The following is a 110,173-nucleotide window of genomic DNA, read 5'->3' on the forward strand; positions in this document are numbered from 1 at the left end:
CGCTGCCCGAGCGCCCCGACGGCCCCGTCGTCCTCGCCCTCGATCCGGCTCTCACCGGTCTCGGCGACGAGGGCTACGGACTCACCGTCGGCCCCCAGGGCGGTCTGCGGCGCGCCCCCCCCCCCCCGGGGCGGGGGCCCCGGCCGGGCCCCCCCGCCCCCGCGACGAGGCAGTCGTCGACCGTTCCTGACGCGGGCGTTGCCGCGGGTCAGGAACGGTCGAGCACCGCTGCTCCCGCGTAGCGCGCGGATGCGCCCAGCTCCTCTTCGATCCTGATGAGTTGGTTGTACTTCGCCGTGCGGTCGGACCGGGAGAGCGAGCCGGTCTTGATCTGGCCGCAGCCCGTCGCCACCGCCAGGTCCGCGATGGTGGTGTCCTCCGTCTCGCCGGAACGGTGCGACATGACGACGGTCCAGCCCGCGCGGTGCGCGGTGGCGACCGTGGCGAGGGCTTCGGTCAGGGTGCCGATCTGGTTGACCTTGACCAGGACCGAGTTGCCGACACCGGTGCGGATGCCCTCGCGCAGCAGGTTCTCGTTGGTGCAGAACACGTCGTCGCCGGTGAGCTGGCAGCGGTCGCCGACGCGGGCGGTCAGCTCCCGCCAGCCGTCCAGGTCGTCCTCGGCCATCGGGTCCTCGATGGAGACGATCGGGTACGCGTCGATCAGCTTGGCCAGGTAGTCGGCGTGTTCGGTGGGCGTGCGGCGCACGCCTTCGCCCGCGTAGACATACGTACCGTCCCGGAAGAACTCCGAGGAGGCCGGGTCCATGACCAGGCCGATGTCCGCGCCGGGCCGGTAGCCGGTGCGCTCGATGGCCGTCATGACGAAGTCGAGCGCTTCCTCGGCGGTGCGGAGTGCGGGCGCGAAGCCGCCCTCGTCGCCGACGCCCGTGGAGTGCCCGGCGGACAGCAGATCGCGACGGAGCGTATGGAAGACCTCGGAGCCCATGCGGACCGCTTCCGCGAACGTCTCCGCGCCGATCGGAGCGATCATGAACTCCTGGAAGTCCAGCGGGTTGTCGGCGTGGGCGCCGCCGTTGACGATGTTCATCATCGGCAGCGGGAGGAGGCGGGCGTCGGCGCCGCCGAGGTAGCGGTAGAGCGGCCGGCGGTGGGCCGCCGCGGCGGCCTTCGCGGCGGCGAGGGAGACGCCGAGGAGCGCGTTGGCGCCGAGCCGGGACTTGTCGGCCGTGCCGTCGAGCGCGACGAGCGCGGCATCGAGCCCCGCCTGATCGCCGGCGTCGCGCCCGACGACCGCTGACGCGATGTCGCCGTTGACGTGGGCGACCGCACGGTCGACGCCCTTGCCGTGCCAGCGCCCAGGGTCGCCGTCACGCAGCTCCACTGCTTCCCGTGCGCCGGTGGAGGCGCCGGAGGGGACGGCGGCACGGCCGAGGGATCCGTCGGTGAGGAGGACATCGGCCTCGACAGTGGGGTTGCCCCGGCTGTCGAGGACCCTGCGGGCGGTGACGGACTGAATGACGGTGGACTCGATTGCCGTGGAAACCATGGGAGGTCCTTCGCGTTGACGCACGCCGCGGCCCTGCTGCGACAGCGATGGCGCGTGCCGCGACATCCCAGACTCTACAGCAATGCTGTTCAGTTTCGCTGTTCAGTTGTGCTGTTCAGTTGTGCTGTGCAGGTAAGCTGCACAGCTTCGCTGGTCATCACCGGTTAAAGTGCCTTATGCCCACCCCGGAACCCGCCGCCGTCGCCACCGAACTTCGTACCGCGATGGGCAAGCTCACGCGGCGCGTGAAGCACGAGGACCGGATCCCTCTCGGCCACGCCTCCGTGCTCGGCACCCTCGATCGCGACGGGGCCATGACCACCAGCGATCTCGCGGCGGACCAGCGCGTACGGCCCCAGTCCATGGCCCGCTCGGTCGGGCTGCTCATGGAACAGGGGCTCGTCGTCCGCCGGGCGCACCCCACGGACGGCCGCAAGTCCCTGGTGGAGCTCTCTCCTGCGGGACGGGCCGCTCTCGAAGCGGAGCGCGGACGCCGGGCGGGCTGGCTCGCCCAGGCCATCGAGCTCGAGCTCACCGGCGAGGAGCGCGAGGTGCTGGCGCGCAGCGCCGCCCTGATGGAGCGGCTCGCCGCACGCTAGGGGCGCTTACGAGAGGGGGAGACCGGTACGGGCCACCGGCGTACGGGCCTGGGCGCACGCACAGGCCACCGCGCCGCAGAGGGCCGCACCTCCGGCCTCTATGCTGGCCGTCCATGGCAATGAGCACCGCGCTGTGGTCCTTCGCTCTGGTCGTCGGACTCCTCACACTCACCCCCGGCCTCGACACGGCCCTCATCCTGCGGACCGCCGCCCTCGGCCGACGCACCCGTGCCTGGGGGGTCGTCCTGGGCATCCAGACAGGCACCCTCATCTGGGGCACGCTGACCTCGCTCGGGGTCACCGCACTTCTGACCGCCTCCCACCTCGCCTACGAGATCCTCCGCTGGGCCGGCGCCGCGTACCTGCTGTGGATGGCCGGCCGCATGATCGTCGACACCTTCCGCGGCCGACGCGCGGAGATCGACACGGAACAGCAGCCGGCGGGGGTCGACACCTTGTCCGGCGGCTGGCGTCAGGGGACCGTGACCAACCTTCTCAACCCCAAGGTGGGCGTCTTCTACGTCGCCGTCCTGCCCCAGTTCATCCCCGAAGGCGCCCCCCACTTCACCATGGGGGTGCTGCTGACGGCCGTGCACGTCACGCTCGGCATGATCTGGTCGACCGTGCTGATCGCCTCCGCGTCCGCCCTCGGCACCTGGCTGCGCAAGCCGCGCGCCCGCAGGATCCTCGACCGGGTGACGGGCACGGTCATCGCGGCCTTCGCCGTGCGCCTGGCCCTCACCGACTGACGACTCCGGGGCGCGAAACCCCCGAAGCCCGCGCCCCTGGGCGCTGCCGGCACCTGAAGTGCCGGGCGGACGAAGGGCGTTGTCGGTGCCGCGCGCTAGGTTGGGCGCATGACTGACGGAGAGGGCAAGACCGAGCGGATCAGGCCGCAGCAGTTCCATGAGACTGCGGGCCTGGAGGACTGGCGCGTGCTGGGCGAGGGGGCCTGCGCGTACTTCCGTACCGGATCGCTCGCGGCAGGTGCGGAGCTCGTAAGAGCGATCAGCGAGCTGCCGGGTGTCGGGGACGGACGCCCCGATGTCGACCTGAGGTTCCAGGGCGTGACGGTGCGACTGATCACGATCGCGGGCGACTACTACGGGCTGACCGAGGACGATGCCGAGCTGGCACGGCGGATCTCCGAGATGGCTCGGACCCTGCGCATACCCGCCGACCCTTCCGCCGTGCAGACCGTACAGGTCACTGTCGACGCCCTCGCCGGACCGGAGGTCGTGGCGTTCTGGCGGGCCCTGCTCGGATACGAGGACCGGGCGAACAGCCCTGAGGACCTCATCGACCCGCGGCGCCGCGGGGCGCCGTTCTACTTCCAGCAGATGGACGAGCCCCGCCCGCAGCGCAACCGGGTTCACGTCGACGTCTGGGTGCCGTACGACCTCGCCGAGAAGCGGATTGCCGCGGCGATCGCCGCCGGCGGCCGACTGGTGACCGACGCCCATGCCCCGTCGCACTGGGTGCTGGCAGACCCCGAGGGCAACGAAGCCTGTGTCGGCGCGGCGGGCTGGACCGGGCGGGCACGTCCTGCGCCGTAATCGGCGCCGACCGGCGGATAGTGGGGGCGTGGACGTCGAGCGGGTCATCGAGGAGTTGTACGGGCTGCGGCCCGAGGAGTTCACCGCAGCCCGCGACGCGTACGTCGCCGATGCCCGCAAGGCGGGGGACGCGGACGCCGTGAAGGCGGTCTCGGGGCTGCGTCGCCCGACGACGGCGGCGTGGGTGTCGAATCTCTTCGTACGGGAACGGCGGTCGGACGTCGATCGTCTGCTCGCGCTCGGTGAGACCCTCCGGGAGGCCCACCGCACGCTCGACCCGCTGAAGCTGCGGGAAGCGAGCGGGCAGCGGCACAAGGTGGTCGCCGCGCTCGCCCGCGAGGCGGCCGGGCCGGCGCGGGACGCCGGACAGCCGGTGAGCGACACGGTCCTCCACGACGTCGAACAGATCTTCCACGCCGTCCTCGCCAGCTCCGACATCGCCGAGCAGTGGGCGACGGGCAGGCTCGTCAAGGCACCCGAGGTGCCGGTCGGCTTCGGCGAGGTGGTTCCGGAGGCCGCCGTACCCCGGTCGAAGCCCGCCAAGCCCTCGAAAGGCGCCGAGTCCCCGAAGCCCGCGGCGAAGCGTGCGAGCAAGGCGGAGGCGGAGCGCCGCGAGCGGGATCGTACAGAGGCCGAGGCGGCCGGCGCGGAGGCCCGCGCCCGCGACGAAGCACTCCACGCGGCCGAGGAGGCGCGAAGCTCCGCGCAGGCCGAGGCTGCCGCGGCGGACGAGAGCGTCACCGAGCTGGAGCGGCAGCTGAAGGAGGCCAAGCAGGCGAAACGCGCCGCACAGGATGCGGCGGCCGAGGCCGAGAAGGCCGCGAAGGAGGCCGGCCGCGCGGCACGGGACGCGCACCGTGTCGCCGACCGGACGAGGAGCAAGCTGGAGCGGTCGCCCGATTGACGACCCGCCAGTGACACCGAAGGCGCCGCCGCCGGCGCGGGACGTGCCGCCGGGGGCCATCACCTGCCCGGACTCTCCGCCATCCGAGCCGGCTGATCGTCCACCACCCCTCCCGGATCACCTCCGGCCTTCCCCCAGGCCCCCTCGTCCAGGCGTTCCTGTCGTGCCCATGGAGCTGACGGGGATGGGACTTGGGCGTCGGCGCGGGATAGCGTCTCCCTAACGGCGCCGTCCGGAGAGCCGGACAGGGCCGAGTGGGGGAGGCTGAAACAGGAGGTGGTACCGGTGCGTGGTTCCGGACGGCATAGGGGTGCGGCCCGGCTCCTGGCACGCTGTGCGCTGCTGGCGCTCACGGCGGCGGTCGTCGTGCTGTTCCTGGCGCTGGGTCAGGCTGGGCCGATAGTCCTGCTGACCGGGCTCGGCGGCTTCGTCCTCACCGCCGTGGGGCTGTGGTGGCTGGTGGCCGGCCGGGGACCGCTCCGGCTGCTCGGCGCGCTGCTGGCGGTCGCGGCACCCGTGGGCGTGCTGATCCACTACGTCCAGAAGGGTGTCTGGGGCAACGCGTTGATCGCGCTCGCCCTGTACGGCCTGGCCCTGATCTGTGCGCGGGCCGCGATGCGCGCCACCGGCAAGTCCTACGTGATGCGCGGCAAGTCTCGGCCGCTGCCGCGCAGACCCGTCCTGATCATGAACCCGAAGTCCGGCGGCGGCAAGGTCGGACGCTTCGGACTCGTGGAGCGCGCTCAGCAGATGGGCGCCACGGTGCATCTGCTCGACACCGAAGGCGGGACCGATGTGGTGGCGCTGGCCCGGGAGGCCGTCGCCGGCGGTGCGGATCTGCTCGGGGTGGCGGGCGGCGACGGCACCCAGGCGCTGGTCGCCGGGGTCGCGGCCGAGCACGATCTGCCCTTCCTCGTGATCTCCGCCGGTACGCGCAACCACTTCGCCATGGACCTCGGCCTCGACCGTACGGACCCGTCCCGGTGTCTGGACGCCTTGACCGACGGTGAGGAACTCCGGATCGATCTGGGCCTCGTCAGCGGGCGGCCCTTCGTCAACACGGTGTCGTTCGGGGTGTACGCGGACATCGTGCAGCGTCCCGAGTACCGCGATGCGAAGGCGGAGACCATCCTCAATCTCCTCCCCGATCTGCTCCAGGAGAGCAGCCGGCGCCTCGACGCGACCGCCGGTGAGAAGCAGCTCGCCGAACAACAGGCGATCCTGGTCACGAACAACCCTTACGCCGCACCGGACTTGATGGCCTCGGGTCTCCGGACGCGGCTCGACCGCGGAAAGCTGGGTGTGATCGGCCTCCGTGTGGAGGGCGTGGCCCACGCGGCCGACCTCGCCGTGCGGGGACGTCGCTCGCAAGGGCTCAACCTCCTGACCGCGCGCCGGGTGGAGGTCACGGCAGGCACCGACACCGTTCCCGTCGCGGTGGACGGTGAGGCGCTGACCCTGCCCACGCCGGTCGTCTGCACCGTCCGTCCGCGTGCCCTGCGCGTCCTCGTCCCGCGCCACCGGCCCGGGACCGTGGCACCGAGGTCGCCCCTGAACTGGCGATGGGTCACCGCGCTCGCCCTGGGGCGTGCACGGTGAGGCCCGCGCGCGAGGTGGACACGAACGGTTCCGCCACGGGGGCGGACGGGCGGGGCGGGCTCCGGGCTCTGCGGCGGAGCGTCGCCGCCGCGCTCCACGACCTGCGCGTCGTCGACGGCGCCGTGTACGCGGCGGTGGCCGCGACCCCCACCCCCACGCTCGACACGGGGCTGCGGCGGCTGTCCACGGCGGCCGACCACTCCAAGATCTCTCTCACGGTCGCCGCCGCGCTCGCCGTCGTCCCCGGTCGCCCGCGACGAGCCGCGCTCGCGGGGGTCGGGGCGATCGCCGTGGCCTCGACCGTCGCCAATCTGGTCGGCAAGCGTGTGGTCCGCCGCAGGCGTCCCGACCGGGAGGCGGCCCGGGTGGCCGTCGGCCGGCACGTCCCCATGCCGGCGTCCGCCTCGTTCCCCTCCGGGCACACCGCCTCGGCCGTCGCGTTCGCGACCGCCGTCGGCGTCGTGCTGCCCGTGGCCGCGGTGCCGCTCGGAGTGCTCGCGAGCGCCGTCGGCTACTCCCGCGTGCACACCGGAGTGCACTATCCCGGGGATGTGGCCGCGGGCGCGGTCCTCGGCGTCGCGAGCGCGGCCACGGTGCTCGCCGTCGGGGCCTCCTGGACCGCGGTCCGGCCCGCGGACGGGACGGCGCTCGTCCACGGCGGCCTGGTGGGCCGACTGGGCATCGCGTGAGGGCGCGGGCCGGCGGGGCGCCGACGGTCAGCCGCCCACCGGATTCACCGCGTCGCGCCAGACCTTGACGTCCACGGTGATGTAGTCCGTCGTGCCGGGCGACGGCGCGGTGCCCCGGAAGGTGACGAGACCGACGTGGCCGGTGCCGCTGATCAGGCAGAGCCGGTCGCCGACGGCGAGGTCCCTGACCCATACGTACTTCTCGCTGCCGGTCTGCGCGAGACACGACTGCAGCGTCCCCGCGGCGCGGGGCGCGAGCCGGGTCAGTTGGCTGCGACTGGTGGAGCCGGGGGCCACCACGGCGCCGGAGGAGTACACGGCGTAGGTGAGGTCCTCGTCGATGGTGCCCGCGTCCGCCTTGGCCCGTACGGGACGATCGGCCAGGAACAGGTCCTGCTTCGTCCTCATGCGGATGCCGCCGTACGTGGTGGCGGGCGGCTGCGGGGCGGTGGTGGCCGACGGCTTGGTGGAGGCGGTCGGCGGACGGGACGCCGTCGGTTCGACCGAAGAGGGCGGAGTGGTGCGGGTGGCGGACGCGGAAGGGGACGCCTCCGGGCTCTTCGACGGCGGCGCCGACGGCCCACCGGTACCGGTCGGGTACCGCTCGGCCGTCGGGCTCGGCGCCTGCCCCACCTGATCCTTCGTCTCATCGGCGCGCTCGCCCGGGCGCAGGACGCCGGACAGGAACAGCGTCCCGGTGACCGTGGCGGCGGTCAGGACGACGGCCCCGGCCGTGACCAGTCCCCGTCGCTTGGCACGCCGGGGCTCGGGGCCCAGTCCGCCGGGACCCGTCGGCGCGGAGTACGGCGAGACGCCGACGGAGGCCGGTCCGCCGAAAGCACCGGCGGGGAGGCCCGCGGCGGGGGCGGGCACCGGTACACCGGAGGAGGGCGGACCGAAGGCGCCGGACGTCCGGCTGCTCGGGACGTGGGCCGCGCCTTGGCGGGGGAGGCGCAGGGCCATCGTCTCGTCCGGCGCGGGCGCCGACGGGGCCTGCTCCGACTGCGATGGCTCCGACCGTGACGGCTCCGACTGCGATGGCTCCGACCCTGACCGCTCCGACCGCTCGGGCTCCGGCCGAGGCTCGTGCACGGCGTGCTGGGCGAGCTGCCCGGCCACCGACGCCGGAAGCCAGCTCTCGGAGCGACGCAGGCCGCCGTCCGGGTCGGCTGCGGCACACAGCCGGATGACATCGTCCGGGGTGAGCCGCTCGGAGGCCACCTTGCGCAGACAGCCGGCTACCAACTCGGTTATCTCGTCCGGGAGGTCACCGAGCTGCGGCTGCTCGTGCACGATGCGGTACAGGATCCCGTGCGAGGGTCCGTCACCGAATGCGCCTGCGCCGGTCGCGGCGAACGCCGCTATCTGGCCGAGCGCGAACACGTCGGCCGCCCCGGTGATCTCCCCGCCGAGCGCCTGCTCGGGTGCCATGAAGGCGGGCGTCCCGATGGCGGACCCGCTGTGGGTCAGGGCGGTGGCGTCCGCCGCACGCGCCACACCGAAGTCGATGACCCGGGGCCCGTCGAGGGCGAGCAGCACGTTCGACGGCTTGAGGTCGCGGTGCACGATCCCGGCCCGATGGATGTCCTGGAGCGCCTCCGCGACCCCCGCCGTCAGCAGCAGCACCGTGGACATGGGCAGCGGACCGTGCCGCTTGACGGCATCGGCGAGGGAGGGCCCGGGAACGTAGGCGGTGGCGAGCCAGGGCGTGGGGCCCTCCGTGTCGCTGTCGAGGACCGGCGCGGTGCACACACCCTGTACGCGACGGGCGTTGGTGACCTCCTGGCGGAACCGCTCGCGGAAGTCGGGGTCGTCGGCCAGCTCCGGGCGGATGACCTTCACGGCGACGGGTCTCCCGCCGGGCGTGTACGAGAGGTAGACGCGCCCCATGCCGCCGGCTCCGAGCCGCGCGACGAGCCGGTAGGCCCCGACCGTGCGCGGATCGTCGTCCCCGAGCGGCTGGAACGTCTCCGAACTCGTCCCCGTACCCGTCTGCACGTTCCCGACTCCCGTGGTGCTCAACTGTCTGCCGTATGACTGGCGGAAACCCTAGCGGTGTTCGAACACCCGTGGAGTCGGAGGGCCGTCCCCGGTGGATGCCTGACGGCCCCTCATGCGCGGAACGCGTCGCCGTAGAGCTCGAAGAGGCGCGGCAGCGGACGGCGGGCGCCGCGGGCCCCGTGGGGTGTGGGCGTGGGGCGGGCGTCGAGCAGGGCGGTCCAGCACGAGGCGGTCAGGTCGCGGGCACGGCTGCCGGGCCATGGCCGGGGGAGGAGCTCGGGAGGCAGGAGCGGATCGGGGCGCATGGCGCCCGCGAACTCGGCGGCCGGCTCCACGGCCATGGTCAGCCGCTCGGCCTCGGACGACTCGACGGCGCCGTCCAGCCGGTCGAGGCAGGAGGCGGCGAAGGCGGCGAGCCGTTCGTGACGGGCGGCGATCTCGCCCAGCGGCCACAGCGCGGCCGCCAGTGCCGACCCGCCTTCGTGGGTGAACCGGCCCTCGGCGACGAGGCGTTTGACACGATCCGAGCGTTGTACTCAGCTCGATCTGAGTAGCCGACCCGAGGTGACGTGGATTCAGGGTGCATAGGCTCCGTGCCATGAGTTCTGATCGACACGTCGCCGACGGCGTACGCGACCACCTGGCCGACGACGCGTCGGAGTCCGATGCGATGCCCGCGGCGCAGGTGACCGGTGTCGGTTCGCTGCTCCTGGGTCTCGGTGCCGTGGCCATGGGCGGCTTCCCCTGGCTGCCCGAGGCCGTCCCGCCGATGGTCCGGTACTTCCCGCTGTACCTGATCATCCCCATCGGCATCTGCGCGATCGTCGCCGGTATCAATGTGCTGCGCGTCAGGGGCGGGGTCGCCGTCGCCGCCCGGCGCCGCGCGTGGGCGGGAACCGCCCTGGGGGCGGTGGCCGTCGTGGTGCCGGTCGCCGTGGTCCTGTGGGCGATCGTGGTGCTCAGCACCACGGAGTACTGAGTCCGGCCGGAGTATCTTGTGGCGCAAGGTAGTCCATGACTATCATGCACCGCATGACAAAGGAGCTGCCGACGGCCGGTGACCAACGGCGCAGCCAGCTTCTGCGCGGTGTGCTCGATCTGTGCCTGCTCTCCCTCATCGGCGAACGACCCCGTTACGGCTATGAGTTCGTGGAGGCGTTGACCGAGAGCGGGCTCGAGCTCGTGAGCGAGGGCAGCATCTATCCGCTGCTGGCCAGGATGGAGCGAGCGGGGCTCGTCGAGTCGTACCGCGCCCCGTCGTCCAGCGGCGGGGCGCCGCGCAAGTACTACCGGCTGTCCGGGGCGGGCCAGGCCGAACTGGACCACGGGAGGGCGGTGTGGAGGGAGTTCGCCACACAGGCCGACCGCATTGTCACCGGGACGGCAGGCGCGACGGGGACGGCCGAGGCGGTGGGGACACAGCCGCCGACCGGGACGCACCCCGCCGACCGGGACGCAGCCGTGGACCGGGACGCAGTCACCGACCGGGACGACCCGCAGCCGACCGTGACGACCGAGACCGAACGACCCACCGGGGGAACGACACCATGACGAACGAGCGCGTGCTCGCGGTCTGCCGCAGCAACTGGGAGTACCGGGGCATCGACGACGCCTCCGTCCGCGAGATGCTCGCCGAACTCACCGCCCACCTGGAGGACGCCGCGGCGGCCGGCCGCACCCCGCAGGACGTCGTCGGCCGGGACGTCAAGGCCTTCGCCGCGTCCTGGGCCAGGGCACGGATGCCGCTGCACCGGCGCGTGCTGAGGATGGCGGCGCTGATTCCGTTCGTCGTCGGCACGCTGCTGGTGTACTCCCACCTCGTCAACTGGACGACTGTCGTGGACGTCAGCGCGGGGCGGCTGGCCTTCTGGCTGAGCATCGGCGTCGTCACCGTCCTCCTGGAACTGCGCCGAGGCTCCCTCGGCTTCCGCAAGGGCTGGATCGTGGGGCTCGTCGTCGGACTTCCGGTCCTCTTCCTCACGGACCAGCTGGCCGGGGACGGGACGCTGCTCGCTCTGCCGTTGTGGGGCACCGCCCTGCTCATGCTCCCGGGCATCGCGTACCTTGTCGCCGAACGGCGCGCCAAGCGGCCGAAGGAGTCCTGAGCCGAGGGGAAGACGATCATGGTGACAGTGCCGGACGGTGGGTCGCGGAGCGTGCTGCCCGAGGGGCTCGCCGAGGCGATACGCGGAACAGCCGCGGACATCGCCGACGTGCTGCGCGAGGCCGCCGACACCGGGCGGCCCGTGCCCCGGTCCACCTGGACCGTCGGGGAGGCCGCCGCCCACCTGGCACAGGCCAACGAACTGATGGCGGCGATCGCCGCGGGGCACACGCGCGCCCACGGCGACGGAACCCCGCAGAGCCTGGCCGCGGCCAACGAAGTGGCCCTCGCCGCCTTCGACGAGCGGACGGCCGGGCCCCTCGCCGAGATGATCGCCGAACAGGCGGACGCCTTTCTCACGGCGATCGAGGAACGCGCCCCCGAGGAGGTGCTCGACACGCCTCTGGGCCCGATGGGGCCCGCCGTGCTCGGCTCGTACCTGCTCACCCACATGCTCGGACACGGCTACGACCTGGCGCTGGCCCTCGGCAGGCCCCACATGCTCGACCGGGCCCGGGTCGAGCTGACGCTCCCGTTCATGATCACCGCCATGCCGAGGGTCGTCGATCCCACCGCCGTGGACGGCCTCACCGCCCGCTTCGCCGTACGCCTGTGGGGCGGGGCCCGCTTCGGAGTGACCGTCGCCGACAACGCGGTGCGGGCCACGGCCGAGCCGCCGGCACGGCCGGACTGCACGATCCTCACCGAGCCGGTCGCCTTCCTGCTGCTCGGCCTCGGACGGACCGACCCCTGGGGCGTCATCGCCACCGGGCGGGCGCTCAGCTGGGGGCGCAAGCCCTGGCTCGGCCCCCGCTTCCCCCGACTCTTCACCGCCCCCTGACCTGATCCTCGGGACACCGCCCGCGCACCCAGAACCGTTGCGTCTCCTCGCCGTTGGAACTCATGAGCATGGTTCAACGAATCGAGGAGCGTCGGAATGTCCGATCAGTCCGCCGTGGCGGGCCGCAGCCACCGGGTCCGGGTGGCGGAACGGTGTCGTGAGATCACCGAGGCCCGCTGGTTCGCCACCGCGGTCTTCCTCCTCATCCTCGGCAACGCCGCGGTGCTCGGAGTGGAGACGTACGCCGGTGCCACCGCCCGCTACCACGTCGAACTGCAACTGGTCGAGCACCTCTTCCTGGCGGCCTTCACGACGGAGATGCTCCTGCGCGTCGGCGTCCACGCCGTCCGCCCGCTGGACTTCTTCCGTGACCCGTGGAACGTCTTCGACCTCGTCGTGGTCCTGACCGCCTTCGTCCCCGCCGCGCGCGAGAACTCCACGGTCCTGCGCCTGCTCCGGCTCGCCCGCGTGCTGCGCGCGGCCCGATTCCTGCCCCAGCTGCGGATCGTCCTGGTCGCCGTCGGCCGCAGCCTGCCCGGCACGGTCAGCTTCCTGCTGGTCGGAGCGCTGCTGCTCTACGTGTACGCGATGGTGGGCTGGGTCTTCTTCGCAGGCCACGACCCCCAGCACTTCGGATCCATCGGCCGGGCCGTACTCACCCTCTTCCTGCTGATGACGCTCGACGGCCTCGGCGACGCGGTCCACGCGGGTCTGGAGATCTCGCGTTGGAGCTTCCTGTACTACGTCTCGTACGTCCTCATCGCCTCCTTCGTCCTCGTGAACGTCCTGATCGGGGTCGTCATCAACTCACTGGAGGAGGCCCGTGAGATCGAGAAGGCGGAGACGGAGAAGGACGAAGCCGCCCAGGCGGTGCGCGAAGACGCCAAGGCGGTCGACGAGGACGCCGACGGGGCACGCCTGCGGGACCGGATCGCCGCGGCCCGGCGCGCTCTCGACGACCTGGAGTCGGCTCTCTCGCCCCTGCCGCCACCGCGCGCGGACGAACCGCCGATCGTCGACAAGACCCGATTTCGGGCCTGAGACCACGGCAGTTGGGCCTCCGGCCAACCTGCGTTCCGGTTGTCCGCACACCTGGCCGTGGGTCGCTGAAGCGGTCATTCCCCATGCCTTGGAGCGCAGTACGACGTTCATGGCCATGACATCGGACGGAGCTGAGATGAGTTTGCTCGTCCCACTCCGAAGGAGTCATCGCCTTGAGAAACGTCCTTCGCCGGATCGGCGTCATCGCCGCGGGCACCGCCCTCCTCGGCGGCGCGCTGTCCGTCTCACCGGCCGCCGCAGACGACACTGTCGATGTCCAACTCCTCAGCATCACCGACTTCCACGGCTACCTCCAGCCGCCCACCGCCGCCCAGGGCGGGATCATCCCGGCCGGCCGCGGTACCTCGGTCACCGTCGGCGGCGCCGCCTATCTCGCGACCCACCTCAAGCGGTTGCGGTCGGGCCACGCCAACTCCGTCTTCTTCGCCACCGGTGACAGCTTCGCCGGCTGGCCCTTCGAAGTGGACGCCTTCCACGACGAGCCGACGATCGAGGTCCTCAACAAGCTGGGCCTGCGCTTCTCGGCGGTGGGCAACCACGAACTGGACGTGTCCCCGGACTTCCTCGTCGAGCACATCGAAGAGGGCCGGTGCTTCGGCAAGGTCGACGTGGACAGCTGCTTCACGGACTCCACCGGACGCCGCTTCCACGGGGCCGACTTCGACTTCCAGTCCGCAAACATCGTCTCCTCGCAGACCGGTCGCCCGATCGTGGATCCGTACCGCATCGAGTGGTTCGGCGCCCCCGGCGGGAAGCGTGTCCCGGTCGGCTTCATCACCACCACGGTGGAGGCGACCGTCACCGGCTCGACGTCCTACCAGCCGCGACTGCGCGCACTCGACCAGGCGCAGACCATCGAGCGCTACACCAAGGAGCTCAAGCGACGCGGGGTCGAGGCCATCGTCCTCAACGTGCACGAGGGCGGTTCACCGAAGTCCGCCACGACCTCCGGCTACAACGAGTGCGACTCCGCCTACGGGCCGGTGATCGAGCTGGCGAAGAGGGTCACACCCGAGATCGACGCGGTCGTCACCGGAGACTGGCACTCCCGCTTCAACTGCATGGTGCCCGACCCGTCCGGCGTGCCGCGCCCGGTCGTGGAGACCGGCAACCACGGCGCACTGATCAGCGAGATCAACCTGTCCCTGGACCCGAGGACGGGCGAGGTGCTGAGGAACCGCACCCGGTCCGTCAACCACGCGGTGACGCGCGACGTGGCGCCCGACCGCGAGGTGCAGAAGATCGCCGACTACTGGTCCGCACGCGGCGCCCGGCGCTCCGCCGAACCGCTCGCCAAGCAGACCGGCTCCTTCACCCGCACACCGAACGCCGCGGGCGAGAGCACGGCGGCCGACCTGTACGCCGACGTGCAGTTCTGGAACGCCAACCGCACCCGCGAGGGGCAGGCCGATCTCGCCCTGATCGCCGCACGCCCCGCCAAGGGCAGCAACGCCGTCCGCGGCGACCTGCCGTACGCCAGGGGAAGCCTCCCCGGCGACGCGGACGGCCGTGTCCTGTTCGGCGAGTCGTGGAGCGTCTACGGCTACGGCAATCCGGTCCTCACCGTCGGAGTGAAAGGGCGTCAGCTGGAGGCGATCCTCGAGCAGCAGTGGCAGAAGCAGGCCGACGGGACGGTGAAGGCCGCCCCGCTCGCGGTGTCCCGCAACGTCTCGTACGCGTACGACCCGGCGCGCCCGGCCGGCGACCGCGTGTCGCCCCGCGACGTGCTGATCAACGGCAGGCCGCTGGACCCCGCGCGCACCTACCGGGTGGCCGCACTCGCGTACACCGTCATCGGAGCCGACGGCTACAGCGCCTTCGCCGGCTACACCGCCCCCGTCCGCAACGGCGCCGACCACGAGAGCTTCGTGGACTACCTCAGGGCCCACAAGACGATCTCCCCGGCGCCCCTGAACCGCGTCCGCGTCAAGCACTGACGCGATCGACCGCCCGTCGCCGCGCGCCCGCGCGCGCGGCGATGGATCCTGGGAGTAGGAAGGGACGCACGGCGGTCTCACGCGTCCCGACGGTGCGAGGAGGCAGACCATGACACGGACCTTTGAGTGGACGGTCGGCCTGGAACTGGTCGAAGAGGACGGCAGGACCAAGGCCGAGGCGCATCTGAACACTGGCACGTCGACCCTCACCGGCCACGGCAGCGCGCGGTGCAACCCGTCGGACGTGGACGTTCCGGCCATCGGCGACGAGCTCGCCGCGAGCCGGGCCATGAAGGACCTGGCAGGCCAGCTGATGCGAGAGGCCAACCGTGAGATGGAGGCGGTGGGCGCGGGGACCGTACCCCAGCACACCGGTCCCGGATACGGCTGGCCCGAGGCGGTCTCCTGACAGGACCGCCGCCGGACCGGGCCCGTCGGCGCTCTGCCGACGGGCCCGCTCCGCCGTCAGGGAAGGGGCGGAGCCTCGGCCTCGGCCGGAGCGTCGCTGTCGCCCTCGTCCCTATCCACGTCGTCCTCGTAGGTCAGCCGGTCCACGACCTCGACCACGCCGTCGACGCTCTCGCAGAGCCGGACGAACACCGGCGCGATGCTCTTGCGCTCCAGCGTGCCGCTGAGCGTCACCCGGCCCTCGTCGACGTCGATGTGGAGCGCGGCGGGGGAGATCCCCAGGATGCGCATGACCACGTCCTCCAGGATCTCCTCCTGGATCGCGCGGTCGCGCCGCAGGAACAGCTGGAGCAGATCGCTCCGGCTCAGCACCCCGATGAGCTGCCCGCCCGCGTCCACCACGGGCAGCCGCTTCACCCGGTGCCGCTCCATGAGCCGTGCCGCCTCGATCGCCGTCCAGGAAGGGCGGGCCACCACCACGGGGCTGGACATCATGGCCCCCGCGGTGCTCGGCCCGCCCTTGGCGGTGTGGCGGCGCAGCAGATCCGCCTCGGACACCACGCCGACCGGCCGGTTGTCCTCGTCGACCACCGGCACCGCCGTGATGCCGTACTCGTCGAGCAGTCGCGCGATCTCCTTGAACGACGTCCCCGGCTGCACGGCCACCGCGGTCGGCGTCATCAGGTCGGCCACACTGCGGTTCCGCATGGTCGGTTCCGTCCCTTCTCCGCTCCTTCGTCCATGATCCCTCACGCGGAGCCGGAGGAGGAGCAGGAGCCCGGGACGGCGGGGTGCTAGTCGAACGGGTCGAGCGTCACGTACGCCTGTCGCGGGTCGCCGTCGTGCACCAGGGACTCGTGCGCGCCGACGTCGTCGAAGGCGAAGCCGTACGCCTTGCCGTCCGTCATCTGCGCGTGGATCTTGCGCGAGTAGTGGTTCGTCACGCCGTCCTGGTAGAAGCCGGCGGACGACGTGTCCGGCTGGTTGGGGTTGGTGAGCAGGGTGGACCGGTTGTATCCGGCGCAGAGGGTACGGGAGATGGGGCCCCGGACCTGGTCGTTCGGGGCGTCGAGCCGCTTGTAACAGCCGAAGACGCTGTCCGAGTCGGGCTTCTGGAAGGAGGTGACGACGGCGCCCGCGCTGTTCGTGAAGTTCATGACGTCGCCGGAGACCCGGCCGTAGTACTTCACCGACGGCTGGTTCGCGAAGGGCGTCACGGTCAGCGTCGAGCCGGCGTACTTGGTCCAGACGCGATTGATGTAGTCGTCCATGACACCGGCCGGGAGCGCGCCCGCCTCGATGCCGTGGCCGGGGGCGAGGGCCCGCAGCACGGTCCCGTCGCTCCGGGTCTGGACGAGGCCCGCCCAGCCGCCGGGCTGACCCCTGAGCGCGTCGAAGAAGCCCTTGTAGCCACCGGGCTTGAGCCGGCCCGTGGTGGCGACGCTCCCGTCGGGCCGCTTGACGCCGACGGCGTACGGGGCCGAGACCATGTCGACCTGGGTGCTGTTGAGCCAGAGGCCGGAGTCGTTGAGCGTGTACTCGGACCAGTTGAAGAGGATGTTCCGGTTGGGATCGCTGGGGTTCTGCACGGCCGGCTGCACGAGGCCGCCCGTCGCGAGCTTGAAGACCAGCTTCTGGCCGTAGCTGAAGTAGATCCGTCCGGAGAACTTCGGCATACGGATCGTCATGGACCCGCCGCTCGCCGGGCCTGCGATGGATGCGTCGGGCGCGGGGACGGGGACGGAACCTCCGGCGGGCCAGGGGTGGAAGGTTCCGTTCGCGTCCGCCCAGCCCTGGCGGCCGGTGGAGAGTTCGGTGCCGAGGTTGTAGACGTACACCTGCTCAGCGCGGCGCGAGTTGTTCGTGAACGTGAGTGGGATCGTGGCGGGGACGGCGGCCGGGGCGGCGGCGCTTCCGGTGACGGCCGCCTGGACCGTGGGGGAGGGGCCGGCGACGGTCACGACGGTGCCGACGAGGGCGGCGGCGGTGACCGGGACGAGCAGCGCGAGCCTGCGTCGATGGCGGGAAGGCATGGGAGGGCTCCTCGGGGTGGGGGTCATGAGGGAGCTGAGAGCGCTCTCAGAATGGTGAGCGTGTGATGACCCTGTCAACCTTCTGAACGGTTTACGCGGGCCAGAAGCCGCGCTCGTTCAACCGCAGAACGAGCGCGGCGATGTTCCACGCGTCGTCCTCGCCCCGGTGGTGCCGACCCTCCAGCGGGATCCCCGCGATCTCCAACGCCCGGGCCATTCCCGGGCGTTTGGGCAGGCCGTTGGCCTCGGTGAAGACGGCCTTGGCGTTGGTGTGGCGGTGCCCGAAGGGGTACTCCGTCCCCGTCACCCGGCACTGGTGCGTGAACTGGTTGCGGTCGTAGTCGCCCCAACTGGCCCACGGGCGGGCCCCGGAGGCGTGCTCGGCGGCGAGCAGTCCACAGGCGGCGGAGAAGTCCAGACCGGTGTCCACCTCCGCCTGGGTGAGTCCGGTCAGCTCGGTGCAGAACGAACTGACCGTCGAGCGTGCGGGCTTGACGAGCACGCGGTGCCGGCCGATCCGTTCGCCGGCGTCCAGGTCGACGACGGTGAGACCGATCTCGATGATCTCGCTCACCGCTCCCGGCGGCCGCTTCCCCTCCCAGCAGGTCGCCTCGACGTCGACGATGTTCAGCAGGCGTCCATGGTCCATGCCGTCGAGGCTAGAGGGGGAGGTACGGCGCGGGCATCCCGATTTCCGCGCGGTGGCCGCGCGCGGTGCGATCCGGCACGTCGGTGTCACTCCAGGTCGGGGCTCGCACTCGGGGGCGCCCCCGCTTCGGCGCGGCGCCCGTCTCCAGGTCGCCGTCTCAGTCCAGGTCCAGGACGTCCGGGGTCGCCGTCTCAGTCCAGGTCCAGGACGTCCCGCAAGGCCGCGACCGCATGCGCCCGGTGATCGCTCAGCTCGCGCACCGCCGCGTTCTCGTCGCCGTGGCGCACCGCCGAGATGACGGCGCGGTGCTCGCGCACGGCCGCCTCCCGGTTCGGGACCTCCGTGTAGTACAGCGAGCGGTAGGCGTCCGTGGCGTCCCACAGCGTGCCGATGAGCCGGACCAGGCGCGGCATCCCGGACGCCTCGATCAGGGTGAAGTGGAAGCGGCGGTTGGCCTCCGCCATCGCCGTCACGTCCCCGGCGTCGGCCGCCCGTTCCACCTCCCGCTGGATCCCCTCCAGCGTGGCGAGCAGTCCGTCCTCGCCGCGGACGACGGCGAGCCGCACCGCCTCCGTCTCCAGCAGCTCCCGGATCCGGTAGATCTCCTCCAGATCCGCGAGCGACAACTCGGCGACGAAGTACCCCCGGTGGATGTGGTGCACGACCAGACCCTCGGCCTCCAGGGTCTTCAGGGCCTCGCGCAGCGGCACGCGGCTGACGTCGAGCCGGGCGGCGAGCGCGTCCTGGCGGATCTGTCCGCCGGGCCGCAGCTCGCCCGTGGTGATGGCGCGCCGCAGCTCCTCGAGGACGAACTGCTGGGCGGTCGGCGGCCGCCGCTTCTGCACCGCGCTGCTCATCGCCTGTGACCTTTCCTCGGTTCCCTGACCGGCGCGCGGTCCCGCGGCGCCGGATCCGTACATCTTCCTATGGCTTGCGAGGGTGAAGTCCCAGCTCGGAGAGGAGGGCCTCGGTGTGCTCGCCCAGGCGCGGGGGAGCGGCGCGGTAGGCGGGCGGGGTCGCGCCGAGCGCGATCGGATTGACGACCTGGCCCGGGCCCGCCGCCTCGGTGGGGACGCGGGGTTCGAGGCCGAGACGCTCGGCGAGGTCGAAGGCGGCGGCGAGATCGTTGATCGGCCCGCAGGGCACGCCGGCGGCGTTCAGCTCCTCGAACCAGCTGTCGGCGGTCCGCTCGGCGAGCGGACCCGCCAGGGCCCGGAGCAGCTCCTCGCGGTGGGCGACGCGGGCGGTGTTGGTGGCGAACCGGGAGTCGTCGGCGAGACCGGCCAGCCCCAGCCGCGCGCAGAGCGTCCGGAACTGGCGGTCGTTGCCCACGGCGAGAACGAGCGGCCGGTCCAGCGCCTCGAACACCTCGTAGGGGGCGATGCTGGGGTGCCGGTTGCCCATCGCTCGTGGGACGACGCCCGCGCCGAGGTACGCGGCCGACTGGTTGGTGAGCGCGGACAGCAGCGAGGTGAGCAGCGAGACCTCGACGCGCTGGCCCTCTCCGGTACGTTCCCGGTGGCGCAGGGCGGCGAGGACTCCGAGGCCCGCGTGGAGTCCGGTGATCACGTCGACGAGCGCCACCCCCGCCTTCGTGCCCTGGCCGCCGGGTTCGCCGGTGATGCTCATCAGCCCGCCCATGGCCTGCACGAGAAGGTCGTAGCCGGGCAGACGAGCGCCCTCGGCGGCGCCGAAACCGGTCACGGAGCAGTAGACGAGCCCGGGGTTCGAGGCCCGCACGTGCTCGTACCCGAGACCGAGCTTCTCCATCGTGCCGGGGCGGAAGTTCTCCACCAGGACATCGGCGCGGTCGACGATCGCCCGTGCCGTCTCCCGGTCCTTCGGGTCGGTCAGGTCGAGCGCGACGGAGCGCTTGTTCCGGTTCACCCCGAGGAAGTAGGTGGCCTCGTCGTTGGCGAAAGGAGGCCCCCACGCGCGCGTGTCGTCCCCGGACCCCGGCCGCTCGATCTTGATCACGTCGGCGCCGAGGTCGGCGAGAAGCATCGTCATGTACGGCCCCGCCAGCACCCGGCCGAAGTCGGCGACGACGATCCCGGACAAGGCGCCCGGGCCGGGCCCGTCCTTCTCCTGGTGGTCTGCGTGCATACCGCTCTCCTCCGCCCGGCGATCGGATCCAGTGGGAACGTACGGATCAGAGATCAGATATTCAATACTGGATCCAAAATCCGATCTCCCGCTACGCTTCGGCACGCCGAGTAGCCGCACCCGCCTGGAGGCCGTCAGTGAAGCCGTCGCCGCAGTCGTCGAACGCGTCGAAGTCGTCCCCCGTCCACCCCTTCGATCTGTTCGCGATCGATGGACTGCTGACGGAAGAGGAGCGGGAGATCCGCAGGACCGTCCGGGCGATGGCGGACCGTGAACTGCGCCCGCACGTGGCCGAGTGGTTCGAGCGGGGCGCGATTCCCGCCCGCGAACTCGCCCGGCAGCTGGGCGGCATCGGTGTGCTCGGCATGCACCTGGAGGGCTACGGCTGCGCGGGCACCAACGCCGTCGCGTACGGTCTGGCCTGCCTGGAGCTGGAGGCCGTCGACTCGGGTCTGCGGAGCCTGGTCTCCGTACAGGGCTCGCTCGCCATGTACGCGATCTGGAAGTACGGCTCGGAGGAGCAGAAGCAGCAGTGGCTGCCCGGCATGGCGGCCGGCGAGTACATCGGATGCTTCGGGCTCACCGAGCCGGACGCGGGGTCGGACCCCGGATCCATGCGCACCCGCGCCAAGCGGGACGGCGGGGACTGGCTGCTCAACGGCACCAAGATGTGGATCACCAACGGCTCGGTCGCCGATGTCGCGGTCGTCTGGGCCCGCACCGACGAAGGGGTACGCGGCTTCCTGGTGCCCGCCGGTACCCCCGGTTTCAGCGCCCCCGAGATCAAGCAGAAGCTGTCGCTGCGCGCGAGCGTGACCAGCGAGCTGGTCCTGGAGGACGTACGACTGCCGGCGGACGCGATGCTGCCCGAGGCGCGCGGCCTGTCCGGCCCGCTCGGCTGTCTGAACGAGGCCCGGTTCGGCATCGTCTTCGGTGCACTCGGCGCCGCTCGCGACTGCCTGGAGGCGGCGATCTCGTACGCCGGCGACCGCATCGTCTTCGAACGACCCCTCTCCTCCTACCAGCTGACGCAGGCGAAGCTCGCGGACATGTCCCTGGAGCTCGGCAAGGGCATGCTGCTCGCGCTGCACCTGGGGCGCCTCAAGGACGCGGGGACCCTCACCCCCCAGCAGGTCAGTGTGGGCAAGCTGAACAACGTACGGGAGGCCATCGCCGTCGCCCGCGAGTGCCGGACGATCCTGGGTGCGAACGGCATCACCCTGGAGTACCCGGTGATGCGCCACGCCAACAACCTGGAGTCGGTGCTCACCTACGAGGGCACCAGCGAAGTCCACTCCCTGGTCATCGGCAAGGCGCTCACGGGCGAGCAGGCCTTCCGCTGATCCACGCCGCCGGGGGCGCCGCGAGGCGCTGCCGGCGAGGTGGTCTTCTAGCCTGCCGTGACCTTCCCCAGGAAGGCGTCGAGGTTCGCGGTCATCCGCTCGATCCGCCCCTCGACGGTCAGCGACTCCTCGTGGCGCCCGGCCCGCAGCTTGGGCTGCCGCTTGCCGCGGACGTAGAGGGAACACGCCAGGTCGGCGCAGACGTAGATGCCGACCGTGTTCCCCTCGCGCCCCCGGCTGCCGGCGAGCGGCGCCGCGAGCAGGGTCACGCCCGAGGAGGCATGCCCCGTCAGACAGACCTGGCAGAGGCTGGACTTGACGGCGCTGGTCCGGCTCGTCGCGGGCACCCGCAGCGTGATGCCGAGCGGGCCGTCCTCACGAGGGACGACGAGATGGGCGCGCAGCGGCGCGCCCGGATCGACCCAGCCGAGGAAGTCGAGTTCCTGCCACGGGAGTTCGGCGAAGTCGAGCGGCAGCTTGAGCCGGCTCGCCTCGCCCTTCGTGCAGTTAACGAACGACGAGCGGATCTGTTGGTCGGTGAGAGGTTCCACTCGGTGGACCGTACACGGACCCGCGGGTCGGGGCATCCGGATTTCGCCCCGCCCGCACCCGCCCGGCCGCCGCCACCCCCCCGTCGCGCCTCAGGCCACCCAGTCCGGCAGGTCCGGGTCCGAGATCCGCGCCGGAGCCCCCGCCAAGGCCGCCGCCAGACGCTCGGCCGCCGTGTCGTAGACGTCGACCGGGAGCGCGAAGGGGAGGCGCAGCCGGTGTTCGTGAGTGCCCGGATCCACCCCGAACCGGGCGCCGCCCTCGACCCGCACGCCGTGCCGCAGCGCCCGTCCCGCCAGCGAGGAGGCGATCGGACGGCCCAGGTCGATCCAGAGGCAGAGCCCGCCGGTGGGCAGGGTCCAGTGCCACTCCGGGACATGGCGCGCGAGCGCCGTCACCAGCGCCTCGCGGCGCCTGCGCAGCTCCTCGGCGCGGCGCGGCAGGATGGTGTCCAGCCGGTCGATCAGCTCGGCGGCGACCAGTTGGTCGAGGACCGAACCCGCCAGATCCGCGGTGATCCGGACCCGCGCCAGCTCGGTGACCACCCGTGCCGACGCCCGGGCCCAGCCGACCCGCAGCCCGCCCCAGCAGCCCTTGCTGAGCGAACCGACACTGATGATCTGCTCGCCGTGCCCGGGGCCCGCGACCGCCGCGAATGGACGAGGGGCCGGCACGTCCAAGGCGATGTCGGCCAGAGTCTCGTCGACCACGAGCCAGGTGCCGGTGGCATGCGCCGAACGTGCCACCTCACGGCGCTGGGCCTCGGGCATCAGCTGCCCGGTCGGATTGTGGAAGTCGGGGATGAGATAGGCGAGTCGGGGCGCGGTCTGGCGCAGAGCGGCCTCGATCAGCCCGCTGTCCCACCCGGACTCGGTGACCGGTACCGGGGTGATGCGCAGCCGCCGGCCGCGCATGGCGTCCAGGGCGTTGGTGTACGAGGGGTTCTCGGCGAGCGCCCTGTCGCCGGGGCCGCCGAGCAGCGCCAGGGCGAGGGACACCGCCTGCTGGGCCCCGGTCGTGACGAGGATCTGCTCGGGGCGGGTGGGCAGTCCGCGCCGCGTGTAGCGGTCGGCGATGGCGGTGCGCAGCTCCGGTAGCCCGAACGGGTGGTACCCCTGGGCGCGGGCGTAGCGCGGCAGCTCGGCCGAGGCCGTGGCGAGGGCTTCGGCGAGTTCGTCGATCGGGGCCTCCGGCGCGGCGAGCGCGAGGTCGATCGCGGCGTCGGAGTGGCCGTGGAACGTCGAGAGGCTGATCGGTGCCTGACTGTCCGGGAGCGCCGTCCAGGTGCCCGCGCCCCGTCGGCTGTGCGCGTATCCGCTCTCCCGCAGCAGGTCGTAGGCGCCCGTGACGGTCGTACGGCTCACCGTCAGCGCCGTGGCCAGCTCCCGCTCGGCGGGCAGCCGCATCCGAAGCGCGACCCGTCCGTCGAGGAGGGTCTCCCGGACGGCGCGGGCCAGCTCCCGGTAGCCGAACCTGCCCTCCGGCGGCCGGGTGAGCAGCGCCGCCAGCTGGCGGCCCGTCAGCGTGCGGTCCGCAGTGCGGACCACTCGACCCTCTGCCATGCCAATCACTCCTCATTGGCTCTGCTGTCCAGGCCAATAAGCCTACAGACTCCTTCTCAGTGGCCTGGTCACCACGTCCCGAGAAGGGACGGGGGAACTGAAGGGAGACGAGCGATGTCCGGACACCTCACCGACCGTGACGAGAGGATGTGGCAGCGGCGGGCCGAGGGGCGGGTGGCGGAGCCCCTGCCGATCGGTGCCTGGATCCGCGGAATCGGTTCCCTGATCGCCCGCCGCCGAGTGTCCGTCCGGCGCACCGCGACGGCCGCGCCCCGGCCGCACCCCTGCGAGCCGGCCTGAGCATCGAGGGCGCCCGTGATGCCGGGGGCCGCCGGATCGTCGTCGGGGCGAGCCGCTCCCTCGCCTCGAGCGGCGGCCGGCTCTGCGGCCCGGCGAGGCGGGGCTGTTGCGGCGAAAGAGTGAGACCCCGTACCGGACGGCGCCGGTACGGGGTCGGTGTCACGGTCGGAGCGGGTCACTCCGTGACGGGGGCGGCCTTGGCCGTGGGGGACCGGCCGGTCATACGAGCGGGTGGGCCTCCGGCCCGGGCTGCGGAACCGGTCCGGGGGAGGAGCCGATGACACTCGACCCGGGGGCGACCGGGGTGGTGGCGGAGGTCTCGGGATTCACCGCCGGGGCCGACCGGTTGGTCGTCCCGTCCGTCGCGTCGCCGGTGGCGCCGTCCGTCGTCTCGCCCGAGGTGGTGCCGTCCGTCGCCGGATCCGACTTCGGTGGCGTGACAGACCCCTCCGTGGCCGGTGGGGACGTGGTGGAGGTGTCCGTGGGGCACGGCTTCGCGGTCTCGCCGCCCCGCGGCGTCACACAGGTCGCCGGCGTGGACTCGGAAGGGGAGCCCGTCCCCGAGTCGGAGATGGACGGTGACGGGGGAGCCGTCGGCCGGGTGGTCGGCTTGTCCTGCTTCCCCTTCTGGTCGCCGGGCTTGCGGGCGAACCAGCCGTCGTCCTCGGGGTCGTAGACGACGAAGACGTTCACCACCTGCACCGAAGGTGCGACGACGACCACCTGGGACGGCTGGTAGCCCGGCCAGGCGGTACCGGTCGTCTTAGGCGCCTTCTGGGGGACCGGAGTCGTCAGCGGATTGCCGCAGGCGCAGCGCACCCGGGGCACCCCTCGGTCGTCGACCAGCACCGCGGTGCCGGCCTGGAGCACCGCCTGGTACGGGGTGGCGGCGCCGCCACGGTAGCCGTGGTTGGTCACGCGGGTGTCGACCCGCAGTTGAAGCGGGGTCAGGGAGCGGAGATAGCGGGGGACTTCGTTGGCGGAGATCTTCTGGGCCGAGGCGAAGGCCGCGTTCTTGGCCGGCTCGTCGGTCAGATAACGGACCTGCCGCTCGACGTCACAGCTCGCCACGTTGCGCGTACCGCCGTACAGGCCCGCCGCGGAACCGCTGACGCTGCGCGTGGCGTTGGCGTCCGCCGTCTGCGTCGGGCTGGGCAGCGGCGCGGCCGTCGGTGAGGCGCTGGGGGTACGGGCCGTGGACGCGGTGAACGGGTCGGGGCCCGTGGCGGAGGCGTTCTGCAGGAACACCTCGCCGCCTCCCGCGGCGGTGTCGTCACCGTTGCCGTCGGGGCGGGTGAGGACGACCACCAGGGCGATGGCGGCCACCAGGATGGCGGTGATCGAGGCGACCTTGGGGACGGAGCGCCACCATGGGCCGTTCGAGCCACCGCCCGCACCGCCGCCGGTGCCCCCTGCGCCGCTTCCGTCGCCGGGGCCGCCCGGGCCGCCGGAGCCGCCCGAGCCGCCCCCCGAGCCGTCGTGCGGTCGATCGGGGGGTGGTGGGGGACCGGCGGCGCCTGGGCGGGTGCTCGGGCCCGAGAGGGGACCCGAAGGCGGACCTGAGGGGGGAACCGAGGGGCGGCCGGACGGCGGGTGGGAAGTCACGTTTTTCCCTTTCTTCCGTTCCGCGCCCATTGTGTGCGCCGAACCGGTCCCGCCCGCAAGCGGACGGCACCCGCCGGTACTAGCGTGGACAGCGTGAGCCGTCAGCCGCCCACCACTTCCCGACCGGCGCACGGCGCCGGGCAACTCGCCCGCCATTGGGGCGAAGCCCTGGCCGCCGTCCTCGCCGGTTTCCTCGCGATGGCCGTCGTCGCCGCGCTCGGCCTCTGGGCCGCGGGCGCCGCCGACCTGCCGGGAGGCTTCGTCAACATCGTCGCCGCGGTCGTCGTCATGGCCGCCGGCGGACAGATCGACCTCTCCGGCGACGCCGGCGCGCTCGCCGGCACGAACGCCGATCTCACCGCCATGCCGCTCACCGTCACCCTCGTGGGCGCACTGGTCACCGGTATCTGCTTCCTGCTCCCTCTCCGCCACCACGCCGTCGCCAGGACCCGTGACCTCGTCGCGCGGGCCGCACGCACCGTCGTGCTGTGGCTCGTAGCCCTGGCCTGCATCTCCGCCCTCGCCCAGCACGACTTCCCCATCTCGATCGGCGGCGGCGAGACCGAGGACACGGTGTCCGACCTCTTCGGCGAACTCCTCGACGCGGCCGACCCCACCGTCGGATTCCGCACCGACCTCGGAGCCACCCTCGGCTTCGGCCTCCTGTGGATCCTCGGCGTCCTGCTGATGGCCCTGCTGGTCTCCCGCAGCCCGTTGCCGCCCCGCCTCGTCCGCTATCAGGAAGCCGTACGCCCCGCCGCGCACGCCATGTTGCTCCTGGTGCTCGCGTACGTCGTCGTCGGTCTGGTCATCGGCATCGTCGTGGCGACGACCAGGGGCCACGCCGCCGAGACCTGGGCCGTGATCCTGCTCGGCCTGCCCAACGTCAGCTGGCTCGCCCTCGGCGTCGGCATCGGAAGTTCCTGGGAGGGCACGGTCGAGGGGCCGTTCGGGTTGCCCATGCCCCCGATCCTCGACGCGGTGCTGCGCACCGACACGGCCGGTCTCTCCACCGTGGACCTGTCCTCCCTCACCTCGTACGACTCCCGTGCCTGGTGGCTGCTCCCCGTGGCCGCAGTCCTGGTGCTGACCGTGTCCTTCCTCGCCGCCGTCCGCTCGCCCGCCCGCACCCGGCTCTGGCAGCACGCCCTCCGCATGGGGATCGCCTTCGCCCTGACCATGCTGGTCATCACCCCCGTCACGCTCGTCGAGGCGCGGTTCGGGCTCTCCATCCTCGGCATCGGCGAACTCGAATCACTGGGCGGCCAGGTGGTACTGCGGCCCGCGGTCTGGAAGTCCGCCGGCCTCGCCCTTCTCTGGGGACTCGTCGCGGGCTTCCTCGGCGGACTGCTCGCCAAACCGGTCCACCGCCGCGGCGAAGTGGACGAGGGCCGGAGGGACGCGCTTACGCAGTGACGTTCTCGCTCGACCGCCGGAAGGACGCGCGTTCCCACTGAGGTCCTCGTACCCGGCCGGTATCGGCTGTCAGGACGGCCCCCGGAACACCGGCCGCGCCCAGGTCGGCGGCGGCAGCGGGGGAGTCGGCGGCTCCGGACTGCGACGCGTCCCACCCCGCTCGCCCGGCCCCTTGCCGCCCCGCTCCAGCGCCGCCCGCAACGCGCCGACGAACTCCAGACACGTCTCGTACCGCTCCTCCGGCGCCTTGGCCAGCGCCTTCGCGAGCACCTCGTCCCCGGCCTCCGGCAGGTCCGGCCGCTCCGACGAGACCGGTGGCGGCGGGTCGTACTGATGCGCCCAGAGCAGCGCCATGTCGTCGTCACGGCGGAACGGCGGCGCCCCGGTGAGCGTCTCGTAGACCACGCAGGCCAGGCTGTACACGTCGCACCGGCCGTCCACCGGCTTCCCCGAGATCTGCTCCGGCGCCACGTAGTCGAGCGTGCCCACGAACTGCCCGACCGTCGTCAGACCGGTCAGCGACAACGACTTCTTCGTGAGCCCGAAGTCCGTGAGGTACACATGCTCCGGATGGTCGCGGTCGGTTCCCTCGGCGACCAGGATGTTGCCCGGTTTCACGTCCCGGTGGACCAGATCGTGCGCATGCGCCGCGTCCAGGGCGGACGCCACCTGGACGGCGATCCGCCCCGCCTTCACCGGCGGGAGCGCCCCCTCACGGTCCAGGAGCGCCCGCAGGTCCTGCCCGGCGACGTACCGCATCGCGATGTACAGCACGCCCTCCGTCTCGCCCGCCTCGAAGACCGGCACGATGTGCGGATGGTCGATCGCCGCAGCCACCCGCGACTCGTGCGCGAACCGCTTGCGGAAGGTGTCGTTGCGGGCCAGTTCGGGGGCGAGGAGCTTCAGGGCCACCGTCCGGTCCAGGCGCAGATCGCGCGCCCGGTACACGACCGCCATCCCGCCGCGTCCGATCTCCGCCTCCACGACGTAGTTCGCGATCTGCTTGCCGACGAGCCCGGAATCCCGGCCGACGGGGAGATCCGTGTCCCGGGACGCGTCGGTCATCGCTCCTCACCCGGCAGGTCCTTGACGTCCACGATCCGGGTGGGCGGCGGCGGCCCGGCCGGCGGCTTCCGGGGGCCCGCCTCCGTGCCCTTCTCGTCCTCGTCGCTCTCGTCGAGCTGCGGCACCACACGCGTCGGCTGGTGCCCGGCGCCGGATTCCTCGCCCGCGGGCACGACTGCCGACGCCGACGGCGTGGACGAGGCCGCGTACGTACTGAGCCCCGTCCCGTCGCAGTACACCCAGCGCTCGTGCTCCCCGTCGTACAGCCACAGCGACTCGCCGTCGACCACCATGCCGACCCGAAGCCCGAACGTGCGCCGCCGGAACGTGTCCCGGTCCGCCCGACCGGCCGCCAGCTCCTCGGCGGCCCGCCGGAAGCGCCCCAGCGACTCCTCCACCCGGGCGATCAGCGGCCGGGGGTCGGCAGTCCTGGCGAGCGGCTTACGGGCCTCCGGAGGGTCCACGGGCACGGAGACGAGCAGCCGGGCGTCGACCCAGGCCGCCCAGCCGTTGGAGCACAGGATCTGCCCCCAGTCGCCGACCCGCTGCAGGAGTTCCACCGGCAGGAACGCGTCGAGCGGCTCGGTGGGCAGACCCGGATCAGGGGCCTCCCAGGCGGGCAGCCCCTCGCGCGGCACGACATGCGTCGGCCGGAAGTCCGGTACGTACTCCGGTACCGGGGGAGTGGCCGGAACACCCATGAACCGCCTGCCTCTCTGCTCACTTGCGCATGATCACCGGCTCCTGCCGCCGCAGCAGCCGCGCGACGACGAAGCCGAGGACGAGACAGAGCACGACCAGCATCCCCATGTCGAAGAGCCAGGCCTCCAGAGTGTGGTCCATGAGCGGATCCGTCGTCTTCTCGCTCGGTGCGGTCGTCCCTATGTCGATGGTCGCCCCCATCGCCGCGAACGCCCACCGCGACGGCACCAGCCACGCCAGCTGTTCGAGGACCGGTGTCCCGGTGACCTTGAGCAGAGCCCCGCAGAACACCACCTGGACGATGGCGAGGAGGACGAGCAACGGCATGGTCATCTCCTCCTTGCGCACCAGGGCGGAGACGAACAGACCGAGCATCATCGCCGTGAAGGACAGCAGCGCGACCGCGAGCGTGAGCTCCACGAGCGGCGGGAAGAGCACGCCCTCGCCGTCCGGCACGTTCAGCGGTACGCCGATCAGCGCTACCAGGGTCAGCACCACGGCCTGCACGACCGTGATCAGACCGAGCACCACGACCTTCGACATGAGATACGCGGAACGTGACAGGCCGACGGCTCTCTCGCGGCGGTAGATCGTGCGTTCCTTCACCAGCTCGCGCACCGCGTTGGCGGCTCCCGTCAGGACACCGCCGACACAGAGGATGAGCAGGACGTTCAACGTCGACTCGGGGTTGAGACTGCCCTCCGACAGGGCCCGCGCCATCGCACCCATCACGAACGGCAGGGCGATCATGATGGCCAGGAACATCCGGTCGGCGGCCAGGGCGGCGACGTAGCGGCGCACCAGCGTACGGAGCTGGGAACCCCAGCTCTGCGCCTTGGGCGGCGCTCCGATCTCCGGTGCCGCACCGGAGCTCGGCAGGCTCGTCCGGTTCATCGCGTCCGCGATGTACCGCCGGTGGAAGCGGGAGGAGCGGTACTGGCCCGCCCAGTCGCGTCCGCGCTCCTGCTCGAAGGCCTCGAACGCCTCCGGCCACTGCGCGAACCCGAAGAACTCCAACGTGTCGTCCGGCGGCCCGTAGTACGCGACCCGGCCGCCGGGCGCGAGCACGAGCAGCCGGTCGCAGACGTCCAGGCTCAGCACGCTGTGGGTGACGACGATGACCGTACGGCCGTCGTCGGCCAGCCCGCGCAGCATGTGCATCACCGAGCGGTCCATGCCCGGGTCGAGGCCGGAGGTCGGCTCGTCGAGGAAGAGCAGCGACGGCTTCGTGAGCAGCTCCAGGGCCACGCTGACCCGTTTGCGCTGACCACCGGAGAGACTGTGGATGGGCTGTTCCGCCCGTTCGCCGAGGCCGAGTTCGGCGATGACCTCGTCGACCCGGGCCCGGCGCTCGTCCGCCGCCGTGTCCTCGGGGAAGCGCAGCTCGGCGGCGTATGCGAGGGCGCGTCGCACGGTGAGCTGGAGGTGCAGGATGTCGTCCTGGGGAACGAGCCCGATGCGCTGACGCAGCTCCGCGTAGTCCCGGTAGAGGTCCCGTCCGTCGTAGAAGACCGTGCCGCGGTCGGCCGGGCGCTGGCCCGTGAGCGCGCCGAGCAGAGTGGACTTGCCGGCGCCGGACGGTCCGACGACGGCGAGGAGACACTTCTGCCCGACGGGGAAGGAGACGTCGTCGAGAAGGGTCTTGCGACCCCGGTCGACGGTGACCGCCAGATCCTGCACGTCGAGGGAGATCTCGCCGGTGTCGGTGTACTCGACGAGCTGCCCCGCGATGAGGCAGAACGCGGAGTGGCCGATGCCGACGATGTCGTCCGGGGTCACGCGGGCGCTGTCCACGGGAACGCCGTTGAGGAAGGTGCCGTTGTGACTGCCGAGGTCGTGGATCCAGTACGTGCCGTCCGGTCGGGCCCGCAGTTCGGCATGGCGCCGTGAGACCACGAGGTCGTCGACGACCAGATCGTTGTCCGGTCCGCGGCCGATGCGCACGGTACGGGTGGGCAGCGGCCTCACGGAGGTGGGCTGCCGGAAGGTTCCGGTGGCGGCCGGATGGGACACGGAGGAGGGCCGCGGCGGCGTCCGCGGGGGCGCGGGGGCGGGCGGTTCGGGGGTCGGTACGGGGGGAGGCGCGGGGGTCGGCGGCTCGGGGGCCGGCACGGGCGGTGGCGCGGGGGTGGAGGGCCCGGGCTCTTGCGGGGGCGTCGGGGCGGGCGCGGAGGGCGCGGGTGCGGGCTCCGGCGGGGGTGTGGGCGTGGGCTCCGGCGGGGGTGTCGGTGCGGGTGCGGGTGCGGGTGCGGGTGCGGGGGCCGCGGGTGGGGCGGGGTGCAATTGCGTCGGCGCGGAGTCGGGCACCTGCGGGGGCGCCGGTTCCGGCTCGTCGGCGGGCTCGCGTACGGCGGTGGGTTCGGCGGTGGGGTCGGGCACGGCCGTCCGTTCGGCGCCGGCGTCGTACACGGCCGTCCGATCGGCGTCCGGCTTGTGCACGATCGTGGGTCCGGCGTCCGGCTCGTGCACGGCCGGGGGCTCGGTGCCGGAGAGTACGGCCCGCGGGCCGTCCCCGGGATGCCCGAACCGTATGACCGTACCCGGGCCGACCTCGCGCACGGCGATGCGGTGGCTGTCCGCGTAGGTGCCGTTCGTGCTGCCCTCGTCCTCCAGCGTCCAGTGCCCCGCGACGGCCCGCAGGACCGCGTGGTGCCAGGACGTCCGGTCGTCCACGAGGACGATGTCGCTGGTGGGGTCGCGCCCGATGCGGTAGACCCGGCTCGGACTCATCACGGTCGCGTCCCCGTTCATCTCGAGGACGAGCTCGGGTGCGGCAGGCGCGACGGGCCGCTCTCCCATGCGTGAATTTTATCTTCCGGGACGGATCCGTGCCTGCGAGAGGCGCCGGTATCGTGGTCGCCCGGTCGTGGACGAGGCGTGCCCCGATCGTGGACGAAGGAGGGCCCACCCGTGCCGAAAGGTGTCACCAAGCGTCGGCCCCGGACCCGGGCCGCCCTGCTGAAGGCCGCTCTGGAGACCTTCGCGGAGCACGGATTCCACGCCACCTCGATCGAGCAGATCTGCGAGCGGGCGGGCTACACCCGGGGCGCCTACTACTCGAACTTCGCCAGCAAGGAAGAGCTGTTCCTCGCGCTCTTCGACGAGCACAGCGAGCGGACCGTGCGCCGGCTGGCGGAGGCGATCGACGCGCTGACCGCCGAGGAGTACACGCTGGAGCGGCTGGCCGAGTTGGCCTCCCGGGTCGAGCCGGACGAGCGGGACTGGTACCTCGTCACCACCGAGTTCACCCTGCATGCCATCCGCGACCCACAGACGGGGTGGGTGCTCGCCCGGCACGACGCACGGCTGCGGGCCGAGATCGCCCGCGGCCTGACGTCCGTACTGCGCCGTGCGGGGCGGGAACTGACCGTGGAGGCCGACCGGTTCGCCCGGATGCTGATCGCCTTGCGCGAAGGTGGGCTGGCGCAGAGCTACGTCGAACCGGCGGAGCTCCCGCCCGGGAGCCTCGAACGGGAGTTCCTCGCACCGTTGTTGGCGGCGACGACGCGGGAGATCGCGCCGGAGACCGCTCCCGAAGGCGCGCGGGAGGGTGGTTCGCGGGAGAGCGGGCGGGAGGGCGTGTCGGAGACGTCGGTCAGTCGAACAGATCAGGGTCCGACGCCGTGATCTGATCCCACAGCGGGCGGGCCTGGAACCAGCCTGCGAGGTGGGTGCCGACCTGTCCGCGGGTGATCAGCGCCGTCTCGCGGTCGATGAGCTGCGGTGTGCCCGCGGCCATCGCCAACAGCTGGGCCTGGCAAGAGCGTTCCATGGTGATGAACCACCAGACGGCCTCGGCCACCGAGTGTCCGACCGTGAGCAGTCCGTGGTTCTTGAGGATGACCGCCTTGTGTTCGCCGAGGGCCTTCGCGACGCGCTCGCCCTCGTCGAGCTCGTTGACGACGCCCCGGTAGTCGTCGTAGATCCCGTGGTCCTCGAAGAACGCGCAGGCGTCCTGGGTGATCGGATCCAGGGGTATGCCGAGGCTGGAGAACGCCTTGCCGTGCAGGGAGTGGGAGTGCGCGGCGGCGACCGCGTCGGGGCGGGCGGCGTGGACCTGCGAGTGGATCACGAACGCGGCGCGGTTCACGGGACGGTTGCCGGAGAGCAGGGTGCCGTCCTGGTCCACGAGAATCAGGTCGGAGGCCTTGATCTGGCTGAAGCTCATCCCGAAGGGGTTGACCCAGAAGGCGTGCTGGTTCTCGGGGTCGCGGACGGTGATGTGCCCGGCGACGCCCTCGGAGAACCCGAACCTCCCGAAGAGCCGGAAGCCGGCGGCGAGTTGCTCCTTGCGGTACCTGCGCTCCTCCTCGACGGTGTCGAAGGTCGGTGGCAGGGGGATGGTGACGCCCTCGGGCATGGGGCCTACGGCGGCGGACAGGGCGGGCGGGAGAGTGCTCATGGGTGCTCCTCACGACGGGCGGGACGTGGTGCCCGCCAAAAGATACAGAGATGTATCCGATGCGCCAATGGATCCGGCGGAACGGTCTTGCGGGGGTGGGGGGTGGGTGGCTACGGTCGCGCGGAGAAAGCGCTTACTCCTAGGGAGCTGACCTCGTGGGGAACCCGGACGTCCTGATCTACACCCGCACCGCGGGTTTCCGTCACGACTCGATTCCGGCGGGAGCGGCGGCGCTCGTGGAGCTGGCGGGGGCGGTCGGCTTCGCGGCCGAGACGTCCGAGGACCCTGCGGTGTTCACGGCCGAGAGGCTGGGGCGGTGCGCCGCGGTGGTCTTCCTGTCGACGACAGGCACGGTCCTGACGCCGTCGGGCCGGGCGGCCTTCGAGGCGTACGTCCGTGGGGGCGGCGGTTTCCTCGCGATCCACGCGGCGGCCAACGCGGAGCCGGACTGGCCCTTCTACGGGGACCTCCTCGGCACCCGCTTCGACGGCCACCCGGAGATCCAGCCCGGCGTGGTGTGCGTGGACGCCCACGACCACCCGGGGACGGCGCTGCTGCCGGGGCGGTGGGAGTGGACGGACGAGTGGTACAACTTCACGTCGAATCCGCGGGGGACGGGGGTACGCGTCCTGGCACGCGCGGACGAGTCGACGTACCGGGGCGGGACGCTGGGCCCGGACCACCCCCTGGTGTGGTGCCGCGAGGCGGACCGTGGCCGGGTCTTCTTCACGGCACTGGGCCACGCGGAGAAGGCCTACCGGGACGAGACGTTCAGGTCCCACCTGACGGGCGCACTCCGCTGGGTCGCGGGCGCCACCCGAACGCCCTGACGATCCCAGACCTCCACCTTGGGTGCGGGGCCCGCCATGGGTGCCACTGAACCCGGGATCGTCTCGCCTTGCCACCGGGTCGCGTATCCCGGCCCCGCCGGGCGACGGGGCTCCCGGCCCCCGGCCGGGCCAGGCCACAGAAGCCGCCGCCCCAGCCCTGGCGCCTCAGCCACGTCGCCGAGGCCGCGCCGCCCCAGCCCCGACGCCCCCGGCCAGGTCGTCCACGCCATCGACCCTGCCCCCGGCCCCTTAGCCCTCAGCCAGGTCGCCGAGGCCGCGCGCCCCAGACCCCGACGCCCCCCACCCCCGCCGGCCGCCCGAGGCCCTGTCACTCCCGCGCCCCCTCCCCGATTGCGGGCAGGGGTGGGGCGCGGGAGGGTTCCTGTGGGGCGGACGGGTAGAGGAGATGACATGGGTATCGCCACAGTGAACCCCGCGACCGGTGAGACGCTGCGGACCTACGACGCCCACGGGCACGACGAGGTCGAGCGGCGGATCGCCGCCGCGTACGAGACGTTCCGGCAGTACCGCACGACGTCCTTCGCCGAACGCGCCCGCCTCCTGCGGCGGGCCGCCGACCTGCTCGACGAGGACTCCGAGGACATCGCCCACACGATGACCACCGAGATGGGCAAGCCGATCATCGCCGCCCGCGCCGAGGCCGCCAAGTGCGCCAAGGCCATGCGCTGGTACGCCGATCACGCCGAGACCCTGCTCGCCGACGAGCACCCCGCCGACTCCGACGTCCACGACTCCGGGGCCGATGCTGCCCGCGTCCACTACCGCCCCCTGGGCCCCATCCTCGCCGTCATGCCCTGGAACTTCCCGCTCTGGCAGGTCATCCGGTTCGCCGCGCCGGCGCTCATGGCCGGCAACACCGGGCTCCTCAAGCACGCCTCCAACGTACCCAGGACCGCCCTCTACCTCGGCGATCTCTTCCGCCGCGCCGGATTCCCCGAAGGCTGCTTCCAGACCCTCCTCATCGGGTCCTCGGCCGTGGAGGCCGTGCTGCGCGACAGCCGGATCGTCGCCGCCACCCTCACCGGCAGCGAGCCCGCCGGGCGCTCGGTCGCCTCCATCGCGGGCGACGAGGTCAAGAAGACGGTGCTGGAGCTCGGCGGCAGCGACCCGTACATCGTCATGCCCTCCGCCGACCTTCCCCGCGCCGTCAAGACCGCCGTCACCGCTCGCGTCCAGAACAACGGCCAGTCCTGCATCGCGGCCAAGCGGTTCATCGTCCACAACGACGTCTACGACGACTTCGCCGAACGCTTCACCGCCGCCATGAACGCGCTGACCGTCGGCGACCCTCTCGACGAGTCCACCGACGTCGGCCCCCTCGCCACCGAACAGGGCCGCGCCGACCTGGAGGAGCTGGTCGACGACGCCGTACGGAAGGGCGCGACCGTCCTGTGCGGCGCAGGCCGCCCCGAGGACCGGTCCCGCGGCTGGTTCTACAAGGTCACCGTCCTCACCGGCATCACCCCTCAGATGCGTATCCACCAGGAAGAGGCGTTCGGTCCGGTGGCCACCCTCTACCCGGTGTCCGACATCGAGGAGGCCGTGGCGGTCGCCAACGACTCGCCCTTCGGGCTCAGTTCGAACGTATGGACCCGTAACGACGAGGACATCGCCTTCTTCGTACGGGACTTGGAGGCCGGCGGCGTCTTCGTCAACGGGATGACCGCATCCCACCCGGCGCTCCCGTTCGGCGGCGTGAAGCGCTCCGGCTACGGCCGCGAGCTCTCCGGCCACGGCATCCGTGAGTTCTGCAACGCGACGACGGTGTGGCAGCGCGCCTGACCTGCTCCTGATACGGAGACCGCTACCGCTCCCGCGTCCACCACCGCTACCCCTACCGCTCCCGCGTCCACCGCAGAAGCTCGTCCGCCGACCAGGTGTTGATCACCCGTTCCGCCGGCACCCCGCACTCCTCCGCCCGCGCGCAGCCGAAGATCTGCCACTCCAACTGCCCCGGCGCGTGCGCGTCCGTGTCCACCGCGAACCACACCCCCGCCTCCACCGCCTGCCCCAGCAGCCGCCGCGGCGGATCGAGGCGCTCCGGACGGCTGTTGATCTCCACCGCCGTGCCGGACTCGACGCACGCCGCGAAGACCCGGTCCGCGTCGAAGGTCGACTCCGGTCGCAACCGCCCCCCGCTCACGAGCCGCCCCGTGCAGTGCCCGAGGACGTCCATCAGGGGGTTGCGTACGGCCTTCACCATCCGCCGGGTCATCGCCGGCGCGTCCATCCGCAGCTTCGAGTGCACCGAGCCGACGACCACGTCCAGCCGGTCGAGCAGCTCCGGCTCCTGGTCCAGCGAACCGTCCTCCAGGATGTCGCACTCGATCCCGGTCAGCAGCCGGAACGGCGCCCATTCCTCGTTCAGCCGGGCCACCACGTCCAGTTGCTCGCGCAGCCGATCCGGCGACAGCCCGCGCGCGACCTTCAGGCTCGGCGAGTGGTCCGTCAGGACCGCCCACTCGTGGCCGATCCGCGCCGCCGTGCGGCCCATGTCCTCGATGGTGCTGCCGCCGTCCGACCACTCGGAGTGCAGATGGCAGTCGCCCCGCAGAGCCGCCCGCAGCGTCTCGCCGCCGCTTACCTCCGGCACCGGGATCTCGGCCTCCAGGCGCTCCAGATACTCCGGCACCCGGCCCTCGAGCGCCTCACGGATCACCGCCGCCGTCTTCGGCCCGATGCCCTTCACGGACTCGAGCGTGCCGGCCTTCGCCCGTCGCTCCGCCTCGCCGTCCGCCAGCGCGGTGACGGCCGCGGACGCGGTACGGAAGGCCCGGACCCGGTACGTCGGCGCCTGGGAGCGTTCGAGGAGGAACGCGATCCGGTCCAGCGCCGCCACGGGATCCATCAGCGCACCTCACCCTCACCCTCGGCCCGGTGACTCGGCCGCGGCAGGCACCTGCGACGGGCCGATCTCGCACCACACGGCCTTGCCCTCGCCGCGCGGCTCCACACCCCATCGCGACGCCAGCGCGTCCAGGAGCAGCAGCCCGCGCCCCGAGGTCGCCGCCTCGCCCGGTGTACGCCGACGGGGCCACGCACTGGAACGGTCCTGCACCGAGAGCCGAACCCTGCGCACCGGCTCCGGCAGCACCTCCAGCGTGAGCACCGCCCCGCCCTCGGTGTGCAGCAGCACGTTCACCAGCAGCTCGCCCGTCAACAGCTCGGCGTCGTCGGCCAGTTCGGGCATGTTCCAGTCCCGTAGCGCCTGCCCCACCGCGGCCCGCGCGTCCGAGAGCCCCTGCGGATCCGCCTGGTGGATGTACTGATGGATCCGCGGCGCCCGAGGCGTCCCCGGGTCCGGGCTGCGTCGCAGCACCAGCAGAGCCACGTCGTCACCCGCGCCCCACCGCTCCCACAGCTGTTCCGACAGATGGTCCGCGAGCGCCTCCGCCTGCGGCGGACCGCTGCCCATCGCCCCCGACAGCGCCTCCAGGCCGGACTCGATGTCCGAGCCCGGCTGTTCGACCAGGCCGTCCGTGTACAGCACCAGCGTCTCGCCCGGGACCAGGTCCAGCCGCGTCTCCGGGAACTCCTCGTCCCCGAACACGGTCGCCAGGCCGAGCGGAAGCCCGCCGCGGAGCTTCGGCTGCCCCACCCGGCCGTCGGTGTGCCGGATCAACGGTCCCAGATGCCCGGCGCGCACCGCGCGCACCGCGCCCGTGCCCAGGTCCACCTGGGCGTAGGTGCAGGTCGCGAAGCGGTTCGTGTCGAGCTCGGCGAGGAAGCGCGAGGCCCGGGCCAGCACGGTCGAGGGCGCGTGGCCCTCACCCGCGTACGCCCTGAGCGCGATCCTCAACTGGCCCATGATCGCCGCCGCGTGGGTGTCATGGCCCTGGACGTCGCCGACCACGACCCCGACGCGGCCGCGGGGCAGCGGGATCACGTCGTACCAGTCACCGCCGACCTGCCGCCCGCTCCATGCCGCGTGGTAGCGCACCGCGATCTCGCCGCCGGAGATCGCCGGAATACGACGGGGCAGCATCGTCTCCTGCAGCCCTGTGGCGAGCTCTCGTTCCTCGTCGAAGAGGAGGGCGCGCTGGAGGGACTGGGCGACGATGGCGGCGAGGCCGAGCAGGAGGTTGCGTTCGTCCGCGTTGAAGGACGAACGGCGTCGGTAGAACAGCGCCATCCCGCCGAGCGAGCGGGCCTGCGCGACCAGGGGCAGATAGCAGGCGGACTTGAACCTCAGCCGCTCGATGTACGGAGCGAGCTCCGGGAAGTCCCGGCCGAGCGTGGTGAAGGCGGGCACGAACCGGGGGCGCCCGCTCAGCACCGTCTCGGCGAGCGGCAGGCCCCGGTCCAGGCGGCGCGAACGGAAGTCGTTCAGGGCGTCCAGGGACTCGCCGCTCAGCGCGATGATGTTCAGCGAGCCGTTCTCCACCAGACCGAGCGCGAGACCGTCCGCGCCGAGCCGGGCCAGCCCACCGGGGCCCGTCATCGCGGCCGTCACGTCGTCGACCGTCACGGCACGCGACAGCGCGTGGGTGGTCCGCTCCACGATGCTGGTCTGCACCTCGCGGCGCTTCTCCAGCTCCAGGACGATCTCGGAGTGCGCGACCTCGGTCGTGGTGTCCCGGACGATGCCCACGATCCGGTGGGCCATGCCGTCGGCCGTCCGCAGAATTCGTGCCTGGACATGCGTCCACTGGGGTGTACCTTCCTCGTCCTCCGTCCGGAAGTGGGCGGCGTACGAGGTCTCGCCGCTGGTGATCGCACGGTGGATCACCGCGTCGAGTCGGGCCCTCTCCTCTGGGTCGAGGCGCTGGATGAGGGAGATGGGGCGTCCGTCGAACGCGCTCGATTCCAGCCCGAAGACCAGCAGCCCGGCCTCGTCGACGTCGATGGTGCCCGTGTCGAGGTCCCAGTCGAAGCTGCCGGTCCGATTCATGGCGAGCCGCTCGGTGGGCCCGATCTCGCCACTGTGCGTGCCCCGGTCGTCATCGGTCATCCTCACCATTGTCGAACCCGCACCCCTTCAACGCCATGGCGGCGACACGCGGCGTACTGGAGTTGTGACCGACCGGGGGAGAATGGGCCGGTGATCCTCCGCTACCGCGTCCTCGGCCCGAGCCGCGCCCTCAGGGCCGACGGCGGCGAGGCCGTGCTCAGCGGCGCCCGGCTCCGGGCGCTGCTGACCGCGCTGGCCGCCACCGGCGGGCGCGAGGTCGGGGCGGGCGAGCTGACCGACCTGATCTGGGAGGAAGCGCCGCCTGAGGATCCCACCGGGGCGCTGCAGGCGCTGGTCGGACGGCTGCGGCGGGCGCTCGGCCGGGAGGCCGTCGCCTCCACGGTCGGCGGGTACCGGCTCGCCGCCGGCCCCGAGGACATCGACCTCCATGTGTTCGAGCGGCTGGCCGCCGAGGGCTCCGGCGCGCTCGCGGCGGGGGACCCGGCGCGAGCGGCCCGGCTCCTCGACGAGGCGCTCGGGCTGTGGCGCGGGCCCGCCCTCGCCGACCTCCCCGGCCGGGACGCCGACCCTCTCGTCGTACGGGCGGACCGACGCCACACGCAGGCCCATAGGGACCGCCTCGCCGCCGACGTGGCCCTCGGGCGGCCGGCGGGCGCCCTCGCCCCGCTGGCGGCACTGACCGCCGAGCATCCGCTGGACGAGCCCCTCCAGGCCCTTCGTATCCGGGCCCTGCGGGCCGCGGGTCGACCGGCCGAGGCGCTGCAGGCGTACGCCGATGTCCGCACGCTCCTCGCGGACCGCCTCGGCACGGATCCGGGGCAGGAACTGATGGACCTGCACGCCGAGTTGCTGACGGGCGACGACCCCGCGCCGCAAGGCCCCCGTTTCCCTGCCCGCCTCACGTCCTTCGTCGGACGTGATGCCGAACTGGACTCACTCGTAAGTGAGTTGCGGGAACGGCGACTCGTCACCCTGCTCGGAACCGGCGGGGTCGGCAAGACGCGGCTCGCGCTGGAAGCCGCCGAACGCGGTGCGCCGCACTGGCAGGAAGAGGTACGGATCGCCGAACTCGCCTCCGTACGCGCGGAGTCCGCCGTGGCCTCCGCCGTCCTCACCGCACTCGGGGCCCGGGAGACACAACTGTGGAGCGGGACCACGGTCGTCGAGCCGAGCGCCCGTGACACGCTCACCCGGCTCGTGGAGCACTGCGCGTCGCGTCGTCTGCTGCTGGTCCTCGACAACTGCGAGCACGTGGTGGGCGCGGCGGCGGAGCTGGTGGAGCAGCTCCTGGTGCGCTGCCCGGGTGTCACCGTGCTCGCCACCAGCCGCGAGCCGCTGGGGGTGCCGGGAGAGTTCGTACGTCCGGTGGAACCGCTGACTGCGGACGGCGCGCTGCGGCTGCTCGCCGAGCGCGGGGCGGCCGCGCGGGCCGGGTTCGACCCGGCGGACGACCCCGAGGCATGCGCGGAGATCTGCCGCCGCCTCGACGGTCTGCCGCTGGCGATCGAACTGGCCGCGGCGCGGCTGCGGCTGCTCGCCCCGCGCCAGATCGCCGAACGGCTCGACGACCGCTTCCCGTTGCTGACCACCGGGGCCCGGACGGTGCTGCCCCGGCAGCAGACGCTGCGTGCGGTGGTGGACTGGTCCTGGGACCTCCTGGACGGGAGCGAACGGACTGTTCTGCGCCGGCTGTCGGTGTTCTCGGGCGGCTGCGACCTGGCGGCGGCGGAGGCGGTCTGCGCGACGGTTGCCGTGGGCGCCGGCGCCGACCGGGACGGGGCGGGTGCGGCCGATGGCGACCGGGACGCGAGAGGAGACGTGCCTGCCGCCCGTGTTCTCGGCCTCCTCGGCGCGCTGGTCGACAAGTCGCTCGTCGTCGCCGTTCCCTCCGAGAGAGACGGGGCGATGCGCTACCGACTCCTCGAGACCGTTGCCGAGTACGCCGCCGAACGTCTCGACGCGAGCGGGGACCGCGCCGCCGCCGAACGGCGTCACCTCGTCCACTACCGGGAAGTCGCCCGCACCGGAGACGCCGCACTCAGGGGGCCCGAACAGGACGACTGGCTGCGACGTTTCGAGACCGAGCACGACAATGTGACGGCGGCGCTGCGGACCGCCGTCGACCGCGGGGAGGAACAGGAGGCGCTCTGCCTCGTCCTGTCGATGAGCTGGTTCTGGCAGCTCCGTGCCCGGCAGGCCGACGCCCGCGCATGGTCCCTGGCGGCGGCCGCCCTCGGCCCCGACCCGTTCGCGTCGCCCGTTCGGCGCGCCGTGCCCCTTGCCGGGAGCAGCACCGACACGCCGCCGCCGTGGAACGACGAGCAGCTGTGGGAGGCCCGGCGCGGCTGTCGCCTGCTGGTCCTCGCGGCCGAGGGCGGCGAGGGCGCGACGGTCATGGAGCGTCCCGAGACCCGCGCCAGGCTGGCCGCCGTCGTCTCCGCGTACCGCCCGGGAATGCCGCAGAACTGCCGCCAGCCCGGCTCGATGTGGTACTTCGCCCGCCTGATGACCGGCGAGTTCCGTGGCCTCGACGACACGCTGGCGGCCGTCGTCTCCGCCTGCCGCGAGCACGGCGCCGACTGGGACCTCGCCTTCACGTTCCTCCTGCGGGCCAAGCTCCTCGGCGACCGACTCGACGACGCGGAGCGGGCGCTCGCGCTCTTCGAGCAGGAGCAGGACTCGTGGGGCATCGCCGAGTCCCTCTGCGCGCGGGGTCAGGCGTACGAACGGGTGGGTCGTCTCCCGGAAGCCGCCGCCGACTTCGAGCGCGCCGCGCAGGCGTCGGCCCGCCTCGGTGCCCGTTCCCAGGTCCCGGTCTTCACGGCCCGCCTCGCCGCCGTACGGCTGCGCCTCCCCGTCGACGCGACGGCACGGAAGGAGGCCGAACGCCTGCTGGCCGAAGCGGCCGAAGCGACCGACGCGCCGACCGGCGAACCCGTCAGCACGGCCCGGCTGCTGCTCGCCCAGCATTACGCGCACACCGGACGCACGGGTCTGGCGCGCGAACAACTCGAGCGCATCGAGGAGGAGTTCGGGGGGAACGTGCCCGACCTCTTCGCCGGCCTGACCGGTGGCCTGCGGGGCTGGCTGGACTGCCTCGACGGGGCGTACGAAGACGCCGTCGCGCACCTGGCCGAGGCCGTGCGGGACGTCGAGACCCTCGCGTACCTCGTGGCGCCGTACCTGGTCGTCTGCCAGTTCACGACGGCGGCCTGGGCGAGGGCCGGCCGCGGCACCACGAACGAAGCCGAGGACGGAGCCCGGCTCCTGGGGGCGTACGACGCCCACCGGGGAGAGGCGGGAGGCGAGGGCTTCCGCCCGTTCACGGGCCAGACCGAGGCATCGGTGCGGGAAGAGGCCGAGCGGGCGCTGCGGGCGGCCCTGCCACCGGAGACGTACACGAGGAACTACGAGGAGGGCGGCACCCTGACGGTCAGGGAGGCGGCGACTCTCGTACGGGGGGCCTGACGCCCTCGGATCCGGGTGCGAGACTCCCCACGGACCCCGGGCCGGGCCGGGGCTTGGCACGCTCCTGTGTCAGGTGGTCAAGTAGCCCACGCTTCGCAGGAAGGCCTCCGTCTGGTGGGTGAGATACGGGTCCTTGACCTGTCTGGAGAGGAGCAGGGCCGTCCTCCAGGACAGGGTCGCCTCCTCGGCACTGCCGGTCTCGCGCTGGGCGAGGCCCAGGACGAGGAGGGCAGCCGCGCGGCCCTGTAGGTCGGCCGCCGAGCGGGCGAGGGTCACAGCGTTGCGGGCGGCGGAGAGTGCCTCGGCGGGGCGGTTCAGGCGGTAGCGGGCGTTGGCGATCGTCGTGAGGGCGCGACCGGCGGCACCCGGGCGGTTCGCGTCGGTGAGGAGAGGGACGGCGCGCTCGGCGAACTGCACGGCCTTCTCGTGCTCTTCGAGCAGGAGGTGGGCGTGTGCCATGGCGGAGAGGGCCTCGCCCTGGCCCGCCTCGTCGCCGACCGTCTCGGCGATCGCGGCCACACGGGCCTGGCAGCTGACGGCCCGCTTGTAGTCCCCCGACTCGAAGCATTCACGTGCCAGGCCGGTGAGGAGGCGTACCTGAGCCGCGGGTTCACCGATGCGTCCGTAGGCCCGCACGGCGATGTCGTACGTCGTGGCCACGTGGGGGAGGGCTCGCCCCGACCAGATCACCCGGGCGGCCCGACCCTCGTTGCGGGCCGTTGCACACGCGGCGAGCCGTTCCGTGGCGAAGCGGGCCAGCGCCTCGCACACCTCCCGCCACGCCTCTGCCTCCTCCGGGCCCAGATCCGCGGGGATCAGGGCCAGTGCGCGCCGTGCCGCCTTCTGCGCCTCGGCGGCGTACGGATCGGAAGAGGCGGTCGTCCACAACCTCTCCAGGGCCGTCCGGGCCCACGCCGCCGCCTCCGCCCGGGGGCCTTCCGGAGGCACGGCGGACGCCTCGCCCGTGGGGCGAGGGGCTCGCCGGTCGAACTCCTGGGAGATGCCGTCGAACCCCCGGGAGATCGCCACCCGTGCGACGTCCTCGCGACGCATGTGCACGAACCAGCGCTCGCGCTCTCCGAGCAGGCGCTCGCTCTCCGCCACCGCGGCGAGGGCGTGCTCCAGGAGTCGACGGCAGTCGGCGGCGCGCTCGGCCTCGAGGGCTGCCGCGATGACCATGTACTGGAAGCGCAGCAGCTCCTCGGCCGCCCCTACCGCCTCCTCCTCGCGGCCTGCGGATTCCAGCGCGAGCATCACCTGGTGCAGCGCCCGGGACCTGCCGGGGTGATCCTTCGCGTCTCTCGCGAAGCGCACGGCCGACCGGGCGGCGGCCTCCCATTCGGCCGTCCGGCCGCGGTGGGCGTACACCGCGATCAAGGTCTCCTGGATGCGCAGGGCGGCGTCCCCGTCGCCGAAGGTCGCGGCCATCGAGGTCGCGGCCTGGAGTTTCCCCGCCCTGGCCGGGCCGGATCGACATTCGCCGGCCGGGCCGCGCAGACGCCGGGCGCGCGCCCGTAGAGTGGTCCGATGTTCGATCGTCTGGAGATCAGCGTGTTGCCCCCGGGCCCTCGGTTCCCTGTCCAGGTGCGCTTCTGGGTCAATGGCGAGGACGTGGTCGAAGAGGCGGTCGGTCAAGGCGGTCGCGGACCGTACGCGACTGATGCGTTCCCGGCCTGTCGCCCCAGCCCCCTCCGGGCCACCGGCGAGGCGCGCCGACTGGAGCTGGGGGAACCGGACTGCACCGGTGGCTGTTGCGGCTTCCTGGCCGTGGTCGTGCGAAGGCGCGGGGAGATCGTGCAGTGGTCGGACTGGGAGGTTCCGTGGGCGGCGCACACCCCCGCGCCTCACCTCCCGCCGGAGTTCCACTTCGACGCGCGTCGGTACGACGCCGAAGTGGCTCGCGCCGAGGCGGACCGCTGGTGGCGGGTCTACGCGTAGGCCATCACGGCGCGCCGCCGCCCTGGCCGGGCCTCAAGCCCCGGCGCTCCCACCCGCCTCCTCCAGTCGTTCGCGTGCCTCCGCCAGGTCCTCCGGTGTGGGTGCGTCGTCCTGGGTGAGGCGGTGGCGCCAGTAGCCGGTGAAGTCGACGGTGCGACGGTCGTACCCGCGTTCGTCGACCAGGTGACGCCGCAGTGCCCGTACCGTCCCGGCCTCTCCGCCGAGCCACACGTACGGTGCGCCGGACGGGAGCGTGGCCATCCGCACCGCGTCGACGATCGACGCGTCCCCGTGCAGCCAGTGCACGGCGAGTTCGCCGACCGAATCCAGGGGCTGCTCCTCCGCCGCGTCGGGGACCTGGACGAAGGCGAGGGCACGGTGGCCCGGTGGCAGCGCCTCGGCGAGGGTGGCGAGTGCCGGGAGGGAGCACCCGTCGGCGATCAGCAGTGTCCAGTCGGCCGCCCCGAGGGCGATCGGCTTGGCGAAGTACGCGGACGGTCCGAACATGCCCAGCGTGTCGCGGGGCCCTGGAGTCGGCCCTCGTGGACGAAGAAGTCGACGGTCACGGTGGCCGCGGCCGGGTCATGGGCCCGGAGCGTGTAGCTCCGCATCCACGGACGCTCGGCCTCCGGAATCGCTCCGTACGCCGCGTACCAGCGCATCACGTCGCCGTCCGGATCCGGAGCGGGCAGCACAGGCTCGGAGCGGCCGGAGTGCCGGGGGAAGTACAGCTTCACCTGCTGGTCGGGGCCGGTGAGCCGGAGCTCGGAGAGGCCCTCGCCACCGAAGGTGACCCTGATCATGCGCGGGGTGACCGGCCGTACGGCTACGACCCGGATTCGGCGGAGGGGAAAGGGCTGGGACTGCGGCATCGAGGGCTCCGGTGTGTCGTGGCTCGGCCGTCCACCCTCGCCGTTCTCGCCGACACGCCGCCGACACGCCGCCGACACGGAACCGACACGGTGGACCGGTCCCGGTCCGGCATCCGGGCCGGACCGGAACCGACACCGTGACCCGGTCCCGGCCCGGCCCGGATGCGGGACGGGGAGCCGGACACGAGAATGGCCAGTGCCGGAAGAACTAGTAGGAGGCGGCATGAACGCTGAGTCCGACAAGACATCTCCGGGGGAGAGCCCGACGCCCGACCGCCTCTTGCATGCCGGGTCGGAGGGCGAATACACGGCGGAGGACCTGGTCCTCGCCTCAGGTCGTGACGTGAATCCGAAGAGCCTCGCGTGGGCGGAGCGCCGTATGGCGGAGAAGGGACGCGCCTCCCTGGACGAACTCCTGCCCTGAACCCCGAGGGCCGGATCCCGCGGGTTCCCGAACCTCGGACCCCGGATCCCGACCCCGCGCCACCACCGCCTCGGTCCGGCCCCCGCCGGGCCGGGGTGGTCCGCGCGCGTGGACGGGGCCCGCCTCGTTGCGGGGCGGTCATGGCGCGGGGACCGGGTGCCGTCATGGGGCTCTGTGGGCCGGGCCTGCCATGGGTCTCCGTGGACCGGGCCTGTCACGAGGCTTCCCCATTTGTGGAACACGTTCTACCGTGGCCGCCGTCGCGCGCACGGTACGAAGGACGCTGCCACGGGAGGCCCCCATGCACCTCGAGTACACGCCCGCCCAGCACCGCCTGCGCGCGGAACTGCGCGCGTACTTCGCCGAACTCGTACCCGAGGACGTCCACGCCCGGTACGCCGATCCCGCCGCCCAGAAGCGCTTCTACCGCGAGACCGTGCGCAGGCTCGGCAGCGACGGCTGGCTCGGGGTGGGGTGGCCCACCGAGTACGGCGGGCGCGGACTGAGCCCGATGGAACAGTTCATCTTCTTCGACGAGGCCGCCCAGGCCGGCGTCCCGCTGCCGCTGATGGCCCTGAACACCGTCGGTCCCACGATCATGCAGTTCGGCACCGAGGAACAGAAGGCGAACTTCCTGTCGAAGATCCTCTCCGGGGAGATCGACTTCGCCATCGGCTACAGCGAACCCGACGCCGGCACGGACCTCGCGGCCCTCAAGACCCGCGCGGTCAGGGAGGGCGACGAGTACGTCGTGAACGGACAGAAGATCTGGACGACCAACGGCGACACGGCCGACTGGGTCTGGCTCGCCGTCCGCACGGACCCGGACGCCCCGGCCCACAAGGGCATCACGATGCTGCTGGTCCCGACGAGCGACCCCGGCTACTCCTGCACGCTCATCAACACCCTCGCCTCGCACGACACCACCGCGAGCTACTACGAGAACGTCCGCGTCCCCGTCTCCCACCGTGTCGGCGAGGAGAACAAGGGCTGGCGACTGATCACCAACCAGCTGAACCACGAGCGCGTCACCCTGGCCGCCCACGGCACGATGGCGATCCGAGCCCTGCACGACGTCCAGCGCTGGGCCTCCGACACCAAGCTCGCCGACGGCCGCCGCGTGATCGACCTCGGCTGGGTGCGCCGCGGCCTCGCCCGTACGCACACCAGGCTCGACGCGATGAAACTCCTCAACTGGCAGATGGTGAACGCCGTCCAGCAGGGCACCCTCACCCCCCAGGACGCCTCCGCGGTCAAGGTCTACGGCTCCGAGGCCCGCCGCGACGCCTACGCCTGGCTGATGGAGATCGTCGGCGCGGCGGGCGCCCTCAAGGAAGGCTCCGCCGGTACGGTCCTCCACGGCGAACTCGAACGCGGCTACCGCTCCGCCGTCATCTTCACCTTCGGGGGCGGGAACAACGAGATCCAGCGCGAGATCATCTCCTGGATCGGCCTGGGAATGCCCCGCGTCCGCCGCTGAAGCCGTGTGACCACAGGTCTTGGTTGTCACATGCAGAGGCTACTTTTCACCATGATCCATCATTCGGTGGATCTCTCCGAGCCGGGCCGCGATGGATGGAACCCGGCCAGGCATGTCGGAACTACTGGAGACGTGTCGCAGTGCGGACAAGGTCGGCGACGGCTCTGGACCGACTGTGCGGTGGCCAGGCGATCACGGTGGTGACTTCCGGCGCGTCCAGCACGGGCACGGCGGCGAGGTCACCGGGCAGTTGGGCTCGGCACGACTCCGGTGAGACCGCGCAAGCCCGGCCGAGCGCGACGAGCTGCAACAACTGCGCGTGGTCACGGACCCGCGGGCCGGGGCCGGGCGGGTAGGCGCCGTCCGGGCCGGGCCAACGTGGCAGAGGAAGGCCCGGCAGCCCGGTGATGTCGGCCATGTGCACTTGGGTCCGGACAGTGAGCGGATGCCCGGCCGGCAGGACCACAACCTGGCCCTCCGTGCTGAGCTCTTCGGTGTCGAACCCGGCCGTCGAGTCGAACGGACGGTGGAGTAGCGCCACGTCGGCCCGGCCCTCGCGCAGAAGTCGTTCCTGCTCCGCCGGGCCGCACAGGATGACGTCGACGGCGACCGCGCCGGGTTCGGCGGCGTACGCGTCGAGCAGCTTCGCCAGCAGTTCGCGGGACGCGCTGGCTTTCGTCACCAGGACCAGGCCGGGACGGCCGGTCGCGGAAAGGGCTGCGCGGCGCGTCCGGCGCTCAGCAGCGTCGACCGCGCCGAGGGCCGCCCGGCCCTCGGCCAGCAGCACCGAACCGGCCTCGGTCAGTGCAACGGTGCGGCTGGTCCGATCCAGTAGCACTGCCCCGAGCCGGCGTTCGAGCTGCTGGATCGCCCGGGACAAGGGTGGCTGCGCGATCCCGAGCCGCTGCGCGGCGCGCCCGAAGTGCAACTCCTCAGCGACCGCGACGAAGTAGCGCAGTTCCCGGGTCTCCATCCGGCCACGCTACCCCGGATCGATACCCGGACGGTATCGTCGCCCACCCGATCGGTCTTGGACCCCGGCCGGAGTCCGAGGACAGCATGGTCCCCATGAGTGAACGAACGATTGCGCTGGTCACCGGCGCGAACAAGGGAATCGGCTACGAGATCGCCGCGGGCCTGGGCGCCCTCGGCTGGAGCGTCGGAGTCGGCGCCCGCGACGATCAGCGCCGTAAGGTCGCGGTGGAGATACTGCGCGCGGCCGGCGTCGACGCGTTCGGCGTACCACTGGACGTGACCGACGACGCGAGCGTCACCGCCGCCGCACGGCTGATCGAGGAACAGGCCGGGCGCCTCGACGTGCTCGTCAACAACGCCGGCATCGCCGGCGGCATGCCGCAGGAACCCACCCGGATCGATCCCGCCACGATCCGGACGGTCGTGGAGACCAACGTGATCGGCGTCATCCGCGTCACCAACGCGATGATGCCGTTGTTGCGCCGATCTGTTGCACCGCGGATCGTGAACATGTCCAGCAGCGTCGGCTCCCTCAGCCGGCAGTCAGGAACCGCTGCCGAGCAGACGGCGGGTCAGGTGGCCGTGGCGTACTCGCCGTCCAAGACGTTCCTGAACGCAGTCACCCTCCAGTACGCCCGGGAGCTGAGCGGCACGAACATCCTGATCAACGCGGGCTGCCCGGGCTACGTCGCGACCGACCTCAACGGCTTCCGCGGCGTGCGCACCCCCGAACAGGGCGCGGCGATCGCCATCAAACTCGCGACCCTGCCGGACGACGGCCCGACCGGCCAGTTCTTCGAGGACGCCGGCGTAGTGCCCTGGTGATGTGCACAGCGCGGTCATCACCCGCCGGGCGAGGCGGCTTCGCCCGCGCGTCTCCAACCGTGCCCTTGCAACGGCCCCCCGGTTGCGGGTCGGTGAGGCTGGCACCGGCGCCGACCCGGGTCCCGGCGGGTGTGGTCGCCGGGACCCGGGCTCCTTCTGCTACCGGGGCGCCTGCGACGACGACCCCGACGCCTGGCTGATGACATGCACGATCATCACCACCGAGGCCACCGACGCAGCCGGCCCCCGCGTCGACCCCCATACCGCTCGCCCTCAGTCAGTCTCGACCACTACGACGCCTGGCTCGACCCCCACCACCAGAACACGGAAGACCTCCGCACCCTGCTCGCCCAGCCAGCGGCCGGCCGGCTCAACGCCAGGCCCGTCTCCACGGCCGTGAACAACGTTCGCGACAACGGCCCGCATCTTCTCCACGAAGTCACCTGGCACTCTCGCGGCCGCGCACATGGTCGCAGGAAGCCCGGGCGCCGCCCGCGCGGAAGGGCAGCAGCCGAGCCGCCCCGGCAGTGAACCCATCTGCCGATGTCTCTGAGGGGTACGCGGCGCGGGTCAGGCGCCCACCGGCTCCGCCTCCGCCCCCTCATCGGTGTCGGCCGCCCCATCTGCGAAGCCGCCCGCCGGATCGCCGACCTGCTGGGCCGCTGAACGCCCGGAGTCCGGTCAGCCCTAGCATGGCGGGCGTGATGAGACGCCTGCCGATGACGCTCCGGACGTGGTCCGGCGCGCTGTTGGTGTGCGCCCTGCTGTTCTGCACCGGCGGGCTGCTCCGCTCGGCGATGGCGATGCCTGCAGCGATGCCGAGCATGACCATGGCGGCGGCCATGGAAACCCTTGGATCGGCGGCCGATGATCCGGCCGAGGCGGCGAAGGGCGACTCGGGCGCCGCCGGTATGCACTGCCCGATGGCCGACTCCCAGTGCACAGCTCCCCAAGCGGTCCTCGTACCGAACGTGCAGCCGCTGACGGACCCGCTCGCCTCACCCATGGCAGCAACCTGCTCCAGCACGGCGGCCAAGCCCTGGCCCCACGCTCCGCCGAGCCCGCCTCCCCCTCCTGATCTGCACGAACTGTGCGTGTCGCGGACCTGATACCGCGCTGCCCGTGAAGTGCCTGGCACCTCACGGGCGCCGCTGTGTCCTCGTCCGCCTCGGCACGCCCATGACTTCATCGGGCCCGCGTGCCGTCGTCGCAGAATCAGGAGCCTCGACGCATGCCGTCGTCCTTCGCTTTGTTCCTCACCGGTGCCGGCACCGGTCTCCTCGCCGGTGGTGCCTCGTGTGCCGCCGTGCAGGGCGGCCTGCTCGCGGGTGCCGTAGCCCGTCGTACGCCCGCATCACCCCCGCCTTCCGTGGGCGGACCCATGCCGACGCCCACAGTCGGCAACCTCGCCCCGGTCGGGGCGTTCCTCGCCGGAAAACTGCTCTCTCACACGGTCTTCGGTGCCCTGCTCGGCGCCTTCGGCAAGTCGCTCCAGCCCAGCCCACGTACCCAAGCGGTGCTTCTGATCGTCGCCGGGGCGTTCATGGTGCTGTTCGCGCTCGACCTGTTCGGGATCAAGGCTGTCGGCCGACTGGTGCCCCGCCCGCCGGCCTCTTTCAGCCGCCTCGTGCGGCGCAGCGCCAAGACCACGTCCGCGCTCACTCCGGCGCTCGTGGGCTTCGCCACCGTCCTCGTCCCGTGCGGCGTGACCCTGTCGGTGGAACTGATCGCGATCACCTCCGGTTCACCGCTGGCCGGGGCTGCGGTGATGGCGGGTTTCGTCCTCGGCACCGCCCCGTTGTTCACGATCCTCGGCTACGTCTTCCGCCGTGCCGGCGGCTCCGTCTCGGCGCATCTGCGCAGCCTGACCGGCGTCGTCGTACTGGCTGTGGCCGTTTGGACGATCGCCTCCGCCGTGCAAGCCGGGGGCTGGGCCTCCTTCGATATGGACCGCCGCCCCGAAGTCGCCGCGAGTCCGCAGCCCGTCGCACCGAGGGGCCTGGACGCGCCGCAGGACTCTCCGGTGCGCGTGGATGCCTCGGGAAAGCAGATCATCACCCTCACCGTGACGGACTTCTACGAGACCACGGCCTTCTCCGCCAAGGCCGGTGTCTCCACCACTCTGGTGCTCCGCGGCAAGGACGCAGGCGGCTGCGCCCGCGCCTTCACCATCCCCGCCCTCGGCGTGCAGGAGATCGTCCAGCAGAACGGCGACACCCCCATCGACCTCGGCACCCCCAAGACGGGGAAGCTGCGCTTCTCCTGCGCCATGGGCATGCAGACCGGCACCATCGACTTCGCGTAAGGCGGCCCCATCGTGAACCTGTTCAGTCGAAAGACCAAGCAGTCACCCGAGACCGGTGTGGAGCTGGTGCTCCTCATCGAGGGCATGCACTGCTCCAGCTGCGGGATGCTCATCGACGACGAGCTGGAGGAGCTGGCCGGCGTCCGATCCTCGCGGACAGATGTACGCAAGGGGCGGACCGTCGTCCGCTTCGAGGAGGGTGCCGAGGTGGACGCCGCCGTGCTCGTTGCGGCGGTCAAGGGTGCGGGCGACTACACCGCCCGGCTCGCTGACTGAAGTTGCCCGGTGGGGGCAGGCCGGGGCTTTCGGCCAGGCCCCACCACCCCTAGCTGCAGCAGTCGCCCGAGTTACATGCATCCGCCTCGGAGGAAGACACGGTGGCGGCGGGTACGGCGCGGCAACCCTTGCCCTGCCAGGCGTCACGGCCTTCCTTCAGGGCGACACCGGCGATGACGAGAGCCGCGATGGGGTCAGGATGGTGCAGATGTCGCCGTCCGCGCAGGTGTCCGGGTCGGTCGCAGCGGCCCGGCGGGCCAGCTCGCGCAGGGCGGTGCGGGCCTCGCGCAGCTCGGTCATGCGGCGTTCGATGTCGGTCAGGTGCTGCTCGATGAGTGCGCCGACCTGGGCGCACGGAGCCTGGCCGCTGTCGCGCAGCGCGAGGACCGAGCGGATCTCAGCGAGGGTAAGGCCGGCGGCCTGGGCGTCGCGGACGAAGGAGAGCCGGGTAGCTGCCTGCTCCGGATAGTCCCGGTAGCCGCCTGAGGTGCGAGGGGGCTCGGGCAGCAGGCCCGCTTCCTCGTAGAACCGGATCGTTTTGGTCGACAGCCCCACCTGGACAGCGAGCTCTCCGATGCGCATACCGCCAGCGTACGGCTTGACCTTCCAGTGCACTGGAAGGTCTAAGGTCACCCCCGTTGAGCGCCACGAGGATCACCGTACTGACCGTGCCGGACTGCCCCAGCGCGCCCCTCGCAGTAGAGCGGATCACCTCCGCGTTGGACGGCGGCGAGGCGACGGTGGAGCTGGTCGAGGTACGAAACGAGGCGGAGGCGGCCCGTCGGGGCATGACCGGCTCGCCGACCGTCCTCATCGACGACGTCGACGTCTTCGCTGTGCCCGGGGCGCCGACCAGTGTCTCCTGCCGCCTGTACCGGGACGAGGAGGGCCGGGCCGCTGGTGCGCCTAGCGTCGAGGCGTTGCGGAAGGCGCTCGCCCGCGCGCAGGAGTGCTGCGACGACGATCTCCTTGATCCGATCGGGCGGGCGGGACGTGGCCGCCGGGCCCCCGCCGAGCGGGGACTGCGTGTCGTCCTCCAGGCGGTGCTGCGGCATTTCGCCGCGACCGGCTCCGCGCCGAGCGCGTCCGATCTCGAGGCGGTTGCCGCCGAGGCCGGTCGCATCGCCCACGACGTCCTCGCCGAGCTGGACGCCGAGGACTTCCTCGCCCTCGACCCCGCAGGCAGGGTGCGCGCCGCGTACCCCTTCTCTTCGGAGGAGACGTCTCACCGGGTTCGGCTCGGCGACGGGGTTGAGGTGTGGTCGATGTGCGCGATCGACGCCCTCGGAATCGCGGCGATGCTCGGACAGGATGTCCTCGTCACCTCCTGCGATCCGGTCAGCGGCCACCCAGTCACCGTCTCCTTCACCAGCGGCGTGGCACAGTGGGAGCCTGAGGGCGCGGTCGTCTTCGTCGGCCGCCGACCGGGACAAGGCCCGGCGGCCGAGCTGTGCTGCCACGCCCTGAACTTCTTCGCCGACCGCTCCACTGCCGGGACGTGGGCGCGCCGTCACGCAGAAGTCCCGGGCCGCATCACCAGCCAGGCCGAGGCGGTCGCCATCGGAACAAGGACGTTCGGACCGCTGCTCGCCGAAGACTGAACGAGGCGCAGGGTTCGGTCGCCCACTCGGACGGGAATCATCCAGGCCCGGGAAACCCCGGATCCGGACGGGAGCGGCGTGATGAAGGGCGAGCGCCCAGCGCTGGACCGGCAGGCCGTCCTCGACGACTGCGAGAGGGTCCGCCGGACCTTCCACATGCTCCTGGACGGCGCGGCGCCCGCCGACCTCTCCCGCCCGACCAGCGGAACCCGTTGGACCAATGCGGAACTGCTGTGGCACATGTTCTTCGGCTACGTGATCACCCGCGTCCTGCTGGGGCTTGCACGCGGCTTCAGCCGGTTGCCCCGCGGCGCGAGCAAGGGCTTCGCCCGGATGCTGAACGTGGGGACGCGGCCGTTCGATGCCATCAACTACCTCGGGCCGTGCGGGGCGGTGAGAGTCTTCGGCCTCTGCAGGACGGGCGTCGCGTTTGATTGGATCACACGGTCCTTGGAGCGGCGACTCGCGGCCGAGTCCGAGCGTGACCTGGTACGGGGCATGCACTTTCCGGTCCGGTGGGACCCGTTCTTCAAGGACTTCATGACCCTCGCGGACCTCTACCGGTACCCCGCCCAGCACTTCGACTTCCACCGTCGCCAGCTCAGCCTCCGCGACAGCAGCTGACGTCGGTCAGTCGAAGTGGGGCGGCGGTCGACGAGCTTCGCGACTCAGACCGACTCTTCATCAACACGTTGCCCAGCACGGACAGGGCCTCGGGGCCGGCTTCCTCATCCAGAAGAGCGCGGAGCAGGGCGGGGATACCGGCAGGGCACCCGGGAATCTGCGACCAGTCGGTCTCCGCACAGCCCAGCAGCGCGGGGTGGTCACCCGCAGCGTGCTCCAGCCGCGGATACTCGCGGAAGAACCGAGCGACGGCAGCCTCTTTGGCCGCCGCATCCATCACGCACATCTCTCCGCTCCTGCCCCAGCCCCATGACATCGCCCCGAACGGTATGCAGGACGGAACTCCTCCCGGGGCGGCCGTCGAACGCAAGCGGCAAGGCCAGTAGCCGGCACCTCCCACTCTGGAGGTGGGACGTACCCGGCCGGGCGTCGAGTTCAGGGGCAGCCCCTAGGCCGCGAAGTGGGCTTTTCCCGGCCCTCGCGACGCCGGCCTCCTTGCCCTGCGCTGTGATCATCTCGGGGCAGGGCGAGAAGCGGTCCGGTCTGACCGGAGCCGAACTCCGTGATATCCAAGTACAGCTGATAGATGATCACTAGATGGGGGAACGAGTGATGATGCTTCGAACGATGCGCGGTGCGGCTGCCGGGATCACGCTGGTACTGGCACTGGCGGGCTGCTCGGAAGGCAGTACCAGTGGTGACAGTGAGGGCACCGGTGACAGTCGCGCCGCTGTTGCGCCGTTCAACCCGTCTCAGCTGGCCCAGGCCGTCCCGAGCGAACTCGCCGCCCCGAAGGGCTGGAAGGGAGCTTCGCCCGTCGTCAGGGACGGGAGCGAAGTGCAGAAGCTCTGCGAGCAGGCGGCCCGATTCAGCTGCGCCGGGCTCACCTCGCACGGGAGCAGCCGGTACACCACGAGCGGGGCGTTCGTGGACTTCGAGCTCCTCGCCTACGACTCCGTCGACAACGCCAAAGTGGGCATGAAGTCGATGGTCGCCGACATCCACGACGGGAAGCCCGATGCCAAGCCTCTGACCGTCGACGCGGGAGCCGACGAGACCGACGCCTACGCGGACGGGGACCGCCCGGGCGTGGTGCTGCGCGTCGGCACCGTCGTGGCTTTCGTCTTCGGCGAGACCCTGCCCAAGGACAACGACCTGCAGTCGTTCGCCAAGTTCCAGGTCCAGCGCATCAATACCTCTGCCACGGGCAAGAACCCCGACGCGTAGGACGTGCGCTAGACCCTGGTCGTCAGGAACAAGATCAGCACGCATTCCTGACACCCTGCCGACAAGATCACTGAGCACAAGACCCGCGACTCAGCTCACTGAAGCGATCAGTAAGGAGGCACGGCCCGTGGCACCCACCGCCGTTCGCGCCGCCGCCACGAATGCTGCGATCGCCGGGTGGGTGCCGCCGCCCGCGGCGCGGTCGGTCCACCACGTGCCGTGACCGGTGGCCAGTACATGCTCGGCGAGGGCGGTGGTGCCACGTCCGCCGGTGGGGAAGGCACGGGCGGGGGCCGGTGGCTGGAGCGCGGGATGAGGAATCACGGGAACCTCCAGGGGACGGGAGAGGGGGGCGGCCCGTGTCGGACCGCCCCCGTGCGGGGTCAGCGCTGGCCGGCCTTGCGGCCGTGGTTCGCCTTCTACTTGCGGGTGCTCTCTTCTTGCGTGCGCGCTTGGACATCGGTGGGTTCGGATCCCTTCGGGGACTGAGTCAGACGGTGTGGCCGACGAGGACGTCGGCGAGCTTGTTGAGGCGCTTGACCGTGCGCTCCTCGGTGGCGGCGGGCGCCGGTTCGACGCGGTGGTCCCGGTCGTAGTAGGCGCCGTTGACGATCTCGACGGCCGGGTCGCAGAGGCGTACGACATGGGCCGCGCCCTCGGCCGGGGAGACGCCCTCGTGGGCGTAGAGCGGCATCAGGCTGGTGGTACAGATGCCGGGGTGCACGGAGACGGCGGTCACGCGCGGGTCGGCGGCGAAGACGGTCAGGGCGAGCTGCGACTGGGCGTAGGCGGCGAGCCGGGAGTAACGCCGGGTCCGGTTGGGGTCGTTCCACTGGATGGAACCGGTCCGGTGCAGCGAGGAGGACACGTTCACCACCCGTCCGCCCGAGCCGCCGGTCAGGGAGGGCTCCAGCAGATGCGTCAGCAGGTAGTGGGCGAGGAAGTTGACCTGGAAGGCGATCTCGTTGCCGTCGACCGTCACGGTGTGTCGTTCCGGGGCCGCCATGCCTGCGTTGTTGACGAGCACGTCGAGGCGCGGGTGCTCGGTCAGGACACGGGCGGCGAGCTGCTCGACCTCCTCCAGCCGGGAGAAGTCGGCCCCGTGGGCGCAGAGCCGGTCGGCGGGCACGTCGGACAGGGTGACGAGCCGGTCGACAGCGGCGTGCGCTTCCTCAGTGGTGCGGCCGTGCAGCAGAACTGTGGCGCCGCGCTCGGCGAGCGACCGCGCGGTCTGGTGGCCGATGCCGGACGTCGCTCCGGTGACGAGAACGGTATGTCCGGACAGGGAAGAAGACATGGTTCGTCCAGGGATAGGTGAGGTGGTACGTGAAAGGGGCGCCGGACCGGTACGGTCACGGCGCCCCGACGACTCCGGAGTGCACGTCAGCGAGAGGCGGACGGCTCCGGACAGCGGGGCTTGCGACACGGCATCGCCTGATGAGGCGGCCGGTCGAGCAGGAGCCACGCGCTGTTCATGTCGTCCATCGAACCCCGCCCCGCATCCGCGGACAAGCTCGGAGGGCTTTCTCTGACGCCGCCCTGACGGATGTTCACCCCAGGCCGGGGACGGTGGAGATGACCAGGTCGATCAGTTTGATTCCGACGAACGGCAGCACGAGGCCCCCGAGCCCGTACACCGCCAGGTTGCGACGCAATAGGTCGTGCGCCGACGCAGGCGTGTAGCGCACGCCGCGCAGCGCCAGGGGGATCAGGGCCACGATGATCAGGGCGTTGAAGATGATCGCCGAGGTGATGGCCGAGGTCGGGCTGTGCAGGCCCATGATGTTCAGGGCTTCCAGGCCCGGGTAGGCGCCCGCGAACATCGCGGGGATGATGGCGAAGTACTTCGCGACGTCGTTCGTGATCGAAAAGGTCGTCAATGCTCCTCGTGTGATGAGGAGTTGCTTGCCGATCTCGATGATCTCGATGAGTTTGGTCGGGTTGGAGTCCAGGTCCACCATGTTGCCGGCCTCTTTCGCGGCCGAGGTCCCCGTGTTCATCGCGACGCCCACGTCGGCCTGGGCGAGGGCGGGCGCGTCATTGGTGCCGTCGCCGGTCATCGCGACCAGCTTCCCTCCTTCCTGCTCCCTGGTGATGAGAGCGAGCTTGTCCTCGGGGGTGTCCTCGGCGAGGAAGTCGTCGACACCCGCCTCCTGGGCGATCGCCCGCGCGGTCAACGGATTGTCGCCGGTAACCATGACCGTACGGATGCCCATGCGGCGCAGCTCGGCGAACCGTTCCCGGATCCCCTCCTTCACCACGTCCTTGAGATGGACGATGCCGAGGACTTGGGGGCCGTCCGCGTCGTGGACGGCGACGAGCAGCGGCGTACCGCCCGCGTCGGCGATCGCATCGGACCAGGTATGGGCCTCGGCCGGCACCGTACCCCCGTACATCTCCACCCAGGAGACGACCTGGGCCGTGGCGCCCTTGCGGATGTGGCAGGCACCGCCGTCCCAGCGCAGATCGATGCCGCTCATCCGGGTCTGGGCGCTGAACTCCACGAAACGGGGGTTCGCCAAGTCGTCCTCGCCGGGCGCATGCAGCCCGAACTGGCGCTGGGCGAGGGCCACGACGGACCGGCCCTCGGGGGTCTCGTCGGCGAGTGAGGACAGCTGGGCGGCGTCGGCGAGGAGCGCTGCCTCCACACCCGGGAGCGGGATGAAGGCGGCGGCCGCGCGGTCGCCGACCGTGATGGTGCCGGTCTTGTCGAGGAGCAGGGTGTTGACGTCACCGGCTGCTTCGACGGCGCGGCCGGACATGGCGAGCACGTTGTGCTGCACCAGCCGGTCCATGCCGGCGATGCCGATCGCCGAGAGCAGGGCCCCGATCGTCGTGGGGATGAGGGTGACGAGCAGCGCGACGAGAACGGTCGTCGAGGGGGCGGCACCGGCGTACCCGGCCATCGGCTTGAGGGCGACGACGACCAGGACGAAGACGACGGTCAGCGCGGCGAGCAGGATGTTGAGCGCGATCTCGTTCGGGGTCTTCTGGCGTTGCGCGCCCTCGATCAGGGCGATCATCCGGTCCATGAAGGAGTGACCGGGACGCGAGGTGGCCCGTACGACGATCCGGTCGGACAGGACCGTCGTTCCGCCCGTGACTCCGGAGCGGTCGCCGCCCGCCTCACGGATCACCGGAGCGGACTCGCCGGTCACCGCGGACTCGTCGACGGAGGCGATCCCGTCGACGACGTCACCGTCCGCCGGGATCAGCTCGCCGGCTTCGACCAGTACGAAGTCGAGCTGTTTGAGGTCCGTCGCCGCGACGGCCTCCGTCGCGGCCCGGTCGACATCCGTTCCGTACCGCCAGTCGCGCAGCCGCAGCGCGACCGTGTCCGTACGCGCCCTGCGCAGCGACTCGGCCTGCGCCCGGCCGCGACCCTCGGCGACGGCCTCCGCGAGGTTCGCGAAGATCACCGTCAGCCACAGCCAGACACTGATGGTCCACGTGAACACGGACGGGTCGAGCAGGGCGGAGAGCGTGGTGAGCAACGAGCCTACGGCCACCACGAACAGCACCGGTTTCCGGACCAGGGTGCGGGGGTGCAGCTTGCGCAGCGCGTCCGGGAAGGACTTCACCATCTGCACCGGGTCGAGCAGGCCGCCCTGCACGGACCGTCTGCGGCGGGACCGGGGTCGGGGATCCGGCCGGCGGGGCGGAGCGGGCGGTGAGGCAGGCGAGGGCGCCTGTCGAGGCGCGGCGGAATGCATCGCGGGAGACCTTCTGGGAAGCCCGGCCGTCCGCACGGCGGAGGCGGGGGGAACGGCAGGCGGGCTGTCGATCCACGGGCGCGCGAGTGGGCGGGCGGGACGGGAACTCCCGCCCACTCGGCGCGGCTGTGGACGGACAGCACGGTCGCGGTGCGAGGGCGCGGACGCCGGATGGGAGGGCGGTCCGCGCCCCCGCGGTCCGGGACGTTCAGGCCACTGACGTCTCCGGGCCGGTGAGCGACCGAGGGCGAATCTAGACGCTCTGCGGCCGGATGGTGACAGGGAGGACACGGCTTTGACGAGCCTCTGACGAGGCGGCACATCGGGTCGTCAGAGGCTCGTCAAAGTGCATTGATGAAGCGTCAGGGCAGCGTCAACGAAGCCCGTCGGCGGGGCGGAGCATGGCCAGAATGATCGCCTCACGGGGGATCGGACGTCCGTTCGACGGTATGAGGTGTGAGGGATGCGCGGCTGCCAAGGGCAGCGTGCGTAAGGTCCGTGACCGACGGCCCGGACCGACACCTCGCTTCGCTCGGTGACGGCCGTCCGACGGGAGGGACGTTCCGGCCCGCGGCACCAAGGGGGTGGCCGCGGGCCGGACGAGTCCGGGGCGTTCGCTCCCGGGCTCCGTAGCTCGTCTTCCTCTCCGGCCTCGTGGACCGCACGTACGGGACGGGTCAAGGCACGGCGAAGTCCTCCCGACCGCGCGAGTCAGTGCCGACCGCCGTCGTCTGGTGCCTTCAGAAGCCGGTCCAGCTCGCTTGCGGCCTCGTCGTACCCGGCGTCGGTGATCCGCTGCAGCTCCCGCGGGTCGCCGGCGGCGGCCGCTCGCCGGGTGAGCAGGAACCCCGCGCGCTGGGAACCCTCGTCCAGCAGCTCGCTCAGTTCGTCCAGGTCTCCCGCTTCGTCCGCGAGATCGGCCAGCCGGTCCAGAGCGGTCTCGTTGCCCGCGTCGGCCAGCTCACGCAGGGTCTCTCGGTCGATGTTCATGTTCTCCATGACGCCATCGTGCGACCCTGCCCCAGGGGCAGGGTCAAGTGGGACGATGGCGGAGTGATCACCATCGGGCAGCTGGCCAGGTACGTCGGCGTGTCGGTCAAGACCGTCCGCGTGTACCACGAGAAGGGTCTGCTGACCGAGCCCGACCGCGACGCTTCCGGCTACCGGCGGTACAGCGCGAGCGACGTCATCGACCTGATCAAGATCCGGACGCTGGCTGAGGCGGGCGTACCGCTGGCCCGCATCCGCGGGCTGAGATCGGCGAACTCGGAGGAGTTCGAGCAGGCGCTCCACGAGATCGACGACGAGCTCACCGCCCGTATCCGCGACCTGCAGGCAACGCAGCACCGCCTGCGCGGGCTCGCCACCGGGCAGGCGCTATCGGTGCCCGACGAGGTCGCCGCCCATCTGGAACGCTTGGCCGGGTGGGGATTCAGCCCGCGCTGGGTGGACCTGCAGCGCGACCTGTGGATCCTGGTCATCGCCACCCACCCGGACCAGGCGAGCGCACTCTTCCACGACCAGGCCGAGAGCCTCGCCGACCCGCGGCTACGTGAACTCTTCCTCGACTACGACCACGCGCACGACCTGGACCCTCAAGATCCCCGCATCGACGACCTCGCCCACCGCATCGTCGCGGCGACCCATGACCGCTACGGCGCCGAGGACCCGCCGCATGTGGACGCGGACTCCGACATCCCCGCCCTCATCCAGGGGACCGTCAACGCATCGTCCCCGGCATGGCGGCGACTCGACGCGCTCATTCGGCAGCAACTGGACATGTGATCTCTCGGTGCGCTCCGTCAGGTCAGGGCCCTGAGTACTCGAGCGGCTTGACCCTCCGCGCAGGAGGAGCGGACAGGGTCGGACTTGACCTTCGACCCGGGTCGAAGGTTTCCTCTCACCGGCACGGTCGGGCGGCAGTGGGTTGCCCGAGGGCGTGGTGCTCGCGCCCAACCGACAGGCCGACGAGGCAGAGACAGAGGTGGAGCGTGGCGCACGGCGCCGGTGGCCTGCTCCCTGACGGGTGAGGGTCTCGCCGAGCGGACCGCCCAGTGGCGCGCGGTAGTCGACGGGGCGGTGCGGGTCGCGTTGCCCGAGGGGGTGCGTGACGTTGCCTGTCGAGCGGACCGCCCGGGTGGCGGAGCTGGCCGCCGCCGAGCAGCAGTGCTGCCCGTTCTTCGACTTCCGTCTCCACCTCGACGGCTCGCGCCTGCACCTCGAAGTTCGCGCCCCGGTCGACGGTTCCAGCCTTCTCATCGACCTGTTCGGCCCGAGCACCTGACCACGTATCACCTTCCCGCCCGCTTCCTTCGCTTCGGAGAGCTTCCGCCGTGCTCGTTGCCCGCTCCCTTGCCCTCTTCGCCGTCGCCGCCCTGTTCGAGATCGGAGGGGCCTGGCTGGTCTGGCAGGGCGTACGCGAGCACAAGGGCTGGATCTGGATCGGCGCCGGCGTCATCGCCCTGGGTCTGTACGGGGTGGTGGCCACCTTCCAGAGCGACGACAACTTCGGCAGGGTCCTGGCGGCGTACGGCGGGATCTTCGTCGCAGGTTCGATCGCGTGGGGCATGGTCGCCGACGGCTATCGCCCCGACCGCTTCGACGTCATCGGCGCGCTGGTCTGCCTCGCCGGAATGGCGGTCATCATGTATGCCCCGCGCGGCAACTGAGCCGGCCACACGCCTCGGATCAGAGCCTGGTCGGGTCTGCGTACCGTCACTCGTGACGGGCGAGCTTGACGGCGGACACGAGCAGGATCGCCGCCAGGGCGGGGATGAGTACCAGATCGGGGAATACACCGAGGAGCAGCCCGCCCAGCACCGCGCCGACGATCGAGCCCGAGGCCATGATCATGGTGAAGCGCAGGTTGGCGCCGAGGACGGCGAAGCTGCCGTCGCGGCTGTAGCGGGCGAAGGCCACGAGCATGGTCGGCAGGGAGACCAGCAGAGAGAGGCTGCCTGCGGTCTTGATGTCCTCTCCGAACAGCAGCACGATCGTCGGGATCAGCAGCTCGCCTCCGGCCACACCCATGATCGCGGCGACCACGCCGATGCCGAAGCCGGCCACGACCCCGGCGGGCACCTGCGCCCACAGCGGCAGCGCCAGCGTTCCCATGGTGGTGGTGTGTGTGACCACCAGGGCGGCCGCCATGAGCACCATCAGGGCTGCCAGCACCTTGTAGAGGGTGGCACTGCGCATGCGTACCGCCCAAGCCGCTCCGGCCCACGCCCCGAGCAGACTCCCGGCCAGCAGATTGACCGCCACCGGCCAGCGGGCGGCGACCTCGGCGGCCGGGACCGCTGCCAGGCGGGCGGGCAGCGCGACCAGGACCACGACCAGGCTCATGGCCTTGTTCAGGATGACCGCCGAGAGCGCGGCGAACCCGAAAAGGCTGATCAGCAGCGGCAGGCGGAACTCCGCGCCGCCCAGGCCGATCATCCCGCCCAGGACACCGATGGCCGCTCCGGTGGCGAACACCATGGGTGCCGGGCGCGTCGAACGCAGGGGGACGAGGGCTTGGTCGATGGTCATGACCGCATACTTGCCGCCGCCGACCTCCGCTCGCTACGGCACGCCTCCAGCTTCGGGCAAAGGCACCGAGGGTCCGCGCAGGAGCCGTTCGGACCTCCAAGCATCGGCTGGGAGGAGTTCATGAACAGCAGGAGCAGCCCGGCTTGCAGCCGCATGCGTCCGTCTCGATCGCGGCTGTGCCGACGGCGGCCGGGGTGTGGGCATGGGCGGTGGGTGCGCAGCAGCCCTTGCCCTGCCAGGCGTCGCGGCCTTCCTTGACCGCGATGGCGGCGATGACCAGAGCGGCGATGGGGTCGGCCCAGGACCAGCCGAGCGTGGCGTTGAGGACCAGGCCCACCAGCAGGACGGCGGACAGGTAGGTGCAGAGCAGGGTCTGCTTGGAGTCGGCGACCGCGGAGGCGGAGCCGAGTTCGCGGCCCGCGCGGCGCTGGGCGGCTGAGAGGAACGGCATGATCGCCAGGGAGAGGGCGGCGATGACGATACCGGGGACGGAGGGGTCGGCCTCGCCGGTGCCGGCCAGAGCCCGCAGGGCGTCGAAGGCGACGTAGGTGGCGAGGGCGAAGAAGGAGACTGCGATGATCCGCAGGGTGGTCTTCTCCCGGGCTTCGCGGACGGCGTGGTCGCGGGCGGAGAACTGCCAGGCGACCGCGGCGGCTGAGGAGACCTCGATGATCGAGTCGAGGCCGAAGCCGATCAGCGCGGTGGAGGAGGCGATCGTGCCGGCGGTGATCGCGACGACGGCCTCGACGACGTTGTAGGTGATGGTCGCGGCGACCAGCAGTCGTATGCGCTTGGCGAGGGCGTCGCGGCGGGCCGGGGACGGCCCGAGGGATATTGCGGCCATCAGCAGCAGCCCTCCGTCGCGGAGTCCGGGCAGGTCTTGTCCGACTCGACCGCGACGACAGCGGCGAGCAGGTGGTCCAGGGCGTGGCCGAGGCGTTCGTCGGCCAGCTCGTAGCGGGTACGGCGCCCGTCCGGGACGGTCACCACGAGTCCGCAGTCGCGGAGGCAAGCCAGGTGGTTCGACAGGCGGGTCCGGGAGACGCCGAGCGCATCGGCGAGGTCGGCCGGGTACGCCGGCTTCTCGCGCAGCGCGAGAAGGATCCGGCAGCGGATCGGGTCGGCGAGCGCGCGGCCGAAGCGGGCCAGCACGTCGATGTCGGAGGCAACGGTCAGCACACGTTGACAGTACAGAGATTCCTGAATTCAGGGAACAGTGGATTCTCAATGATTTGGGGCAGCTTGCCGGGCGTGCCCATGGAGTTCGATATCGCTGGGCTCCCTGCTCCGCTGCAGCGTGGGTGTTGTCGCGTTCAAGCAGGCGAACCTGAAAGCGCTGGGCCCCGGCTGGCGGCGGCCTGCCGCCGCTATGCGACCACCGCGCGGCCGGGGTGGACGAGGACGGCGACGGTCAGGAGCAAGGCACCTGGCCTGGTCAGGGCGCCAGCAGTGGGCCGAAGGTTTGGCGTGCGATGTCCTCGGCGGCTGCCTGGTCGATCACGCGGCCGGGGAGGCCGGGGTGGTCCGCTGCCCAGGCGTGGGCGGAGGCGGCGGACGTGAAGAAGTTCAGCGCGTCGCAGCATGCCGTAGCCGCCGGCCCGCCGCCAGGGCGCTGTCCGACGAACACCACCGCCTCCTGCGGGTCCCAGACCGTCGCCCCGTGCTGTGTGGTGACGGTGACCGGCTTGCCGGTGACCGGGTCCGTGGAGGAGATCACCACGTCCACGTCCAGCATCGCGGGGATGCCGAGCGCGTCGATCGCGCACATCGACCACACCTCGGTCCCGCCGTCGATCCTTACCCGGTGACGGGTCGGGGTGGCGGAGAACGGGTAGGCCGCACGGATCTCCCCGGCCTCGTCCAGGGTCACGAAGTCCTCGGCGGCCAGCTCCGCGAGCACCTGTCCAGCGGTACGGCCCGCCTGTGCGGCGATCGGCTCCATCACTTCCGGCGCGGGGGCCGCACCTGTGTCGGCGAAGTGACGCAGTACCTTCTGATGCAACACCCGCAGACCGCCCTTGGCCGGTGCGCGGCGGCCGCGCCCTGCCCGCCCGACCACATCAAGGGCATTCGGCGCGCAGCAGTCCCCTGCTGCGGTGGCCTCCTCCAGGCCCGCGCCGGTCAGTGCCTCGCGCAGCGCGGCCACGTTCGGTGCCCCGGTCACTGTGCCGTCCGCGTCGCGGTACAGGCGGCACGACAAGCTCGGCACTGCGCCGGACGACGCGAACGGGTCCACGCCGTCCAGCAGGATCGTCGGCGAGCCGTTCATCCCGAGCTCGGCGGCCTGCACCTGGTCGTGGACCTCGACCAGCTCCACCTGCGCCGCCCGGCAGGCCAGTGCGGTGGTGACCCGCTCCATCGCCAGCGGGGCGTTCGGGCACTCCGGCACCGTGAGCACCGTGATCCGCATGCCGTCCTCCCAGCTCATCGTCCTGCCCCGAACGCTAGACCTTCCGGTGCACTGGAAGGTCAAGGCATACCTGGAGGCATGCGTATCGGAGACCTCGCGGCGGCGGCCGGGCTGACCGCGAAGACCATCCGCTTCTACGAGCAGGCCGGTCTGGTGCCGGCCCCGCCTCGCACTCCCGGCGGCTACCGCGACCTTCCGGAGCAGACCGCCGCGCGGCTCGCCTTCATCCGCGACGCGCAGGGCGCGGGCCTCACTCTCGCGGAGATCCGCTCCATCCTCGCCCTGCGCGACGGTGGCCAGGCCCCCTGTGCGCACGTCACCGAGTTGATCGACCAGCGTCTCCTCGACATCGAGCCCCGCCTGGCGGAGCTGACCAAGACCCGCGAAGCCTTGCGCGGCCTCGCCCAGCGCGCCGCCGTCACCGATCCGGACACCTGCACCGGGGACGACATCTGCACCACCCTCGCCGCACCCGGTGCCCGGCCTGCGGTCTAGCAGACCCGTTGGGACGGGTCGCGGGATGGGTCGCTAGCAGCCTCATCAGAGGATGAAACTTCTCGACGGTCACCCTGCGGGTACTCGGGACTATGTCGGCTCTTGTGCCGTGCGGGGGCGGAGCGCCAGAGCGAGCAATGGGCCTGCTGCCAGGAGGACGGCGAGGACCGCATAGCCGGAGGCAAGGGTCGAGACGGTGGCGATGCCGGCGACCAGCAGGGGGCCGCCGGCGTCACCGAGTTCGCGGCCCAGCTCGGCCGATCCCATGGTCTGGCCCATACGCTCCTCCGGGGTGGAGGCGGCCAGGGCGGCGAAGCCGAGCGGGGTGATCAGCCCGGTGCCGGTGCCGATGAGGGCGGCGGCCAGCAGGACCCCGGCAAGACCGGGCAGCATGGCGGCCGCGAGACCGGCGGCCGTGATGAGGAGTCCGGTGAGCAATCCGGTGCGCGTGGTCAGACGCCCGGCGTCGAGGGCTCGGCCGGTCCTGGGCTGGACGACGGCGGCTGTGGCGGCCAGGACCGAAACGGCAGCGCCGGTGGCCACGGTGCCGAGCCCGGCCGCGGCCCCGGAGACGGGCAGGAAGCCCACGCCCACGGAGAGTGCGGCGGTGGCAGCGGCAAGCGCGGCGGTCGGTGCGAGGAAGGATCGGTCGGCCAGGCGGCGGGCAAGGTCAGCCACGGTCTGCCGCTTTCGGGGCAGCGGAGGCACGACGGGCACTGCGAGCGCGGCCCACACTGCAACGGCCGCGGCGCACACGGCCATCACCGTGAACAGCAGGCGCAGGCCGCCTGCCCACACCAGGACGCCTCCGAGGAGGGGGCCCAGGGTGTAGCCGATGGACTTGTAGAAGCCGTAACTGCCGAACGCACGGCCGCGCTTGGCGGCCGGGTTGAGACGGGCGACCAAGGCGGAGGCCGAAGGGGAGAAGGCGGAGGCGGCGGCGCCCTGGCCGAGGCGGGCGGCCCACAGCCAGCCGGGGCTGTCGGCGATCGCGTACAGCGCCGAGGCTCCGGCGAAGGCGATCAGACCGCCCAGGAGGACCGGCTTGCCCCCGATACGGTCGGCCAGCGAGCCGAAGACGGGTTTGAGAACGACCTCGGCGCCGTCGTACAGGGCGAGCAATCCGCCCAGGACGAGGAGGGAAGTGACGGCGTCCTCGGAGAAGCCGCCGAGGTTGGCGGCGATGCCGTGGGCGCCGAAGGCCGTGGTGAACCCGGCGGCGTACAGAGGCCACATGGCCTGTCTCGGGGCGGCCGGGGCTATGGGCTGAGTGGTCACGATCAGTCCTCGTCGGTGGAGTGCAGTGCGCTGAAGACACGCTCGGAGTAGTCGTCGCAGACGGCGGCGCACCGCTTGAGCCGTTCGCCGGCCTCGGCTGCCTCGGGGGCGCCGAAGACGTCACGAGCGGTCAGATCGCGGTGCCAGCGCCGCAGCCGCTCCAGGCTCTGCTCCTCTTCCTCCAGTTCGGCGAGGGTGAACTTGGCGATCCGGATCTCCTTGGCGATCTCCTCCTCGAATTTGCCGCAGTCCGCGAGGAACTCCGCCCAGTCCGCCGAGCGGGCCGCGGTGAACATCTCCCGGAAGAGGGCCGCGTCCGTATCGGAGCGGCCGTACGCCTGAAGCGTCATGCCTTGGCCGCCGCCGATGTCGGTGAGTTCGAGGGCGCGCTGTACTCCGTCGGCGAAGACGGGCACCTCCGGCACCGCCCAGACACCTTGGCCCAACGAGAGGGCCCCGATCTTGCGCAGCTCCCGCCACACCGCCACACGGTGCCGGGAAGGGTCTGCAGGCAGCTTGATCACCAGGATCAGCCACCGGGTCGCCGCCTGCTCAGTGTTCGTCACGCCCGAGAATGTAGCAGGCGTTACATCATCGGCTGGCGCCGCGCGGAGGCCTCGCCTGTCACTCCTGGTGCGGGAGGGTGCCGCGGTCGTCTACCGGTGCGCCAGGAAGACTTCGTCGATTGGTTGCGACGCGACGAATGATGGTTGGCATCTCCGCAGGTCAGAGACAGAGCCCAGTGCCAACCAGCGCTCCTGGTCACAGCCGCGCCGCGCGCAGTCCTCACCCCTCCGGAGAGCTGCGCGCGGCTTCCCTGTGCCCTGGGCTTTCGCCGCCGGCTCGTTAGCCGGCGGTGGCAGGCAGGGCGACGCCCCGGTCCGCCGCTGCCTCGGTCAGTTGCTTCCAGACCTTGGGGGCGACGGGGATTCCGCGGACTGTGCGGTCGGCGGCGGTCGCGGCGCTGCGTTCACCGGGGTAGAAGGCAGCGTCGGAACCGTCTGCCGGGGGCAGGGTCTTGAGGGTGGACAGGGTGGCGTCCACCGACTGGATGAAGGTCTCCGTGCCGCCGAAGGCCGCCGGGTCGAGGGCGATGAGCAGAGCGTTCTGGCGGTGCTTGCGGCCCTGGGGGGCGTCCGAGTGGAACGCGGAGAAGATCGGCGCGCCGACGAGGACGCTGGTCAGGAGCTCGAAGGCGAGTGACATGCCCGAGCCCTTGGCTCCGCCCAGAGGTAGGGGCATGACTGCCTTGTCCGGGTCGGTGGTGGGCGTGCCGTCTTCGGTGGCGGCCGCGCCCTCGGGCAGGGGGGTTCCGGCCGCCTTGGCCTGGCGGATCTTGCCGAGGGCGATGGTGGCGGTGGCCATGTCGAGGAGCAGCGGGGCGTGGTCGGCGGCGGGGACCGCGATGGCGAGGGGGCTGGTGGCGACGACGGCGCCCTTGACACCGGTGTAGCCCATGTTGGGCATCCCGGCGACGAAGCCGATGCCGATGAGGCCCTGTTCGGCGATCTTGGACACGTAGTAGCCGATGGCGCCGGTGTGGACGGTCCGGTGGACGCCGACAGCGGCGATGCCGGTCGCACGGGCGCGGTGCACCGCCTCCTCGGCGGCGGCGGTGAGAGCGACCGGGCCGGGGGCGCGGTCGGCGTCGAGGACGGCGGCGGCCGGGGTGGAGGACTCGATCGTGATCTCGGGCTTGGTGGGGACAGGACGACGTTGTTCGCCTCGACAAACGGAACACACCCCCTCGCCGCGGCTAGCGTCCATGCTTCGTCGTCCGTCCCGAAGACCGCCATGCACCCATCCGTCATACCTTCCCACGATGCCGGGGGTGCCCGACTGCGGCACCTGGTTCCTGCCCTCGCCCGCCCGCACATCGAGCTGCTTGCCGCGCCGCGAGACATCGATACCCCTGCTGATCGGCTCGGCGCACGCCGGCGGCGGTCGCCGTCAAGACCGGACCGAACGACGAGGCTGTGGAGGCACTCCGCGACGCGGCCACCGAATGCGGGATCGTGCTCTTCGGCGTCGACGACGAGGCGCGCTGGGAACAGGTCGAGGCGATCACCCCGGCGGTCCTCGACACCCCCTGGTCCCCGCCGACCCGGACGCCCACCGCCAGGACGACCTGGCATCCCTCGTGCAGACGCTCACGACGCCGACCGGCGGGATCGTCAGCGTCGAGGACGGCGGCAACCGCGTCCTCGCCCACTCCCGATCCCACCGGCGGTTCGACCAGGTGGACTCAGTGCGGCGCCGGTGGCTTTGTGGGCTCCGCAGCCCACCGGTGTCGACGTCGCACGCCAGGCGCTGCTCGCTGCTCGCTGCCCGCGATCAGGCGAAGCGGCAGAGCGCGCCGCCCGGGAGGCTCAGCCCCGTACGGCCGAGCATCGGCGGCGGCCTGCATGCCGTAGTCGACCCGGGTCTATCCCCGCGGGAGCGGGAAGCTGCCAGATCCAGGCCCGTCAATTTGAGCAGGCGCCCCCTTGCTGGTCCGCTGCCTCATGGGGCAGCGGGCCAGCCAAGCCTCTGACCAGCTTTATTCTCCGAGTGCGAACGACGCCCGTTCTTGCCACTTCACGCCGTCGTGCACGATGAGATCGACCGACGCGACGTGAGACGTGAATGGGAGCCTGCAGGCGAGGTCGGTCTCGATCCCCTCCAGGACGGCGTCTTCCTGACCTTGAGCGATGGTCAGGTGCGGCACGATCTCGGCGTATCGACCGCCGTACGGCGGAGCCTCGGGCCAACGGTCAGCGATCGCCTCCGTGAGCTTCCGCAACTGCGTGTCAGGCTCGGGGACGAGATACAGCACTTCCGGGAGCCGTCCGCACCTCTCGAACCGCAGATCAAAGGCCTGGTGGCCGCCCAGCACGTCCGCGAGAGCGGAGTAGACGAGCGCATCTATTCGGCTCTCATCGAGAAACGGGAAGAGCACGGTGACGTGGGCTGGAACCCCAGTCTGGGCTGAGAGGTCGAGCCGTTCACGCCACCCGCGGACAGACGGCTCCGCCTCCGGGATCCGGACGATGAGCCCCGTCTGGCCCGCCTGAAACGTACTGGTGCTGTCATCTGCCATGACACCGCATGGTGTCACCTCTGTCCCAGACGGCACGGCTCCTTTTCCGCCGAACGATCACGACCGATCTCCGAAGCCGGCCGACGAGCGGGACGAGCAAGGTGCTGCCGCTATTTCCCGTGAACATCTCGAGTGCCGGTGATCACTGAACGCCGCCGGAATCCACGAACAAACGCTGTCGGTTGACGGGTTCTGGCTCAGCTTCCGTGCAGTGGCCGGTGAGTGAGGGCTGAGCGTCTCCGGACGGTGTACGAAGTCGCCCGAAAACGGACGGTGGTCAGTGCCGCTGGGCTGACAGTCCGGGTCGTGGAAGACGTTGTACTCAGGCTGAAGGCGCTGTTGTTCCCGGCGATCGCGGACATCGCGGTGCTGTCGGTGGACGTGGATATTGAGAAGGTGCGCCTTGATGCGGAGTGCACCACGGCCGGCGCCGTCTGCCCGGGATGTGGAGTCTGCTGGACCCGGGTTCACAGCTTCTCCCTGCGGTTTCTCGCTGATGTCCCGAGTGCCGGACGAAGGGTCGTACTCCAGCTGCGGGTCCGGCGGTTCCGGTGCGGGAGCACCAAGTGCCCACGTCAGACGTTCGTGGAGCAGATATCCGGCCTCACCCGCAGGCATGGCCAGCGCACCGAGCGACTGCATTCCATCGTGACCGCAGTCGGCCTCGCCCTGGCTGGTCGAGCCGGCGCCCGTCTGGCTGCCGTGCTCGGCATGTCCATCAGCCGGAGTACGGTCTTGCGCCTGGTCGAGGCGCTGCCCGAGCCGGAGGTGCCGACGCCTCGGGTGGTCGGCGTCGACGAGTACGCCACCCGCAAGGGCCGCCGCTACGGCACTGTCCTGGTGGACGTCGAGACCCGTCGGCCGATTGATCTCCTGCCTGATCGAGAAGCATCGAGCCCGGCCGCATGGCTCGCCCAGCGGCCAGGGATCGAGCTCGTCTGCCGGGACCGCGCGCCATTCTTAGCGGAAGGTGCCACTGCCGGGGCACCCCAGGCGACGCAGGTCGCTGACCGCCGGCGTTTGTGGCACAACCTCGGGGAGGCTGCTGAGCGAACTGTCGCCCGCCACCGCCAGTGCCTTCGAGTCCTGGTCCCTGATCGCGAGGGGAAGGACGAACCACCGGCGCCGCCCGAGGAGAAGGCGGACTCTCCGTGGCGGAGCGAGCGGTTCGCCAATCGCGTCCGAGCCCGGCACGCCACGGTCCACGCGCTGCTGGAAGCCGGCCACAGCCGCCGCTCCATCGGGCGCCAGCTCCAAATGACCCACCGCACCGTCCAGAGCCTCGCCAACGCTGCGAAGCCGGAAGACCTCTTTCGCGGTCAGTGGCAGCACAACAGGACCTCCGTCCTCGACACGTGCAAGCCCTACCTGGACGAACGTTGGGACGAGGGCTGCACCAACGCCTGGAGGCTTGGGAGGAGATCGTTCCCTTGGGCTATCGCGGCAGCTACGGCCGGGTCAGCGCCTACCTGCGAGAGAAGCGCACCTCAACGCGGCCGGTCGCCGCGCAGCCGCCGGCACCCCGCGTGGTGACGAGATGGATCCTCAGCCGACCCGAGACGCTGACCGAGATCGAGCAACTCCGGCTCCAGGCCGTCCTGGCCAACTGCCCCGAACTCGATGCCCTGACCGGTCACGTCCGGTCCTTCGCCCAGATGCTCACCGCGCGCCAGAGGGAACGACTCCCGCAGTGGCTCGACGCCGTCCGCCGGGACGACCTTCCAGTCTCCACACTCTCGCGGTCGGCATATCGACCGAGACCGCGACGCGGTCATCGCCGGCCTGACGCTGCCCTGGAACTCCGGAGTCGTCGAAGGCCACGTCAATCGGATCAAGATGCTCAAGCGCCAGATGTTCGGCCGGGCAGGCTTCCAACTTCTACGCAAACGGGTCCTGCTCGCCCCCGTAGTCATGTTGTCAGTCCCTGATGCGAGGATCCGGGCGACCCTACGCAAGGGAGATCAGCATGGGCACCTGGGATACCGGACCCTTCGACAACGACACAGCTGCGGACTTCGCCAACACTCTCGACGACGCCGAGCCCGAGGCGCGCGAAGCCCTGATCCGAGGCGTCCTCATCCGGACGATCGACACCGCCGGCTATCTCACGGAAGCAGAAGAGGCGGTGGCCGCCGCTGCACTCATCGCGGCGCAATGTCCGGGAGGCGAACCCGTCGACACGTCCTACGGTCCGGAAACACCTATGCCCGTCTTCCCTTCCGACCTTCGCGCACTCGCCGACGAAGCCCTCGCCCGCATCGCCAGCGACGAGGACGGGCCAGCCTCAAACTGGGTCGACCCGGAGGATTGGAAGCAGTGGCGGTCCATACTCACGCGCCTCCGCGCAGTGCTTGTTCCGCCGCCACCTTCCATCGCTCTCTTCGACGTCCAGCCATAGCGGAGCGTCACTCAGCACGGAAGTCGAGCCAGAACCAGCTCGGGTTCTGGCTCGGCTTCTGTGGTGGGGTTACGCTGCCGTGCCGCAGGGGAACTGCTCTCTAAGCGCGTCCTCGTGGCCTGATGTCCCAGACGTCATTCGCGCTCGTACACCGAGAAGGGCCGCACGCCCCAGCCCCACCGCACGACGACCACAAGGTCCTCGTGGATGAGCAGGTCCGTGAGTTCGCCCGCCTTGTGGTCGATGTCGGCCTCGGTGTCGCTGGTGGCCTGTTCGTTGCCGGTGGCTGCGTCGAGGACCAGTAGTTCGTCCGTGTCGTCATGCCTGCGTGCGAGCATGCGGACAAGGGCGGTCACTCGGCCGCCGGCCGCTTCGAGTGCGAGGAAGCCGCGGCCGGCGGTCAGGTCGCTCCGCCATACTTCGGTGCCCTTCAGAAGGTCGAAGGCGACCACCCGGTTCACGTACTCCTTGCCGCGCTTGGTCTCGGCGGCGGCATAGAGCCGCCCGTCCGCGACCGCCACAACCCCGGGCCTGTGCGACTGGCTCGTGCCGTGACCACCGGTGGACTCGATCCGGCTCAGGGGCGTCCCGTCCTCGCCGAAGGCGAGGTATGCGCCCGGCAGGCCGCCTTGCACGGTCCCGCCGACCTGCACGACCACGGGATCGGTCGACAGCAGCGTCACCTCCGCGTCCGTGCCCGGAGTCGGGCGGCCGCCGAGCGGCGCGGACCACTGTGCCTTCCCGTCGGCCTTGTCGAACGCGGCCAGCCGCAGTTCAGTGCGGCCGCAGGTGAGCACCGCGAGGACCTGTCGCTCGCCGGCGGCGACCCGCTCGGGCACACAGCCCGCCGGGACTGCTGCCTTCCAGCGTGGGGCGCCTGTCAGCAGGTCGAAAGCGCGCAGGGCATCCGATCCTTGAACAGCAGGCCGGATCGTCTCGAGGACCCATCGGTCATCGCCGTCCCGCAGTACGGCGAGCCCGCCCCCGGCGGCGACCATGTCGGTGAGCGACTCCGTGAGGTCAGCCGGGGCGCGCCGTACGTGCCACAGCTCACGGCCGGTCGTGAGGTCCAGCGCGGCGACGGTCGCACAGCCCTGGCCGCCCGGACCACGGTCCCCCCTCGCCAGCAGGACGACGGAACCGGCCGTACGACGACCGACCGCGCACACATGGTCCTGACCGGGCGGTGCGTACTCCCAGCGCCGGTCGCCCGACCGGGCGTCGAAGGCGGTGACGGCGTCGTACCGACTGCGGACGAGTGTGTCGTCGACGAGCCAGGCACCGTTGCCGTAGTCCCGGGCATTGTCGTCGACCGGCGCATCCCAGACAACGCGCATCGAGCCCCCTAGGGCGGAGCAGCCCGCAGTGAGGCCGACGACCAGCGCGGCAACGGCCGCGACCAGGTGGCGGAGCCGCCGCGTTCCCTCGCGGGACGAAAGCCACCGCTCCCGTCCCGGTCTCGTGTCGCCGGTCGTGCGTGCTGCCATACGGATCCCCACCCCTGGCTCGAAACGATCAAGGCCCCGCCAGACTAGGGGAGACAAGATCACTCACACAGCTCTCGTCCGTAGCCGTGACGGATCGTCACCGCTCCACAGAAGTTGAGCCAGAACCGCAACCCGTGAACGAAGCCACCTTGTGCACTGCGCGCCCAACCTAGACGGCTGGGACGAGAACTGGGGAGTCTCCGTCGAGGAACTCGCGGCGGCAGAGCCGTTCGCCGGCTCGCCCACCGAGCGGCTTTGCTGGCTTCCTCCGAGAGGACCTCGATGCCGTCACTGCCGGACTCACCCTTCACTGGAGCTCAGGTGTCGTCGAAGATCACGCGTCAACAGGGTCAAGACTCTTGAGAGAGCCATGTATGGCCGGGCTTCCTTCGTTCTCCTTCTGACGAGAATCCTCACCCGGGAATGACGACGTCACCCTTGCCGGGTAGAAGAAAGTCGCACTTCAGCGGGGGTCTTCTCCTGTCATGATGGGTGACATGACATCGACAGGTCCGGGTCAAGAGCTGACCGCCGCAATGAAGGACGCGCACTCTCCCTCGTGGTCCGTGAGAGCCGCTGCGGGTCGTCAACTCGCAGCGGCGGCCGAGGTTGGGGGCGTAGCCGAGGTCCTCCACCGCCTGCTGCTGGACGCTCAGGACACGGGAGTGACGCAGGAGACAGCCGAGGCGTTGTTGGCGCGAGCAGATACGCAGGGCCTGAAGATCGTCCTGGCAGCCCTCTCCTGCGCGGCGCACACGTGGACCTCGGACCAGCTCAGCGCAGCAGTTGATTGTGACCCCGCGTGGATGACGGATGCAGGCGCCAGGCGAATCATCCAGCAACTGCAGGACTTGAAGACAGATGACGACGCCGGTGTCCGTAGCGAAGCCGAGAGGATACTGAAGCCCATCCTCCAGCACAGGCAGAAACGCCAACCCTAAGGTTCACGGAACTCCGGTCAGTGCCTTGAAATCGGCCAGCGCGGCTCGTCGCCCCACTCGCTCCGGCGTTCAACTGAGTGAGGAGTTTCAGGGTTGGGGCGTGCATGTGTGAGGGTCACGGAGGAGCTGCTGGTCCGTTGTCGGCGTCTCCCGGACGCTTGCGGACGCGGCGTCCGGGGGAAGGCCGACCGTGCGGCCCAGCTGCGCGACGCGTTGAAGGATCTCGGCGCGGTCGGCGATGCTCCTCGACGGGACGACGAGGGGCCCATGGCGTCACGCCGCTCAGTGCACGCCGTGCACGGCGACGCCCAGGACCAGCACCGCGACGGACAGCGCGAGGAATCCGACCGCCCCGCCGAGCTTGCGGTCGCCCACGCGCAGATGCGCGCCGACCGCCCCGAGGAAGTACAGAACCAGACCCGCCGCGGCCGCCGTCCCGATCAGCGGCACCGCGAAGCCGGCCAGCAGCCCCGACGAGCCCGCTGCCAGACACGCACCCAGCGGCACCATCCACGACCGCGGCACGCTCAGCCGGTCCGCGATCGCGGCGATCGACTCGTGCCCGACGAAGTCCAGATACGCGCCGTACCCGAGCGCGGCGGCGGTCAGGACGGTCACGACGGCATACACGGCGAGCACGGGAAACCTCCGGGAGCGGAACGTCGGGGCGGGTCCCGCCCCGCCCACCACCCTCCTCGCGCCCGCCGTTGCGGGTCCAATACCTGCATCCATAACCTGACGGCATGGATGTGGACACCCGGCTGCTCCGCTACTTCGACGCCGTCGCGCAGGAAGGCAACCTCACTCGCGCCGCGGAACGGCTGTTCGTCTCCCAGCCGGCGCTGACCAAGCAGATCAGGCAACTCGAACTCCTGCTCGGCGTGCAGCTCTTCACCCGCTCCCGCGCCGGCATGGCGCTCACCGAACCCGGCCGCGCCCTCGCCGCCGGCGTCCCCGGGCTCCTCACCGACTGGGACCGGCTGCGCCGGGACACCCGGAGCGCGGCCTCCCGCGCCTCCCGCGTCCTGCGCGTCGGCTTCCTCGCCAGCGCCGCCAACGAACTCACCCCGCGGATCACAGCCGCGTTCGTCGCCTGCCGGCCCGGCTGGCGGGTGGACATGCGTCAGGCGCCCTGGTCGGACCCGACCGCCGGACTCGCCGCCGGGGACGTCGACGCCGCGCTCCTCCGGCTGCCCTTTCCCGGCCAGGACGACCTGCGCACCGAAACACTGCTGACCGAAGCCCGGGTGGTCGTCATGCCCGACGACCACCCGCTGGCCGGCCGTGACGCGATCCCGTTCCGCGAGCTTTGGGACGAACCCTTCGTCGCTGCCCCGCCCGAGACCGGACCGTGGCACGACTACTGGCTGGCCGTCGATGAGCGCGAGGGCCACCCTGTCCGTATCGGCGCCGTCACCGAGAAGCCCGACGACTGGCTGACCGCGATCGCCAACGGGTACGGCATCGCCCTTGCCCCCGAGTCCGCCGCCCGCTTCTACCCGCGCCCCGGCGTCGTCTACCGCCCCGTCATCGGCGTCGCCCCCACCAGCGTCGGCGTCGCGTGGCCGCCCGCTGCCGACACCGACCCCGTCGTCCAGGACTTCGTCCGCTGCTGCCTGGACCAGAGGCCGCCCAAGCCGCCGACCACAGCCTGAGGCCCCCGTCCCGGTGACGCAACGCAACGCCGACGGGCTGACCCCGTACCAGGAAGCACTCCGCGACCGGATGCTCGTCATCGTCGTGTACGTCGAGTTCGACCGAAGCGACCCGCACGGTCCTCACCTGCTGAGCGGACGAGCGCGGACCGACGCGGGTCCGCGCTCACTGTGGTTACGGGGCGGGCGTGTAATGGACAACCGTGGGCTCGCAGGCCTCGGCGTACGTCTTCAGGGCATCGGCCACCGCAATCGCAGTACCGGCCGCCCGCCCCGGCCTGCCCGGTCGTTCAGCCTGCGGGGCAGGGTGTGAGCGATACGAAGGCGTTGTAGTGGTCGCGGTACGTCTCCGTGTACGTCGAAGACGGGCACAGCTCCGCGCGCCGCCGCATCAGGCGCGCGTCCTCGGGGAGGATGTACCGCGCTTTCAGATACGCGCGCACCTTGGCGTCGAAGGCCCTGCGGTACGCCCTGTGGTCGGTGAATCCGAGCTGCTGCACAGTGCGCACGTCGTCGTAGGAGCCAAAGAAGCCGGTGGTGTACCGGGCCTCGCCGAGTTCGACGAACGGCAGACGGGGGACCGTCCGGCCGGTGCCGTCCTCGGTGATCGCGTTGCCGCGTGGGTCGCGGGCGACGGTGCCGTCGTCCAGGGTACGCAGCCGTGTGCTGGCGGGAGGCGCCGAGCCCTTGCGCAGCACCCACTCGTGCCCCTGGAGGAAGTGCGCGCGCAGCGCGGGGTCCCAGGTCGCAGGCGTGGTTCCGGCTGCAGGCAGGCCTGGTGGGTTGGCGTCGAGCAGGTCGGGGATGTGCGGGGATCCCGCGACAGCGTAGAAGCGGTACTGCTTCGGTGCGATGCCCCGGTCGGTGAGGGTGGAGGCGTCGTCCGCCTCCGAGTTCACGACGACGACCTTGCCCTTGTAGCGGCCGGCGGCGATGTTCGCCTGCGGGTCGAAGAAGTCCGTGGTGAATGGCATGGCGAGGTCGAAGACACCCGAGGCGTCACCCGACGCGATCAGCCGCAGAACGGGGTAGGAGCTGTCGGAGAAGCCCGCCACGTACCGCCGGGACAGCTTGCCCACCGTCTTCGGCGTGCCGGACAGGGCGCGGCCGAACTCCGTGATGATCTCGTCGTCGACGCGCGCCCCCTCCTCGTCGAAGCCGCCCTCGATGAAGGTCCCGGGCACTGACGGGTCCAGGATGCGGTTGGCCAAGGTGCTCCATCCGATTCCCGCGTGTACGAAGCCGCGGGTGAAGAGCAGCTCCGGGCGCAGGTACCCGTTGAGCGTGCCGAGACCGATGGCGAAGTGCGGCGGCTCCACCAGCACCGTGCCGTTGGTACGGCGCGGGTCCTTCGGGGCGCTGATGCGGTACGGGACGCGGAACCGCCCCGTGGACGTGCGCCCCTCGAACACGCCGTCGTACCGGACGTAGGGGATTCCGCCGAAAGTACCGAGCTGTGTGACGGCGGGCGGACCGAGCCGCCCGTTCGTGGGGCCAGGGGAGACCGGGGGCGGCGACGCCTGCCGGGGTGCTGCCTCGGCGGACGGTGTAAGAAGGGCCACACCCAGGAAGGCCGGGAAGAGGACGCGCAGGACCACGCGGGCCCACCGTCCACCTGGCCGCGAGCCGGGAAGATGCCGGAACATCAGTGCTCCTTCTGCACCAGGAGCGCGGCCAGACGCCACTGAGCGGCCCGCCTGGTGCATGTCGTCGGTGTGCGGCGCCGGGCCCAGCCGATCAGCTTTCGCTGCCGACGGCCTTCCGACCACGCCCGAAGGAGCGAGCTGCTGCACCGCATGGCCCAACCACCCCCTCGTCCCCGAAGCCGGCTTCCCGAACCAGGGCGAAGCGGTCCCGAGACGGGCACCTGCGGAGGACACCCCCGATCGATCCGCCGCGATGAAGAGAAATTCGAGGTTCCTCAAGATTCTTTGACGAACCGGGGCTGTCCCGGGACCGAGAGAGGTGATGCATCCTGCCGATTGACAAGGAGGACCTCTCTGATGGCCCGCCACCCCCGCCTCTGGACACATGACCTCATCGAGCGCATCGAAGACGCACTTCGGCCCCGCCCAGACACATTCATCTTCATGAACTCCGGCGCAGGCATGGACGTGCTGAGCGTCCACCGGAACGGGCCGCTGTCCTGTATCTACCGGAAGCCGGATGTCCAGCTACAGCCGAGCTACGGACCGCTGGTCGAGATGTGTACTCCCCACACCGCCGCCGAGGAACTGCGGAGCAGGGGAAAGATCTACGGGAAGATGGCCATCCTCCCCGACCCGACCGACCTTCCGGTCATGGCGCGCGCCCTCAGCGCACGAGAGGCCGCCCGGGTCGGTGACCACGTGGGCGTGGACGCCTTCAGCGCTAGCGAGCTGTGCCTGCCAACGGGGCTGCGGTGGCGGGAGGCCATCTCCACCGCACTGCTCGGCGAGTGGGCGGCACCGCTGTACCGGGGCGAGATGCTCTACCCGTCTTCTCTCTCACAGCTGAGGGCCGAGGCCCGGGCCATGCACCGGCAGCTCACCCCGCTGTGGCGGCGCAAGGCCGGCCACGGCAGGGTGCTGCTGCTGGACACCCCGCTCGGCCACGGAGCGACGCTCTACGACCTGGTCGCGGGCCGACCCGACCCGGAAAGCTCCATGCTTGGCACCTACGATCCGCGCTTGGGGGCGGTGCTCGGCACCCTTACGCCGGTCGAGCGGAAGGTGGCACTGGCCTGGGCCCACTGGCAGGTCACCTCCTGGACCGAAGCTGCGGCGTTCACCGGCGCCGATGATCCGGCTGCCCTCGGCGAGCGGGTCCGACGCAAGCTCAAGCGTCAGGGCACCGAGCACACACGCCGCCGGGCCACACTCCGAGCCACCGGACCCCAGGGCAGCCCTCAGTGAGCCTCCTCTACGACGCTCTGCCCGAGTTCCTCGGCAGCCTCTCCGCCACCCTGGTCTGCACCGCCGGCGCCTGGCTGCTCCGCAAGACAGCCCGTCGGCGCAGATGCGAGCAGCAGCCGACAGAAGCAAGGGAGCAGTCGTAACAGTGGCTCACCCAGGCCCTGGTGCCTCCCGGCGCGCACCTCCGGTACCGAAGTCCTCGTGTCCGCGCCGGGCGGTACCCGGGAAGCAGGGGTCCGCGGGCCGGCGCGGACCAATGCATTGCCGTAGGGCCGCGCCGCGGGAGACGCACCCGAAGGAAGCCGCCCCGCTCAGACCCATCTGGCGGTCAACGACCGGCACATGCTGACCTGAGCGTTCTCGACTCTCATGGCTTGCGGCCAACAAGGGCGTGGCACTCTCCCGTACTACAGTCCCGACTCGTGACCGATGCTGCCCACCGCACAGCTGCGGACGATGACGCGCTCTTGGCGAGGCTGCACGCCCTCGCCTGGGATGCGGAGGGCGTGGCCCCCTCACCTGGCTGTCTCCCGGACCAGCCCTTCCCTCCTCTCACGACGACAGAAGTAGAGCTCGCAGAACACAGCATCGGGTATCGGCTGCCTGGATTGCTCCGGCGTATCTACACCGAGATCAGTGACGGAGGGTTCGGGCCGGAAGGCGGCCTCGCATCGCTGACGCCGCGCCGCGTTCCGCACTGGCATGTGCCGGACTGGCCATGCGCGACCACCATCCACGCCGAGCGGGCGGGGTGGGGGCCGTCGGCGTCGTGGTTCTTCCTGACGGGCGGCGGCTGCAGTATGGAGTGGTACGTCTCGCTGATAGCGGTTGATCACCCGGTGCTTCTCTGGGATGCCGACGGCTGGGTACCGGACTGGGGCCAGGATCCTCATGACGGCCTGCGGTACGCGGCGCCATCGCTACGACAGTGGCTGTGGACCTGGGCGGACGGAGGCAACGTGTGGGACGAAGCGCTGGAACGACTCGATTAGGCCCTATCGGGCGCTGACAGAGCTTGCGTTGCCTTCAACGCCGGTCGTCCAGCCCGGCGGGTACTCTTCGGCTTCCCGGTCGGATTGGGAGCCCGGCAACCGGGATGCACCGTGTCACGTCTGGCGCGGGTCCTGAGCACCGGCCAACGGTGCGGCTTCTTGCACAGCTCGTCGCCCACCACCCGGACACCACCGAGCACAATATGGCCGTCGCGGTGGAACGGATGCTCCAGAGCGCCGCGTTCGACGCCCGCTACGACTGGAGAAGCTCGCGGACCCCGAGGAGGCCGAGATGCACGGAGGAGAGGTCCAGCTGCAGCACGACCTGAAGAGCGGGTGGAACCAGCTGGTGACCGCAGTCTCGCCGTGGCCGTCAGGCCCCGGACTGCTCCCGCAACCAGCCCCTCGCGTCCTCAAGTGCGGCACCAAACCGCGGGAGCAGCTGCCGAACTTCTTGCCCCATTAGTCAGGGGACAGGATGAGCCGCCCGGAAGTTGCTCGCCGAAGCCGAAGCCGAAGCCGAAGCCGAAGCCGAAGCCGAAGCCGAAGCCGAAGCCGAAGCCGAAGCCGAAGCCGAAGCCGAAGCCGCCAAGGAGGAGGCCCGGCGAAGGAAAGTCATGCGGGAGTCGGTGGCGGCGCAGCGAGTGCGGGCGAGCCTGGTTCGTCCCAGCGGACGTGTTTGGTTTCGGAGAGAGGCCTGGACATAGCCGACGCCAACGGCTGTACCGATGTTCTCCAAGGTCGATGGCGTTCCGCTTGGACGACCAGCCCACGATCCCCACACCAGGCACAATCACCAGGATCCGTCACAAACACCGCTATGGTGGGCTCCGTGTCCTACGGCAGATCAGGCACCGGCAACACCAGCAACGGCTACCTCCTCGACAAAGACCCGGGCAACCGGTACATCCTCATCGACCGGGTCTTGTTCTGGCTCGGCATGAGCATGATCACTCTCGGAACGGCAATGATGCTCTGGGGCCTTATCGACGGCCCCACAGCCGCGACAACTACCCTCGGCGCTGCCGAAGCAAAGGGTGACGCCGTCTCGCAAGTCAGAGAAGCGATCGGAACAGCAGCCGACTTGACCGGCCTGATCTCGTTCTTCACAGGCTGGCAACTGGGACGCCGCGCAGGAAGGCGCGACTACGACAACAGACCACGCCACTGATCCAAGACGCACGACGATGCGACGGTGTTCTTCGCTCGCCTCTAAGGCGAGCTGTTACAGGATTCTCTACCTCATCAAGGCACCCGGCTGGGCTGCTGCTCCGCCGGGCTCCGCGCGACTGCGCCTACGCCCGCCCCTGCAAAGGCGGGATAGGCCCAAGGGCATCGGTCGAGCTCCAACGGCCAGCGGTTCCATCTGTCACCGACATGCCTCCGGCAGGCCTCAGTGGCTGTTGTTGTTCCGAACTTGAGGAGTGCTGGTCGAACGGGAGTCACCTGAACTCCCGACCCGACCGGTCCTCGCCTGCCATCGTGACCTCCGCGTCCATCACATTCCGCGGCACCATGACCGCGCGCACCGGGTGGATGTCACGTCACCGAGGTGCCCGGCCGCACGGCGAGGCCAGAGCACTCACAGGCACGATGCCTGGCGTACCGCCACCACCAGCGTCCTCGCAGCAGTGCGCAGCTTGTCACCCGAGCGGTGGGAGGCGAGGACGTCTGCAATGGCCAACCGGCGGCGACTGTGAAAATCGCTGTCCGATCACCGGAGCACGGTGATAGACACCCGGCGTGGAAAAGAATCTTGAGTTCCCTGACCTGTTGCGACTGATCGATGAACGGTCGACCGCCTTCCGCGCCGTGGTCGCCGCCGCGCCCGGTCTCGACGCGCAGGTGCCGTCCTGCCCCGGCTGGACGCTGTTCGATCTGGTGAAGCACCTGGGTGGGGGAGACCGTTTCTGGGCCGCCATCGTCGGCGCGGGGTCTGCCGACGCTCCCCCGGCCGAGGCCGTCGCCGCGCGCGCCGCGCTGGAAGTGCCGCAGGAGCGTGAGGCCCTGCTGGCCTGGCTGGACGCGTCGACGCAGCTTCTGCTGGGCGCCCTGCGCGCGGCGGGACCGGAGAGCGGTTGCTGGACGTGGTGGCCCGCGTCGCAGTCACCGCAGACCGCCGGCGGCACCGCCCGGCACCGGGTCCAGGAGACCGCGGTGCACACCTACGACGCCCAGCTCGCCGGGGGCTCCCTGCAGCCGCTGCCGGTCGAGCTGGCACTCGACGGTGTGGAGGAGTTCCTGTTCACCGTCTGCGCAACGCCGAGTGCCTGGCCGCACAAACCCACGGCCTTCGACTTCCACGCCGCCGAGGGCCGCTCCTGGCGCCTCGCCGTCGACGGCGACGGCGCACGCATCACCCGCATCCCCGCTCCCACCGCCGCGACCGGCGAGGACTCGGACGCAGCCGGCGCCTCCGTCCACGGAACGGCCAGTGAGCTGGTCCTCTACCTGTACGACCGGATCCAGGCCGACTCCTTGCACGTTGACGGAGACGCGGGACTGCTCGACCTGCTCCGCGCCTGGGAGCCGGAGGAGAAGTAGGACGTGGCGGGGGCGGTTGGCCGCGCCTCGAGCCGGTAGGACACGACTCTTCGCCAGGTTCGTCTCGCGGCACCGGGCTCAAACCCGCGAGGCGGCCTCGGGGCGTCACCAAGCCAACCGTCTACCTGGATGGCAGTTGCGAATTCGTCCGTCCCAGCGATCACGAGAAGCGACGCGACTGCCGTCGTCCCGATCTCGTCGAGAAGTCAGTCGATCGCGACTGCGGCGGCTGCCGTGCATGAGAGCAGGGCCTCTTGGTAGCTCGAAGGTTGTCGAATCCAACGTGCGGTCCAGAAGGCCCTGTTGTCGCATTTCTACGGCAACGCGAGAGTGGGGTCCACTTCAGCCACTATCGCGTGTGACTGTCTGGCTCACAGGTTCGGGAACGCCAGAGACCACGGGGCGCGCGAGCGTCGGTATCCCACCGACATGTCGGACGCCGAGTGGGCGATGGTCCGGCCACTGCTGCCGGTGCCAGGCTGGCTGCGCGGCCGGGGCGGGCAACCGGAGGCTAATTGCCACCGCGCGATGCTGGACGCGATCCGCTACCTGGTCGACAACGGCACGAAGTGGCGGGCCATGCCTGCCGACTTCCCACCGTGGGACCGGGTCTACGCGTTCTTCCGGCGCTGGCGCAACCACGATCTGGTCCGCGAGTTCCACGACCGGCTCCGCCGCCTGGCGCCGGCGGGGGTGACGACGTCCGCGAGCGGGCCGGGCGGGACTCGGAGCCGGGCGCGGGCTTGATCGACTCGCAGTCGGTCAAAGCGGACGCGGTCGTCGGCTCTGACAGCCGCGGCTTCGACGGCGGCAAGCTGATCAACGGGCGCAAGCGGCACGTCGTGCTCGACACCCTTGGCCTGCTGCTCGCGGTGATCGTCACCGCAGCGGATGTGGGCGACCGCGCCGCGGCCCAGGTCCTGCTCACCCAGGTCACTGCCGCGCACCACCTGCTGGCCCTGGTCTGGGCCGACGGCGGATACACCGGCAGCCTCGTCGAGTACTGCCTCGCGGCCCTCGCCCTGGTCCTCGCCATCGTCAAACGCAGCGACCACGTGCGCGGCTTCGTCGTGCTGCCCAAGCGTTGGATCGTCGAGCGGTACTTCGCCCACCAGATGCGAAGTCGCCGTCTCGCGCGCGACTTCGAGCGTTCCATCGCCAGCGCGGAGGCGATGGTCTACTGGTCGATGACGATGCTCATGACCCGCCGCGTTGCCCGGCCACGTCCTTCGCGAGCGTGAATCGGCCAGTTGCCGGCTCGATCAGCCAGCCGCGCGCCGTCAGCCGCTTGGCCTTCGATCGCAGTGCTTCCACCTTCCCGGTACGGGGTCCAGGCCGAAGCAGGCGGCCATCTCCTGGCACATCAAAGCTGCTTGACCGAGTCGGGTACGGTCGCTGAGGGCCTGCAGGATGCGCTGGTAGTCCACGGACAGCGCCGACCAAGCCGGCCCCGCGCGTCACACCGGCACCACTGTTTCGGCTTCGCCGCCTCCGCCGGTTCGGGCCGCGCCGGCTGCATACCGCGAGCCGGCAGACCCTCGGAGGCGGCGGGGCAGACGACGGCGTCGTTGCCCGGGGCCAGTACCTCGCCAACGCGTGAGCGGGCGATGACCCACTCGTTCCACTCCCGTTCAGGCACGGCCAGCTCCGCCTGGAAGCGGTCGGCCTCCTCCCGCAGATCGTCGACACGACGGCGAGCGGTGAGCTCACGCTGTTCCAGCAGTCCCACGACCGACGGCATCCTCGACCTCCATCAAAGCAGCGACACGACACGTCACCATTGCCACGAGGCCGCCGACTCTATGCCTGACCAGCGAGAACGCAGTCCTCAAGCCCGGAAAGACAACAACCTCTAAGAGGCTTGTGGAGTGCAGGCGCGGTCGCCGGCCTCGTCGAGCCGCAGCGATGCCTGCGACGTCCTGGTGTTGTGGCGCAACGTCAGCAGGATCTCGCCCTTGGTGTAGTCCGAGAACCACACGGCGTACAGCGTGCGGGCGCCGTCCGCGACCGTGCCGATCCGGATGACCTCCAGGGGTGCGCCGCTACAGGTCGCGTCCGTGACCTCCACATGGTCGGCGGCGAAGATCCGGCTCCAGCCGTGGGCGAATGAGGTGAAGAGGGGGGTGATGCCCCCCGACTTCTTCAGGGGTGGATCATTCGGCTTCGTCGCACAGCCTTGCGTCCGGACGGCGTCGACGCCGACTGTGGCGTGGCACAGCCGCTCGTCGCCGGTCTCCCACGCGTACGCCGCAACACCGTTCGGCCACGCGTCGACCAGCATGAGCCCGCCCGGACCTGCCGCATCGGCCTCGAAATGGAGTGACTCGGCCAGGTGGGCGCGGGTCAGATCGGCGACCTCTGCCCGGGACGGCTCGGCGGCCGACGAAGCAGGTGCCGAGGGAACCGGAGAGGTGGACGGCGCCCTGTCGGAGGGGTGCCCTCCGCCGGAACATCCCGTCAGGGCCGCCACCAGGAGTGCAGCAGTGGCGGCGATAAGTCCGTGACGCATGGAGTCCCCCTCCGTGCCGATTCTGTTCGGCATCGCGAGATGATCGCAGCAGCATTCCCCCTGGCGCAATTGTCATCACGACGCCAGCGACGCGAGCACCGACCGCCTCATGCCGGAGATTCCGGGCGAACAGTGCGTCCGCAATCACCGGGAGGCCGGACTCGCTCCTCCGACAAAGGCGCGCCCGAGTAGGGGACTTCCGAACGCGGCTAGGGCAAGTTGCGACGGTCCCGCCTGCCCGCGACGTCTGGCACGCCCGCTCGCTGCGTTCCGGAGGGCCTGTGTGATCCGCGCGCATGCTGGTCAGCCAACCGCAATGCTGCAGCGTTGAATCCCTCGTCCATGCAATGGTCCGCGCGTCAGGGGCTGCGCCTTGGGGGCAGCTCCTTGGCAGAGGTGCAGGGGCGAAGCCCGGCGTGGTTCTTGACAGGCCGTGATCCGGGGCCGTCATCTTCCCGGAGAGGGGACGGCCGAGGACCCCGCCTGCGCCGCGCTGTCGGTGTGCCGGAGCTCGGCAAGGAGTTCATTCTGTCCGGCCAGGAGTTCAGTGAGGATGCGCCGTGCGGCGCGCAGGAGTTCCGCCACGTCGCCGCCGGCGAGGGCGTAGCTGACGGTGGAACCGTCACGAATGGAGATCACGATGCCGGATCGCCTCAGTACCGCAAGTTGCTGGGAGAGGTTCGACGGTTCGATCTCGATCTCGTTCAGGAGCTCGCGTACGGGCACGGGACCGTGCTGGAGCAGCTCCAGCACACGGATCCGGACGGGGTGCCCGAGCATGCGGAAGAACTCCGCCTTGGCCTGATACAGCGGCACCTGCATGCGACAACACTCCCAACCCGCGGTTCCGAACCATTCCAGGGCCGGCAGCTGGACCTGCCGGCTCCTCGGTACCCAGCTCCAGCCATCCTCCCGTTTCCCGGCCCGGCCTGCCCTGGCCTGATCACATTCAGATATGCCGAGTTGAAGACTCTTTCAACTGATGGGCACACGGAGCCGGGAAACAAGGAGATGGCTACAACTCCAGCTCGGCCTCGATGCGCTTGAGCTGGTGCCTGGCCATGGCCAGGTTCGCCCGACCCTTGTCCAGGACGAGGTACAGGAACAGGCCGTTGCCCCCGCGGCCCTTGATCAGCCGCATGAGGTGGTACTGACTGCCGAGGGTGATCAGCACATCCTCGATGTCGTCCTTGAGGCCCAGCATCTCCATCGTGCGGACCTTCGCCCGGATCACGTCGGTGTTCCCCGCCGCGGCCACCGTCAGATCGAGATCCTTGCTCCCGCCCAGCGTTCCCAGCGCCATGCCGCTCGTGTAGTCGACCAGCGCGACCGCCACGCTCCCCTCGATCGAGGTCATCGCCTCCTTCAGAGACGTCTCCACAGTCAGCATCCGTACCCACTCCCTCTGTTCTGAACGACGTCGGCCGGGACCGTGAGGCCGGCCGAGTGACGACCGCAGACGCTACCCACACGCTGCCAGGAGTTACGGGAACACCGGGAAAATGGCAGAAATCAAACCCCGTGCCCTAACATGCGCCCCACGAAGTACCCGTTGACGCACCGCTTGAGCTGCCGGCACCACGGCGCTCCCCAGGCCGAACGAGCCGAGATGTCCACTTCCACAGCAGCCTCGACGCGTGAACAAGCCGTCGTGCGGCCCGGTTCAGGAGGCTAGGTGCAGGAAGACGTGGTGTCCGACTCTCTCCGTGAACTCTGGCTGCGCGGCATCGCCTTCAACGCGGCGGCGCCCGCCGACGTACTGATACGTCTCCTGGACGAAGCAGGAGGTGAGGCCGGCTTGCTGATGTGCGAGGGCCGCGACCTGCCGGACACGGTCATCGACGCGGCCCTCCGCCACCCGGGCGAGCGGATCCGCCGCGCCCTCGCCCGTAACCTGCACGTCGACCCCGCACGACTCGCTCCCTTGGCATCGGACCCTTCGGGACTCGTCCGCGCGTATCTCGCCGCCGGCACCCGGCTTCAGCCCCGGTGGGTCAGGCCCCTGCCGAACGACATCCTCGTCACCTTCCTGACCGCCCAGGACGGGGGCGAGGACGGCAGGGTCACCGAACAGGACATCGTCGGGGCGCTCTGGTCCTCCCGGCAGGTCGCTCCGTCCTTCCCGCGGGACATGGCCGGTCACGACCACCCCGCACTCCGTCTGCACGCAGCCTTCCAGTGGCAGTCGCTCACGGCTGTGCAGCGCAGTGCCCTGCTCGACGACCCTGACCCTGCGGTGCGGAAGGCGGCGCGGGAGAGCAGTTGGGTGCTGGACCCGGAGGCGGTGGAGGCCAAGCTGCCGTCCTTCGAACCACGCAACGCGTGGTTTGTGCTCGGCACTTGTGCCCTGTCACCCGCGGTCGTCGAGCAGTGCTTCGCGGACGACGAGGTGCACCCGCTGGCCCGAAACCGCCATACCCCGCCCGACGCCCTCGCCCGGCTCGCCCGCCACCCCGATGCAGGGATCCGCAGGCTGATCGCCACCCGGCCCGACCTGGGACCGGAGGCGGCGGCGGAGCTGAGGCAGGATCCGGACGCGGATGTGCGGATGCGTGCCCGGCTCCAGCCCTCCATCCGTACCTGGGCCGAATTCCAGGCGGTCCACAGGGTCGTCGGGCACGGTCGCGACTGCACCTGCCCGATCACGGAGCCGGCCACCAGGCCGTCGCCCGATTGGTACGTCACCTGCGCGGCGTCCGAGGAACCGGTGCTCCGCCGGGTTGCGGCGAGCTGGCCCGGCCTGCCCGCAGAGCTCGTCGGGCGACTGGCGCTGGACGATGACGAGGAGGTACGGATCCAGCTGGCCTGCCACCACCCGCTGGCTCCACCACACCTCCTCCTGGACGTCTTCGTGACCCGCCCGGCCCACCGTCCGCACCTGCTGACCCTGCCCGCGTTCCCCCGCACCGGCCGGGCCCACCTCATCGGCCACCCAGACCCCGAGGTCCGCGCCCTGGCCGCGGCCGATCCCACTCTGTGCGAACCTCCGCTGGAGGACCCCGACGAAGCAGTACGCCGGGCAGCCGCCGCCAACCCCACCCTGCCACCGGAGACCCTGGAAACCCTTCTCGCCGACCTCCGCACCGCAGAGGGCGCCGCGGCCAACCCGTCCCTCCCCGTCCCCCGCATGCACGCACTCCTCGATGGCGCCGCCTGCATTCCCGCTGGCAAACCGTCCTGAAGGGCGGGCTGCAGCCCGAGTCCATCGGCGACGTCATCACCCGTGCCGGCTCCCGAGCCGGGATCGACCGCGTACCGGCACCAGTGGGAGCTGTGCACGCTGCTCGCGCCGGCACACCGAGTACATGGGTCTGGCCGTCGGCGAACTGCGCGAAGCGGGCCGCGAGATGGACGCCGGGGTCCTGGCGTACATCTCCCCGGCCCGCAGTTCGGTGGTGAACTACTACGGCTCCATCACCGTCGACTACGAGCACGAACTGCCCAGCTCGACGAGCGGGGACACCGACCGCTGCGGACCGTTGGTACGGACGAGCCCGCAGCCAGGCGCTAAAGCGACGATCGGTCCCGGCGCCGCTTCACGGGGGAAGGGCGGCGCACCGCTGACTCTTCCTTTGCTGTCCAAATGCTTCAAGGAAGGCGGCATCGTGATCGTCTGCCACCAACCCGCTGTACCTGCGGACGTTCTAGACCTCGCCCCTGTCATCCTGGTTCGCCAGCTCGGCGGGCGGCCTGCGCAACGGCGGGCCCGATCGGACCGGCTATCCGGCTTCGGGCCGAGCGGCAGCCGATGCGTCGTTCGCTCGGCGGCGTCGGTAGTACGCGACGGTGAGGACTGCCAGGAGGGGGCCCCAGGCGAGGAGCGGGGCGTACGTCGTCCACAGCGCCCAGGCAGCCGGACCGCTGGTAGGGAAACTGTCGCCGTTCTCGTTCAACGGCTCCACGAAACCGAAGATCTGGTTCAACACGGCGTACGCGCAGAACATCATGATCAGCGCTGCTCCAAGTGAGGCCGGAACGACCGCCACCGGGATCGGGATCCGTCTACCACGAAGCCCCGGTACCCAATTCGGGATGACCTCTCCCCACGGCCGCACCAGCCCGAGAGCGAGCAGTGCGAGTCCCTCGGAGACCACGGACAGCCCGAGCACGTACGGGCGTTCCCACACCGCCCATTGGTAGTCCGCGTCGTAGCCCGCCAGGCCCAGCACCAGCGCGACACGCCATAACCCAGATGGCAGGACACACAGCGGGATGGCATGGGCCACCCGGACCGCCCAGCGGGGAACGGGCTCGACGGGCTTGCCACCGGCCTCCGCGCCGACTGACATCTCGGCTGCCGTTGCTGATGCTGTGTCCCCGGCATGCGTGGCCATATGTGCCCTCCCCGGCGAGATCCGACGTTGCCGATCTTCGCGTGCCGGGTGGGTGCTCAGCGTCCGCCGCCGGGTTGACCGGCGCTCACCCGTGCGACGGAAGCCGGGGGCGACCACGGGATGACACCGCCGGCGGGGCGCCCGGGCGTGGGCCTGGTCACTGGCAGAGGGCGCTTACGCGGTTCTCGTACTCGCGGCGGGCCTGCGCTGGGGCGGGAGGCCCAGAAGAAGGCTGCTGAAGCGCAAGGAGAATCCTGACCGGAGCTGACAGGAGAAGGCTGACCAGGGCTCGTACGACGTCCTGCAGCTGAGGAGGACCTTCTTGAAGGATCGGGCGGTTGAGAAGGTGCTCGTCGGAGATGCCATGTCGTGCACGTGCCCTTGCCGGCCGCGCTGCTGCACGAGCGGGAGCAGGAGATCACCGACACTCTGGTGGAGCTGCTCGTGCACTCAGGAACCTGGAGGGCTCCGCCATGAAGTACACCGTCTCGATCGAGATCGCCCTGCCGCGGGAGAAGGTGGTCCTGCTGCTTGCCGACCCGGCGCACCTGCCGAAGTGGCTGCGGGGCCTGGTGTTGCACGAGCCGCTGAGTGGGGTGCACGGGCAGGTCGGTACCAAGTCGCGGGTCGTGATGCAGATGGGGCAGCAGAAGATCGAGTGCACCGAGACAATCACGCGCCGGGAACCGGCAGACCTGCACGGGATCCCGAAGGGGAGCGTCGTTCACTTCGACCGCGAGATCGTCGGCGAGGGCATGTGGAGCGCCGTGCGGGACCGGCTGACCGAGGCCGGTCCGGAGACGACGCTCTGGGTGAGCGAGAACGAGTACCGGTTCAGCGGCTTGCTGATGCGGTTGGTGGGGCTGCTGATGCCCGGCAGCTTCCGCAAGCAGTCGCAAAAGCACATGCAGGATTTCAAGGCGTTCGCCGAGCTGGGGAAGGACGTCCGCGAAGAGAAGGGCTGATCTGCTTGCGGACGCCGGCGTCGACGCGTCGCGACCGAGGACATCCGCACCTCGTCGCGAACACCAACGACGGGGCTCGCCTCCGCGCGAACCCGCGGCCGCGTCGGCGGACGCCTGCCCAAGCTCACCAAGGACCAGGCCGCACTCACCCAGCAGTCATACGACGCCCGCGAGGAGACCGTCCAACCTAGCCCGCGACGCACTGGAGCGCAGCTCGCCGGCCAGCGTGCCCCTCGACGAGGAGCACATCCGCGGCCGCGCGCAGGAGGCCATGGCTCGCCCCGCCGCGCCGGCAAGCCCGAACCTGCGGCGCCCACCGCGCACTAGGCCCACAGCCAGGCCCTGGCTGCTGGATTGCCCACCCCGGGGCGCACCGGTGAGCCGGAAGAGTCCCACACGCCGCTCTCTCCCTTGGACAGGAAGGCGAAGCCCTTGCCGTCGGGGGAGGGCACCGGGGCCGTGCTGCTCCGGTCGCTCTTCGGGATTCCGCGTCGAGGGTGAGGGCCACGCCTCGTCTACCTCGCCGTCGGTGTCCTGGCCCACACGGTCTTGAGCCCCCGGCCATCGGCCGCCCGGGTCGGCACCCGCGTCAGCGGTGCGATGCTGATCGTCATCGGTGCCTTCCTGCTGGTGGAACGCCTGGCCTTGCTGAGGAACCACCCCCGCTCCACCTGACTCGGATACGAAGGGAAACACAGCCGTAGAAGAGCAGGGGCAGGCACGGGCGAGCCGGCGGATGTGCGCGCGTTGGCGAGGCCGGGTGGGTCGGTGGTCAGGGCTGGCCGGAGGCGGGGTGCGCGGCGAGCCCGTCGAGGAACTCCCGGAGCAGATGCCGCAGGACATCGGGGCGCTCCAGGTGCACGTCGTGGCCTGTGTCGGGAACGCTCACGGCCGTAGTCCCCGGGTGGCGTCGGAGCATGGCCTCGGACTCCTGCGGAGCGATGATGCCGGACTGGCCCAGGACGGCGAGGACAGGACAGGTGACCCTCGCCCACTCGTCCCAGAAGGAGCGCCGGGCGTTCTCGGCCAGCGATGCGACCATGACATCCCGGTCGAAGCGGGGCCACCAGTCGCCGGCACGCTCCTCCAGTCCGGCGGCCCAGCCCTCGCCGACCGCACCGCCGCCGAGGAATTCGACGGCGGATTCCCGTGACGCGAACGGTGTCGGCCACGCGTCGAGCCATCCGCCGATCTCGGCCTGCACGTTCGGGTTCGGTCCACCGGGGCCGGCTTCGACCAGGACGAGCGCGCGCACGAGGTGGGGGTGTGCGGCGGCGGTGAGCATGGCGGTGTGGCCCCCCAGCGACTGACCTATCAGGACGGGCCGGTGCAGGTCGAGCTGTTCCAGGACGGCGACGACGTCGGCGACGTACGCGGCACGGCTCACCTCGCGCGGGAGGCGCTCGCTGGCGCCGTGGCCGCGCTGGTCGACGGCGACGACCTGGTAGCGGGGGCTCAGGGCCCGTGCGAGGGCATCCCATTCGCCCGCGTGTCCGGCCAGCCCGTGCAGGAGGACGACGGGCGGCCCCGAGCCGCCCCAGTCACGGCAGGAGAGGCGGACGCCATCGCGCTCCACGGTGCGTTCGGACCAAGTCACACGGGCCTTCTTCCGGAGTCGGCGGACGGGGTGTCGATCACAAGCGGATCATCTCGGCGAACCGGCCGAGCAGGGCGGGGTCGCCCTCAACGCGCATGCTGCCGTCAGCGAGGCCTTCGTCGGGGGTCCTACTGCCGGTCATCAGTTCGCGGACCGGGTGACCAGACAGGCGCTCAGTCCGCCCAGGTCTTCCGGACCTCCGCCAGCCGGGCGCGGTGGTCCTGGAGCCAGTCCTCGGCCGGCTCTAGCAGGAGCTGGGCGGTCGCCCGCGAGCCGTCGCGGTCGGCGACGGAGACCCGGATCATCCCCTCGGCCAGTTCGGGGGCGTCGACGTCCAGGTGCAGTTCCGTCGCCCGCTTGTCCTTCCGCCAGGAGACGTTCTCGCCCTGGGCGAGCGCGTCCAGGCACTCCTCCCACGTGGTGAGGTCGTCGGGGAAGAGCCAGGTCTTCAGGGTCCCTTTGAGGAACTTCGTGTGGACGACGAACTCGCCGACCAGCACGGGCACCTCCGGATACCCGCTGAACTCACGGCCCGTCACCCGGAGACCCACACGGCTGACGCCGTCGGTGAGCAGGACGAGGTCGATCGGATCTGCTTCCATTGCGGTTCCCCTGGGACGCGTGGCGGAGCCGCGACCCTACCGCAGTGATCTCCGCGCCCCCGACGCCCGCCCTTCCAGGGCCTGTCTTTCGGATCTTGCCGGGCTTGCGGCGTCGGGCACGCAATCCTCCGTAGCCCTTCGGGCACGGGAGGTACCCCCCACCGCGTGGGCTCCATCCTCCACCTTGCGATCGCACGCACCAGATGCCGCTCCCTGTTCCGGCCTGGTCCAAAGGACAGGTCCTGGTGAGGGCCACTACTCCGTCAAGCAACCTGGCCGGAGGCGTATCGCTGCGGTTCCACAGCGTTGAACAGGCACTCGCGGTCCTCTGCGGTGATCGGTCCGTCCGGCAGAGTCTCGTCCTCCAACAACGCGCGCAGGGCCGAAGCGTGTGCGGCGAAGGCGGCCCTGCACCACTCGCGCTCCGGGTGATCGCAGTCCTTTCCGAAGAGCAGCACCTGATGTTCATCGTCGGCGTCGACGGGCGCAGACAGCTCCGCGGCAATGACCAAGAGGTCAACCAAGCCGGCGCGCACTGCGATGTCAGGGGCGGCTGACAGGCGGATCAGGAAGGGCAGGGCAGCCGGCATCACGGCGCTCACATGGAAGACGCTGTTCATCAACACGTTGCCCAGCACGGACAGGGCCTCGTTGCCGGCTTCCTCATCCAGAAGAGCGCGGAGCAGGGTCGGGATCCCGGCAGGGCACCCGGGAATCTGTGACCAGTCGGTCTCCGCACAGCCCAGCAGCGCGGGGTGGTCACCCGCAGCGTGCTCCAGCCGCGGATACTCGCGGAAGAACCGAGCGACGGCAGCCTCTTTGGCCGCCGCATCCATCACGCACATCTCTCCGCTCCTGCTCCTGCTTCATGACATCGCCCCAAGCGACCTTGCCGGTGGTCTGCATTCTCCAGGGTCGGGCCCACCTGCAACGGGCCTCCTTGAGAACCCCCGCCCCCTGCTCTGGGGCGACCCCCAGCAGCGTCAGCGGCCTGGAAATCGAGACGCACCGACCAGGACGGTTCCAGCGAGGAAGAGCCCAGCACCCACTGCCATGACTGAACGGAGCACGTCCCCTGACGGGGTGAAGGCGAAGACGCTGAGAAAGCAGCAGAGACCGCTCCCCGTCAGCACCTGGCCGAGCCCATGAGGCACGGGACGCAGGACCCGGGCTCGCTCCCAGGGATGGATCCACCCAGTGAGAAGCTCGACCGCCCCGCTTATCGCCACAGTCAGAGCAACCGCGATGAGTGCCCCCAGGCCCACGTACTGCATCCCGCCTCCCGGCGGCCATCGTGGCACACCAACACGTCGGGGCAGGCGTCTTGCCGCGGCAGAAAGAGCGAGGCGGTCATCTGCTGAGCCCCTCCAACGCCCGACCTCCCATGATTACCCGGACAAGTCCTGGTGGGCCGACCTGCGATCGATCTTGGTCGGTGAGTGCGGGGCGATAGAGACGCCCGCGCGAGATGTCTGGTGGGTGAAGAACAAGCGCACCCGAGCGGCCATGCTCCATCCTGCGTCTGCGTACTGTCGCGCCAATATCTGAGCGAGTTGGTCGCAGAACTCGCCCCGCGTTGGGTGGCACGCTGTGAGACCTGGCGCCATGAGCAACGTGCGGGCGGCCGTCGGAGGCGGCTGGCAGCCGATGTGCTGGGAGATCGGCATCTGGCACGCGGCCCACTTGGTCGGCGAGTTCCCGCAAGAGACCAACGACGGGGGCGAAGGCGGAGTCGTACATCAGGCCCGAGAACACCACTCCGCTGCGCGCAGACCGGTCCGGCCGCTGCCGCTGGATCCTCGAACTTCACTTCGTAGACCGAGAGAAGGACTTCGGGAGGCTTCCATGAGCAGCTCCTGGACCTCGTGTGACTGGCGAACTCCTCGGCTTCTCGCTCACGCCCTCGTTGTGACGACGTTCCCGCCTCGGACATGCTGTTGGTGTTGGGCACAGGTGCGTGCGCACGGCGGCAAAGCGGCAGGTCGCCGACGACCTGACTACCCACCCGGATGCGTCGAAAGAATGCTCCGCCCCGGCTGGGGCGGAGTAGCAGACTCGCGTGGGCGAAGCCTCCGAACGAGGGGCGGAGGAGTCGGTGGCCGACGATCCTGCCGGCGCCTGTTTGGTCCCTTGAGTGTCGACGCGGACGGAGCTCCATCGCCGCCGTGACCATCACGACGGCGATGATGGAGCGGCCGTTGTGCGGCGGAGTCGCAGATCGGCATCCGTGAGGGGACGGCCTTCCGACCTGCTCTTCGCCGAGCCATGGCGGCAGGATTCTGTGGAAGGTCGGCGCCGTTACCGGCTCGATGAGATCGCAGGCTGCATGGTGGAGACATGATCGGGACCGTGATCGCGATCCTCGGCCTGGTCGTGTCGGTTGCGACCGCAGTTGTCGGCTACCGCCACGGCCACGACGCCAAGAGGGCCCAGCAGATGCGCGACGAGCGCGAGGAACAGACTCGGAGACAGCGCGAGGAGCAGACGGAACGAACGGAACGGATCCGGCAGGCGAGCTGGATCTCGAGTTACGTCGAAGCCGGGGGCAGCCGCGTCACGGTGTACAACGGCAGCAGCCAGCCTGTCATCGGCGTTCGTGTCCTGGCGGGAGACGATGTGCTTCGACCGGGCAGGGTCGGGTTGCTGATGCCGGGCGGCTCCTCGACGTTCGTCGTCTCCTCGGAGGTCGGGGTCCGCGAGCTCGATCCCGCAGGGCTGGCGGTGGAGTTCACCGATGTGGCCGGCCGCACCTGGCGGCGCACCGCCGAGGGGAAGCTGCACGAACGTGTTTCGCCCGAGGGCGCCCCGTCACTGTGGGGCCCACCCATGGTCCCGCTCGTCGAACCGTATCGGAGCCCCAGTACGCAAGGGGAGCGCGGGGATACCAGAGGCGGTTCCGTCCTGCCGCCTCCCAACGCCGATCGGCCGACGGGCCCGCCTTCCGGGCCGCTCAGTGGGTCTGCACCACCGTCGCCCGTTCCGGGGGTCGAGAGCCCCGCGCCTGCCGGCGGCCAGGGCGGCCCCCGCGGACGGGGCGCCTTCTCGTGGCGCTCTCTGTTCCTCATCGGCTGCCTCGGCGCCGCGGCCGCCCTCGCGTACCTCATCGCGCGGCTGGTCTGAGCGCAAGGCCACACACCGCGGAAGCGGTGGGTGAGACCAGCGCGATGTGCTCAGGGCCGTCACCACCCTCTCCGGCGTGGCGGCCCTTTCCGGTTCGGGAAGACTCCCGGCGCAGGCCGCGCTCGGTGACCTGCGGATCGTCGACCGCTTCCGGTCGGGTAGCGGAGGCCCCCTGCTGATCGTTCTGTCGGGCTACTCACCGCTGCCGAACCCGGCGTCGACCCCCTTGAGAACGGCTTTGGGACTGGTAGGCCCGCATGTTCAGGGGTCTCGTACTCGCCGTAGCCGTCGGTCGACCGGCATCCTGTGTCAGTGCCCTGCGGCAAGATGACCGGCGTGAACACCAACACGCTGATAGACGTCTGGCAGCGGCTTCTCGCCGACCCTCACAAGTCGTGGGTGCTGTTCGAACATGGCACTTGTGTCGTGCTGACCGCTCCGGAAGGGGAGCTTGCGGAACAGGCCACCGACCTCCTGAAGCAGTTCGGCCCGGCGCATGCCGGATCTTCGGCAGGAGACTTTGGGGTGATCGACCTCAAAGACGTCGAGGGATGGGTTGTCACCGGGCATCACAACGACGTTCTCACCTATGTCGGCTCCGATGAGCCTCAGGATCAGTCGGAGATCGCTGTCGGGCTGTTCGGACGTTCCAAGCGCCACCGGGACGGTAGCGAGCTTCATGTCGTCCACGTTGAGGACAAACGAGGCTCGGCGGACCCAGAGTGAGTACCGCGCTTCATCGCCGGTGGTCGCCGGAGGCGTATCGGCTCCATGTACCTCCGGCATCGGCGACCAGACGGGTGGCTGTCTCGTGGTGGTAGCCGAGCGCCTTCGCGATGACGAGGGCGCCTGGAGCCGATACGCCCCCGGCGACCGCACACGGTGAGTGAGTCCGGACAATCCGGCGCTCGGTCGTCTCGCGTACGACGTCCTCAACGATCCTGTAGCCGGACCGCTCTACCGAGAACATGCTGCGGCCCCCATCCCCTACTTCGACGGCTCGGAGCTTCCCGTCCACCACGCCGTTCATGGACCCGGCCAGCTCACGACCTGTCTCGCCGAACCCGTCACAGCCCCCGGCGCCCGCATCAATCTCACCTTCTACACGCCCAGAGACCCTGTTCTCCCGAAGCTGCCACGAACTGACACCTAGCTGAGGGCCCGACGCCGACCGCCTTGTGCGCACGTACCCGGCGCCCCGTGCAGTGTGGCGAGCAGCCAGCCGTGGGCCGAGTCTGGTGGCCAGGGCGAGTTCTATCGACTCCACGTCACCGGTCCGCTCGGCGGACGGCTGATGGAAGTCCGCCCAGTACGCCCCCGGCACCTCCTGAACCCCGGACGGCCGCAACCCGGGCACGCACGGCGCCCCGATGACAGCAAGGACAATCTCGCTGAACAGCGCCATATATCGATGGTGTCCCACCAGGGCAGGCCATGTGCGCGTTGATGAAAATGCCCTGCTCAGTGCGTTGCGGGAGCAGTAGCATCCCCGAATGCGAAGCATCGAAGCCCTGATCCCGCAGGCCGGACGCGACGACATCGCAGGCCTGCGGGACGTCGACGCGGAGGAACTCGCCCGGTACGCGGCGGACCCCGCGCACCCGTGGTGGCGCCGCAGGCCCTGCGTGATCGCGCTGACCGACCGGGTCCCGGAGCGGTACATCCCCCAACTGACGGCGCGCATCCACGATCCCTGTGACACCGCCGAGGTGCGCAGGGCCCTCCTCGACCTGCTCGCGGATCGGGCGGAACTGCTGCCCTGGCTGCGGCACGAGGACCGCCTGGCCGACGACTCGTACGGCATGGCCGAGGCCTTCCTGAAGGCGCGGGGCCTGCTCGGCGACCGCTCGGCCGCGCGCGAGTTGGCGACTCTCGCCGCCTCTCCGTGGCAACGGGACCGCGCCGCCGGCGAAGCCGGTCTGGACGGGCTGGTCGACCGGCACGGGACGGACGCGATCCTGGCCGAACTCGGCGTGGAGCGACCCGAGGACCGGGCGTTCCGCGTCCTGATGCGGCATCGCGCCGACGACGACGTGACCGACGCGCTCGCGGACCCGGACCGGACAGTCGCGTACCTTGCGCAGTCCCTCGCGGCCGACGCGGACCGTCTGCGCGCCTACCTCGATGAGGCGCCGACGACCGAGGCGAAGCTGTGGGCGGCGTACGCGTTGCACGGCCTCACCGAGGACAAGGCCGAGACACGGGCGGTCTACGAGCGCCTGGGGCGCCCTCGGGTCCAGGTCGAGTGCCTGGACGAGGAACTACGCGGCGCTATCGTCCACGAGTACGCGCACGGCTGCGAGCGTGCGAGCGATCCGCGGTGGCGGATCGAGGCCCTGGTCGACGAACCGCCCGCCCGCCCCGACGTGGACGATCAGCTCCGCCGCGCGGTGGTCGCCCTCACGACAGCCGGCCTCGCGCCGCAGCCCCCGGTCTCGTGCGGCGAGGACAACCAGCAGGGGGACGGGACCTACTACGTGATCGAGGTCGGCGAGGAGCGCCTCCTGATCAGCACCCTCGGTCCGTTCGCGACCGCCGAGGACGACGACTCCGCCGGCCGCCGAGTGCTCGAATCGGCGGGCTTCCGCTGGATCGATGCGGAAACCGGCGCGATCCAGGTCACGGACCTCTGCGTCTACTACTTCGGCGGACGCAAGCCCCTCACGGTCGAGACGCTGCTGTTCTACTGGCAGGACTAGGCCGTGTTTCAGATCTGTGACTGAGCGCTTCAGTTGCCGGATGAGCAGTTGAGTTGGCGGGTTGAGCGTGACCGCCTTCGCGGTGGGCCCAGGCGCCTCCGCGAAAACCTGTTGGCGGACCAAGGCGACCACTGCTACCTTCCCGGAGGCCGTGCGAGAGAACGAGGAGGTGGTACCCGTGAACGCAGTATCGACATGGGTGCTCCCCTCCGGGGTCACGGTCGGGCGATAGGTCGTCCGGGAGCGCCGTTCACGAGCACTCCCGAAAGGCACGACCATGCGATTCACTTCTGAGCAGCGCCTCGACGACGGCGTCCTCGAACGCGAGTTCACCCTCGGTGAGATCCCCGGCATCCTGTGGACGCCCGCGTCCGCATCCGCACCGGCGCCGCTGATCCTGATCAGCCCCCCGCCCCTTGGCCTGCGCAAGATGTACCCCCGGCTGGCGGGGCGGGCCCGGTACTACGCGGCGAAGTACGGCTTCGCCGCGGCCACCATCGAGCTCCCCGGGAGCGGTGACCGGCCCCGATGGGCCGCCGCCGAGCAGGCCCGCGCCGACCTGCGGCGGGCCATGGAGGCCGGCGAACCGGTCGGCGATGAGATCATCGACGCCCTCGTCCTCCCGCTCGTCGAGAAGTCGGTCCCGGAATGGCAGGCCACCCTGGACGCCCTCCTGTCGCTGCCCGAGATCGGCGGCCCGGTCGGATACGAGGGAGGAGTGATCTCCATTGGCGTCCGGCTGGCGGTGGTCGAGCCGCGCATCTCGGCCGCCGGCTTCTTCGCCGGGAGTTTCGTGCCTCGCTCCATGTTCGAGGAGGCCCGCCAGGTCACCATTCCGCTGCAGGTCCTGCTGCAATGGGACGACGAAGGGAACGACAGGCAGGCGGCCCTGGACCTGTTCGACGCCTTCGGCTCCAAGGAGAAGACGTTGCACGCCAACATGGGCGGGCACACCGGCGTCCCGCAGTTCGAGCTCGACGCCGGGGCCCGGTTCTTCGCCCGGCACCTGAAGTGAGGCCAGGCCACCGCCATCGAGGACAGGCCCCGGCCATTCTCGATGCCGGTGGCCAGCAGAAGCGCAACCGCCTCGATCGCGGCAGTACCGGCCTTCGGCGGTAGCGGCCGGTCGGGGCGGCAACGATCACGGGTCCGGCCCGGTCACGACGGTGTCGTGACCGGTAGGCAGACACGCAACTCGCCAACTGAAGCGCTCAGTCACAAGATCGGTGTCCCATCCCGCGCCTCATGCCGTGATGATCACGGTGTGGGGCGTGGGGATCTTTCTGACGAGCAGTGGTCGGTGCTGGAGTCGTTGCTGCCTGCGGCAGGTGTGAGCCGCAGGTCCGGGCGCCGGCGGCGGTTGATCAATGGGGTTCGGTGGCGGGTTCGGACCGGTGTTCCGTGGCGGGATCTGCCGCACGAGTACGGGCCTTGGCAGACCGGGTACGGACTCTTTCGCCGATGGCAGCGCGAGGGTGTCTGGGCCCGGATCCTCACCTTGTTGCAGGCCAGGGCTGATGCGGCCTGGCTGATCACCTGGGAGGTGAACGTCGACCCCACGGTCTGCCGGGCCCACCAGCACGCGGCCGGTGCCCGCCGCGACGGCGCCGCGCAGAACGAACCGCCCGGCGGGCTCGGTACGGAGCCCGACGATCACGGGCTGGGCCGGTCGCGGGGCGGGTTCTCCACGAAGGTCCATCTGGCCTGCGAGCAGGGTCAGAAGCCGCTGTCGTTGCTGGTCACGGCAGGTCAACGGGGTGACAGCCCGCAGTTCGAGCCGGTCCTTGAAGCGATCCGGGTGCCCAAGGTCGACGGTGGCCGTCCGAGGCGCAAGCCGCTGCGGGTGCGTGGTGACAAGGCGTACTCTTCGCGCGCCAACCGTGCTTACCTGCGCAGACGCGGGATCCGCTGCACCATCGCCGAGCCGGCCGACCAGGTCCGCAAGCGCCGTGGCCGCTCCGGTGGCCGCCCGCCGGCCTTCGACCCGAGAGGACTACAAGGCCCGCCACGCGGTTGAGTGCGGGATCAACCGTCTCAAGCAGCACCGGGCGGTTGCGACCCGGTTTGACAAGCTCGCCCTCCGCTTCGAGGCGACCGTCCAGATAGCCGCGATCTACCAGTGGCTGTGAACCGGCGGCCGCCCGCACGGCCGTGCCATCCTGATCACGGCATTGGGCAGCACATCTTTGGGGAGGGTTCAGTGGCAGCCAGGTACTACTGCGCCGACAGCGAGAACGGCGACCACGTCGACGACCCGTCCGAGGACGCCCTGTTCATGCTGATCGGCGACCTGAACGACTCCGACAACACCCTCGTCGTCATCCAGCCCGACCAGGACGACCCCGCCTGGTTCGCCTCCGTCGCAGTCCTGGACGACGGCGGATACGAGATCGTCCGCCGGGACACCACCCGCCGCGAACACGACGTCACCGTCGAGACCAGCACCGACCGCATCGCGGGCGACCTCATCAAGTGGCTGGCCGCCCACGCGATCTCAAACAGGCCCTAGAGGCAGACGCTGCGATAAGTCGGCACCCACGTCCGGCGTCATGCCCCACGAACATCAAGCATCAAGTCAGTGCGGCCGAATTGGCGGCTTGCTCGATCTTCGCGCAGTAGGCTGCACGGGCTTCCTCGTCGATCTGCTTCTCGTGTTCGGGGCGCATCCCGGTCCGGCCGTCGAGGCCCTCGCGCAGGATATCGGCGTGCCCGGTATGCCGGTTGGACTCGCTGAGGACATGGGCCATGATGGCGAACAGGTTCGTGTTGGGATAAGGCTCCGGCCACCACGGCACGTGGCCGGGGGCGTCGAGGGGAAGCTCGTTGATCGTCGCGTCCGAGTGTTCCCACGTGCGCCGGTAGAACCCGATGATCTGATCGCGGGTCTCGTCCTCGGTCGCCCACAGATCGCTGCCGTCGGAGTCCTGCCACCGGGGCAGCGGTTCCGGGGAAGGGCGGTCGAAGACCTCGCCGAAGTACCTGGCCTCGACGGTGGCCACGTGTTTGACCAGGCCGAGGAGGTTGGTCCCAGTCGCTGTCAAAGGGCGGCGGGCGTCGTATTCGGACAAGCCGTCGAGTTTCCAGAGCAGCGCCTTGCGGTCCCGCCGCAGTCTCCCGTGCAGCTTGTCCTTCGCGAATTCATCGATCATGCGGCACGAGCCTGCCATGGGCTGCTCGTGGTCTCAAGATCCCCTATGGGGTCCGCAACGGACGGCAGAGCCGAGGCCTGGCCATGGCCGCCGCCCTGACCTGCTACAAGAAGCTCGCGAAGCTTGCCACGTGAGACAACCTCTAGACGGCGCCTTCAGAATGGTCAACTCGACCGTCGTCCGTGCCCATCAGCATGCGGCCGGAGCCCGAGAAGGGGGTCCCGAACGGCTTGACCAGGTCCGTAACCGAGTCCTACGAAGCAGCCGCAGCCATCACCCTCGCCTCACTCCTGATGGGGGTGTGACATTTGACGACAGAACCTAGCTAGAGCTTGTCCGGCCGATCATGTGGCTACTGCCTGTCAGAGACGTCGAATGCTGGTGCAGCTCGGGTGGTGGCGGTGACGGGGGCTGCCGAACCCGCGGCTGCCACGGGTGGTCGGCCGAGAGCTGAGCGGGACCGGCCGCGCCGACACGGCAGCAGGGCCCGGACCGCGCGTCGCGGTCCGGGCCCTGCCCTGTGCGGTCTGAGCCCTGCCCCGAGCGGTGCCGTGCGGCGGCGGTGCGTCAGCTCTGTGCGTTGTCGTCGCTCGCCTGCGCGGCGTCCTCAGCTGCGCGTGCCTTCTCCCGCATCTTGCGCACCAGCTCCGCCTTCTTGTCGGCTGCACCCTGACGGTCGAGGTTGCGGTGCGGACCGTTGTTCTGCCGTTCGGCGCGGGACTGCCTCTTGCGCTGGCCGCCGCCCTGGCCCACGGGGTTGTTGATGTTCTTGCTGTCGGTCACGGGTTCTCCCGGTGGTGATGTGAAGTGATCTACGGATTCATTCGGTGGGGGACGGGCGGCGACGTCGAGGGAGGTCAGCGGGGCCCGTCACGCTCTCACTCGTAAATCGGAGTCTGGAAGAACATGACAAAGACGTTACCCGGTTCCGTCGGCCCCGCGCGCCAATCTTCGGCCTGAGCTGGGCGGCAGCCTCAACGGCACTGGCTCAGGTTCCGGTCGCTCGGGCCGAGCGTAGTTGAGTGCGCAGAGCGGGCAGCCGGGCGCAGTCGGCGGGTTCGGCCAGGCTCTTGCCCAGGGCAAGGAGCGAGAGGATGCGCACCGGGCGGCCGGCGGTGGCCGCGGCCTCCAGCTTGTGGTGGCCGTCGCGGAGGAAGTGGGTCATGCCCCCGTGCTGGCGGAAGTCCCCGAAGATCAGCGAGGTGCTGCCGCTGCTCTACCTGCACAGGTTGTCGTCGGGGGACTTCGTGCCCGCGCTGGAGCAGTTCCTCGGTAGTTCGGCCGGGCTGTCGCCGGCCACGGTCACGCGGCTGACGGACCAGTGGCAGGCCGGTCACGCCGCCTTCATGGACCGCGATCTGTCGGCTACGGACTACGTGTACGTGTGGGCCGACGGCATTCACCTGCGCATACGCCTGGAGGAGGCCGAGGCCGCCGTGCTGGTAGTGATGGGCATACGGGAGGATGGCACCAAGGAGCTGATCGCGCTGACCGACGGTTATCGCGAGTCGACGGAGGCGTGGGCGGGCCCGCTACGCGACTGTGCCCGCCGGGGCATGCGCGCCCCGGTGCTGGGCGTCGGGGACGGCGCGCTCGGCTTCTGGAAGGCCCTGGCCGAGGGTGTTCCCCGACACCCGCGAACAAAGATGCTGGGTTCACAGAACCGCAAATGTTCTCGATTCCCTGCCGAAGTCGGCCCAGCCCGCGGCCAAACGCGCGATCCAGGACATCTACAACGCCGAGGACAAGGAGCAGGCCCGCAAAGCCGTCGCCATGTTCGCCAGGCAGTACCACGCGAAGTACCCCAGGGCGGTCAAGAAGATCGCGGACGATGAGGACGAGCTGCTGGCGTTCTACGACTTCCCCGGCGAGCACTGGATCCACCTGCGGACCATGAATCCCATCGAGTCGACGTTCGCCACCGTGCGGCTGCGGACCAAGGTGACCAAGGGTGCCGGCAGCCGGGCCGCCGGGCTGGCGATGGTTCTCAAACTGGTCGAGTCCGCCCAGGCCCGCTGGCGGGCCGTGAACGCACCCCACCTCGTCGCTCTGGTCCGTGCCGGGGCCCGCTTCGAAACGCGGCCACCTCGTCGAACGCCCCGAGACCCTCATGGCGTGAGCAGCCTCAGCCGATCCGCAGAAGCCGGGAGGATCTCAGGCACTCGTGCGCCGTATGTGCAGGTGGCCATCGCGGGGGAAGGAGGGCGGCGCCGCGGGCAGGATGCTGTCGAAGTCGTACCGGCTCTTCTGCGCAACCCGGCACGATGCCAGGTTGTCCACCTGGTGCAGGAGTTCGAGACGCTCCAGCCCGTCGGCTTCGAAGGTGTCGAAGGCCCAGCTGGTGAGTGCTTCCAGAGCGCGGGGGGCCACTCCCCGCCCGCGAGCGTGCGCCGCGGTCCAGTAGCCCACCTCGGCCGCCGGTTTGCCGGAGGTGACTTCCTTGAGGACCACGTTGCCCACCAACTGTTCGCGAACTGAGCCGGGTTGTGCCTCAAGGACGGCGAAGCCGAACCGGCCCCCCGCTGCCCAGCCCCGCTGCTGGGCCTGCACCCACCGTGCCCCGTCAGCATCGTTGTCCACGACAGAGCTCGCCCACTGGCGCAATGCGGGATCCCGGCTCACCTCGACCAATGCGGGAACGTCCTCCATGCGCCAGGGGCGAAGAACGAGAGCGGGAGAGGTCGGCGTCGCGGCCACCTGAAGTACGACGGGGGCATTCACCAACCGATCATGTGCGGCGGCGTTTTCCCCCGACGCCTGCCGCGTCCGGCCCATGCCGCCTTGCGACCACCCCGTCATTGCTGTGTCCGGACGCGCAGAGCCTGGACGGACCAGTCGAACACCGGCGCCAGACTCTCCGGGGCCGGCCAGCCGTTGACCACTGCGAGCAGCTGGAGGTATCGCTCCCTGCGGGGATCGTTCACGCTCTCCAGCCGAGTCGCCAGCCGGCGGCGAAGCTCGACGTCGTCGGGGCGGCCGAGGAGGTGCGCGTAGTGCGCCGTGAACGCCGCGACGATCGGATCGGCCTGGGGCGAGGCCGGGTCGATGCCGGCCGTCAGGGCCGGGCCGGCCTGGTCACGGACGACTGCGGCAATGTCGCGGCGCGGGCCCGTCGTGTCGCTGCGGGCCTGCTCGGCTGCCTGGTCCTCGGCCATCCGCCGCACGACGGCGCGGAAATCCGGGTCCAGGGACATTTCAGCCAACTCCACCCACGCCTGGACCTGCTCCGTTTTCGGGTTGTCAGGCAGCTCGGGGGTCATCGAGCGCATGACCCCTGCGAATGCGGGGGCGGCGTCAAGGCCGCCGAAGACGGCGTCGAGGAAATCGCCGATCAGACGTCGGCGTTCGTCCTCGGAGAGCTGGGCGAGCTGGTGCATGAGTTCTGTCTCCTCGGGTGTGGACCCGCGCTCGGCCACCGCTGTCAGCACCGCACGCCGCAGGCGCAGGACGCGGATCTGCACTGCCAGTGCTTCGGCGTGCGCCGCGGCGACCTTGGGAAGCGAGAGCTCGCGGTCCACGACCTTGCGGATCGTAGGAAGGTCGAGTCCCAGCTCGCGCAGGGTCCGCACGAGGTCCAGGCGTGCGACGGCGTCGATGTTGTAGAGGCGGTAGCCGGCCGGGCTGCGGTCCGTCGGCGCCACGATTCCGCGATCGGAGTAGAACCGAATGGTCTTGACCGTGAGACCGGTCCGCCGAGCGAGCTCGCCGATCGAGTAGAGCGTGTCGCCGTCCATGCCCCCACCTTTGCGTCTCCCCCTACTGGAGACTCAAGCCCCTATGCCTGCCAGCACCTAACCACTCCTCATCCACAAGTCTCGCAACCGCGCCTCTGGAGCCGGGCCGCCGAGCCTGCGGGGCTCGCCCGCCTTGATCATCACGGACCCGACCGTACGGGACGCCGTGGATCGGCTCCACCGACTACCGAGCGCGTATCTGACCAGTCGGGCCAACCAAAGCGCCAAGTCACACCTGGCGCCGGAATCAGGAAGCGGTGTCGGCGAGGATCGCACGCCGGGCGTCGATCGCAGCGGCGAGCAGGCGCTCGTCCAGCATCGTCTCGCCGTCCCGCGTGGAGTCGTTGACCGGTATCCGGGTACGCCGGTCGATCAGCGCCGTCAGCGACGGCAGCGCGGGCATCGCGTGCCGACCCATGCGTGCCAGGCCTTCCGAGTAGTACTCGCCCATCACGTAGTCACCGACGTGCGGTGTCATGAGATCGAGAATGCGAGGCAGCGCCGTAGCGCCGGCGTGCCGCAGCCAAAGCGGAGCGCATACCGCCTGCATGCGTCCCGGCCGTTTGAAGGTGAGGTTGTACAGCTGGGCAGCCTGCCGGAAGGTCAGCGGACCCGCGTCCAGCAGGGCCCCGAAGATCTCAGGGGCACGGTGAAGCCGCCCGGTGTCTACGGGCTTGTCCTGAAGGACCGCGGCTGCGGCGGTGCTGTCGTACGACGGCGTCGGACTGCCGGAAGGCCGACGGGCTTTGGGATACGGAGTGAAGGGGACTGTGGCGATCAGTACGCCATGTCTCTCCATCGCAGCCTCCGAGATGGAGGCGGTGGTGAGGGCTTTGGCCATGGCGAGGCTGATTCCTCGTCCGCAGTGACGTACGAGGAGGGGCAGGAGTTCGACCGGGGCCGCCCGCCAGCCGTGACAGGCCTCCCGGGCCAAGCCGGCGCCGATGTCCCGGGTGGCGGGATCGCCGAGGAGTCGCGCCGCCAGGGCGTAGACGTGACGCTCGCGCCCCAGCCCGTACAGGACCCGACCCCAGCGCCCCCCAACGCCGTCCAGATGGCGCGCGGCCTCCCGGGCATCGGCGAACAGTGCCCTGTCGAGTGGCGGCCACTGCCGCGGAGGGGCGACGCTCAGGGTCTCCAGTCGGGCAAGGAAGCGGACGGAGGCCAAGGGGTCGTCTTGCAGGTGTGCGACGGAGCCCCGAAGCGAATCGGCGAGGGCAGTCCGCACCACAGGCTCGGTGAGTTCACCGAGAGCACTGAGCGCCACATCGCGGCTTCCGGCGTGCACGACGAGATACGCGGCCCGGCGCCGTACGTCTTCATCAGGGTCTGCGAGTCGAGCGAGCGCGGCCTCGGCGGCTTCAGGCCAAGGGCGCCCTTCCCCGGCAGATGACAGGAGGTCCATGACCTCACGACGTACGAACGCGTCGTCGGCCCGGGAGAGCTGAAGCAGCCGGACGGGTACGGGGCCAGTGCGGTCGGCGTGTATCGCGTCGAGGACCGCGATGCGGGCAGGGTGGGCGGCAGTCGTGGCGTGTCCCGCGGACACGGCCTCGTCCAGCCACTTCATCGGACGGGGCGGTGGCCGCCCTTCCACGCAGAGAATTCGATCATGCGGCTGATCATTTCACGTGCGGCAACCGCTGGGTCACGACATTTGTCCTCTGAGGCAGGGACACTCGCGCAGTCGCACTGCGGGCGTGGCGCCGCCCCTAAGAATTCGAACAGGAGTATGATTCCTGTCGTGGCTGAAACCTTTCCGACTGATCTGATCGACGCCCAGGGGCGTCTCCATCGGGCGCGCGCCGAGTATGCGGTGCTGTGTAAGTCCCTGCCGTGGTCGGTCGAGCCGGTGCCGGGGTGGCCGGGCGACGTGCACCCGCACACCGGCGTCGTCACCGGTGGCCGGGAAGCGAGCCCGGGCTACACCCCGGAGCAGGCCGCGGAGGAGAGGCGGCTGTGGGCACTGGTGCGGGAGCTGTCGATTGAGGTCTCGACGCATCCGTTCTGGGCGACCTTGGAGAAGGGCGGGGTTCTGGAAGCCCGCATGGCTCTGAAGCAGCACCCCGGGGCCGTGCCGGCTGTTGTCCCCGCCGCATAGGAGCGTGGCTGAGCTGCGTACGGGGTGATGCCCGCTGTTTCCCCGCTGCGAGGAGGTACGTCTTACCCGCATGGTCCGCTCCTGGGTCACCACGGACCTGCTGGGCGACGGTCAGCGCTGCTTCATCCGCCGCGTACGGCGGTGACCAGCCATGAGCTGCTGCGCAGCCACACCGCCCCGCCCGCCTCGTAACGGCCGAGGGCATTGGTCAGCGCCCGGCGCGCCTGGGCCTGCTGCTGCGGAGTCACCTGGCTGAGCAGGTGGCGGCCGGGGCCGGAGTCCAGCAGGAACGCCGCGGCGTCTTCCGCGTCGGCGCCCCACTTGCCCGGCACCTCGATGCGCTGGACGTCGACGCCGGTGAACCCGCCCGCGGTGACCAGGGTGCGGATGCGGTCGGGGTCGGTGAGAGAGAACATGCCGGGGCCGCCGGCCTTGCCGAAGTCGCCGAGCGGCACGATGGCCTCCAGCGAGGCCATGGCCTCGAGCCACTGGTTGGCCTCGGCTTCGGCCGCGCAGATGAAGGCCAGCCGACCTCCGGGGCGCAGTGCGCGGTGGAGGTTGGCGAACGCGGCGGCGGGGTCGGCGAAGAAGGTCATGCCGTACCGGCTGATGACCGCATCGAAGCCCTCGGGGGCGAACGTGTGGACCTGAGCGTCGCCCTGGACGAAGGAGACGTTCTCCACCTCTTCGCGCCGGGCGCTCTCGCGGGCCTTCGCCAGCATCGGGCCGGACAGGTCCAGCCCCAGTGCGCGGCCCCGGCCGGCGCGCCGGGCCGCGAGGCGGGTGGTGCGTCCGGCCCCGCAGCCTACGTCCAGCACGGAGTCGGCTTCCGCGATGGCCGCAGCGTCCAGGAGGGGCTGGTTGAAGCCGTCATTGATGGCGTCCCAGCGGTTTTGGCTGCGGGCCCACTGCTCGCCCTCGTATCCGTTCCACGCCTCGGCCTGAGCGGTGTCGGTGAAATGAGTCATGGGTGACTCCCTCCCGCCGGGGCGTAGTACTGCGCCCCGGCACTAGTATGGGCAAGTGCCCAAACAGTATGGGCGGATGCCCATACTTGCAATGGGGTTGAGGGAAGGGGCAGTTGTGTCACCTCGTGGAGTGGCGATTCCGGATCTGCGCGAGCGGCTGTTCGCGGCCGCGGAGCGGGTGGTGGCCCGCGACGGTGCGGCGGCCTTGACCAGCCGCGCGATCACCACGGAGGCGGACTGCGGCAAGGGGGTCCTGCACACGCATTTCGCGGGCCTGGACGAGTTCGTCGCCGAGCTGCTCCTGGACCGGTTCGCGCGCAGCGCCCGCCAGGCCGAGGCGCTGGAGGCGAAGGTGGGCGAGGGCACGGTCGCCGGCAACCTCCAGGAGGTCGTCCTCGACCTGCTGGAAGCGCTGCCTGCAGCGGTGGTAGGGCTGGCGATGACTCGTCCGACAGCCGCACGGCACACCCGGGAGGGGTTCCAGTCCGGCGCGCCCGCCTTCGACGCGATCCAGCGCGCCATCACCGTCTACCTGCAGGCCGAGCAGCGCGGCAGCCGACTGGTCGCCGGCGCCGACACCGCCACCATCGCGCTCGCGCTGGTCGGCACGGTTCACCACCTGCTGATGACACGCGTTCCCGGACAGGGAGGGGACACGGAGAGGACCACGCGGCAGCTGCTGGCCGTCCTGCTCGGCGGCGCCGGGCAGCCGCCGACGGCGTAGTACTCGGCCCAGGTCCCGGCGCCGACGGCGTGCTTCCTCGGGCCCAGGGCGCGGCGCCGACGCCTGCCCCGGGCGGCCCCTGCCGGGTGTCGGTCCGCCAGGGGGTGATGCCGGCGGTGGGCAGGTCAGTGTCCTGTGTTGCCGTGGTCCGGCCGGTGGACGGTGCTCCAGGCCCCGCGTACGCCAGCCGCTCCGTGGCGGGTGCCGACCTGGTCGTGGATGCCCGCGAGCCGCTGGAGGTGGGAGGTGACCTGGCGCTCTTGTCAGGCCGGCATGACGGCTTCGACGTCGGAGAAGTACTTGTGGAGCGTCGCGCGGCCGATGTCGCCGAGTGCTGCATCCACGCCCTGACCGCCGCGGCCGCCCTCACTCCCGACCACCCTCACTCCCACCGGCCGTAGCCCGCTTGGCGCCGTCACCCTGGACGGCCTGCGCCCGGTTCCCTGAACCCACCCGGATGACCGCTTCGCGTGATCAACGACGGGGCCACTAGGCAACACCTTTCAGACGCCGGATAGGGTCGCGGTGTGATCACGGCCCGCCCCGCTCTCGGTACGGCACGGACCCGCCACCAGGCGGGCCCGCTGCGACTGCTGTGGCTGACCGCGCTGCTGTTCGCGTTCCTCTACACCCATGCCGCCGGAGCCGACAGCGCTTCCGCGCACGTCACCGGCGGCGCTGTCGCCGTGCCCCACCTGGCGTCCGCCGGCAATGACGGCGTCTCTCACCAAGACGACCAGCTGCCCGACCGCCCCGACGATGCCGGCGGCGATCACCCGCATCCCGCGGAGGCGTGCGCCTCCGGGCACCCGCAGCAGGATTCTGACCTGCCCGGACCGCACCTGACCGCCGTGGCCGTGCAGTCTTCCTCCTTCGCCGCGATGACGCAGCAGCGGTGGACCCAGACCCGTCCCTGCGGCCTTCCTCCGTCACACAGCTCCCTCGGTTCCGTGGTGCAGCAGGTGTAGATCCGGGCCCTTTGCCCCGATCTGCCCTGACTCTCATCGCCAACCCCGGAGGGCCGCCACCGCGGCCGACCGGGCGATGAGCCACGCACGCACCCAAGGAACTCGCACATGACCTCCGTCCAGCTTCTCGACTCCAGCACCCCGCAGACCACACCGGACACTCCGGCCACGGGACGGGCCGCCCGGCGCAAGGCCCAGTCCCGTAAGCGGTCACTGGCCGCCCGCTACCTCGGCTACGTCGGCTACTTCGTCGGCGCCGGCCTCATCAGCGGCGCCGTCGTCCACCATCCCCTCGACCCTGACCGCTACACCCGCATCGCCGCCTACGGCGCGCTTGTCTTCCTCGCCGCGACCGTCCTCAACGAGTTCCTCCTCACCCGCGAGCGGCCCGGCCTGCCACGCATACTCGTCGTGATCGGCTCCTCGCTGCTCCTGTCCTTCGGCATCGGCATGCTCAGCGGCGGCCTGCAGCACTTCGATGACTTCCCCACCCGCGGCGCCGTCCTCGTCCCCGCCGGCATCGTCGTCTCCTTCATCGCTTACGTCATCAAGGACGCCGACACCCC

111 protein-coding genes and 4 pseudogenes (1 of these 115 cut by a window edge) are annotated in these 110,173 nt (G+C 70.8%); 61 read left to right on the forward strand and 54 right to left on the reverse strand.

Going from position 1 to position 110,173, the window contains the following annotated elements; genetic code table 11:
* Window positions 1-208: 208 nt before the first annotated feature.
* A complete protein-coding gene (eno, locus tag ACFQ7Q_RS00005; RefSeq protein WP_383547448.1) occupies window positions 209-1,510 on the reverse strand; it encodes a phosphopyruvate hydratase in 1,302 nt (433 codons plus the stop codon).
* Window positions 1,511-1,686: 176 nt separating this feature from the next.
* Here eno and ACFQ7Q_RS00010 point away from each other — a divergent pair, with 176 nt between their 5' ends.
* The 6 genes from ACFQ7Q_RS00010 (at window position 1,687) to ACFQ7Q_RS00035 (ending at window position 6,857) form a co-directional block, all read left to right on the forward strand.
* Window positions 1,687-2,109 carry a MarR family winged helix-turn-helix transcriptional regulator gene (locus tag ACFQ7Q_RS00010; protein ID WP_383547452.1) on the forward strand — a complete coding sequence of 141 codons (423 nt, stop codon included), beginning with the start codon at window positions 1,687-1,689 and terminating at the stop codon, window positions 2,107-2,109.
* Window positions 2,110-2,222: 113 nt separating this feature from the next.
* Window positions 2,223-2,858, forward strand: a complete 636-nt coding sequence (locus tag ACFQ7Q_RS00015; protein WP_383547455.1) for a LysE family translocator — start codon at window positions 2,223-2,225, stop codon at window positions 2,856-2,858.
* Between the two features lie 108 nt (window positions 2,859-2,966).
* Window positions 2,967-3,665, forward strand: a complete 699-nt coding sequence (locus tag ACFQ7Q_RS00020; RefSeq protein WP_383547457.1) for a VOC family protein — start codon at window positions 2,967-2,969, stop codon at window positions 3,663-3,665.
* A 28-nt stretch (window positions 3,666-3,693) separates the two neighbouring features.
* The gene (locus ACFQ7Q_RS00025; RefSeq protein WP_383547460.1) at window positions 3,694-4,569 is read left to right on the forward strand and encodes a hypothetical protein; all 876 of its coding nucleotides are present in this window, start codon (window positions 3,694-3,696) and stop codon (window positions 4,567-4,569) included.
* Window positions 4,570-4,854: 285 nt separating this feature from the next.
* A complete protein-coding gene (locus ACFQ7Q_RS00030) occupies window positions 4,855-6,168 on the forward strand; it encodes a diacylglycerol/lipid kinase family protein (protein WP_383547463.1) in 1,314 nt (437 codons plus the stop codon).
* A 14-nt stretch (window positions 6,169-6,182) separates the two neighbouring features.
* Window positions 6,183-6,857: a phosphatase PAP2 family protein gene (locus tag ACFQ7Q_RS00035; RefSeq protein WP_383547466.1), complete on the forward strand. Its 675-nt coding sequence runs from the start codon at window positions 6,183-6,185 to the stop codon at window positions 6,855-6,857.
* A 27-nt stretch (window positions 6,858-6,884) separates the two neighbouring features.
* Here ACFQ7Q_RS00035 and ACFQ7Q_RS00040 read toward each other — a convergent pair whose 3' ends face one another.
* Entirely contained in the window at window positions 6,885-8,879 is a 1,995-nt protein-coding gene (locus tag ACFQ7Q_RS00040) for a protein kinase (protein WP_383547469.1), read from the reverse strand.
* 89 nt (window positions 8,880-8,968) lie between these two features.
* Window positions 8,969-9,325 (reverse strand): PaaX family transcriptional regulator C-terminal domain-containing protein, encoded by a 357-nt coding sequence (locus ACFQ7Q_RS00045; RefSeq protein WP_383548297.1) that lies wholly within the window; start codon window positions 9,323-9,325, stop codon window positions 8,969-8,971.
* 131 nt (window positions 9,326-9,456) lie between these two features.
* Here ACFQ7Q_RS00045 and ACFQ7Q_RS00050 point away from each other — a divergent pair, with 131 nt between their 5' ends.
* From ACFQ7Q_RS00050 to ACFQ7Q_RS00080, 7 genes are all read left to right on the forward strand, one after another.
* On the forward strand, window positions 9,457-9,837 hold the full coding sequence (locus ACFQ7Q_RS00050; RefSeq protein WP_383547472.1) for a hypothetical protein: 381 nt from the start codon (window positions 9,457-9,459) through the stop codon (window positions 9,835-9,837).
* 53 nt (window positions 9,838-9,890) lie between these two features.
* A complete protein-coding gene (locus ACFQ7Q_RS00055; protein WP_383547475.1) occupies window positions 9,891-10,409 on the forward strand; it encodes a PadR family transcriptional regulator in 519 nt (172 codons plus the stop codon).
* Complete coding sequence (locus ACFQ7Q_RS00060) at window positions 10,406-10,963, forward strand: hypothetical protein (protein WP_383547477.1); 558 nt, start codon at window positions 10,406-10,408, stop codon at window positions 10,961-10,963. The genes ACFQ7Q_RS00055 and ACFQ7Q_RS00060 overlap by 4 nt, the downstream gene beginning before the upstream one ends.
* Before the next feature lie 18 nt (window positions 10,964-10,981).
* Window positions 10,982-11,803, forward strand: a complete 822-nt coding sequence (locus ACFQ7Q_RS00065) for a maleylpyruvate isomerase family mycothiol-dependent enzyme (RefSeq protein ID WP_383547479.1) — start codon at window positions 10,982-10,984, stop codon at window positions 11,801-11,803.
* Between the two features lie 96 nt (window positions 11,804-11,899).
* Window positions 11,900-12,844: an ion transporter gene (locus ACFQ7Q_RS00070; RefSeq protein WP_383547481.1), complete on the forward strand. Its 945-nt coding sequence runs from the start codon at window positions 11,900-11,902 to the stop codon at window positions 12,842-12,844.
* A gap of 173 nt (window positions 12,845-13,017) precedes the next feature.
* Complete coding sequence (locus ACFQ7Q_RS00075; RefSeq protein WP_383547484.1) at window positions 13,018-14,802, forward strand: bifunctional metallophosphatase/5'-nucleotidase; 1,785 nt, start codon at window positions 13,018-13,020, stop codon at window positions 14,800-14,802.
* 109 nt (window positions 14,803-14,911) lie between these two features.
* Window positions 14,912-15,211: a DUF1876 domain-containing protein gene (locus tag ACFQ7Q_RS00080; protein WP_383547487.1), complete on the forward strand. Its 300-nt coding sequence runs from the start codon at window positions 14,912-14,914 to the stop codon at window positions 15,209-15,211.
* 56 nt (window positions 15,212-15,267) lie between these two features.
* Here ACFQ7Q_RS00080 and ACFQ7Q_RS00085 read toward each other — a convergent pair whose 3' ends face one another.
* The 5 genes from ACFQ7Q_RS00085 to ACFQ7Q_RS00105 all read right to left on the reverse strand — a co-directional run bounded on the left by ACFQ7Q_RS00085 (window position 15,268) and on the right by ACFQ7Q_RS00105 (window position 19,998).
* The gene (locus tag ACFQ7Q_RS00085) at window positions 15,268-15,918 is read right to left on the reverse strand and encodes a CBS domain-containing protein (protein ID WP_383547490.1); all 651 of its coding nucleotides are present in this window, start codon (window positions 15,916-15,918) and stop codon (window positions 15,268-15,270) included.
* An 86-nt stretch (window positions 15,919-16,004) separates the two neighbouring features.
* Window positions 16,005-17,243, reverse strand: a complete 1,239-nt coding sequence (locus ACFQ7Q_RS00090; RefSeq protein ID WP_383547493.1) for a glycoside hydrolase family 64 protein — start codon at window positions 17,241-17,243, stop codon at window positions 16,005-16,007.
* 91 nt (window positions 17,244-17,334) lie between these two features.
* Window positions 17,335-17,892, reverse strand: a complete 558-nt coding sequence (locus tag ACFQ7Q_RS00095) for an exonuclease domain-containing protein (protein WP_383547496.1) — start codon at window positions 17,890-17,892, stop codon at window positions 17,335-17,337.
* 191 nt (window positions 17,893-18,083) lie between these two features.
* Entirely contained in the window at window positions 18,084-18,749 is a 666-nt protein-coding gene (locus ACFQ7Q_RS00100; protein ID WP_383547499.1) for a GntR family transcriptional regulator, read from the reverse strand.
* Between the two features lie 67 nt (window positions 18,750-18,816).
* The gene (locus ACFQ7Q_RS00105; protein ID WP_383547502.1) at window positions 18,817-19,998 is read right to left on the reverse strand and encodes a CaiB/BaiF CoA transferase family protein; all 1,182 of its coding nucleotides are present in this window, start codon (window positions 19,996-19,998) and stop codon (window positions 18,817-18,819) included.
* Between the two features lie 137 nt (window positions 19,999-20,135).
* Between ACFQ7Q_RS00105 and ACFQ7Q_RS00110 the strand changes: the two genes are divergently transcribed.
* A complete protein-coding gene (locus ACFQ7Q_RS00110) occupies window positions 20,136-21,341 on the forward strand; it encodes an acyl-CoA dehydrogenase family protein (protein ID WP_383547505.1) in 1,206 nt (401 codons plus the stop codon).
* Between the two features lie 47 nt (window positions 21,342-21,388).
* Here ACFQ7Q_RS00110 and ACFQ7Q_RS00115 read toward each other — a convergent pair whose 3' ends face one another.
* Window positions 21,389-21,928 carry an FBP domain-containing protein gene (locus tag ACFQ7Q_RS00115; protein WP_383547508.1) on the reverse strand — a complete coding sequence of 180 codons (540 nt, stop codon included), beginning with the start codon at window positions 21,926-21,928 and terminating at the stop codon, window positions 21,389-21,391.
* A gap of 54 nt (window positions 21,929-21,982) precedes the next feature.
* Entirely contained in the window at window positions 21,983-23,452 is a 1,470-nt protein-coding gene (locus tag ACFQ7Q_RS00120) for a PLP-dependent aminotransferase family protein (RefSeq protein WP_383547511.1), read from the reverse strand.
* A gap of 114 nt (window positions 23,453-23,566) precedes the next feature.
* Between ACFQ7Q_RS00120 and ACFQ7Q_RS00125 the strand changes: the two genes are divergently transcribed.
* Window positions 23,567-23,752, forward strand: coding sequence for a hypothetical protein (locus ACFQ7Q_RS00125; protein WP_383547513.1), 186 nt, complete (start codon window positions 23,567-23,569; stop codon window positions 23,750-23,752).
* 219 nt (window positions 23,753-23,971) lie between these two features.
* On the opposite strand, the gene ACFQ7Q_RS00130 is transcribed toward ACFQ7Q_RS00125, so the two are convergent.
* Window positions 23,972-25,357 (reverse strand): DUF6777 domain-containing protein, encoded by a 1,386-nt coding sequence (locus ACFQ7Q_RS00130; protein ID WP_383547516.1) that lies wholly within the window; start codon window positions 25,355-25,357, stop codon window positions 23,972-23,974.
* An 84-nt stretch (window positions 25,358-25,441) separates the two neighbouring features.
* Between ACFQ7Q_RS00130 and ACFQ7Q_RS00135 the strand changes: the two genes are divergently transcribed.
* Window positions 25,442-26,773, forward strand: a complete 1,332-nt coding sequence (locus tag ACFQ7Q_RS00135) for a streptophobe family protein (RefSeq protein ID WP_383547519.1) — start codon at window positions 25,442-25,444, stop codon at window positions 26,771-26,773.
* A gap of 69 nt (window positions 26,774-26,842) precedes the next feature.
* Here ACFQ7Q_RS00135 and ACFQ7Q_RS00140 read toward each other — a convergent pair whose 3' ends face one another.
* Genes ACFQ7Q_RS00140 through ACFQ7Q_RS00150 form a run of 3 tightly spaced genes read right to left on the reverse strand, consistent with a single transcriptional unit; the run spans window position 26,843 to window position 31,339 of the window.
* Window positions 26,843-27,838 (reverse strand): serine/threonine-protein kinase, encoded by a 996-nt coding sequence (locus tag ACFQ7Q_RS00140; RefSeq protein WP_383547522.1) that lies wholly within the window; start codon window positions 27,836-27,838, stop codon window positions 26,843-26,845.
* On the reverse strand, window positions 27,835-28,539 hold the full coding sequence (locus ACFQ7Q_RS00145; protein WP_383547525.1) for a hypothetical protein: 705 nt from the start codon (window positions 28,537-28,539) through the stop codon (window positions 27,835-27,837). The genes ACFQ7Q_RS00140 and ACFQ7Q_RS00145 overlap by 4 nt, the downstream gene beginning before the upstream one ends.
* Window positions 28,540-28,558: 19 nt before the next feature.
* On the reverse strand, window positions 28,559-31,339 hold the full coding sequence (locus ACFQ7Q_RS00150; protein WP_383547527.1) for an FHA domain-containing protein: 2,781 nt from the start codon (window positions 31,337-31,339) through the stop codon (window positions 28,559-28,561).
* 111 nt (window positions 31,340-31,450) lie between these two features.
* Between ACFQ7Q_RS00150 and ACFQ7Q_RS00155 the strand changes: the two genes are divergently transcribed.
* Window positions 31,451-32,167, forward strand: coding sequence for a TetR/AcrR family transcriptional regulator (locus tag ACFQ7Q_RS00155; protein WP_383547530.1), 717 nt, complete (start codon window positions 31,451-31,453; stop codon window positions 32,165-32,167).
* On the opposite strand, the gene ACFQ7Q_RS00160 is transcribed toward ACFQ7Q_RS00155, so the two are convergent.
* Entirely contained in the window at window positions 32,136-32,942 is an 807-nt protein-coding gene (locus ACFQ7Q_RS00160) for a class II aldolase/adducin family protein (RefSeq protein ID WP_383547533.1), read from the reverse strand. The two genes, ACFQ7Q_RS00155 and ACFQ7Q_RS00160, sit on opposite strands and share 32 nt — an antisense overlap.
* Before the next feature lie 155 nt (window positions 32,943-33,097).
* Between ACFQ7Q_RS00160 and ACFQ7Q_RS00165 the strand changes: the two genes are divergently transcribed.
* Entirely contained in the window at window positions 33,098-33,772 is a 675-nt protein-coding gene (locus ACFQ7Q_RS00165) for a ThuA domain-containing protein (RefSeq protein ID WP_383547535.1), read from the forward strand.
* A gap of 411 nt (window positions 33,773-34,183) precedes the next feature.
* Window positions 34,184-35,575: an NADP-dependent succinic semialdehyde dehydrogenase gene (locus ACFQ7Q_RS00170; protein ID WP_383547538.1), complete on the forward strand. Its 1,392-nt coding sequence runs from the start codon at window positions 34,184-34,186 to the stop codon at window positions 35,573-35,575.
* 52 nt (window positions 35,576-35,627) lie between these two features.
* On the opposite strand, the gene ACFQ7Q_RS00175 is transcribed toward ACFQ7Q_RS00170, so the two are convergent.
* Both ACFQ7Q_RS00175 and ACFQ7Q_RS00180 read right to left on the reverse strand, forming a co-directional pair.
* A complete protein-coding gene (locus ACFQ7Q_RS00175; RefSeq protein WP_383547541.1) occupies window positions 35,628-36,641 on the reverse strand; it encodes a PHP domain-containing protein in 1,014 nt (337 codons plus the stop codon).
* 15 nt (window positions 36,642-36,656) lie between these two features.
* The gene (locus tag ACFQ7Q_RS00180; protein ID WP_383547545.1) at window positions 36,657-38,744 is read right to left on the reverse strand and encodes a SpoIIE family protein phosphatase; all 2,088 of its coding nucleotides are present in this window, start codon (window positions 38,742-38,744) and stop codon (window positions 36,657-36,659) included.
* 90 nt (window positions 38,745-38,834) lie between these two features.
* On the opposite strand from ACFQ7Q_RS00180, the gene ACFQ7Q_RS00185 reads away from it, so the two are divergent.
* Entirely contained in the window at window positions 38,835-42,173 is a 3,339-nt protein-coding gene (locus tag ACFQ7Q_RS00185) for an ATP-binding protein (RefSeq protein ID WP_383547548.1), read from the forward strand.
* 69 nt (window positions 42,174-42,242) lie between these two features.
* Here ACFQ7Q_RS00185 and ACFQ7Q_RS00190 read toward each other — a convergent pair whose 3' ends face one another.
* Window positions 42,243-43,601, reverse strand: a complete 1,359-nt coding sequence (locus ACFQ7Q_RS00190; protein WP_383547551.1) for a tetratricopeptide repeat protein — start codon at window positions 43,599-43,601, stop codon at window positions 42,243-42,245.
* Window positions 43,602-43,700: 99 nt separating this feature from the next.
* Between ACFQ7Q_RS00190 and ACFQ7Q_RS00195 the strand changes: the two genes are divergently transcribed.
* Window positions 43,701-44,111, forward strand: a complete 411-nt coding sequence (locus ACFQ7Q_RS00195; RefSeq protein ID WP_383547554.1) for a hypothetical protein — start codon at window positions 43,701-43,703, stop codon at window positions 44,109-44,111.
* Window positions 44,112-44,144: 33 nt separating this feature from the next.
* Here ACFQ7Q_RS00195 and ACFQ7Q_RS00200 read toward each other — a convergent pair whose 3' ends face one another.
* Both ACFQ7Q_RS00200 and ACFQ7Q_RS00205 read right to left on the reverse strand, forming a co-directional pair.
* On the reverse strand, window positions 44,145-44,618 hold the full coding sequence (locus ACFQ7Q_RS00200; protein ID WP_383547557.1) for a siderophore-interacting protein: 474 nt from the start codon (window positions 44,616-44,618) through the stop codon (window positions 44,145-44,147).
* Window positions 44,552-44,983 carry a siderophore-interacting protein gene (locus ACFQ7Q_RS00205; protein WP_383547560.1) on the reverse strand — a complete coding sequence of 144 codons (432 nt, stop codon included), beginning with the start codon at window positions 44,981-44,983 and terminating at the stop codon, window positions 44,552-44,554. The genes ACFQ7Q_RS00200 and ACFQ7Q_RS00205 overlap by 67 nt, the downstream gene beginning before the upstream one ends.
* 223 nt (window positions 44,984-45,206) lie before the next feature.
* Between ACFQ7Q_RS00205 and ACFQ7Q_RS00210 the strand changes: the two genes are divergently transcribed.
* Both ACFQ7Q_RS00210 and ACFQ7Q_RS00215 read left to right on the forward strand, forming a co-directional pair.
* Window positions 45,207-45,407, forward strand: a complete 201-nt coding sequence (locus ACFQ7Q_RS00210; RefSeq protein WP_147981931.1) for a hypothetical protein — start codon at window positions 45,207-45,209, stop codon at window positions 45,405-45,407.
* A 301-nt stretch (window positions 45,408-45,708) separates the two neighbouring features.
* Window positions 45,709-46,887, forward strand: a complete 1,179-nt coding sequence (locus ACFQ7Q_RS00215; protein WP_383547563.1) for an acyl-CoA dehydrogenase family protein — start codon at window positions 45,709-45,711, stop codon at window positions 46,885-46,887.
* Window positions 46,888-47,008: 121 nt separating this feature from the next.
* On the opposite strand, the gene ACFQ7Q_RS00220 is transcribed toward ACFQ7Q_RS00215, so the two are convergent.
* Entirely contained in the window at window positions 47,009-47,860 is an 852-nt protein-coding gene (locus ACFQ7Q_RS00220; RefSeq protein ID WP_383547566.1) for a LysR family transcriptional regulator, read from the reverse strand.
* Between the two features lie 95 nt (window positions 47,861-47,955).
* On the opposite strand from ACFQ7Q_RS00220, the gene ACFQ7Q_RS00225 reads away from it, so the two are divergent.
* The 5 genes and pseudogenes from ACFQ7Q_RS00225 to ACFQ7Q_RS00245 all read left to right on the forward strand — a co-directional run bounded on the left by ACFQ7Q_RS00225 (window position 47,956) and on the right by ACFQ7Q_RS00245 (window position 51,268).
* Window positions 47,956-48,687 (forward strand): SDR family oxidoreductase, encoded by a 732-nt coding sequence (locus tag ACFQ7Q_RS00225; RefSeq protein WP_383547569.1) that lies wholly within the window; start codon window positions 47,956-47,958, stop codon window positions 48,685-48,687.
* 175 nt (window positions 48,688-48,862) lie between these two features.
* A pseudogene (locus ACFQ7Q_RS00230) lies at window positions 48,863-49,119 on the forward strand (SOS response-associated peptidase family protein); the annotation flags it as partial.
* Window positions 49,120-49,388: 269 nt separating this feature from the next.
* Window positions 49,389-49,796, forward strand: a complete 408-nt coding sequence (locus ACFQ7Q_RS00235) for a DUF6153 family protein (RefSeq protein WP_383547572.1) — start codon at window positions 49,389-49,391, stop codon at window positions 49,794-49,796.
* A 122-nt stretch (window positions 49,797-49,918) separates the two neighbouring features.
* Window positions 49,919-50,992, forward strand: coding sequence for a sulfite exporter TauE/SafE family protein (locus ACFQ7Q_RS00240; RefSeq protein ID WP_383547575.1), 1,074 nt, complete (start codon window positions 49,919-49,921; stop codon window positions 50,990-50,992).
* A 12-nt stretch (window positions 50,993-51,004) separates the two neighbouring features.
* On the forward strand, window positions 51,005-51,268 hold the full coding sequence (locus ACFQ7Q_RS00245) for a cation transporter (protein ID WP_383547578.1): 264 nt from the start codon (window positions 51,005-51,007) through the stop codon (window positions 51,266-51,268).
* Window positions 51,269-51,317: 49 nt separating this feature from the next.
* Here the strand turns inward: ACFQ7Q_RS00245 and ACFQ7Q_RS00250 are convergent.
* Together ACFQ7Q_RS00250 and ACFQ7Q_RS00255 are read right to left on the reverse strand one after the other, a co-directional pair.
* A pseudogene (locus tag ACFQ7Q_RS00250) lies at window positions 51,318-51,464 on the reverse strand (cation transporter); the annotation flags it as partial.
* On the reverse strand, window positions 51,425-51,850 hold the full coding sequence (locus ACFQ7Q_RS00255; RefSeq protein ID WP_383547581.1) for a heavy metal-responsive transcriptional regulator: 426 nt from the start codon (window positions 51,848-51,850) through the stop codon (window positions 51,425-51,427). The pseudogene ACFQ7Q_RS00250 and the gene ACFQ7Q_RS00255, both read right to left, overlap by 40 nt.
* A gap of 56 nt (window positions 51,851-51,906) precedes the next feature.
* On the opposite strand from ACFQ7Q_RS00255, the gene merB reads away from it, so the two are divergent.
* The 3 genes from merB (at window position 51,907) to ACFQ7Q_RS00270 (ending at window position 54,720) form a co-directional block, all read left to right on the forward strand.
* Window positions 51,907-52,869, forward strand: a complete 963-nt coding sequence (merB, locus tag ACFQ7Q_RS00260) for an organomercurial lyase (protein WP_383547584.1) — start codon at window positions 51,907-51,909, stop codon at window positions 52,867-52,869.
* Window positions 52,870-52,950: 81 nt separating this feature from the next.
* Window positions 52,951-53,493, forward strand: a complete 543-nt coding sequence (locus tag ACFQ7Q_RS00265) for a DinB family protein (protein WP_383547587.1) — start codon at window positions 52,951-52,953, stop codon at window positions 53,491-53,493.
* Window positions 53,494-54,120: 627 nt separating this feature from the next.
* Window positions 54,121-54,720, forward strand: a complete 600-nt coding sequence (locus ACFQ7Q_RS00270; RefSeq protein ID WP_383547589.1) for a hypothetical protein — start codon at window positions 54,121-54,123, stop codon at window positions 54,718-54,720.
* Between the two features lie 90 nt (window positions 54,721-54,810).
* On the opposite strand, the gene ACFQ7Q_RS00275 is transcribed toward ACFQ7Q_RS00270, so the two are convergent.
* The 4 genes from ACFQ7Q_RS00275 to ACFQ7Q_RS00290 form a co-directional block, all read right to left on the reverse strand.
* Complete coding sequence (locus ACFQ7Q_RS00275) at window positions 54,811-55,044, reverse strand: hypothetical protein (RefSeq protein ID WP_383547592.1); 234 nt, start codon at window positions 55,042-55,044, stop codon at window positions 54,811-54,813.
* Between the two features lie 166 nt (window positions 55,045-55,210).
* The gene (locus tag ACFQ7Q_RS00280) at window positions 55,211-56,017 is read right to left on the reverse strand and encodes an SDR family NAD(P)-dependent oxidoreductase (RefSeq protein ID WP_383547595.1); all 807 of its coding nucleotides are present in this window, start codon (window positions 56,015-56,017) and stop codon (window positions 55,211-55,213) included.
* Between the two features lie 253 nt (window positions 56,018-56,270).
* Entirely contained in the window at window positions 56,271-58,433 is a 2,163-nt protein-coding gene (gene kdpB / locus ACFQ7Q_RS00285) for a potassium-transporting ATPase subunit KdpB (protein WP_383547598.1), read from the reverse strand.
* A 711-nt stretch (window positions 58,434-59,144) separates the two neighbouring features.
* Entirely contained in the window at window positions 59,145-59,432 is a 288-nt protein-coding gene (locus ACFQ7Q_RS00290) for a hypothetical protein (protein ID WP_383547601.1), read from the reverse strand.
* Between the two features lie 54 nt (window positions 59,433-59,486).
* Here ACFQ7Q_RS00290 and ACFQ7Q_RS00295 point away from each other — a divergent pair, with 54 nt between their 5' ends.
* The 3 genes from ACFQ7Q_RS00295 (at window position 59,487) to ACFQ7Q_RS00305 (ending at window position 61,102) form a co-directional block, all read left to right on the forward strand.
* On the forward strand, window positions 59,487-60,218 hold the full coding sequence (locus tag ACFQ7Q_RS00295; protein ID WP_383547604.1) for a MerR family transcriptional regulator: 732 nt from the start codon (window positions 59,487-59,489) through the stop codon (window positions 60,216-60,218).
* Between the two features lie 322 nt (window positions 60,219-60,540).
* A complete protein-coding gene (locus tag ACFQ7Q_RS00300) occupies window positions 60,541-60,717 on the forward strand; it encodes a hypothetical protein (protein ID WP_383547607.1) in 177 nt (58 codons plus the stop codon).
* Window positions 60,718-60,766: 49 nt separating this feature from the next.
* Window positions 60,767-61,102, forward strand: coding sequence for a YnfA family protein (locus ACFQ7Q_RS00305; RefSeq protein ID WP_383547610.1), 336 nt, complete (start codon window positions 60,767-60,769; stop codon window positions 61,100-61,102).
* A 46-nt stretch (window positions 61,103-61,148) separates the two neighbouring features.
* Here the strand turns inward: ACFQ7Q_RS00305 and ACFQ7Q_RS00310 are convergent, their stop codons facing one another.
* The 4 genes from ACFQ7Q_RS00310 to ACFQ7Q_RS00325 all read right to left on the reverse strand — a co-directional run bounded on the left by ACFQ7Q_RS00310 (window position 61,149) and on the right by ACFQ7Q_RS00325 (window position 64,392).
* Complete coding sequence (locus ACFQ7Q_RS00310; protein ID WP_383547613.1) at window positions 61,149-61,964, reverse strand: TSUP family transporter; 816 nt, start codon at window positions 61,962-61,964, stop codon at window positions 61,149-61,151.
* 118 nt (window positions 61,965-62,082) lie between these two features.
* Entirely contained in the window at window positions 62,083-62,808 is a 726-nt protein-coding gene (locus ACFQ7Q_RS00315) for a cation transporter (protein WP_383547616.1), read from the reverse strand.
* Window positions 62,808-63,143 carry an ArsR/SmtB family transcription factor gene (locus ACFQ7Q_RS00320; RefSeq protein WP_383547618.1) on the reverse strand — a complete coding sequence of 112 codons (336 nt, stop codon included), beginning with the start codon at window positions 63,141-63,143 and terminating at the stop codon, window positions 62,808-62,810. Before ACFQ7Q_RS00320 ends, ACFQ7Q_RS00315 begins: the two co-directional genes overlap by 1 nt.
* 256 nt (window positions 63,144-63,399) lie before the next feature.
* Window positions 63,400-64,392: an alkylmercury lyase family protein gene (locus ACFQ7Q_RS00325; protein ID WP_383547621.1), complete on the reverse strand. Its 993-nt coding sequence runs from the start codon at window positions 64,390-64,392 to the stop codon at window positions 63,400-63,402.
* A gap of 60 nt (window positions 64,393-64,452) precedes the next feature.
* On the opposite strand from ACFQ7Q_RS00325, the gene ACFQ7Q_RS00330 reads away from it, so the two are divergent.
* On the forward strand, window positions 64,453-64,869 hold the full coding sequence (locus ACFQ7Q_RS00330) for a heavy metal-responsive transcriptional regulator (RefSeq protein ID WP_383547624.1): 417 nt from the start codon (window positions 64,453-64,455) through the stop codon (window positions 64,867-64,869).
* Window positions 64,870-64,959: 90 nt separating this feature from the next.
* Here the strand turns inward: ACFQ7Q_RS00330 and ACFQ7Q_RS00335 are convergent, their stop codons facing one another.
* The 4 genes from ACFQ7Q_RS00335 to ACFQ7Q_RS00350 all read right to left on the reverse strand — a co-directional run bounded on the left by ACFQ7Q_RS00335 (window position 64,960) and on the right by ACFQ7Q_RS00350 (window position 69,226).
* A complete protein-coding gene (locus ACFQ7Q_RS00335) occupies window positions 64,960-66,105 on the reverse strand; it encodes an MFS transporter (RefSeq protein WP_383548300.1) in 1,146 nt (381 codons plus the stop codon).
* 44 nt (window positions 66,106-66,149) lie between these two features.
* Window positions 66,150-66,713 carry a Chromate resistance protein ChrB gene (locus tag ACFQ7Q_RS00340; RefSeq protein WP_383547626.1) on the reverse strand — a complete coding sequence of 188 codons (564 nt, stop codon included), beginning with the start codon at window positions 66,711-66,713 and terminating at the stop codon, window positions 66,150-66,152.
* A gap of 280 nt (window positions 66,714-66,993) precedes the next feature.
* Window positions 66,994-67,914 carry an Ldh family oxidoreductase gene (locus tag ACFQ7Q_RS00345; RefSeq protein WP_383547629.1) on the reverse strand — a complete coding sequence of 307 codons (921 nt, stop codon included), beginning with the start codon at window positions 67,912-67,914 and terminating at the stop codon, window positions 66,994-66,996.
* Window positions 67,915-68,686: 772 nt separating this feature from the next.
* Complete coding sequence (locus tag ACFQ7Q_RS00350) at window positions 68,687-69,226, reverse strand: 2'-5' RNA ligase family protein (RefSeq protein WP_383547632.1); 540 nt, start codon at window positions 69,224-69,226, stop codon at window positions 68,687-68,689.
* A 306-nt stretch (window positions 69,227-69,532) separates the two neighbouring features.
* Here ACFQ7Q_RS00350 and ACFQ7Q_RS00355 point away from each other — a divergent pair, with 306 nt between their 5' ends.
* Window positions 69,533-70,759, forward strand: coding sequence for an ISL3 family transposase (locus ACFQ7Q_RS00355; protein WP_383547635.1), 1,227 nt, complete (start codon window positions 69,533-69,535; stop codon window positions 70,757-70,759).
* A gap of 433 nt (window positions 70,760-71,192) precedes the next feature.
* Window positions 71,193-71,624, forward strand: coding sequence for a DUF4259 domain-containing protein (locus tag ACFQ7Q_RS00360; RefSeq protein WP_383547638.1), 432 nt, complete (start codon window positions 71,193-71,195; stop codon window positions 71,622-71,624).
* Between the two features lie 134 nt (window positions 71,625-71,758).
* On the opposite strand, the gene ACFQ7Q_RS00365 is transcribed toward ACFQ7Q_RS00360, so the two are convergent.
* Window positions 71,759-73,111, reverse strand: a complete 1,353-nt coding sequence (locus tag ACFQ7Q_RS00365; RefSeq protein ID WP_383547641.1) for a PQQ-binding-like beta-propeller repeat protein — start codon at window positions 73,109-73,111, stop codon at window positions 71,759-71,761.
* 1,223 nt (window positions 73,112-74,334) lie between these two features.
* A complete protein-coding gene (locus ACFQ7Q_RS00370) occupies window positions 74,335-74,691 on the reverse strand; it encodes a DoxX family protein (protein WP_383547644.1) in 357 nt (118 codons plus the stop codon).
* Window positions 74,692-74,795: 104 nt separating this feature from the next.
* Between ACFQ7Q_RS00370 and ACFQ7Q_RS00375 the strand changes: the two genes are divergently transcribed.
* The gene (locus tag ACFQ7Q_RS00375) at window positions 74,796-75,707 is read left to right on the forward strand and encodes a LysR family transcriptional regulator (RefSeq protein WP_383547647.1); all 912 of its coding nucleotides are present in this window, start codon (window positions 74,796-74,798) and stop codon (window positions 75,705-75,707) included.
* 290 nt (window positions 75,708-75,997) lie between these two features.
* Here the strand turns inward: ACFQ7Q_RS00375 and ACFQ7Q_RS00380 are convergent, their stop codons facing one another.
* The gene (locus ACFQ7Q_RS00380) at window positions 75,998-77,353 is read right to left on the reverse strand and encodes an alpha/beta hydrolase domain-containing protein (protein ID WP_383547650.1); all 1,356 of its coding nucleotides are present in this window, start codon (window positions 77,351-77,353) and stop codon (window positions 75,998-76,000) included.
* A gap of 444 nt (window positions 77,354-77,797) precedes the next feature.
* On the opposite strand from ACFQ7Q_RS00380, the gene ACFQ7Q_RS00385 reads away from it, so the two are divergent.
* The 8 genes from ACFQ7Q_RS00385 to ACFQ7Q_RS00420 all read left to right on the forward strand — a co-directional run bounded on the left by ACFQ7Q_RS00385 (window position 77,798) and on the right by ACFQ7Q_RS00420 (window position 83,378).
* Entirely contained in the window at window positions 77,798-78,601 is an 804-nt protein-coding gene (locus ACFQ7Q_RS00385) for a hypothetical protein (protein ID WP_383547653.1), read from the forward strand.
* Window positions 78,598-78,744, forward strand: coding sequence for a hypothetical protein (locus tag ACFQ7Q_RS00390; RefSeq protein WP_383547656.1), 147 nt, complete (start codon window positions 78,598-78,600; stop codon window positions 78,742-78,744). The genes ACFQ7Q_RS00385 and ACFQ7Q_RS00390 overlap by 4 nt, the downstream gene beginning before the upstream one ends.
* A gap of 279 nt (window positions 78,745-79,023) precedes the next feature.
* On the forward strand, window positions 79,024-79,593 hold the full coding sequence (locus ACFQ7Q_RS00395; RefSeq protein ID WP_383547659.1) for an SMI1/KNR4 family protein: 570 nt from the start codon (window positions 79,024-79,026) through the stop codon (window positions 79,591-79,593).
* Window positions 79,594-80,087: 494 nt separating this feature from the next.
* Window positions 80,088-80,300 carry a hypothetical protein gene (locus ACFQ7Q_RS00400; protein ID WP_383547662.1) on the forward strand — a complete coding sequence of 71 codons (213 nt, stop codon included), beginning with the start codon at window positions 80,088-80,090 and terminating at the stop codon, window positions 80,298-80,300.
* Between the two features lie 125 nt (window positions 80,301-80,425).
* Window positions 80,426-80,764: a hypothetical protein gene (locus tag ACFQ7Q_RS00405; protein WP_383547665.1), complete on the forward strand. Its 339-nt coding sequence runs from the start codon at window positions 80,426-80,428 to the stop codon at window positions 80,762-80,764.
* A gap of 572 nt (window positions 80,765-81,336) precedes the next feature.
* On the forward strand, window positions 81,337-82,137 hold the full coding sequence (locus tag ACFQ7Q_RS00410) for a maleylpyruvate isomerase family mycothiol-dependent enzyme (RefSeq protein WP_383547667.1): 801 nt from the start codon (window positions 81,337-81,339) through the stop codon (window positions 82,135-82,137).
* Between the two features lie 429 nt (window positions 82,138-82,566).
* A complete protein-coding gene (locus ACFQ7Q_RS00415) occupies window positions 82,567-82,884 on the forward strand; it encodes a transposase (RefSeq protein WP_383547668.1) in 318 nt (105 codons plus the stop codon).
* Window positions 82,881-83,378: a transposase gene (locus ACFQ7Q_RS00420; protein WP_383547670.1), complete on the forward strand. Its 498-nt coding sequence runs from the start codon at window positions 82,881-82,883 to the stop codon at window positions 83,376-83,378. The genes ACFQ7Q_RS00415 and ACFQ7Q_RS00420 overlap by 4 nt, the downstream gene beginning before the upstream one ends.
* On the opposite strand, the pseudogene ACFQ7Q_RS00425 reads toward ACFQ7Q_RS00420, so the two are convergent.
* From ACFQ7Q_RS00425 to ACFQ7Q_RS00440, 4 genes and pseudogenes are all read right to left on the reverse strand, one after another.
* Window positions 83,335-83,878 (reverse strand): annotated as a pseudogene (locus ACFQ7Q_RS00425) (hypothetical protein). The gene ACFQ7Q_RS00420 and the pseudogene ACFQ7Q_RS00425 overlap by 44 nt on opposite strands.
* Before the next feature lie 111 nt (window positions 83,879-83,989).
* On the reverse strand, window positions 83,990-84,679 hold the full coding sequence (locus ACFQ7Q_RS00430; protein WP_383547672.1) for a hypothetical protein: 690 nt from the start codon (window positions 84,677-84,679) through the stop codon (window positions 83,990-83,992).
* 414 nt (window positions 84,680-85,093) lie between these two features.
* Complete coding sequence (locus tag ACFQ7Q_RS00435) at window positions 85,094-85,468, reverse strand: ArsR/SmtB family transcription factor (protein ID WP_383547675.1); 375 nt, start codon at window positions 85,466-85,468, stop codon at window positions 85,094-85,096.
* A 193-nt stretch (window positions 85,469-85,661) separates the two neighbouring features.
* Entirely contained in the window at window positions 85,662-86,036 is a 375-nt protein-coding gene (locus ACFQ7Q_RS00440; protein WP_383547677.1) for a hypothetical protein, read from the reverse strand.
* Between the two features lie 300 nt (window positions 86,037-86,336).
* Here ACFQ7Q_RS00440 and ACFQ7Q_RS00445 point away from each other — a divergent pair, with 300 nt between their 5' ends.
* Complete coding sequence (locus ACFQ7Q_RS00445; RefSeq protein WP_383547680.1) at window positions 86,337-87,827, forward strand: hypothetical protein; 1,491 nt, start codon at window positions 86,337-86,339, stop codon at window positions 87,825-87,827.
* Between the two features lie 538 nt (window positions 87,828-88,365).
* Here ACFQ7Q_RS00445 and ACFQ7Q_RS00450 read toward each other — a convergent pair.
* A complete protein-coding gene (locus ACFQ7Q_RS00450) occupies window positions 88,366-88,935 on the reverse strand; it encodes a hypothetical protein (RefSeq protein WP_383547682.1) in 570 nt (189 codons plus the stop codon).
* A 518-nt stretch (window positions 88,936-89,453) separates the two neighbouring features.
* Between ACFQ7Q_RS00450 and ACFQ7Q_RS00455 the strand changes: the two genes are divergently transcribed.
* Both ACFQ7Q_RS00455 and ACFQ7Q_RS00460 read left to right on the forward strand, forming a co-directional pair.
* Window positions 89,454-89,945: an SRPBCC family protein gene (locus ACFQ7Q_RS00455; RefSeq protein ID WP_383547685.1), complete on the forward strand. Its 492-nt coding sequence runs from the start codon at window positions 89,454-89,456 to the stop codon at window positions 89,943-89,945.
* A gap of 549 nt (window positions 89,946-90,494) precedes the next feature.
* Window positions 90,495-90,620 (forward strand): hypothetical protein, encoded by a 126-nt coding sequence (locus ACFQ7Q_RS00460; RefSeq protein WP_383547687.1) that lies wholly within the window; start codon window positions 90,495-90,497, stop codon window positions 90,618-90,620.
* A 97-nt stretch (window positions 90,621-90,717) separates the two neighbouring features.
* On the opposite strand, the gene ACFQ7Q_RS00465 is transcribed toward ACFQ7Q_RS00460, so the two are convergent.
* The 3 genes from ACFQ7Q_RS00465 to ACFQ7Q_RS00475 form a co-directional block, all read right to left on the reverse strand.
* Window positions 90,718-91,542 (reverse strand): alpha/beta fold hydrolase, encoded by an 825-nt coding sequence (locus tag ACFQ7Q_RS00465; RefSeq protein WP_383547690.1) that lies wholly within the window; start codon window positions 91,540-91,542, stop codon window positions 90,718-90,720.
* Window positions 91,543-91,715: 173 nt separating this feature from the next.
* The gene (locus ACFQ7Q_RS00470) at window positions 91,716-92,144 is read right to left on the reverse strand and encodes a DUF5959 family protein (RefSeq protein WP_383547692.1); all 429 of its coding nucleotides are present in this window, start codon (window positions 92,142-92,144) and stop codon (window positions 91,716-91,718) included.
* 263 nt (window positions 92,145-92,407) lie between these two features.
* A complete protein-coding gene (locus ACFQ7Q_RS00475; RefSeq protein WP_383547695.1) occupies window positions 92,408-92,989 on the reverse strand; it encodes a hypothetical protein in 582 nt (193 codons plus the stop codon).
* 1,504 nt (window positions 92,990-94,493) lie between these two features.
* Here ACFQ7Q_RS00475 and ACFQ7Q_RS00480 point away from each other — a divergent pair.
* Both ACFQ7Q_RS00480 and ACFQ7Q_RS00485 read left to right on the forward strand, forming a co-directional pair.
* Window positions 94,494-95,264: a hypothetical protein gene (locus ACFQ7Q_RS00480; protein ID WP_383547698.1), complete on the forward strand. Its 771-nt coding sequence runs from the start codon at window positions 94,494-94,496 to the stop codon at window positions 95,262-95,264.
* Between the two features lie 327 nt (window positions 95,265-95,591).
* Entirely contained in the window at window positions 95,592-95,990 is a 399-nt protein-coding gene (locus ACFQ7Q_RS00485) for a hypothetical protein (RefSeq protein ID WP_383547700.1), read from the forward strand.
* 10 nt (window positions 95,991-96,000) lie between these two features.
* On the opposite strand, the gene ACFQ7Q_RS00490 is transcribed toward ACFQ7Q_RS00485, so the two are convergent.
* A complete protein-coding gene (locus ACFQ7Q_RS00490; RefSeq protein WP_383547703.1) occupies window positions 96,001-96,669 on the reverse strand; it encodes a hypothetical protein in 669 nt (222 codons plus the stop codon).
* Between the two features lie 88 nt (window positions 96,670-96,757).
* Here ACFQ7Q_RS00490 and ACFQ7Q_RS00495 point away from each other — a divergent pair, with 88 nt between their 5' ends.
* The 4 genes from ACFQ7Q_RS00495 to ACFQ7Q_RS00510 all read left to right on the forward strand — a co-directional run bounded on the left by ACFQ7Q_RS00495 (window position 96,758) and on the right by ACFQ7Q_RS00510 (window position 100,472).
* Window positions 96,758-97,963 carry a hypothetical protein gene (locus tag ACFQ7Q_RS00495; RefSeq protein ID WP_383547705.1) on the forward strand — a complete coding sequence of 402 codons (1,206 nt, stop codon included), beginning with the start codon at window positions 96,758-96,760 and terminating at the stop codon, window positions 97,961-97,963.
* A gap of 277 nt (window positions 97,964-98,240) precedes the next feature.
* Window positions 98,241-98,978, forward strand: a complete 738-nt coding sequence (locus tag ACFQ7Q_RS00500; RefSeq protein ID WP_383547706.1) for an alpha/beta hydrolase — start codon at window positions 98,241-98,243, stop codon at window positions 98,976-98,978.
* A gap of 249 nt (window positions 98,979-99,227) precedes the next feature.
* Window positions 99,228-100,092 (forward strand): IS5 family transposase gene (locus tag ACFQ7Q_RS00505; protein WP_383547709.1). Its coding sequence is split into 2 segments (ribosomal slippage): window positions 99,228-99,947 and window positions 99,949-100,092, totalling 864 coding nucleotides; the frame shifts between segments, so codons are not numbered across the junction.
* A 71-nt stretch (window positions 100,093-100,163) separates the two neighbouring features.
* Complete coding sequence (locus ACFQ7Q_RS00510) at window positions 100,164-100,472, forward strand: hypothetical protein (protein ID WP_383547711.1); 309 nt, start codon at window positions 100,164-100,166, stop codon at window positions 100,470-100,472.
* A gap of 61 nt (window positions 100,473-100,533) precedes the next feature.
* Here ACFQ7Q_RS00510 and ACFQ7Q_RS00515 read toward each other — a convergent pair whose 3' ends face one another.
* The 3 genes from ACFQ7Q_RS00515 to ACFQ7Q_RS00525 form a co-directional block, all read right to left on the reverse strand.
* Window positions 100,534-101,112: a DinB family protein gene (locus ACFQ7Q_RS00515; protein WP_383547714.1), complete on the reverse strand. Its 579-nt coding sequence runs from the start codon at window positions 101,110-101,112 to the stop codon at window positions 100,534-100,536.
* 567 nt (window positions 101,113-101,679) lie between these two features.
* Window positions 101,680-101,895, reverse strand: a complete 216-nt coding sequence (locus ACFQ7Q_RS00520) for a DUF6243 family protein (protein ID WP_383547717.1) — start codon at window positions 101,893-101,895, stop codon at window positions 101,680-101,682.
* A 205-nt stretch (window positions 101,896-102,100) separates the two neighbouring features.
* The gene (locus tag ACFQ7Q_RS00525; RefSeq protein WP_383547720.1) at window positions 102,101-102,277 is read right to left on the reverse strand and encodes a hypothetical protein; all 177 of its coding nucleotides are present in this window, start codon (window positions 102,275-102,277) and stop codon (window positions 102,101-102,103) included.
* Window positions 102,278-102,281: 4 nt separating this feature from the next.
* Between ACFQ7Q_RS00525 and ACFQ7Q_RS00530 the strand changes: the two are divergent.
* A pseudogene (locus ACFQ7Q_RS00530) lies at window positions 102,282-103,231 on the forward strand (IS256 family transposase); the annotation flags it as partial.
* Window positions 103,232-103,266: 35 nt separating this feature from the next.
* Here the strand turns inward: ACFQ7Q_RS00530 and ACFQ7Q_RS00535 are convergent.
* The 3 genes from ACFQ7Q_RS00535 to ACFQ7Q_RS00545 all read right to left on the reverse strand — a co-directional run bounded on the left by ACFQ7Q_RS00535 (window position 103,267) and on the right by ACFQ7Q_RS00545 (window position 106,251).
* Entirely contained in the window at window positions 103,267-103,833 is a 567-nt protein-coding gene (locus ACFQ7Q_RS00535; RefSeq protein WP_383547723.1) for a GNAT family N-acetyltransferase, read from the reverse strand.
* Window positions 103,834-103,907: 74 nt separating this feature from the next.
* Window positions 103,908-104,846, reverse strand: a complete 939-nt coding sequence (locus tag ACFQ7Q_RS00540; protein ID WP_383547726.1) for a MerR family transcriptional regulator — start codon at window positions 104,844-104,846, stop codon at window positions 103,908-103,910.
* A 247-nt stretch (window positions 104,847-105,093) separates the two neighbouring features.
* Complete coding sequence (locus tag ACFQ7Q_RS00545) at window positions 105,094-106,251, reverse strand: hypothetical protein (protein WP_383547729.1); 1,158 nt, start codon at window positions 106,249-106,251, stop codon at window positions 105,094-105,096.
* Between the two features lie 339 nt (window positions 106,252-106,590).
* On the opposite strand from ACFQ7Q_RS00545, the gene ACFQ7Q_RS00550 reads away from it, so the two are divergent.
* The gene (locus tag ACFQ7Q_RS00550) at window positions 106,591-106,947 is read left to right on the forward strand and encodes a hypothetical protein (protein WP_383547732.1); all 357 of its coding nucleotides are present in this window, start codon (window positions 106,591-106,593) and stop codon (window positions 106,945-106,947) included.
* 122 nt (window positions 106,948-107,069) lie between these two features.
* Here ACFQ7Q_RS00550 and ACFQ7Q_RS00555 read toward each other — a convergent pair whose 3' ends face one another.
* Complete coding sequence (locus ACFQ7Q_RS00555; RefSeq protein WP_383547735.1) at window positions 107,070-107,915, reverse strand: class I SAM-dependent methyltransferase; 846 nt, start codon at window positions 107,913-107,915, stop codon at window positions 107,070-107,072.
* A 115-nt stretch (window positions 107,916-108,030) separates the two neighbouring features.
* Here ACFQ7Q_RS00555 and ACFQ7Q_RS00560 point away from each other — a divergent pair, with 115 nt between their 5' ends.
* The 4 genes from ACFQ7Q_RS00560 to ACFQ7Q_RS00575 form a co-directional block, all read left to right on the forward strand.
* On the forward strand, window positions 108,031-108,639 hold the full coding sequence (locus tag ACFQ7Q_RS00560) for a TetR family transcriptional regulator (RefSeq protein ID WP_383547737.1): 609 nt from the start codon (window positions 108,031-108,033) through the stop codon (window positions 108,637-108,639).
* A 155-nt stretch (window positions 108,640-108,794) separates the two neighbouring features.
* Window positions 108,795-109,040: a hypothetical protein gene (locus tag ACFQ7Q_RS00565; protein ID WP_383547740.1), complete on the forward strand. Its 246-nt coding sequence runs from the start codon at window positions 108,795-108,797 to the stop codon at window positions 109,038-109,040.
* Between the two features lie 126 nt (window positions 109,041-109,166).
* Window positions 109,167-109,607, forward strand: a complete 441-nt coding sequence (locus tag ACFQ7Q_RS00570) for a hypothetical protein (RefSeq protein WP_383547742.1) — start codon at window positions 109,167-109,169, stop codon at window positions 109,605-109,607.
* A gap of 108 nt (window positions 109,608-109,715) precedes the next feature.
* Window positions 109,716-110,173, forward strand: the 5' portion of a protein-coding gene (locus tag ACFQ7Q_RS00575) for a hypothetical protein (protein WP_383547745.1). The gene runs 256 nt beyond the window's last position; only the first 458 of its 714 coding nucleotides appear in the window; it begins with the start codon at window positions 109,716-109,718; its stop codon lies beyond the right edge, outside the window.

This window comes from Streptomyces sp. NPDC056527 (assembly GCF_042794475.1).
Lineage (GTDB): Bacteria > Actinomycetota > Actinomycetes > Streptomycetales > Streptomycetaceae > Streptomyces.

Excerpts from the sequence above, each read along its gene's own strand:
- ACFQ7Q_RS00270 (WP_383547589.1), top strand. The coding sequence starts at position 54,121 with ATGCGCGGTGCGGCTGCCGGGATCACGCTGGTACTGGCACTGGCGGGC.
- ACFQ7Q_RS00100 (WP_383547499.1), bottom strand. The coding sequence starts at position 18,749 with ATGAGCAGCGCGGTGCAGAAGCGGCGGCCGCCGACCGCCCAGCAGTTC.
- ACFQ7Q_RS00180 (WP_383547545.1), bottom strand. The coding sequence starts at position 38,744 with ATGACCGATGACGACCGGGGCACGCACAGTGGCGAGATCGGGCCCACC.
- ACFQ7Q_RS00415 (WP_383547668.1), top strand. The coding sequence starts at position 82,567 with ATGTCGGACGCCGAGTGGGCGATGGTCCGGCCACTGCTGCCGGTGCCA.
- ACFQ7Q_RS00490 (WP_383547703.1), bottom strand. The coding sequence starts at position 96,669 with ATGGCGCTGTTCAGCGAGATTGTCCTTGCTGTCATCGGGGCGCCGTGC.
- ACFQ7Q_RS00500 (WP_383547706.1), top strand. The coding sequence starts at position 98,241 with ATGCGATTCACTTCTGAGCAGCGCCTCGACGACGGCGTCCTCGAACGC.
- ACFQ7Q_RS00375 (WP_383547647.1), top strand. The coding sequence starts at position 74,796 with ATGGATGTGGACACCCGGCTGCTCCGCTACTTCGACGCCGTCGCGCAG.
- ACFQ7Q_RS00170 (WP_383547538.1), top strand. The coding sequence starts at position 34,184 with ATGGGTATCGCCACAGTGAACCCCGCGACCGGTGAGACGCTGCGGACC.
- ACFQ7Q_RS00200 (WP_383547557.1), bottom strand. The coding sequence starts at position 44,618 with ATGTTCGGACCGTCCGCGTACTTCGCCAAGCCGATCGCCCTCGGGGCG.
- ACFQ7Q_RS00435 (WP_383547675.1), bottom strand. The coding sequence starts at position 85,468 with ATGCAGGTGCCGCTGTATCAGGCCAAGGCGGAGTTCTTCCGCATGCTC.
- ACFQ7Q_RS00120 (WP_383547511.1), bottom strand. The coding sequence starts at position 23,452 with ATGGCAGAGGGTCGAGTGGTCCGCACTGCGGACCGCACGCTGACGGGC.
- ACFQ7Q_RS00210 (WP_147981931.1), top strand. The coding sequence starts at position 45,207 with ATGAACGCTGAGTCCGACAAGACATCTCCGGGGGAGAGCCCGACGCCC.
- ACFQ7Q_RS00365 (WP_383547641.1), bottom strand. The coding sequence starts at position 73,111 with ATGGCAGCACGCACGACCGGCGACACGAGACCGGGACGGGAGCGGTGG.
- ACFQ7Q_RS00220 (WP_383547566.1), bottom strand. The coding sequence starts at position 47,860 with ATGGAGACCCGGGAACTGCGCTACTTCGTCGCGGTCGCTGAGGAGTTG.
- ACFQ7Q_RS00050 (WP_383547472.1), top strand. The coding sequence starts at position 9,457 with ATGAGTTCTGATCGACACGTCGCCGACGGCGTACGCGACCACCTGGCC.
- kdpB (WP_383547598.1), bottom strand. The coding sequence starts at position 58,433 with ATGCATTCCGCCGCGCCTCGACAGGCGCCCTCGCCTGCCTCACCGCCC.
- ACFQ7Q_RS00335 (WP_383548300.1), bottom strand. The coding sequence starts at position 66,105 with ATGTGGCCTCTGTACGCCGCCGGGTTCACCACGGCCTTCGGCGCCCAC.
- ACFQ7Q_RS00545 (WP_383547729.1), bottom strand. The coding sequence starts at position 106,251 with ATGGACCTCCTGTCATCTGCCGGGGAAGGGCGCCCTTGGCCTGAAGCC.
- ACFQ7Q_RS00430 (WP_383547672.1), bottom strand. The coding sequence starts at position 84,679 with ATGCCGAACAGAATCGGCACGGAGGGGGACTCCATGCGTCACGGACTT.
- ACFQ7Q_RS00360 (WP_383547638.1), top strand. The coding sequence starts at position 71,193 with ATGGGCACCTGGGATACCGGACCCTTCGACAACGACACAGCTGCGGAC.
- ACFQ7Q_RS00495 (WP_383547705.1), top strand. The coding sequence starts at position 96,758 with ATGCGAAGCATCGAAGCCCTGATCCCGCAGGCCGGACGCGACGACATC.
- ACFQ7Q_RS00310 (WP_383547613.1), bottom strand. The coding sequence starts at position 61,964 with ATGACCATCGACCAAGCCCTCGTCCCCCTGCGTTCGACGCGCCCGGCA.
- ACFQ7Q_RS00145 (WP_383547525.1), bottom strand. The coding sequence starts at position 28,539 with ATGGGTGTTCCGGCCACTCCCCCGGTACCGGAGTACGTACCGGACTTC.
- ACFQ7Q_RS00280 (WP_383547595.1), bottom strand. The coding sequence starts at position 56,017 with ATGTCTTCTTCCCTGTCCGGACATACCGTTCTCGTCACCGGAGCGACG.
- ACFQ7Q_RS00150 (WP_383547527.1), bottom strand. The coding sequence starts at position 31,339 with ATGGGAGAGCGGCCCGTCGCGCCTGCCGCACCCGAGCTCGTCCTCGAG.
- ACFQ7Q_RS00010 (WP_383547452.1), top strand. The coding sequence starts at position 1,687 with ATGCCCACCCCGGAACCCGCCGCCGTCGCCACCGAACTTCGTACCGCG.
- ACFQ7Q_RS00265 (WP_383547587.1), top strand. The coding sequence starts at position 52,951 with ATGAAGGGCGAGCGCCCAGCGCTGGACCGGCAGGCCGTCCTCGACGAC.
- ACFQ7Q_RS00020 (WP_383547457.1), top strand. The coding sequence starts at position 2,967 with ATGACTGACGGAGAGGGCAAGACCGAGCGGATCAGGCCGCAGCAGTTC.
- ACFQ7Q_RS00255 (WP_383547581.1), bottom strand. The coding sequence starts at position 51,850 with ATGCGCATCGGAGAGCTCGCTGTCCAGGTGGGGCTGTCGACCAAAACG.
- ACFQ7Q_RS00225 (WP_383547569.1), top strand. The coding sequence starts at position 47,956 with ATGAGTGAACGAACGATTGCGCTGGTCACCGGCGCGAACAAGGGAATC.
- ACFQ7Q_RS00525 (WP_383547720.1), bottom strand. The coding sequence starts at position 102,277 with ATGACCCACTTCCTCCGCGACGGCCACCACAAGCTGGAGGCCGCGGCC.
- ACFQ7Q_RS00470 (WP_383547692.1), bottom strand. The coding sequence starts at position 92,144 with ATGGAAGCAGATCCGATCGACCTCGTCCTGCTCACCGACGGCGTCAGC.
- ACFQ7Q_RS00085 (WP_383547490.1), bottom strand. The coding sequence starts at position 15,918 with ATGCGGAACCGCAGTGTGGCCGACCTGATGACGCCGACCGCGGTGGCC.
- ACFQ7Q_RS00090 (WP_383547493.1), bottom strand. The coding sequence starts at position 17,243 with ATGCCTTCCCGCCATCGACGCAGGCTCGCGCTGCTCGTCCCGGTCACC.
- ACFQ7Q_RS00060 (WP_383547477.1), top strand. The coding sequence starts at position 10,406 with ATGACGAACGAGCGCGTGCTCGCGGTCTGCCGCAGCAACTGGGAGTAC.
- ACFQ7Q_RS00345 (WP_383547629.1), bottom strand. The coding sequence starts at position 67,914 with ATGGACGCTAGCCGCGGCGAGGGGGTGTGTTCCGTTTGTCGAGGCGAA.
- ACFQ7Q_RS00080 (WP_383547487.1), top strand. The coding sequence starts at position 14,912 with ATGACACGGACCTTTGAGTGGACGGTCGGCCTGGAACTGGTCGAAGAG.
- ACFQ7Q_RS00325 (WP_383547621.1), bottom strand. The coding sequence starts at position 64,392 with ATGAGCTGGGAGGACGGCATGCGGATCACGGTGCTCACGGTGCCGGAG.
- ACFQ7Q_RS00175 (WP_383547541.1), bottom strand. The coding sequence starts at position 36,641 with ATGGATCCCGTGGCGGCGCTGGACCGGATCGCGTTCCTCCTCGAACGC.
- ACFQ7Q_RS00215 (WP_383547563.1), top strand. The coding sequence starts at position 45,709 with ATGCACCTCGAGTACACGCCCGCCCAGCACCGCCTGCGCGCGGAACTG.
- ACFQ7Q_RS00095 (WP_383547496.1), bottom strand. The coding sequence starts at position 17,892 with ATGGACCATGGACGCCTGCTGAACATCGTCGACGTCGAGGCGACCTGC.
- ACFQ7Q_RS00125 (WP_383547513.1), top strand. The coding sequence starts at position 23,567 with ATGTCCGGACACCTCACCGACCGTGACGAGAGGATGTGGCAGCGGCGG.
- ACFQ7Q_RS00160 (WP_383547533.1), bottom strand. The coding sequence starts at position 32,942 with ATGAGCACTCTCCCGCCCGCCCTGTCCGCCGCCGTAGGCCCCATGCCC.
- ACFQ7Q_RS00115 (WP_383547508.1), bottom strand. The coding sequence starts at position 21,928 with ATGCCCCGACCCGCGGGTCCGTGTACGGTCCACCGAGTGGAACCTCTC.
- ACFQ7Q_RS00205 (WP_383547560.1), bottom strand. The coding sequence starts at position 44,983 with ATGCCGCAGTCCCAGCCCTTTCCCCTCCGCCGAATCCGGGTCGTAGCC.
- ACFQ7Q_RS00140 (WP_383547522.1), bottom strand. The coding sequence starts at position 27,838 with ATGACCGACGCGTCCCGGGACACGGATCTCCCCGTCGGCCGGGATTCC.
- ACFQ7Q_RS00290 (WP_383547601.1), bottom strand. The coding sequence starts at position 59,432 with ATGGAGAACATGAACATCGACCGAGAGACCCTGCGTGAGCTGGCCGAC.
- ACFQ7Q_RS00485 (WP_383547700.1), top strand. The coding sequence starts at position 95,592 with ATGACCGGCGTGAACACCAACACGCTGATAGACGTCTGGCAGCGGCTT.
- ACFQ7Q_RS00105 (WP_383547502.1), bottom strand. The coding sequence starts at position 19,998 with ATGCACGCAGACCACCAGGAGAAGGACGGGCCCGGCCCGGGCGCCTTG.
- ACFQ7Q_RS00330 (WP_383547624.1), top strand. The coding sequence starts at position 64,453 with ATGCGTATCGGAGACCTCGCGGCGGCGGCCGGGCTGACCGCGAAGACC.
- ACFQ7Q_RS00350 (WP_383547632.1), bottom strand. The coding sequence starts at position 69,226 with ATGGCAGATGACAGCACCAGTACGTTTCAGGCGGGCCAGACGGGGCTC.
- ACFQ7Q_RS00385 (WP_383547653.1), top strand. The coding sequence starts at position 77,798 with ATGAACTCCGGCGCAGGCATGGACGTGCTGAGCGTCCACCGGAACGGG.
- ACFQ7Q_RS00475 (WP_383547695.1), bottom strand. The coding sequence starts at position 92,989 with ATGTGCGTGATGGATGCGGCGGCCAAAGAGGCTGCCGTCGCTCGGTTC.
- ACFQ7Q_RS00455 (WP_383547685.1), top strand. The coding sequence starts at position 89,454 with ATGAAGTACACCGTCTCGATCGAGATCGCCCTGCCGCGGGAGAAGGTG.
- ACFQ7Q_RS00380 (WP_383547650.1), bottom strand. The coding sequence starts at position 77,353 with ATGTTCCGGCATCTTCCCGGCTCGCGGCCAGGTGGACGGTGGGCCCGC.
- ACFQ7Q_RS00450 (WP_383547682.1), bottom strand. The coding sequence starts at position 88,935 with ATGTCAGTCGGCGCGGAGGCCGGTGGCAAGCCCGTCGAGCCCGTTCCC.
- ACFQ7Q_RS00065 (WP_383547479.1), top strand. The coding sequence starts at position 10,982 with ATGGTGACAGTGCCGGACGGTGGGTCGCGGAGCGTGCTGCCCGAGGGG.
- ACFQ7Q_RS00555 (WP_383547735.1), bottom strand. The coding sequence starts at position 107,915 with ATGACTCATTTCACCGACACCGCTCAGGCCGAGGCGTGGAACGGATAC.
- ACFQ7Q_RS00015 (WP_383547455.1), top strand. The coding sequence starts at position 2,223 with ATGGCAATGAGCACCGCGCTGTGGTCCTTCGCTCTGGTCGTCGGACTC.
- ACFQ7Q_RS00190 (WP_383547551.1), bottom strand. The coding sequence starts at position 43,601 with ATGGCCGCGACCTTCGGCGACGGGGACGCCGCCCTGCGCATCCAGGAG.
- ACFQ7Q_RS00055 (WP_383547475.1), top strand. The coding sequence starts at position 9,891 with ATGACAAAGGAGCTGCCGACGGCCGGTGACCAACGGCGCAGCCAGCTT.
- ACFQ7Q_RS00070 (WP_383547481.1), top strand. The coding sequence starts at position 11,900 with ATGTCCGATCAGTCCGCCGTGGCGGGCCGCAGCCACCGGGTCCGGGTG.
- ACFQ7Q_RS00540 (WP_383547726.1), bottom strand. The coding sequence starts at position 104,846 with ATGGACGGCGACACGCTCTACTCGATCGGCGAGCTCGCTCGGCGGACC.
- ACFQ7Q_RS00195 (WP_383547554.1), top strand. The coding sequence starts at position 43,701 with ATGTTCGATCGTCTGGAGATCAGCGTGTTGCCCCCGGGCCCTCGGTTC.
- eno (WP_383547448.1), bottom strand. The coding sequence starts at position 1,510 with ATGGTTTCCACGGCAATCGAGTCCACCGTCATTCAGTCCGTCACCGCC.
- ACFQ7Q_RS00440 (WP_383547677.1), bottom strand. The coding sequence starts at position 86,036 with ATGCTGACTGTGGAGACGTCTCTGAAGGAGGCGATGACCTCGATCGAG.
- ACFQ7Q_RS00315 (WP_383547616.1), bottom strand. The coding sequence starts at position 62,808 with ATGGCCGCAATATCCCTCGGGCCGTCCCCGGCCCGCCGCGACGCCCTC.
- ACFQ7Q_RS00515 (WP_383547714.1), bottom strand. The coding sequence starts at position 101,112 with ATGATCGATGAATTCGCGAAGGACAAGCTGCACGGGAGACTGCGGCGG.
- ACFQ7Q_RS00240 (WP_383547575.1), top strand. The coding sequence starts at position 49,919 with ATGCCGTCGTCCTTCGCTTTGTTCCTCACCGGTGCCGGCACCGGTCTC.